Origin of the sequence: Brenneria goodwinii (genome assembly GCF_002291445.1) — a bacterium.
Classification (GTDB): Bacteria; Pseudomonadota; Gammaproteobacteria; order Enterobacterales; family Enterobacteriaceae; genus Brenneria; species Brenneria goodwinii.
Window position 1 is genome coordinate 3,914,251 of the sequence record NZ_CP014137.1, and the last position, 115,343, is coordinate 4,029,593.

The following is a 115,343-nucleotide window of genomic DNA, read 5'->3' on the forward strand; positions in this document are numbered from 1 at the left end:
GCGTTCCGATCTGATCGAATTGTGCCTGGCGGCCTGCGACGGCAAGTTGGATGAAACAGACTCCGTGTGGGATGCGCGACCTTCATTAGGCGTGGTGCTGGCATCGGGCGGCTACCCCGGCGATTATCATACGGGAGACGTGATTTCTGGCTTGCCGCAGCAAGATGCTGAAGATGGTAAAGTCTTCCACGCGGGAACAAAAATGGATGGCGAGAACGTCGTGACCAACGGCGGACGCGTACTGTGCGTTACCGCATTGGGCAAGACGGTCGCCGATGCCCAGAAACACGCCTATGCGCTGGCTGCGGAAATCCAATGGCAGGGATGTTTCTGTCGAAAGGATATTGGCTATCGCGCGATTGAGCGGGAACAAGACTGACAAACTGACAAGCCCGGAGGAATCCGGGTTTTTTATGCGTCGCACAGATTATCAAGATAGAATCGCCACCATGTCTGAGCGATTAAAGCTGACTTGAGCTTATAGCCTGTCTGCTTCCGCGTCCCAGCGGCAGAAATCCCCCCGATCGACCAGCAGCAGTTGCGTCCCTTCCGATGCTTCCAGCCATGCAATACCCAGCGGACCGGTGAGCTGTTGTCTCTTTTGGGCAATCCAATTCTGTGCTGATTGATCAAAGTCAGGACGAGTGCGCGAACCATCACAGGCAATCACCTGAGCGTCCTGCAATGTTCCCTGTTTTAGCGTGACCCTGCCGGCCAGCAGAACATCACTGAGTTCCCATAGTCTTTTGGCATCCCACTGATAGAGCGTAAGATCGTCATCGGAGATTGACTCACGCCGCTCTGCCAACTGACGTTGCATAAAGCTGACGGTGCCGTCTTCCGCAAAACGTAACTGGGTATCATCTTTCTGGCCTTCCAGGGTTCTTTTGATTTCACGCAGGTTACCCTGTTGATACAAATAACGGGTCACCACCGTATTATCGCCCTGAAACGGGTTATAAACCGATATCAGCCTGATGGTATCGTGCTGGGCGTCGTCTTTCCGCCACAGACGGACAATTCCGCGATCGGAAATATAACCGCTGGCAAAAACTGATGGAGGGGGAGTATGACCGCTACAGGCCACGATTGAGAGGATCGCTGCGCCGATGCCGAGCCGACGCAATAAAAGCAAAAGGGGCGAACCCGCCCCCCTGCTTAAACTCTTAACCGGCATTGACTTATTTAACTGCGTCTTTCAGAGCCTTGCCAGAAACAAACGCTGGCACATTGGCTGCAGCAATTTTGATTTCTTTACCAGTTTGTGGGTTGCGGCCAGTGCGCTCGTTACGATGGTTTACTTTAAACGTACCAAAACCAACTAATTGTACTGCATCACCTTCTTTCAGAGACTCGGTAATTGCCGCCAGAGTTGATTCCAGAGCAGCTTTTGCTTGTACTTTTGAAAGATCAGCTTTGTCCGCAATTACATCAATCAGTTGAGTCTTATTCATAAGTTATCCTTACAGTGTGTTTATCGCTTGCTAAGCATCGAGTGCGACGGATATGCCATGACAGCACTCTCCTGCATACACGCACCGACAGCCACTTTTTTTACGCACCCCAAATGTAGACCAGACAGGGTGCGGATGTGAAGTCTTTAGACATACCATTTCAAGCCTTAAATCACGTTTTATTGTGTTATTGGCTTAAATTTATCCCAATGTTACTACTTCCGGCCTCACGCAGATCGGCACGAAGCCCTTTAATCAATTCAATATCACGTTCTTCACAGGCAGCCAGCAGGCGAAAAATCTCCCACTGGATGTCCCATTCATCTTCGACTGCCGGTAAAACATTCAATTCGTCATCGGTCATTTCTTTACCGGCCTGCGTCATTTCCAGCATGGCGACGGTACGAATCGACGTTTCACTGACAGCAATCGCATGCTCCAGCGTTTCACCGCTTAAACGGGAATGAAGCAGTTCACCTAAAGCAATACACGCATCGATCGCCGGGTAGACACCATAAATATCATAGTCATCCGCGACAGGAATTGCCTCTTCTAATTTCTCTAATTGGCTATCAAAATTGACTTTCGCATCTTTGACCACCAACGTTTCCCAAACCAGGTCGAGAATACGACGGTAAACCATGGCGTCGCCGAACTCGGTTTGCTGACAGAACTCATGGTAATTGGGATACATACGTTCGCAAAGGCATGCCATAAAAGTAACATGCTGCCAGCTTCCTAGCTTTTCCAAACGCAAATGAATCGGGTTACGTAACATCTTTATGCTCGCTATAAGCTATGGGCGGCAGTGTACCTGAAATTAACGCCGCGCCCTATGCCTGTATTCCTAAAGTTTTTGTAACGAGAGCTATCGCAGCATCTGTTGTTGCCAACGCTGAAAAGCAGGACGGTTAGACGCCACCACATCGGCCCAGCGCGTGGGTTCGGGCAGACGATAGCCACGCATGCAACGTTTCACCCACAACAACGCCGTGTCCGAGCTGACGCGATGGCCTGTCGCCACGAACAGCGGATTACAGCGCGCTTTGCTGCGCCATACCCAGCCGATCTGCTCGCCTTTATCCAGCAATGGCTGCTGACTGCCTACCTCATCTGATAATAGCTCGAAATGCCCGCACAGACGGCGCTTCGCCACGCCAATCGTCGGGACATTCACCAAAAGACCGAAATGACTGGCGACGCCAAGCCGGCGTGGATGCGAAATACCATGCCCGTCAACAAATAACAGATCCGGCTTTTGCTCAAGCTGCGTCCAGGCCGCCATTAAGCCCGGGCATTCCCGAAAGGATAGAAAACCGGGAATGTACGGCATCGTCGTGCCGACACGCGCAATTTTATACTCCACCAATTCCAGCGACGGGTAGCGCATCAAGGCGATGGCCGCACGGGTCACCGCGCCATCCTGTTCAAACCCCACATCGGCACCGGCAATGAACGCCGGCTGCTCAAAGGGCAGATCGTCATAGCGAATAATTTCCGCGGCACGCGTCAGTTGCTCCGCGCGCAACGACTGGGTATCAATCACACGTCCCCCTATGAATGATAGACGCGGGATAACGCATGCACCGCATCAACAAATACGCCCGCATGCTCTGGCGGCACATCCTGATGAATACCATGTCCCAGATTAAACACGTGCCCGCTTCCCTGGCCGAACCCCGCCAGAATAGCCGCGACCTCTTGCTCAATCCTGGCCGGCGGCGCATAAAGCATGGAAGGATCCATGTTTCCCTGTAGCGCGACCTTATCGCCAACGGCGCGACGCGCGTCGGCAATATCGATGGTCCAGTCTACGCCCAGCGCATCACAGCCGGTTTGCGCCATCGCTTCCAGCCACTGGCCGCCCCCCTTGGTAAACAGGGTGACAGGCACGCGCCGGCCTTCATTTTCGCGCTGCAGGCCATCGACGATTTTGTGCATGTAATGCAGGGAAAATTCACGATAGTCACGACCGCTCAGCACTCCGCCCCAGGTATCGAACACCATTACCGCCTGGGCGCCCGCGCGAATTTGCGCGTTCAGATAAAGAATGACGCTGTCCGCCAGCTTATCCAGCAACAAATGCAGGGTTTTCGGCTGGGCAAACATCATTTTTTTAATGATGGTAAATGCCTTACTGCTGCCGCCTTCAACCATATAGGTGGCTAATGTCCAGGGGCTGCCGGAAAAACCGATCAGCGGCACCGCGCCGGCAAGGTTCTTGCGGATGGTGCGCACCGCATTCATCACATAAGCCAATTCCTGTTCCGGATCGGGAACCGGTAAATTCACCACATCGGCGTGACTGGCAATCGGAGACTGAAAACGCGGGCCTTCGCCCGTTTCAAAATAAAGCCCCAGCCCCATCGCATCGGGAATGGTCAGGATATCTGAAAACAGGATCGCCGCATCAAGATCGTAACGCCGCAAAGGCTGCAGCGTGACTTCACAGGCCAGTTCCGCATTTTTACACAGCGACATGAAATCACCGGCCTGGGCGCGGGTTGCCTTATATTCCGGCAAATAACGCCCCGCCTGACGCATCATCCACACCGGCGTTACATCGACAGGCTGGCGTAACAACGCCCGCAGGTAGCGATCGTTTTTCAGATCAGTCATCTGTTTTTCCTTTCGTTATCATCCCGGTGCATCACGCCGCCGTTGATGGTAATACGTTCGTTACCGTTCTCATGATAGGCGCGGCACAACGCCACCGTGTCCTCTATCAGTCGGCGCGCCACCGTGCCCGGCGGCGGTAAAAGCGGAAGGCGGTCATAGCGGAACCAGCCGGCATCCCGCAGCTCTGAAGGATCGTGCTGAACTTCGCCCCCCGCATAGTCGGCCATAAACGCCATCATCAGCGAGTGCGGGAAAGGCCAGGGCTGAGAACTGATATAACGCAGGTTCTTAATTTCAATACGGCTCTCTTCCATCACTTCGCGAGCCACCGTCTGTTCCAGCGTTTCCCCCACCTCGACAAACCCGGCCAACACCGTATACATATTGCCCCGGTGACGATTATGCTGCGCCAGTAAAATCTCATCGCCCCGCCGGATCGCCACGATAATACAGGGCGCGATCTGCGGATAATAACGTTCCTTGCAGTGCAGGCACAGGCTGGCCAGTTCGGTTTTACTGCGCACCATTTCATGGCCGCAATAGCCGCAGAACTTGTGAGCGCGGTAAAACTCCGCCAGTTGCACGCCCCGGCCGGCCATTTGAAACAGGCTGGCGTCCTGATCGATAAGTTGGCGCACAGACGTCATACCGGATTCCCGGTTCCGGCAAACCAGCCACATCGGTTGCCCCTGCCACTCGCCGATCCTGCGAGCGGTTTCACCCTGCAAAGACCAACTTTCCGCCGTTCCCTGCGGTAATTCTCCCTGAGGAAGCCATATTTGATTCGAGTGACTGACCACCCACCATCCGGTTTCGTCACCTTTTAGCGTTTGTTCCATATCGTTTATTGCCCCATTATCACTTCACTAGCCCTTTACCATTCAGGGTGATTTAGCTAACGTTCATAACCAACGGCTATTTTTATCATTCACGGAGCCAATAATGCTAAACCAGTTACAAAGCCTGACTGAACTCGTCGGTGGCAATAATGCGTTAATCGACCAGTGGCTACAAGCGCGTAAACAGCTCCTGATTACTTACTACCAGTTGGTTGGCATCAAGCCCAACAAAGACGCATACTCACGCCTCGATGAAAAAGCGTTGGATAACTTTCACCAGAATCTGGTTGATTATCTTTCAGCCGGTCACTTTCATGCGTATGAACGGATATTGCAGGAAGCCGCTGCCTTAAGCGAACAGAAGCTGTCGCAGTCTGCAAAGCTTGATTGCGCCTTACAAGACAACACGCAACAGATTATGGACTTCTATGACGGTCACCTGGCGACGTCAATCGATCATGACAACTGTATAGCATTCCAGCAAGCGCTCTCCAACGTCGGCGAATTGCTGGAAGAACGCTTTACGTTGGAAGATGAAATGATTCGTCTGGTTTGTGATAATCAATATTGAGACCAATCATAAACCGATCATCCTCCCGCTGAAAGCCTCGGTCTGATGAGCAAAACACCGCTTTTCTTCACAGACCGGGCAGGCAGTCTTTGACATGCACCGCCTGCCGTCCTACAGTGTCATCGTTGTAATCAGCCTGCTAACAGTGGGGCTATCTTGTCGGAGTGCCTAGCGCGTTTCCGTTTGTTGTTTCTTTTCAACAAGCAATGAAAATGCACGGGCTGAGACCGTTAATTCGGGATCCGCGGAACCTGATCGGGTTAATACCTGCGAAGGGAACAAGAGTAATATGCCTGATTAACCCCTAGATGTCGTTTCCGCGTTAATCTGCATGGCATCAATTCTGTTATTACTCCCTCCGAACTCCAGACAAGCAATTTTCCCTTTACGTGTTATAGGAACTTGCTATGTCTACAGAAAAATCGCGCGCAACATCGCCCAAAACCAACCGTCGTGAGCAACGAGCCGCCGCCCAGCAATTCATTGATACATTGCAGGGCATGGCATTTCCCAATTCCCAACGTATTTACCTCACCGGTCCGCGTGAAGATATCCGTATCCCAATGCGCGAGATCGAGCTCAGCCCGACGCTAATCGGCGGCAGTAAGGATAATCCGCAGTACGTCGACAATGAACCGATCCCAGTTTATGACACCGCCGGTCCGTACGGCGATCCGGCTTTATGCCCGGATGTGCGTATCGGACTCAACCGGCTGCGATCGAACTGGATTGCCGAACGTAACGACACGGAAACGCTGCCCGGCGTCAGTTCCGATTTCACCCAACAGCGCCTGGCGGATGCCGGACTCGACCATCTTCGTTTCGAACACCTGCCCCGTCCCCGCCGCGCCAAAGCGGGAAAATGCGTGACCCAACTGCACTATGCCCGTCAAGGCATCATCACCCCGGAAATGGAATTCATCGCGATACGTGAAAATATGGGGCGCGAACGCATTCGAGGCGAAGTGTTACGCCAGCAGCACCCCGGCCAGAGCTTCGGCGCCAATTTGCCGGAGAACATCACTGCGGAGTTTGTGCGTCAGGAGGTCGCCGCCGGCCGCGCCATCATTCCAGCCAATATTAACCACCCCGAATCCGAACCGATGATTATCGGCCGCAATTTTCTGGTGAAGGTGAACGCCAACATCGGTAATTCCGCTGTGACCTCCTCCATCGAGGAAGAAGTGGAGAAGCTGGTGTGGTCAACCCGCTGGGGCGCGGATACCGTGATGGATCTGTCCACCGGGCGTTATATTCATGAAACCCGCGAATGGATCCTGCGCAACAGCCCGGTGCCGATTGGCACGGTTCCCATTTATCAGGCGCTGGAAAAAGTTAACGGCGTGGCGGAAAACCTGAACTGGGAGATGTTCCGCGATACCCTGCTGGAGCAGGCGGAACAGGGCGTCGACTATTTTACCATTCACGCGGGCGTGCTGCTGCGCTATGTCCCCATGACCGCCAAACGGCTGACCGGCATCGTCTCCCGCGGCGGCTCAATCATGGCGAAGTGGTGTCTGTCGCATCATCAGGAGAGCTTTCTGTATGAACATTTCCGCGATATTTGTGCAATCTGCGCCGCGTATGACGTCGCGTTGTCGTTAGGAGACGGCTTACGCCCCGGCTCGATTCAGGATGCCAACGATGAAGCGCAGTTTGCCGAACTGCATACGCTGGGGGAACTGACCAAAATTGCCTGGGAATACGATGTACAGGTCATGATTGAAGGGCCGGGACATGTGCCGATGCAGATGATCCGCCGCAATATGACGGAAGAGCTGGAACACTGCCATGAAGCGCCGTTCTATACGCTTGGCCCGTTGACCACCGATATCGCTCCCGGTTACGACCATTTCACCTCGGGTATCGGCGCGGCGATGATCGGCTGGTTCGGCTGCGCCATGCTCTGCTACGTTACGCCCAAAGAGCACCTCGGGTTACCTGACAAAGAGGATGTAAAGCAGGGACTGATTACCTACAAAATCGCCGCCCACGCCGCCGATCTGGCGAAAGGCCACCCCGGCGCGCAAATCCGCGATAACGCCATGTCCAAAGCGCGCTTCGAATTTCGCTGGGAAGATCAGTTCAATCTGTCGCTCGATCCCGAAACCGCTCGCGCCTACCACGACGCCACGCTGCCGCAGGAATCCGGCAAGGTCGCCCATTTCTGCTCCATGTGCGGACCGAAGTTCTGCTCGATGAAAATTTCGCAGGAGGTTCGTGATTACGCGGCGCGGCAGGAAGCCGAAGCCAAACCGATCGAAGTGGGAATGGCGCAAATGTCGGAGGCGTTTCGGTCCCGCGGCGGCGAGCTTTACCACAGTGCCACCAGCCTGCAAACGGAGGAGAGCAAATGACAACCGCTCAGACAACGACCCCCTTTGCCCCCACCGCGCACCGGCTCGGCCTCTACCCGGTGGTGGACAGCGTAACCTGGATTGAACGGCTGCTCGGCGCGGGCGTTAAAACGATCCAACTGCGTATCAAGGATCGTACCGATCAACAGGTCGAACAAGACGTTATGCAGGCCATCGCATTAGGCCGCCATTACCAGGCCCGATTGTTTATCAATGACTACTGGCGGCTGGCGGTAAAACATCAGGCCTATGGCGTTCATCTGGGGCAGGAGGATCTGGACACGGCCGATCTCTCCCTCATTAAACAGGCCGGCCTGCGCCTCGGCGTTTCCACCCACGACGATCGGGAATTGGCGCGCGCGATAGCCATCAACCCTTCGTATATCGCACTGGGGCATATCTTCCCCACGCAGACCAAAGAGATGCCCTCGGCGCCTCAGGGAATCGCCGAGCTGACCCGCCATGTGGCGGAGCTTGGGGAGCGCTTCCCAACCGTCGCTATCGGCGGCATCAGTCTGGAGAGGGTTCCCGCGGTATTGGCCAGCGGAGTCGGCGGCATTGCCGTGGTCAGCGCAATCACCCAGGCGCCGGACTGGCGCCAGGCCACCGCGGCATTGCTCCGTATGATTGAAAAGCGGGAGGTGTAATGTGTTAAGCGACCAAGAATTTCTGCGCTATAGCCGCCAGCTTCTGCTGGAAGACATTGGGCCGGAGGGCCAGGAGAAGCTCAAGTCCGCCAGCGTTTTGCTGGTAGGGCTAGGCGGACTAGGCGCCCCCGCATCGATGTATCTGGCCGCAGCCGGCGTCGGCACGCTGCTATTGGCGGATGATGACAGGCTGCATCTGACCAACCTCCAGCGGCAAATTCTTTACCGCACGGCTGATGTAGACAAACCCAAGGCTGAACTGGCGCAACGGCAGCTACAGGCATTAAACCCAAACGCGGAGATCGTCGCCCTGACTGAGAGACTCGGCGGCGAAGCGCTGTATCAGGCGGTTAACCGCGCCGATGTGGTGCTGGATTGCAGCGACAATATGGAAACCCGCCACGCCGTTAACGCCGCCTGTGTTCATGCCGGAAAACCGCTGATCAGCGGCAGCGCGGTCGGTTTCAGCGGACAGTTGCTGGTACTGACGCCCCCTTACCATCAGGGCTGTTACGCCTGTCTGTATCCCGATGCGGCAGAGCCGCGGCGTAATTGCCGCACGGCGGGCGTGCTCGGTCCGGTCGTCGGCGTCATCGGCACGCTACAGGCGCTGGAAGCGATCAAACTACTGGCCGGCTTGCCTTCGCCGCTGAGTGGAAAGCTGCGGCTGTTCGATGGAAAACAACAAAGCTGGAACACCCTGCAGCTCACCCGCGCGGCCCATTGCCCGGTCTGTGGAGAGCCGGCATGAAAATTACCCTAAACGACCAGACTATCGAGCTGGCGGACGCACTGACCGTCGAAGCGCTGCTGACACAGTTAAACCGCCTGCAACCCGGTACGGCGCTGGCCATCAATCAGACCATTATCCCACGTGACGCCTGGACTCAGCATCAGATTCAGGACGGGGATGATATTTTGCTTTTTCAGGCCATCGCGGGAGGATGACATGCTGCAAATTGCCGATACAACTTTTACATCCCGGCTGCTAACCGGCACCGGAAAATTCGCCACGCCTGAAATCATGCTGGCGGCCCTGCACGCTTCCGGTTCACAACTGGTCACCATGGCCATGAAACGCGTTGACCTGAAAGGCGGCAACGATGCGCTCCTCGCTCCGCTACGCCAGTTGGGTATCAAGCTGTTGCCGAACACTTCCGGCGCCAAAACAGCCGATGAAGCGGTGTTTGCCGCCCAACTGGCGCGTGAAGCCCTGGGCACGCATTGGGTGAAACTGGAAATCCATCCGGATATGAAATATCTGCTCCCCGATCCGCTCGAAACCTTGAAAGCCGCCGAGCGATTGGTCAAAGACGGCTTTGTCGTGCTGCCCTATTGCGGAGCAGACCCGGTGCTGTGCAAACGGCTGGAAGAGGCGGGGTGCGCCGCCGTCATGCCGTTAGGCTCGCCAATCGGCTCCAATCAGGGGCTGCAAACCCGCGATTTCCTGCGCATCATCATTGAGCAGGCGCGCGTTCCCGTGGTGGTGGACGCCGGGATCGGCGCGCCCAGCCACGCCACGGAGGCATTGGAAATGGGGGCGGACGCCGTACTGGTCAATACCGCCATTGCCGTCGCCCGCGATCCGGTAAAGATGGCGCAGGCATTCAGGATCGCGGTGGAAGCCGGCGCGCTGGCGAATCAGGCCGGACTGGGAAATAAACAGTACATCGCCAGCGCCACCAGCCCGCTGACCGGTTTTCTGCACCAGCAAACGGAAGGAGCTATCTGATGGAAAACGACTTTCAAACCGTCTGGCAACAGCTCGACTGGGATGACCTGACCCTGAGGATTAATAGCAAAACCACTCGGGATGTTGAGCGGGCGCTCGGCGCGGCGCGTCCAGACCGGGAAGACTTTATGGCGTTGATCTCCCCCGCCGCCGCACCATACCTGGAGGCGTTGGCGCAGCGGGCGCAGCAGCTCACTCGTCAACGATTCGGCAATACGGTGGGGTTCTACGTACCGCTATACCTCTCCAACCTCTGCTCAAACGACTGTAGTTACTGCGGTTTCTCCATGAGCAACCGCATCAAGCGCAAAACGCTGGATGACGAGGAGATCCTGCGTGAATGCGCGGCAATCAAAAAGCTGGGGTTCGATCACCTGCTGCTGGTAACCGGCGAACATCAGCGAAAAGTGGGAATGGATTACTTCCGCCGAGTCTTTCCGCTGATCCGTCCGCATTTCAGTTCGCTGATGATCGAAGTGCAACCGCTGGAGCAGCAGGCGTATGCCGAGTTGAAAACGCTGGGGTTAGACGGCGTGATGGTGTATCAGGAAACCTACCATCCGGCAACTTATCAACACCACCATCTGCGCGGACAAAAACAGGATTTTTACTGGCGGCTGGCCACGCCGGATCGCTTAGGCCGCGCCGGGATCGATAAGATCGGCATCGGCGCCTTGATCGGTTTGTCGGACAGTTGGCGAACCGACTGTTATATGGTGGCGGAACACCTGCTTTATCTGCAGCAAACCTACTGGCAAAGCCGCTATTCCATTTCATTCCCCCGGCTGCGCCCCTGCGCCGGCGGCATCGAACCGGCATCGATAATGGATGAAGCGCAACTGATGCAGGTGATTTGCGCTTTCCGCCTGCTGTCGCCGGACATCGAGCTATCGCTGTCCACCCGGGAATCCTCCTTCTTCCGCGATCATATGGTGCCCATCGCGATAAACAACGTCAGCGCTTTTTCGAAAACGCAGCCGGGCGGCTACGCCGATAATCATCCCGAATTGGAACAGTTCTCGCCGCATGATGCCCGCCGGCCGGAAGAGGTTGCTCAGGCGATAATTCAGGCCGGGCTACAGCCGGTATGGAAGGACTGGGATGGCTATTTGGGACGAGGTTCGCACTAGGCGGGAAACGCTGAACATCGGAGGAAATCTCTCTGGATGGCGCCTGGCAAAACGCGCAATAGGCGATCGTCAAGATGCATCCCGATGAGTAAGTTAGCGGCGTCGGCCTTTCGTCCGGCCAGAGCGTTTACCGCTTGCCGCTCTGCATACCAACCGGCCGATACGGGTTTTATCCTTAACCGTATCGGCCCTTCCCTAACCGCAGCGCCATTAAGATACGTTCATCATCCGGCTGACCGTTTCCCCCAGGATACGCAGTCCTTCGCCCATTTCGTCAGTGAACGGCAAGGCGTAGTTAAGTCGCAGACAGTTGCGGTATTTTCCCGAGGCCGAAAATAGCGATCCGGCGGCAATCTGAATACCTGACTTACGCACCTCACAGTTGAGCCGCAGCGAGTCAAAAGACTCCGGCAGCTCAATCCATACCAGAAATCCGCCCTGTGGACGACTGACGCAAATGCCGCAGGGAAAATAGTGGCGTACCCAGCAGGTAAATACGTCAAGATTGCACTTATACTGCATGCGCATACGTCGTAGGTGGGGCTGATAGTGACCCTGCCGGATAAACTCGGCCACCGCCAGCTGCGTATGCGAAACCGTATAGCCGGTACCGGTATATTTAGTATGCACAACGCGATCAAGGTAACGGCCCGGCGCTATCCAACCCACACGCAGGCCCGGCGCCAGGCTTTTGGAAAAAGAGCTGCACAGTAATACCCGGCCATCTTCATCAAAAGATTTAATGGTTCGTGGACGAGGATAGTCATAGGTCAACTCGCCATAGGCATCGTCTTCAATAATGGCGAGATCGAAACGCTGAGCCAGTATGACCAACTCTTTCTTGTACTTATCGGGCATCGTGAATCCCAGCGGATTATTGCAGGTCGGCACCAGCAGCACGGCTTTGACCGGCCACTGCTCCAACGCCAGCTCCAGCGCATCAAGACTAATACCGGTGACGGCGCAGGTCGGGATCTCAATCGCTTTAATCCCTAATCCACGCAGAATCTGCATGGTGCCGGGAAACGTCGGCGACTCAACCGCCACGATATCGCCGGGCTGGCACACCGCACGCACCGCGGTGAACAACGCTTCCTGACAACCGGTGGTGATCACGATATCGTCCACCGTCAGCAGGCAACCGCTGTCCAGCGCCAGACGAGCCACCTGCTCACGCAGTTCTGGCATGCCATACATACAATCATACGTCAACACCCGCGCGTCCTGACGCTGACACAGACGGCCCATCGCTTTCCACAGCGGTTTCACCGTTGACTGGCCCACATCCGGCATCCCGCTGCCAAAGTTGAACGCGCTGTTTTCGGGGCCGTCGTTAAACAACTCGCGCACGGACTCCCACTGGGTGATCTCAACCGGCCGCTGAGCCGGACGAGTCAACTCTGGAACCGGCGGCGTAGCCTTGCGGGATGCCACAAAATACCCCGAGCGTGGCCGCGGCGAAATAAGCTGCCGGGCTTCCAGCAGATGGTAAGCCTGCTGGACGGTACTGATACTGACGCCGTGTTCCAGACTCAATGCCCTGACCGATGGCAGACGTTCACCGTTTTGGTACAAGCCTTGTTCGATGCGCTGCGCCAGTAAGGAAGCAAGATGTTGGTAACGCGTCATGTATCGCTCCTCACACATAATTAAAGACATAACCAGTACAGATTAAGGTAAAAAATACCATTCAGATGCAATATCACACAATCTGTATGTTAAAAAAATGCATTTCCTGAATCTGTATCGAATCAGCGTTCCCCCGCATCATAGTGCAAAGCAATCAGCCAAGGGGGAAACATGGAAAATCAGACCAAACACGCGCAACCGACGTCCGGTAGATCCTCGCGGTGGTCAATGCTGATACGGCTCTATCAGAAATGGAGAACGTGGCGGCTCAAAGTGCAAACCCGTAGGTCATTGCTGCGCATGAGTGATGAAAGGCTGAAGGATATCGGGTTGACACGCGACGATATAGATCGCCTTTAGCGCGCGGCACCCGGTTTATGAGCCGATACAGAACTGTATCGGCTCTGTTTTATCAGTCCAGCGGTTGTGGCTTCATCCGCATTCCGACAACGGCCGACAGCAGGCAACCCACAGCAAGGTAAGTTGCCACACCGTGCCAGGAGCCGCCTAAAACTTCCACCAGCAACACCGCGATAAACGGTGTAAAACCGCCGCCGACGACGCTGGCGACCTGATAGCCAACGCCGGCGCCGCTATAGCGGTACGCCGTACCGAACAGTTCGGTAAACATCGGCTGCTGTACGCTGACGATCATATCGTGAGCGATATTGGCCAGCATGATGGCAAAAAACAGTATCCACAGGCTGGCGTGCGCTTCCAGCGCCATAAAGAAAGGAAAAGCGCTGGCGGCGCCGATGAGCGCGCCTGTGACATAAATCCGCCGCCGGCCAAAACTATCGGCCAGCCGGGCAAAGAAGGGGATGGACAAGCAGCTTATCCCACCAACCAGCAGGCTAATGTTGAGAAAGAGTTCCCGCGGCATCCCCAAATTAGCAGTGGAGTAATTGAGCGCAAAAGCCGTGACGATATACATCGTCAGCAGTTCCCCTAAGCGCAGGGCGATGATCAGCAAAAATGCCTTGGGGTGTTCACGCAATGCCTCGACAATCGGAAACGAACGGGGTTTTTCCGCTTTTCCCTGTTGTTTCTTACTGGCCTCAAACTCCTGGGACTCCTCCATCCCGGAGCGAATCCACCAGGCGATCACCACCAGTACGACGCTGAATAAAAACGGCAAACGCCAACCCCAATTGATAAACTCCTCATTCGTGGTGTGGTGGCTGACCAGAGAAATCGACCCCGTCGCCAGCAATAGACCCACGCCATAACCGACCTGTACCCCGCTGCTGTAGAACGCTTTTTTCTTTTTAGGTGCGTTTTCCACCGCCAGTAGCGCGGCGCCGCCCCATTCGCCGCCGACGGCAAACCCCTGAATGGCGCGCAATATCACCAGTAGCACCGGCGCCCACCAGCCGATGGTTGCAAAAGTCGGTAAGAAACCAATTAACGCGGTAGACAACCCCATCGTCCAAACGGTAATCATCAGCATGCGTTTGCGGCCCAGCTTATCGCCGAAATGACCGAATACAATGCCGCCCAGCGGCCGGAACAAAAAACCTACCCCAAACGTACCAAATGCCGCCAGCGTACCCATGGCAGGACTGATCTGAGGGAAAAACTCAATATTAAACACCAATGCGGCCACAATGCCGTAAAGCAAAAAATCATACCAATCCACCACGGCGCCGATAAAACTGCCCCACGCCGCCCGTCGGGCTCGTCCAGAAACCGGTTGAGTGGCAACGCTGGCCGCCGATGATGATATTGATGTTGTCGAGGAATCCATGTCTGTCTCGCTGTCTATCTGGTACAACAAAAAGCCCCGGCTTGAGCGGCCAGGGCTTTTAGCAACGGAACCGCCCCACAGGAGCGGTTTTATACGGTGCTTAGCAACGATTATTCGTCGTCGCTGTTACCGAAGCCAGCGTTAAGCAATTCAGCCAGGTTGGCAGATGCCTCATCAGCACTGACCTGAGGCACGACCGGCGCCTCGCCTGCCTGACGGCGACGCATACGATCCTGGTGGTACGCATAACCGGTACCCGCCGGGATCAAACGACCAACGATAACGTTCTCTTTCAGGCCGCGCAGTTCATCACGTTTACCGGCAACGGCCGCTTCAGTGAGAACACGCGTGGTTTCCTGGAACGAAGCCGCAGAAATGAAGGACTCGGTCGCCAGAGATGCTTTGGTAATACCCAGCAGATCGCGGCTGAAGGTCGCCGTGATCTTGCCATCCGCTTCCAACTGACGGTTGGCAATCTTGACGCGAGAGATTTCTGCCTGCTCGCCTTCCAGGAATTCCGTGCTGCCCGCGTTAACGATGGTGCCTTTACGCAACATCTGACGAACGATAACTTCGATATGTTTATCGTTAATCTTAACGCCCTGCAGACGGTAAACTTCCTGAACTTCGTTGGTAATGTAACGCGTTACCGCATGTACGCCACGCAAACGCAGGATGTCGTGCGGTGATTCCGGACCATCGGAAACCACGTCGCCGCGTTCTACGCGTTCGCCTTCGAACACGTTGAGCTGACGCCACTTCGGAATCATCTCTTCATACGGATCGCTGCCATCCAGCGGCGTAATCACCAGACGACGCTTGCCTTTGGTCTCTTTACCGAACGAGATAACCCCGCTGATTTCAGCAAGGATTGCCGGTTCTTTCGGACGACGCGCTTCAAACAGGTCGGCAACGCGCGGCAGACCACCGGTAATATCCTTGGTACCGCCGGATTCCTGAGGAATACGCGCCAGGGTATCACCCGCGCCGATCTTCACGCCATCTTCCAACTGGACAATCGCTTTACCCGGCAGGAAGTATTGAGCAGGCATATCAGTACCTGGAATCAATACGTCTTCGCCTTTATCGTCAACAATCTTCAGTGCCGGACGCAGATCTTTACCGCTACCGGTACGTTCCGCGCTGTCCAGAACCACGATGGAAGACAAACCGGTCAGTTCGTCGGTCTGACGGGTAATCGTCTGACCGTCGACCATATCGGTAAAGCGAATGCTGCCGCTCACTTCACTGATAACCGGCATGGTATGCGGATCCCAGTTAGCAACGGTTTCGCCGCCGTTAACTTCAGAACCGTCGCCTTTCGCCAACGCCGCGCCGTAAGGCACTTTATAGCTTTCCTTGGTGCGGCCGAATTCGTCGATCAGCTTCAGTTCGGTATTACGCGAAGTAATAACCAGTTTACCGTTGTTGTTGACCACGAACTTGGCGTTATTCAGCTTCAGGCTACCTTTGTTTTTCACCTGAATGCTGGATTCCGCCGCCGCACGCGATGCCGCACCACCGATGTGGAAGGTACGCATGGTCAGCTGTGTACCAGGCTCACCGATTGACTGCGCCGCGATAACCCCGATGGCTTCACCCTTGTTGACCAGGTGGCCACGAGCCAGATCGCGACCGTAGCACTTGGCGCAAACGCCGAAGTCGGTTTCACAGCTTACGACGGAACGGACTTTCACCGCATCGACGGAATTTTCTTCCAGCAGGTCACACCATTGCTCGTTCAGCAGAGTGTTGCGCGCAACCAGAATGTCCGCCGTACCCGGTTTCAGAACATCTTCAGCCGTTACACGGCCCAGAACACGTTCACGCAGCGGCTCTTTAACATCGCCGCCTTCGATAACCGGCGTCATCATGATACCTTCGTGAGTACCACAATCATCTTCGGTCACCACCAGGTCCTGCGCCACGTCGACCAGACGACGAGTCAGATAACCGGAGTTCGCGGTTTTCAACGCGGTATCCGCCAGACCTTTACGCGCACCGTGAGTAGAGATGAAGTACTGGAGTACGTTCAGACCTTCACGGAAGTTCGCGGTGATTGGCGTTTCGATGATGGAGCCATCCGGCTTCGCCATCAGACCACGCATCCCCGCCAGCTGACGAATCTGTGCCGCGGAACCACGCGCACCGGAGTCGGCCATCATAAAGATGCTGTTGAAGGAAACCTGCTGTTCAACCACACCATCACGGTTAACCACGTCTTCAACAGACAAGTTTTCCATCATCGCCTTGGCGACGCGTTCGTTCGCCGCAGCCCAGATATCGATAACTTTGTTGTAACGTTCGCCAGCGGTGACCAGACCGGATTGGAACTGTTCCTGAATCTCGGCCACTTCGGTTTCGGCTTCTTCGATGATCCCGGCTTTCTTCGCTGGGATAACCATGTCATCGATACCTACGGACGCGCCGGAACGCGCAGCGTAAGCAAAACCGGTGTACATGATCTGGTCAGCAAAGATAACGGTCGGCTTCAGACCCAAAATGCGGTAACAAGTGTTCAGCATTTTGGAGATCGCTTTTTTACCCAGCGGCTGGTTCACAATTGAGAACGGCAGACCTTTCGGTACGATCATCCACAAAATCGCACGACCAACGGTCGTATCGATGATGCTGGTCTGATGCGTGGTTTCGCCTTCAATATTCTTGATCTCTTGCGTAATACGCACTTTCACACGCGCATGCAGAGAAGCCAGGCCGGCGCGGTAAACGCGTTCAGCTTCTTTCGGCCCGGTCAGAACCATGCCTTCGCCTTTGGCGTTAACACAGTCGCGGGTCATGTAGTACAGACCCAATACCACGTCCTGAGAAGGAACGATGATAGGTTCGCCGTTCGCCGGAGACAGAATGTTGTTGGTGGACATCATCAACGCACGCGCTTCCAACTGGGCTTCCAGCGTCAGCGGTACGTGAACGGCCATCTGGTCGCCATCGAAGTCGGCGTTATACGCGGCGCAAACCAGCGGGTGCAGCTGAATAGCTTTACCTTCGATCAGTACCGGTTCAAATGCCTGGATACCCAAACGGTGCAGCGTCGGCGCACGGTTCAGCAGTACCGGGTGTTCGCGGATAACTTCATCCAGGATATCCCAAACGACGGCTTCTTCACGTTCAACCATCTTCTTGGCGGCTTTGATCGTCGTGGCCAGGCCACGCAGTTCCAGCTTGCCGTAGATGAACGGTTTAAACAGTTCCAGCGCCATCTTCTTCGGCAGACCACACTGATGCAGACGCAGGTATGGACCAACGGTGATAACGGAACGACCGGAGTAGTCGACGCGTTTACCCAGCAGGTTCTGACGGAAACGACCCTGCTTACCTTTGATCATATCAGCCAGCGATTTCAGCGGACGCTTGTTGGAACCGGTGATCGCGCGACCGCGACGGCCGTTATCCAGCAGCGCATCAACCGCTTCCTGCAACATACGTTTTTCGTTACGTACGATGATGTCAGGCGCGGCCAGATCCAGCAGACGTTTCAAACGGTTGTTACGGTTAATGACGCGACGATACAAATCGTTCAGGTCGGAGGTCGCGAAACGACCGCCGTCCAGCGGAACCAGCGGACGCAGATCCGGCGGCAGCACCGGCAGCACGGTCAGAATCATCCACTCTGGCTTGTTGCCGGACTGCACGAACGCTTCCAGCAGTTTGATACGCTTGGTCAGCTTCTTGCGTTTGGTTTCGGAGTTGGTTTCATTCAACTCCTCACGCAGCTGTTCGCATTCCTGTTCCAGATCCATGTTTTTCAACAGGGCCTGAATAGCTTCCGCGCCCATCTTGGCGTCGAATTCGTCGCCGAACTCTTCCAGCGCATCCAGATACTGCTCTTCAGTCAGGATCTGACGCTTCTCAAGATTGGTCATGCCGCCTTCGACAACCACATAGGATTCGAAGTACAGCACGCGTTCGATATCACGCAACGGCATATCCAGCAGCAAACCGATGCGGGAAGGCAGCGATTTCAGGAACCAGATGTGCGCGGTCGGAGACGCCAGCTCGATGTGGCCCATACGCTCACGGCGTACTTTGGTCTGGGTTACTTCAACGCCGCACTTCTCACAGATAACGCCGCGATGTTTCAGACGCTTATACTTACCGCACAAGCATTCATAGTCTTTTACCGGCCCAAAGATACGGGCGCAAAAAAGGCCGTCACGTTCTGGTTTGAACGTACGGTAATTGATGGTTTCTGGTTTTTTAACTTCACCAAAAGACCACGAACGGATCATGTCTGGCGAAGCCAGAGCAATTTTGATCGCATCAAACTCTTCGGTTTTAGTTTGCGCTTTCAGAAACTTTAATAAGTCTTTCACGGATTGGCTCCTGTCGGAGTTAGACCTGTTAGGCATCTAAACCGAAATTTAGATGCCCCTATGACGAATGCCAGCGACACAACGGGCTGGAATTACTCTTCTTCCAGCTCGATGTTGATACCCAGCGAGCGGATTTCTTTCAACAGTACGTTGAAGGATTCCGGCATGCCTGGCTCCATCTGATGATTGCCATCCACGATGTTTTTATACATCTTGGTACGGCCGTTCACGTCATCGGATTTAACCGTCAGCATTTCCTGCAGGGTATAAGCAGCACCGTAAGCTTCCAGCGCCCACACTTCCATCTCACCGAAGCGCTGACCACCGAACTGAGCTTTACCACCCAGCGGCTGCTGAGTAACCAGGCTGTAAGAACCCGTAGAACGGGCGTGCATTTTGTCGTCGACCAAGTGGTTCAACTTCAGCATGTACATGTATCCCACGGTGACCTGACGTTCAAATTGCTCGCCGGTACGACCATCGTACAGCGTAATCTGACCGGAAGTCGGGATACCGCCCATCTGCAGCAGTTCTTTGATTTCTTTCTCTTTTGCACCGTCGAATACCGGCGTGGCAATCGGCATACCTTTTTTCAGGTTCTCAGCCAGACGCATAACTTCTTCGTCAGAGAAAGTGTTCAGGTCTACTTTCTGGCGTACGTCGTCGCCCAGATCGTAGGCTTTCTGAATGAACTCACGCAGCTTGGCCACTTCTTGCTGCTGCTTCAGCATGGCGTTGATCTTCTCGCCGATACCTTTCGCCGCCATACCCAGGTGGGTTTCCAGAATCTGACCGATGTTCATACGCGAAGGTACGCCCAGCGGGTTCAGAACGATGTCTACCGGCGTACCGTTTTCATCGTAAGGCATATCTTCGATCGGGTTGATCTTGGAGATAACACCCTTGTTCCCGTGACGACCGGCCATCTTGTCACCCGGTTGAATCCGACGTTTAACGGCCAGATAAACCTTGACGATTTTCAGTACGCCCGGCGCCAGATCGTCGCCCTGGGTGATCTTACGGCGTTTGGCTTCAAGTTTTTTCTCAAACTCGTGCTTCAGCTCATCGTACTGTTCGGCCAACTGTTCCAGCTGATTCTGTTTCTCTTCATCAGTCAGGCCCAGCTCCAACCAGCGCTCGCGCGGCAGTTTGTCCAGTTTATCCGCTTCCACGCCGCCGGAAACCAGCACCGCATGGATACGGGCAAACAGACCGGCTTCCAGGATTTGCAGCTCTTCGGTCAGGTCTTTCTTGGCCTGCTTCAACTGCATCTCTTCGATTTCCAACGCACGCTTGTCTTTTTCCACGCCGTCGCGGGTAAAGACCTGTACGTCGATAACCGTACCGGAAACGCCGTTCGGCACACGCAGAGAAGAATCCTTAACATCGGATGCTTTCTCGCCGAAGATCGCTCTCAGCAGCTTCTCTTCCGGCGTCAGCTGGGTTTCACCTTTTGGCGTCACCTTACCAACCAGAATATCGCCGCCGGTCACTTCCGCACCGATATAAACGATACCAGACTCATCCAGCTTGGAAAGCGCCGCTTCACCCACGTTAGGGATGTCAGCCGTGATTTCCTCAGGCCCCAGCTTGGTATCACGAGACACACAGGCCAATTCCTGAATATGAATGCTGGTAAAGCGATCTTCCTGCACCACACGCTCAGAGACGAGGATGGAGTCTTCGAAGTTGTAACCGTTCCACGGCATGAACGCTACGCGCATGTTCTGACCCAGCGCCAGTTCACCCAGATCGGTGGACGGACCATCGGCCAGTACGTCGCCGCGTTCAACCGGCTCGCCCAGAGACACGCACGGCATCTGGCTGATGCAGGTGTTCTGGTTGGAGCGGGTATATTTGGTCAGGTTGTAAATGTCGATACCGGCTTCGCCAGGATACATTTCATCATCGTTAACGCGGATCACGATACGTGACGCATCGACATACTGCACGGTACCGCCACGTTTCGCGACAGCCGTTACGCCGGAGTCGACCGCAACCGCACGTTCCATACCGGTACCAACCAGCGGCTTATCGGCGCGCAGGGTTGGAACGGCCTGACGTTGCATGTTCGCACCCATCAATGCGCGGTTGGCGTCATCGTGTTCCAGGAATGGAATCAGTGAAGCACCAACGGATACCACCTGCTGAGTGGATACGTCCATATATTCAACCTGATCGCGGCTGAACAAGCTGGACTCGCCTTTATTACGGCAGGTAACCAATTCATCAATGAAATGGCCGTCTTCATCCAGGTTGGTGTTCGCCTGGGCGATAACGAAGTTGCCTTCTTCAATCGCAGACAGGTAATGGATTTCATCCGTTACCACATTGTCGCGTACACGACGGTAAGGCGTTTCCAGGAAACCATACTCGTTAGTCTGCGCATAAACAGACAACGAGTTGATCAGACCGATGTTCGGACCTTCCGGCGTTTCGATAGGACATACGCGACCATAGTGAGTCGGGTGTACGTCTCGAACTTCAAAGCCGGCGCGTTCACGAGTCAAACCGCCTGGGCCTAAGGCGGAGATACGACGTTTGTGCGTAATCTCGGACAGCGGGTTGTTCTGATCCATAAACTGCGACAGCTGGCTTGAACCGAAGAACTCTTTCACCGCGGCCGAAATCGGCTTGGCGTTGATCATGTCCTGCGGCATCAGCGTGTCGAGATCGCCCAGGGAAAGACGTTCTTTCACCGCGCGTTCAACACGAACCAAACCAACACGGAATTGGTTTTCAGCCATTTCACCGACGGAGCGGATACGGCGGTTGCCCAGGTGGTCGATATCATCGACTTCGCCTTTGCCGTTACGGATATCAATGAGCTTTTTCATCACATCAATGATGTCTTCTTTGCTCAGGATACCGGAACCTTCAATTTCGTCGCGCAGCAGAGAACGGTTGAACTTCATCCGGCCGACCGCGGACAGGTCGTAGCGATCTTCAGAGAAGAACAGATTCTCAAACAGCGTTTCAGCGGCTTCACGTGTCGGCGGCTCGCCAGGACGCATCATGCGGTAAATCTCAACCAACGAGCTCAAACGATCGCTAGACGGATCCACTCGCAGGGTTTCCGAGATATACGGGCCATGATCCAGATCGTTGGTGAACAGCGTTTCAATACGCTTGTGACCGGATTGGCTGAGCTTCGCCAGCAGATCCAGCGACAGCTCCATATTGGCAGTGCCGATCAGTTCGCCAGTGCTTTCATCAACGTAATCTTTGGAAAGTACTTTACCGACGATATATTCAACCGGTACTTCAATACGCTCAATGCCGTCTTTCTCTAACTGACGGATATGACGGGCGGTGATGCGGCGGCCTTTCTCAACGTAAACCTTGCCATCCGCTTCAATATCGAAAGAAGCGGTTTCACCGCGCAGACGCTCAGGCGTCAGATCCATCTGCAATTTGTTGCCATTGATTTCATAGACAACTTTATCGAAGAACAAATCCAGGATCTGTTCAGTAGAGTAGCCCAGCGCGCGCAGGATAATCGTCGCGGGCAGTTTGCGGCGGCGGTCAATACGGACAAACAGGTTATCTTTCGGATCGAATTCGAAATCCAGCCAGGAACCACGGTAAGGAATAATACGTGCGTTATACAGCACCTTACCTGAAGAGTGGGTTTTACCCTTGTCGCTGTCGAAGAATACACCAGGACTACGGTGCAACTGAGAAACGATAACACGCTCAGTACCGTTGATCACAAAAGTGCCGTTGTCGGTCATGAGCGGAATTTCGCCCATGTAGACTTCTTGCTCTTTGATATCTTTAACGGTGCCTTCAGGCGCTTCACGTTCGTAAATCACCAGGCGCAATTTGACGCGCAGCGGCGCAGAAAATGTCACGCCACGGATTTGACATTCTTTAACGTCAAATACCGGTTCACCCAGGCGATAGCTAACGTATTGCAGCTCTGAATTACCGCTATAACTCTGTATGGGGAAAACAGAACGGAATGCAGCTTCCAAACCGTACTGACCTTCCGGATCTTGCTCGATAAACTTCTGAAACGAGTCAAGCTGGATAGAAAGGAGATAAGGCACGTCCAGCACTTGTGGTCGTTTACCAAAATCCTTACGAATGCGTTTTTTCTCGGTATAGGAGTAAACCATAGGGTTCCTCAGCTCGCTGAAAAGTCGAACTACTCTGTCCGTCCTAGCAAAGGACAGGTCATGCAACACTATTTCTGTCTATCGGAAAATGAAGTCCTTTCCGTAATACATCTTTCTATTACTCTTAAACCATTTCATTGCTCTTGTTCAGGCAGGGAACCCGCACAGGGAAGCAGTATATTAAGTCGTCAATAGAAAAATATATTGGGGTAAAATCAATGGCTGAATAGTGTGAAATACCATTGATGCCCTACAGCGCAAAAAGGCTGGTGACCAAAAAGTCACCAGCCATCAGCCTAATAAATCAGGCTGCAACCTGGAAAGTTGGCTTATTTAACTTCAACTTCTGCGCCAGCTTCTTCCAGTGCTTTCTTCAGAGCTTCAGCGTCGTCTTTGCTGATGCCTTCTTTCAGAGCGGCCGGAGCGGATTCAACCAGATCTTTGGCTTCTTTCAGGCCCAGACCAGTTGCGCCACGTACTGCTTTGATAACAGCAACTTTGTTGCCGCCGATAGCTTTCAGTACAACGTCGAACTCAGTTTTTTCTTCAGCAGCTTCAGCCGGGCCAGCAGCAACAGCTACAGCGGCAGCAGCAGAAACACCGAATTTTTCTTCCATAGCGGAAACCAGTTCAACAACATCCATTACAGACATAGCTGCTACTGCTTCCAGAATTTGATCTTTAGTGATAGACATAACAATTGTTCCTAAGAATCAGAAATAGTTTATACGTTAGCAAGTGCGGTAGAGAAAAAAGGGCGATTAAGCAGCTTCTTTCTGATCGCGTACAGCAGCCAGAGTGCGAACCAGTTTGCCTGCAGCGGCTTCTTTCATGGTCGACATCAGACGTGCCAGTGCTTCTTCGTAAGTCGGCAGCGTTGCCAGACGGTCAATTTGCGCCGCCGGGATCAGCTCACCTTCAAAGGCTGCAGCTTTGACCTCGAATTTTGCATTCGCTTTCGCGAATTCTTTGAACAGACGAGCAGCAGCGCCCGGGTGTTCTAAAGAGTATGCAATCAGGGTCGGACCAACAAACGTGTCTTTCAGGCACTCAAAAGAGGTCCCTTCAACAGCACGGCGCAGCAAGGTGTTACGAACAACACGCATGTAAACGCCAGCTTCACGACCTGCTTTACGCAGTTCAGTCATTTTATCTACGGTTACGCCACGGGAATCCGCAACAACCGCAGACAGCGCACCTTTGGCCACTTCGCTGACTTCAGCAACAATCGCTTGTTTGTCTTGAAGATTTAATGCCATTAGCTTTTGCTCCTGGATTTAGCCGGAGGAAACCTCCGGAACTCACTTCACTTATCGCCAAAACGGAAATAAGCGTTGAAACACGGTGAGCAGAATCCAGCAAAGACTATTTCTTTAAATGAAAAAATGTTCTTCAGGCTCTGTCACCGTCTACGCAGGAAGATTAAGTCTCTTGCAAGACACCTGCGGTCTTGGACGGAGGCCTGGATAGGCCAGGCTCCAACCGAAAATTCTTCTTTAATTCCGCTAACGGAACAACGGGCGTAAGATTATAGGTAAATCTCACGCCCGAGTAAAGCGAAACAAAAGCTATCAGACAGCTACTGCGTTCAGACCGCTTTGGTCAACAGCAACGCCTGCACCCATAGTGGTGGACAGGCTGACTTTCTTGATGTACACGCCTTTCGCCTGAGATGGTTTGGCTTTTTTCAGCGCAACCAGCAGAGCTTCCAGGTTTTCTTTCAGTTTATCAGCGTCGAAATCAACCTTACCGATAGTGGTATGGATGATGCCGTTTTTGTCGTTACGATAACGGACCTGACCTGCTTTGGCGTTTTTAACCGCTTCAGCAACGTTCGGCGTTACAGTACCCACTTTTGGGTTTGGCATCAGGCCGCGAGGACCCAGAACCTGACCTAATTGGCCAACAACGCGCATGGCATCAGGAGATGCGATAACAACGTCAAAGTTCATTTCGCCTTTCTTAATCTGATCGGCCAGATCTTCCATACCTACCAGTTCAGCGCCGGCAGCTTTCGCCGCTTCAGCGTTTGCACCCTGGGTGAAGACGGCAACGCGAACAGAACGACCGGTGCCGTGCGGCAGAACGGTTGCACCACGAACGTTTTGATCAGATTTACGTGCGTCGATGCCGAGGTTAACGGCAACGTCCACGCTTTCTACGAATTTAGCAGTGGCCAGCTCTTTGAGCAGGGCAACGGCTTCGTTGATGTCATACTGTTTAGTTGCATCAACTTTTTCACGGATCACGCGCATGCGCTTGGTCAGCTTAGCCATTTATTAACCCTCCACTACCAGGCCCATGGAACGAGCAGTACCTTCGATGGAACGCGCCATGGCTTCCACGTCGGCACCGGTCATGTCCGCAGCTTTGGTTTCTGCGATTTCACGAACCTGAGCACTCGTTACTTTACCTACTTTGTCTTTGTTCGGCTTGCCGGAACCAGACTTGATACCAGCCGCTTTTTTCAGCAGAACCGCTGCCGGAGGCGTTTTGGTAACAAAGGTAAAAGAACGGTCAGAATAAACGGTAATAACAACCGGAATCGGCAGACCTTTTTCAACGCTTTCAGTTTTAGCATTGAACGCCTTACAGAATTCCATGATGTTAACACCTTGCTGACCCAGAGCCGGACCTACCGGTGGGCTCGGGTTAGCCATACCAGCCGCAACCTGCAGCTTGACATAGGCTTGTACTTTCTTGGCCATTTAGCTTTCCTCAAATGGGTGATAGCGCCTGTAAAAGGCTCCCCGTTGTTTAATACGTTTCAGGCGCCGTTTGGCGCCATGAAAACAAAAGGCGCGAAATTGTAGATTAATTTCGCGCCTGAGACAAGTCACACGTTCAGAAATCTTGGAAGAGCGTTTAGCCTTTCTCGACCTGGCTGAAGTCGAGTTCCACCGGTGTGGCGCGACCGAAGATCGACACAGACACTTTCAGGCGGCTTTTTTCGTAATCCACTTCTTCGACTACGCCATTAAAGTCCGCAAACGGGCCGTCATTAACACGAACCATTTCACCGGGTTCAAACAACGTTTTCGGACGAGGCTTATCACCCACCTGCTGAAGGCGATTCATAATCGCATCCACTTCTTTATCGCTGATAGGCGCCGGGCGGTCAGACGTACCGCCGATAAAACCCATGACGCGCGGAACGCTACGAACCAGGTGCCAGCTCGCATCTTCCATCACCATCTGTACCAGCACATAACCAGGGAAAAATTTACGTTCGCTCTTGCGACGCTGGCCGCCGCGAATTTCAACCACTTCTTCTGTTGGCACCATAACTTCGCCGAACAGATCTTCCATGTTATGTAATTTGATATGCTCACGCAGCGACTGAGCCACGCGGCCTTCAAAACCGGAAAACGCCTGAACGACGTACCAACGTTTTTTTGGGGCTTCAGACATCTTAGAACCTCAGGCCAGTGATAAACGATACCAATCGGACCAGAATACCATCTAGCCCCCACAAAATCAGTGACATCACGGCAGTAACCGCGGCAACGATTAACGTGGTGTGTAACGTTTCCTGGCGAGTCGGCCAAATCACTTTACGTACTTCGGTACGGGCTTCACGGGCAAACGTTACTGTTGCTTTACCTTTTGAGGTCAGCAATGCCACGCCACCGGCGGCAGCAATCAGGATAACAACAGCTAATGCGCGCAGCGGCAGATTAAATTCGCGGTAGTAATAGTTGCCGACAATCGCAACTACCAGCAATACAGCCACTACCAGCCATTTAATCGCTTCCAGGCCACGCCCGTTCCCCTGAGCTTCGGTATTCGCACTCATAAACCAACCTGTCACAATGATTCAGACAAATAACTTTGCCCCGCAAAGCAGGGCAAACCAAACCGAAAGATGTTCTGTAAACGAATAATTCGGTATTTACGCTGTATCTACAGAGCCTATCTCACCAATGATTATATTCCATAATCGCTGATGAGATAGGTTCTACCACATGACAGCGTAGAAAAAGGGCATCAAATGATGCCCTTTTATCGCGTGTCGCGTCAAACGTTATCAGCGATTAAGCAATAACTTTAGCAACAACGCCCGCGCCAACGGTACGGCCGCCTTCACGGATGGCGAAACGCAGGCCGTCATCCATTGCGATTGGCGCAATCAGAGTAACAACCATCTTCACGTTGTCGCCCGGCATTACCATTTCCACGCCTTCCGGCAGTTCGATGGTTCCGGTTACGTCAGTCGTACGGAAGTAGAACTGCGGACGGTAACCTTTGAAGAACGGAGTATGACGACCGCCCTCATCTTTGCTCAGGATATACACTTCAGATTCAAACTGAGTGTGCGGCTTGATGGAGCCTGGTTTAGCCAGTACCTGACCACGTTCAACGTCATCACGTTTGGTACCGCGCAGCAGTACACCCACGTTCTCGCCCGCACGGCCTTCGTCCAGCAGTTTGCGGAACATTTCAACGCCGGTGCAGGTAGTTTTCGTGGTGTCTTTGATACCAACGATTTCAACTTCTTCACCAACCTTGATGATACCGCGCTCTACACGACCGGTAACAACCGTACCACGACCAGAGATGGAGAATACGTCTTCGATCGGCAGCAGGAACGGCTTGTCGATGGCACGTTCTGGTTCCGGGATGTAAGTATCCAGGGCTTCAGCCAGTTCGATGATTTTCGCTTCCCACTCTGCATCGCCTTCCAACGCTTTCAGCGCGGAACCACGAATGATAGGGGTATCATCGCCCGGGAATTCGTACTGAGACAGCAGTTCACGCACTTCCATCTCAACCAGTTCCAGCAGTTCTTCATCATCAACCATGTCGCATTTGTTCAGGAACACGATGATGTAAGGAACGCCAACCTGACGACCCAGCAGGATGTGCTCACGAGTCTGCGGCATCGGGCCGTCAGTCGCGGCAACAACCAGGATCGCGCCGTCCATCTGCGCAGCACCGGTGATCATGTTTTTCACATAGTCGGCGTGTCCCGGGCAGTCAACGTGTGCGTAGTGACGGGTCGGGGTATCGTATTCAACGTGAGAGGTGTTGATGGTGATACCACGCGCTTTTTCTTCCGGTGCGTTATCGATCTGATCGAATGCACGGGCAGCACCGCCGTAGGTTTTAGCCAGAACGGAAGTGATCGCTGCAGTCAGCGTTGTTTTACCATGGTCAACGTGGCCGATAGTACCGACGTTAACGTGCGGTTTTGTACGTTCAAATTTTTCTTTAGACATCGATTGTCCCTCTAAGACACGGATAAATCGGTGGTATCACCACATCAACCAAGCATTTGCTTGCTGAATTTTTTAACAGAAAGAAAATCAGGAGGAAGAATAAAGAAGTGGTGCTGATAGGCAGATTCGAACTGCCGACCTCACCCTTACCAAGGGTGCGCTCTACCAACTGAGCTATATCAGCACATCTTTGGAGCGGGCAGTGGGAATCGAACCCACATCATCAGCTTGGAAGGCTGAGGTAATAGCCATTATACGATGCCCGCATCCTGGAACTCGGCTACCTGATTTTTCTGTAGATTTTGAAATTGGAAAATAAAACCATTTTCCGCATTCTCCGATCCGGCTTAGTGCTGCATACCGTATCGATTTTATCCTGTCGCCAGGATTGAATTTGGTGGTGGGGGAAGGATTCGAACCTTCGAAGTCTGTGACGGCAGATTTACAGTCTGCTCCCTTTGGCCGCTCGGGAACCCCACCTGATTGCGCACTTAACTTAATGGTGCCGGCTGCCGGAATCGAACTGGCGACCTACTGATTACAAGTCAGTTGCTCTACCTACTGAGCTAAGCCGGCATCAAGTGCTGCGCATTCTAGGTAGACCGAACGGCCTATGCAACAAAAAAATCGCATAAAATGCACTATCGCTTAGATTTTATCCAAATTTGAACACGGATCTACAGCGGCGGCAATAATTCGCACAAAGAAACACCAGGTCTGGCATGTATCAAATCCCCGAACAATGAAATTTCTAACGACTCAGTTGCACCAAAAATGTGACGTTTGCCCCGCTAGAAGGCATTTTTTCATGGCTGAACCTGACGTTTCACGTATCCAGTAGTAATCGCAGATTGGAACGAATCTTGCTTAAAAATGTATATGTCCCACCTGCCAGGAGACTCATCATGAAAATCGTATCCCTTAATGTCGCCACGTTGCCGGTCTATCGTGGCGAGCTTGCTAATCTGCTAATAGATGCGGTCGCCAAGGGCGCCTCGGTCGGATATCAGGCGCCGTTATCGCATGAAGAAGCGGAAAGTTATTTCCACAGCCTACGTCCATCATTAGCGAAGGGAGAACGTATCCTGTGGATTGCCCGCGACATCGAAGGCGTTATCGGCACCGTACAATTAGAGCTTTGTCAAAAAACAAACGGGCAGAACAGGGCCGAAATTCAAAAGCTACTGGTGCATAGCCGGGCGAGAAGAATGGGGATCGGCAGGCAACTGATGCAAACGCTGGAAAAAGCCGCCTTACAGCAACAGCGTGGATTACTTTATTTGGATACCCAGGCTGGTTCGCCTGCGGAAATGTTTTACCGCTCATTGGGATATCGCTATTTAGGCGAACTTCCTGATTATGCCAGCACGCCCGATGGTTATTATCATCCCACAGCGATCTATTACAAACGCCTCTTCGCCGTGAATCATGTCGGACGGGCCATTGCCAGCTAATCTCCGGCCCGATGCCTCTTTGTTTCATATCGGCATCGGGTATCAAATTGTTTTTCTCTTCTTTTTTTTACTCGCAAAGTGTTAACCTGCTCATAATCCAAATTTTTATACGAAGAAAGAGTTCTATGCCCTGAGCCAGGCTGATTATACTATGTAGCTCGTTTAGCTTAGGTGGGCTAGAGTCCCCTTTCTTACCTGTACAAGCAGGCAGAATTAGACTTATGAGAAATAGAGAGCAACCTTTGGCTACACCATATCTGCAGTTTGATCGCCGTCAATGGGCCGCTTTGCGCGATTCTGTTCCATTAACGCTGACGGAAGAAGAAATAGTTAAACTTAAAGGGATTAACGAAGATCTATCCTTGGATGAAGTCGCTGAAATTTATCTGCCTTTATCCCGACTGCTTAACTTCTATATCAGTTCAAACCTGCGCCGCCAGGCGGTTTTAGAACAGTTTTTGGGAACGGATGGTCAAAAGATCCCTTATATCATCGGTATTGCCGGCAGCGTAGCCGTGGGTAAAAGCACCACGGCTCGCGTTTTACAGGCATTGCTCAGCCGCTGGCCGGAACATCGCAGCGTAGAGTTGATCACAACGGACGGCTTTCTGCATCCAAATAAGGTATTAAAAGATCGCGATCTAATGAAGAAAAAAGGCTTTCCGCAGTCTTACGATATGCATAGCCTGGTAAAATTCGTGTCTGATATTAAATCAGGCGCCCCGGAAGTCACGGCTCCAACCTATTCGCATCTTATTTATGACATTATTCCCAATCATCATAAAATATTACAACAACCTGATATTTTAATATTGGAAGGTTTGAATGTATTACAAAGCGGCATGGATTACCCTCATGATCCGCACAGAGTTTTCGTCTCTGATTTTGTCGATTTTTCAATTTATGTCGATGCGCCAGAAGATCTATTAAAAATCTGGTATATCAATAGGTTTCTAAAATTCAGACAAGGGGCGTTCTCAGACCCCAGCTCATATTTTCATAACTACGCAAAGCTACCAGAACAAGAAGCGATCGATATTGCTTCTCAACTTTGGCGAGAGATAAATGGTCTTAATTTAAAACAAAATATTCTACCCACTCGCGAGCGCGCTAGTCTTATTATGACAAAAAGCGCTAATCATGCCGTGGAACGAGTCCGCTTAAGAAAATAAATATCGACTTATAATAAGGGGATCGTCTCCCCTTATTTTACAAACCTCTTAACGAGATCTCGCCACCGATATATGGTGTGATTTCACCATCGCTTTCCAGCAATAATGCGCCTTGTTGATCGATACCTCTATCAACTCCATGTATTTCTCTATTGCCGATAATCAACTTAACAGGTCGGTTGAAATAATTGTCCAATTGTTCCCAGCGGGAAATAAATGGCGACAGTCCTTGTTGTTCAAACATAGCCAGCGCATGTCTTAGCTCTGAAATCAACGTAGCGGCCAGAATGTTACGATCGACTGAGATCCCAGCCTCCTGAAGATTTATCCATCCCTGATTAATCACATTATCTGCCGGTTCACGCATCCGTAAATTAATACCGACACCAATCACCAGGTGCGCCGCATCACCGGTTTTTCCCGTAAGCTCGACCAGAATTCCGGCCAGCTTGCGATCGTTCAGATACAGATCGTTAGGCCATTTTACACGAACATCTTCTGCACCAAGCTTATGCAGCACCTCGGACATGACTATCCCAATAACCAGACTTACGCCAATAGCGGCGGCCGGGCCTTGCTCCAGGCGCCAATACAATGATAAATAAAGATTCGCGCCAAAGGGAGAGAACCATTGTCGCCCCCGGCGCCCGCGCCCTGAGTGCTGATACTCAGCAATACAGGCATCACCGGAGGACAGAGAATTCAATCTATCTAGAATATATTGGTTGGTCGAATCAACCACCGGTAAAACGGTAACTCCCCCTTCCGGTAGCGCGCTAAAGATCTTTTCTTCATTCAGTAATTGCATCGGTGCGGGTAAACAATATCCTTTGCCGGTGACGGTAAAAATATCGATGCCCCACTCACGTAGCGTCTGAATATGTTTATTAATCGCCGCACGGCTCATTCCCATCATTTCACCCAGGACTTCCCCTGAATAAAAGCCACCGTCAGACAGAATATTAATTAATTTGAGAGGAACCTTAATATCCCTCATGACAATACCTCGACAGCATTTACCTCTCCCCGTGCGGCGATAAAACGAACTTCCGGCTCCAGCCAAATGCCAAATCGATCAGCGACTCGATTGCGGATATGGCGAGCCAAATTAACAACATCAAGGTTCGTTGCATTACCTTGATTAATCAATACTAACGCCTGCTGGCTATGCACCGCAGCCCCCCCGACCTGAAAACCTTTCAGATGGCACTGGTCTATCAACCATCCCGCAGCTAGCTTAACCTGACCGTCAGGCTGCAAGTAATGGGGAGCGTTTGGATAGGTTTTCAGGATATCGGCGGCATTGCCGGCCGGAATAACAGGATTTTTAAAGAAGCTTCCCGCATTCCCAGTCACTGCGGGATCTGGCAGTTTACTGCTCCGCATATGGCAAACCATGTCAAATATTTTCTGAGGTGTTACCGTTGTCGGATCCAGTTTATTCAAATCGCCATAACCCAACACCGGGCGCCAGTTTTTATTCAAATATAAACCAACGGCAATAATGGCAAATCCGTCCCGGTATTGATGTTTGAATATGCTTTCCCGATAACCAAATTGACATTCGGCAGCAGTAAGGCGCTTTATCGTTCCGTGGGTCAAATCCAATAGATCGACATACTCACAGACGTCCTTTAACTCTACGCCATAAGCGCCAATGTTCTGAATAGGCGCGGAGCCAACACATCCTGGAATCAAAGCCAGATTTTCTAAACCGGCCATTCCCAACGTGAGCGAATGCTGAACCAGATAGTGCCAATTTTCGCCCGAACCAACATGCAGATGCCAACCATCAGTATCTTCCTTAACGCTGATACCCTTAAGCCGGTTAAGCAGAACAGCTCCGGAAAAGTCTTCGAGAAAGAGGACATTACTTCCTTCCCCTAATAGAAGAATAGGGCTATGTGATAAGCGGGCCGTTCGCCACCCGTCAATTAATTTTTCTTGTGTATCCGCGACTATGACTTGCGACGCGAAAACAGGTAATGCGAAGGTATGATACGGTTTTAGCGATATGACACTATTCGTCATAGTATGAGTACTCTTTAGATCAGATATTCCATAGTCTACCTGATCCAGAACGGATATTTGCGCGGTTTTATCTTAATAACGAATGTGTAGTACAACGTCCGTTGAAGCGTTTTTATTCCATCTGCAACGTTCAGACGCAAAAAAGCCCCATGCTTGCGCATGAGGCTTCTTTACGTGTTTGATGCCTGGCAGTTCCCTACTCTCACATGGGGAGACCCCACACTACCATCGGCGCTTCGGCGTTTCACTTCTGAGTTCGGCATGGGGTCAGGTGGGACCACCGCGCTATCGCCGCCAGGCAAATTCTGTTTTATCCCAACCGTCGCAGTTTTCTCTGCAACCATCAGAACCAATCTTTGAACAAGCTAAAATATCTTCGTCGTCTCTAAAACACCTTCGGTGTTGTAAGGTTAAGCCTCTCGGGTCATTAGTACCGGTTAGCTCAACGCATCGCTGCGCTTACACACCCGGCCTATCTACGTCGTCGTCTTCAACGGCCCTTTAGGGGACTCAAGGTCCCAGGGAAGACTCATCTCGAGGCAAGTTTCCCGCTTAGATGCTTTCAGCGGTTATCTCTTCCGCACTTAGCTACCGGGCAATGCAATTGGCATCACAACCCGTACACCAGTGGTGCGTTCACTCCGGTCCTCTCGTACTAGGAGCAACCCCTCTCAATCTTCCAACGCCCACGGCAGATAGGGACCGAACTGTCTCACGACGTTCTAAACCCAGCTCGCGTACCACTTTAAATGGCGAACAGCCATACCCTTGGGACCTACTTCAGCCCCAGGATGTGATGAGCCGACATCGAGGTGCCAAACACCGCCGTCGATATGAACTCTTGGGCGGTATCAGCCTGTTATCCCCGGAGTACCTTTTATCCGTTGAGCGATGGCCCTTCCATGCAGAACCACCGGATCACTAAGACCTGCTTTCGCACCTGCTCGAGCCGTCACTCTCGCAGTCAAGCTAGCTTATGCCTTTGCACTAACCTCCTGATGTCCGACCAGGATTAGCTAACCTTCGTGCTCCTCCGTTACTCTTTGGGAGGAGACCGCCCCAGTCAAACTACCCACCAGACACTGTCCGCAACCCCGCTCAGGGGCCCACGTTAGAACATCAAACATTAAAGGGTGGTATTTCAAGGTTGGCTCCACGCAGACTGGCGTCCACGCTTCAAAGCCTCCCACCTATCCTACACATCAAGGCTCAAGGTTCAGTGTCAAGCTATAGTAAAGGTTCACGGGGTCTTTCCGTCTTGCCGCGGGTACACTGCATCTTCACAGCGAGTTCAATTTCACTGAGTCTCGGGTGGAGACAGCCTGGCCATCATTACGCCATTCGTGCAGGTCGGAACTTACCCGACAAGGAATTTCGCTACCTTAGGACCGTTATAGTTACGGCCGCCGTTTACCGGGGCTTCGATCAAGAGCTTCGCCCGAAAGCTTACCCCATCAATTAACCTTCCGGCACCGGGCAGGCGTCACACCGTATACGTCCACTTTCGTGTTTGCACAGTGCTGTGTTTTTATTAAACAGTTGCAGCCAGCTGGTATCTGCGACTGGTCTCAGCTCCGTCCGCAAGGGACTTCACCAAATCCAGCGTGCCTTCTCCCGAAGTTACGGCACCATTTTGCCTAGTTCCTTCACCCGAGTTCTCTCAAGCGCCTGAGTATTCTCTACCTGACCACCTGTGTCGGTTTGGGGTACGATTGATTGTTACCTGGTGCTTAGAGGCTTTTCCTGGAAGCGTAGCATCGGTTACTTCATCACCGTAGTGACTCGTCATCACGCCTCAGTGTTAACAGTGTTCCGGATTTACCAAAAACACCCACCTGCACGCTTAAACCGGGACAACCGTCGCCCGGCCAACCTAGCTTTCTCCGTCCCCCCTTCGCAGTAACAACCAGTACAGGAATATTAACCTGTTTCCCATCGACTACGCCTTTCGGCCTCGCCTTAGGGGTCGACTCACCCTGCCCCGATTAACGTTGGACAGGAACCCTTGGTCTTCCGGCGTGCGGGTTTTTCACCCGCATTATCGTTACTTATGTCAGCATTCGCACTTCTGATACCTCCAGCAACCCTCACAGGCCACCTTCAACGGCTTACAGAACGCTCCCCTACCCAACGAACGTATCCCTAAGCCAACTCGACTTTGTAAAACGCATTGATGTCGCTTCGCGCCATCAATCGTCATTCCACATCGCCAAATTGTCTTGGGTGATACGTTCGCTGCCGCAGCTTCGGTGCATGGTTTAGCCCCGTTACATCTTCCGCGCAGGCCGACTCGACCAGTGAGCTATTACGCTTTCTTTAAATGATGGCTGCTTCTAAGCCAACATCCTGGCTGTCTGGGCCTTCCCACATCGTTTCCCACTTAACCATGACTTTGGGACCTTAGCTGGCGGTCTGGGTTGTTTCCCTCTTCACGACGGACGTTAGCACCCGCCGTGTGTCTCCCGTGATAACATTCTTCGGTATTCGCAGTTTGCATCGAGTTGGTAAGTCGGGATGACCCCCTAGTCGAAACAGTGCTCTACCCCCGAAGATGAATTCACGAGGCGCTACCTAAATAGCTTTCGGGGAGAACCAGCTATCTCCCGGTTTGATTGGCCTTTCACCCCCAGCCACAAGTCATCCGCTAATTTTTCAACATTAGTCGGTTCGGTCCTCCAGTTAGTGTTACCCAACCTTCAACCTGCCCATGGCTAGATCACCGGGTTTCGGGTCTATACCCTGCAACTTAACGCCCAGTTAAGACTCGGTTTCCCTGCGGCTCCCCTATTCGGTTAACCTTGCTACAGAATATAAGTCGCTGACCCATTATACAAAAGGTACGCAGTCACCCCACCCCAAAACACTCACTGCTTGTTTTGTGTGTTGCTCATCGCAAAAAACGCGATGACAACCGTCACCTCGACATCCGCATTGCCTTTCGGCCCGGAAGTGTTTTGGTGGTGGGGCTCCCACTGCTTGTACGTACACGGTTTCAGGTTCTATTTCACTCCCCTCGCCGGGGTTCTTTTCGCCTTTCCCTCACGGTACTGGTTCACTATCGGTCAGTCAGGAGTATTTAGCCTTGGAGGATGGTCCCCCCATCTTCAGACAGGATATCTCGTGTCCCGCCCTACTCATCGAGCTCACAACCTGTGCATCTTCGTGTACGGGACTCTCACCCTTTGTTGTGCGACTTTCCAGACGCTTCCACTGACACACAAGCTGATGCAGACTCTGGGCTCCTCCCCGTTCGCTCGCCGCTACTGGGGGAATCTCGGTTGATTTCTTTTCCTCGGGGTACTGAGATGTTTCAGTTCCCCCGGTTCGCCTCATCACACTATGTATTCATGTGATGATAATGTGTCGAAACACACTGGGTTTCCCCATTCGGGTATCGTCGGGTGTAACGGTTCATATCACCTTACCGACGCTTTTCGCAGATTAGCACGCCCTTCATCGCCTCTGACTGCCTAGGCATCCACCGTGTACGCTTAGTCGCTTAACCTCACAACCCGAAGGTGTCTTTCGACATCTCGCGCTGCGATTATTTGAGAGACTCTGATACAGCCAAATCACATCTCAGTACTACACGGAGAGATATGTTTAGCCGCATCGTTTCAAATTTCAGCTTGTTCCAGATTGTTAAAGAGCAATATCTTAAACACGACTCGGTAAAGTCATCTTTAAGATATTCGGTGATAATGTCTTTCACTCATTATCGGTATGGCGTCCCCAAGGGGATTCGAACCCCTGTTACAGCCGTGAAAGGGCAGTGTCCTAGGCCTCTAGACGATGGGGACACGAAATCCGACTAAACCTCAGGCTTAATCGTTCCGCATCAGCATGAGTCCAGGACTCATTACATCAACAGGTGCGCTTGCTCATTATTTTTCATCAGACAATCTGTGTGGACACTGCACATTACCTATATCAGGCTTTTGGTAAGGAGGTGATCCAACCGCAGGTTCCCCTACGGTTACCTTGTTACGACTTCACCCCAGTCATGAATCACAAAGTGGTAAGCGCCCCCCCGAAGGTTAAGCTACCTACTTCTTTTGCAACCCACTCCCATGGTGTGACGGGCGGTGTGTACAAGGCCCGGGAACGTATTCACCGTAGCATTCTGATCTACGATTACTAGCGATTCCGACTTCATGGAGTCGAGTTGCAGACTCCAATCCGGACTACGACGCACTTTATGAGGTCCGCTTACTCTCGCGAGGTCGCTTCTCTTTGTATGCGCCATTGTAGCACGTGTGTAGCCCTACTCGTAAGGGCCATGATGACTTGACGTCATCCCCACCTTCCTCCGGTTTATCACCGGCAGTCTCCTTTGAGTTCCCGACCGAATCGCTGGCAACAAAGGATAAGGGTTGCGCTCGTTGCGGGACTTAACCCAACATTTCACAACACGAGCTGACGACAGCCATGCAGCACCTGTCTCAGAGTTCCCGAAGGCACATTCGCATCTCTGCAAACTTCTCTGGATGTCAAGAGTAGGTAAGGTTCTTCGCGTTGCATCGAATTAAACCACATGCTCCACCGCTTGTGCGGGCCCCCGTCAATTCATTTGAGTTTTAACCTTGCGGCCGTACTCCCCAGGCGGTCGACTTAACGCGTTAGCTCCGGAAGCCACGGTTCAAGACCACAGCCTCCAAGTCGACATCGTTTACGGCGTGGACTACCAGGGTATCTAATCCTGTTTGCTCCCCACGCTTTCGCACCTGAGCGTCAGTCTTCGTCCAGGGGGCCGCCTTCGCCACCGGTATTCCTCCAGATCTCTACGCATTTCACCGCTACACCTGGAATTCTACCCCCCTCTACGAGACTCTAGCCTGCCAGTCTTGAATGCAGTTCCCAGGTTAAGCCCGGGGATTTCACATCCAACTTAACAGACCGCCTGCGTGCGCTTTACGCCCAGTCATTCCGATTAACGCTTGCACCCTCCGTATTACCGCGGCTGCTGGCACGGAGTTAGCCGGTGCTTCTTCTGCGGGTAACGTCAATGAATAAGGTTATTAACCCTACTCCCTTCCTCCCCGCTGAAAGTACTTTACAACCCGAAGGCCTTCTTCATACACGCGGCATGGCTGCATCAGGGTTTCCCCCATTGTGCAATATTCCCCACTGCTGCCTCCCGTAGGAGTCTGGACCGTGTCTCAGTTCCAGTGTGGCTGGTCATCCTCTCAGACCAGCTAGGGATCGTCGCCTAGGTGGGCCCTTACCCCGCCTACTAGCTAATCCCATCTGGGTTCATCCGATGGTGTGAGGCCCTAAGGTCCCCCACTTTGGTCTTGCGACGTTATGCGGTATTAGCTACCGTTTCCAGTAGTTATCCCCCTCCATCAGGCAGATCCCCAGACTTTACTCACCCGTCCGCCGCTCGCCGGCAAAGAAGCAAGCTTCTTCCCGCTGCCGCTCGACTTGCATGTGTTAGGCCTGCCGCCAGCGTTCAATCTGAGCCATGATCAAACTCTTCAATTTAAGATTTGTTTGATTCGCTAAGTTAATAGCTGTGCTCAAAGAATTAGTAACTGTTTATTCGTAATGAATTTACTGCTAGTCACTCTTCAAGACTTTTTTATATCGTTAGCCGATACGGTCTTGTGAGTGCCCACACAGATTGTCTGATTAAATTGTTAAAGAGCAGCGCCACATTAACCTGTGGCGCGGGCGGCATATACTATGCTTTTCCGCTGTGAAGTCAAGTGATTATTGCCTGACTTCCGACTCGCCGCACAACCGCGCAAGCGCTGTTGCCGGGTCAGTGGGAGCGCATTATAGGGACTTCTCGGCGGCTGACAAGCGCTAAATGCAAAAAAATCATCAAGCGCTTATTATTTACCCATTGGATCATTAAAGCGGTAGTTTTTCCAGCGATGCAAACCCGTAACGCTGCAATACCGGCCAAAGAGTGGCCACTTCGGGCGTTATCGTCAGACAATAGACCAGATTCTTTTCCGTAGAGACAGGCGCTTGCTCAAGATTAGCGATAAGCCATGCCGTTCTCCTGGCGATAGCCGCCCCCGAATCAACCAGACGAGTACCGCTTGGCAGCGCCGAATGTAGCTCATCCGCCAATAGAGGGAAATGCGTGCATCCGAGTACGACGGTGTCGGGCGGTTCCGGTAGTCGTAACCACGGGCGCAAGACTTTTTGCAGATCTTCAGTGCTAATGTTTTCCCCTTGCAGCTTTGCTTCCGCCAGTTCAACCAACTCGGAAGAGCCCAGCAACAATATCTGGCAGTCGTTGGCAAAGCGGGCGATAAGCTCATGCGTATAAGGCCGTTGTACGGTGGCGCGCGTGGCCAACAGCCCGACGACGCCATTGCGCGTCAGCTTGGCGGCAGGTTTAACCGCCGGCACCACGCCCACCACGGGGAAAGTAAAGCGCTCACGCAGCGCCGGGAGGGAAATAGTGCTGGCGGTATTACAGGCAATTACCACCAGCGCCAACCGGTGGCGCTGCTGAATTGCCGTAACAATTTTAAGAACGCGTTCGATAATAAACTGCTGAGGCTTTTCGCCGTAAGGAAATGCTTCATTGTCGAACGCATAGATATAGTGAAGATCCGGCAATAGTTGCCGGATTTCATCATAAACAGACAACCCGCCTACGCCGGAATCAAACACCAGCACGGTAGGACGGGCTGGCAGGTCAGAAAGTATAGCTTCCGGTGAGATAGTATTCTCGCCCTGCCGTACGGTAGCCATATGCCGTCTCATAATCTTTATCAAACAGGTTGGCGATTCTACCACGAACCGTTAGCTGGGGGGTTACAGGATATGAGGCGGAAAAGTCGACCGTGCTGTAGCTCGGTAAGCGGCGGGTATTCTGCGCATTGTCGAAACGTTTTCCCACATACTGATAGCTAAGATCGAAATCGATGTCATACAACGTCCAATCCAGTTGATATTTAACCTGCTGTTTAGCACGACGGGCCAATACTTTGTCATCCTCATCATTGCGGGCATCAAGATAGCCTAAGGTCATTTGATGACTCAAAATACCGGTATCAAATGACCCAGTCCATTCAAGGCCTTTCATCGTCGCGGCTTTAACATTGTAATATTTCCCTGTATTCGTAGCAGAGGCATATTCATAATTGATCAGATTATCAATTTTGTTGATATAAGCGGACAAACGCCAATTCAGCGGCCCGGTCAGTCCCTCAAGCCCAGCTTCCCATTGTTTTGACTCTTCTGGCTTCAGATTTTCATTCGAGGTGATGTCAAAACGTTTTTGTCCATATAGCTGGCCCAATGTTGGCGCCTGAAATCCAGTGCCATAGGAAAGCGTGACACGATAATCGGGTATAAATGTCCATCCAGCGGCTACCTGCCAGGTTCCATGGTTTCCAAACTGTTCGTTATCATCTCCACGAGCGGAGCCTTCTAATGTTACCGCGCCATACTGCTGCTGCGTGGTGATATAAGCGCCAGTATTATCTTGTTTGTAGCTGTTCGTCTCCCGTGCACCCGAATTTAAACTCACACCTTCGGAAGTCAGCTTTTGCCGTTTCCAATCAATACCCGCGCTGAGCGTACCGGAAGCAATGGTAAAAGTATTTCCCCATTGCACATTACGCTGCTCCATGTCGTCCTGAGAATTATCCGCCCCATAGCGCCCCTGGGTACTGACATAGTTAAGTACACTGTATTTTTGATAGCCAGCTATCAATTGAGAGGCATATATTCCCTGAGAAAAACGCAAACCAGTACTGTAGGTATGATTATAAATTTGTTGCTCATCTCCCCCGCCTGAATATCCCGCATCATAGTCACTATTCGCGCCATAGCCGTAGCCGCGCAAGAACCCTGAAAAACGCTCATCAAATTTATGTTCAACACCAGCCCAAAATGATTTATTCCGCCAACCGTCTTTATCCCCATCAACGCGATAAGCCGAATTGGGCTGGACATTAAAGCCGTTGGTGTCTTGATAAGCGCCGGCCAGCGTGATGTTTGTATTATCGGCTATCGTATGACGGACACTGCCGCCATATTCCTGATAATGGTTGGAACCCACGCCGGCACGAAGGTTGGTACTGTCGCTATCAGTCTGAGTAATGATGTTAATCACACCACCAATTGCATCGGCGCCATAAACAGCAGAACGAGGCCCGCGAATAAATTCAATGCGTTGTACGAGAGAAATCGGTATCTGGTTGAAATCACTATCACCTGTAATACCGGGCTTCGCTACAGGGACACCGTCAATCAAAATCAGAGTATGACGCGCTTCCGAACCACGAATAAACATCGACGCACTTTGCCCCAACCCGCCGTTCTGCGCGATATCCACCCCCGGCAACCGACGCATGACTTCTAATACATTTTTTGCCTGCCAGCGGTCGATGTCTTCGCGGGTAACGACATCCATTGGCGCCAGCACGGTGGAAACGGGTTGGGGAAAGCGGCTTGCCGTAACCGTGATATCATCGTCACGTTCTGGCGATGAATCCGTATTGTCTTGCGCCCAGACGGGAAAGGCCGTGACAGAAAACGCTGTCGACAGCAATATTTTTTTATTAAGCATGTATCAAGCATCCAAACGATATAGAGGATGCCGCATTACCATGATGAATAGCACGCGATGATCATGGTCACTGCGACGTATACCGGCAGGTCTTCGGGCTTGGGGCCGCTGTCACGCTGATTGCCGAAACATCGTTTGTAATAACCATGATTCGTAACAACTGTTCGTAACAACAAAGAACGATGACTTCCCATCTTTAACAAGACAGTGTCTGCATAATGCTATCGTTCAGACTACCCTTACCGCTGCGCGTCAGCTCCAGATTCACACTGGATTCCCTTTTAACTTGTAATAAAAGGCCGGATTTTCATGCTACGATCGCCTGAATCGGAGGTCTATCCCCTTGTTTCATTACAGAGTAATAACATGGAAAAATTGGACTTCCCGACCGGATTACCTGGAATTCCGGCCAATATAGCCATTTTTGATGCCGTACAGATGAGAAAACCATGACGCCAGAGAACCTGCCAATCGAACAATACGACAACCAGCTAGCACAAAAAACAGAACGTCTTAGTAACATGATGGCATCATTTAATGCGCCCAAACCTGCTGTTTTTCGTTCTCCCGTAAGCCATTACCGCATGCGTGCAGAGTTTCGTATCTGGCACGACGGCGACGACCTTTACCACATCATGTTCGATCAACAGACCAAGCAGCGTATTCGTGTCGATCGGTTTCCGGCAGCCAGCGAGTTGATAAACCGACTGATGCCTGCATTGATTGCCGCTTTGCGGCCCAATCCTATCCTGCGTCGTAAACTGTTTCAGATTGATTATCTTTCCACGTTAAGCGGTGAGGTGGTGGTTTCTCTGCTGTATCACCGGGCATTGGATGATGAATGGCGGCAGCATGCCAGCGCGCTGCGCGATGAACTGCGTACGCAGGGGTTTCAATTGCAACTGATTGGCCGCGCAACCAAAACCAAGATTTGTCTGGATCGGGATTACGTTGATGAATGTCTGCCCGTCGCCGGGCGCGATATGATCTATCGGCAGGTTGAAAACAGCTTCACTCAACCCAACGCCGCCATGAACATAAACATGCTGGAATGGGCGCTGGACGCGACAAAAGACTCCGTGGGAGATTTGCTGGAACTATACTGCGGCAACGGAAATTTCTCACTGGCGCTGGCGCGCAATTTTGATCGTGTGCTGGCGACCGAAATCGCCAAACCGTCGGTCGCCGCCGCGCAATACAATATTGCCGCCAATCACATTGATAACGTGCAAATTATTCGTATGTCGGCGGAAGAGTTTACGCAGGCCATGAATGGCGTTCGTCAGTTTAAGCGCTTACAGGGCATTGATTTACAGGACTACCGCTGCGAAACCATTTTCGTCGATCCGCCGCGTAGCGGCCTGGACACGGAAACGGTCAAGCTGGTACAGGCTTATCCGCGTATTATCTATATTTCCTGCAACCCGGAAACGCTGCGCCATAATCTGGAAACGCTGACCGAAACCCATCAAATCAGCCGCCTGGCGCTGTTTGACCAATTCCCCTACACCCATCATATGGAATGCGGCGTGCTGCTTGAGAAACGCCGGTAATCATGCGAGAACGCAGGCGATCTTTATCGCCTGCCATACGTCATACCTCCGGGGCGTCATCCTGTTTGGCCGCTCCCCGGGCTCTTAGTTTGAAACCAATCCAGAGCACCAACGCCACGCATAGAATTGAGGGCACAAAATTTGAGCCGATATCGGGATACTCAACGCGCACGATCGCGCTGTAGAGCAACAGCCCCAGCAGAAAACAGGCGGCCACCAGCAGAGGAGTCTCTTCTGACATGCTGTGGCTCATATAACGCTGGTGAAGGCAATAGACGGATAAAATCAGCGCGATGATAGGAAATATCGAAAACGGAACCAGGGCGCTAAACAACGCTGAAAATGAACCGTTAATGGATAAACCCGCGACCAACGCTAAAATCAGCGTACCTTTTCCTCTATGATGGTGAGATTGTTCTGTCATGGCTTTTCTCTTCTCTTACCTGTTTATACCCTTCCATTTTTCACGCTGCTGGCGTATCGGCTTCCGGCGCACTGAAATCTAACGGGTATATGCCTAAAATTTACGACGTACCTGCGCCACTATCCTGCTCTCTCCGATACCAATAGTAAGCGCCTTTGGAAATCATGCGCAGTTGCAACACCAGTCTCTCTTCCAGTTGTTTTCGCTGTTCCAGGCCGACATCCAGCGCTTCCGCCCCGGCGCTGAAAACAATGATGACCATCGCTTCCGCCTGCGCTTCCGCAAAACTGCGTGGAATATGATTTTCGACTTCCAGATAATCCGCCAGTTCAGCAATAAAATGTTGAATCTCACGCGCGACAGCGGCACGAAACGCGGCTGACGTCCCTGAACGTTCGCGCAATAACAGCCGAAAGGCATTAGGGTTATTGCCGATGAATTCCATAAAGGTTGAAACCGAGGTTTTTATCACACTGCCGCTTTTGGCAATCCGCTGTCTCGCCTGACGCATCAGTTGGCGCAACATCAAACCGCTTTCATCGACCATCGTCAGCCCGAGCTCATCCACATCACGGAAGTGACGATAGAAAGACGTCGGCGCGATGCCGGCCTCACGCGCGACCTCGCGTAGGCTCAGACTGGCAAAACTGCGCTCCGCGCTTAATTGGCTGAATGCCGCTTCAATCAGGGAACGACGCGTCCGTTCTTTTTGTTGTGCTCTGACACCCATTATCCTGCCCAAATCATCCGTTTTTCTTTCCAGAAAAGCACTATAGCAAACTTTATTGTCAGCATACTGAGACAAAGTCTGCCACATGAAAAATGTGATCATAGGTTTCCATAATAAATACAAGGGTGATTGGGTTGCATCCTGACGCATGTTACAATGAGGTTACTACCTTGTATGAAACAGGTTACCCTACAATGACTACACAACAATCATTCGACTACGATGCTATCATCATCGGTTCCGGCCCCGGCGGCGAAGGCGCCGCGATGGGATTAGCCAAACAGGGAGCTAAAGTCGCGGTAATTGAACGGCACTACAATGTCGGCGGCGGCTGCACCCATTGGGGAACCATCCCCTCCAAAGCGCTTCGTCATGCCGTCAGTCGTATTATTGAGTTTAACCAGAATCCGCTATACAGCGACAACGCCCGGATTATCAGTTCCTCATTTTCCGATATCCTGCGCCACGCGGACAGCGTTATCGGCCAGCAAACCCAGATGCGGCAGGGTTTTTACGAACGAAATCAGTGTGAGCTGTTCTCTGGCGAAGCCCGTTTTATTGATCAGCATACCGTTACCGTTGATTATCCAGACAACAGCCACGACACGCTGACGGCGGCCAATATAATTATTGCCACGGGCTCACGCCCTTATCGACCCCCGGAAGTCGATTTCAATCACTGCCGCATCTACGACAGCGATTCTATCCTGCAACTCGACCACGAACCCCGGCATGTCATCATCTATGGCGCGGGAGTCATTGGTTGTGAATACGCGTCCATTTTTCGCGGCCTGAACGTCAAGGTCGATTTAATTAATACCCGCGATCGCCTGTTGGCTTTCCTCGATCAGGAAATGTCCGACGCACTTTCTTACCACTTCTGGAACAACGGCGTGGTCATCCGCCATAACGAAGAGTTCGACAGCATTGAAGGATTGGCGGATGGCGTTATCGTTAATCTTAAGTCCGGCAAAAAAATGAAGGCGGATTGCCTGTTGTACGCCAACGGCCGCACCGGCAATACGGAAACGCTCGGTCTGGAAAATATCGGTCTGAGCACCGACAGCCGCGGGCAAATCAAGGTCAACAGCATGTACCAGACCGGACTGGCGCATATTTACGCCGTCGGCGACGTTATCGGCTATCCCAGTCTGGCTTCCGCCGCCTACGATCAGGGGCGTCTTGCCGCGCAGGCGATCGTCAAAGGAGATGCCAGCGCCCATTTAATCGAAGATATCCCTACCGGAATTTATACCATTCCGGAAATCAGCTCCGTGGGGAAGACCGAGCAGCAGCTTACGGCCATGAAAGTTCCCTATGAGGTAGGTCGCGCGCAGTTCAAACATCTGGCGCGCGCGCAGATTGTCGGAATGAATGTGGGAAGCCTGAAGATCTTATTCCACCGCGAAACGAAACAGATACTGGGGATCCACTGTTTCGGCGAGCGCGCGGCTGAGATTATCCACATCGGGCAGGCGATTATGGAACAACAGGGCGAAGGTAATACCATCGAATACTTCGTTAATACTACCTTCAACTACCCGACAATGGCGGAAGCTTACCGGGTTGCGGCATTGAACGGATTAAACCGCCTGTTTTGACACGCTTTCCATATAACTTTGCATATGCTCGCGAATGGTGTCAGCCAGTTGCTCATAACGTCCGCGCAACGGCGAACCGGGGCGGTAAACCAGAGCGATAGTTCGCTTCGGCTCGGGTTTATGGCAAGGCAAATAACAGACGCCATCGCGCTCGCGCTCATGGGGAACCGCCAGCGATGGCAGCAGCGTGATGCCGCTCCCCGCCGCCACCATATTACGCAGCGTTTCCAGACTGGTGGCGCGGAAATGGGTGTCTTCATCGGCCCCCGCCTGAAAACAGAATCCCATCGCCTGATCGCGCAGGCAGTGCCCGTCCTCCAGCATCAGTAGTTTCTCACCGGCCAGGTCGGACATCGCCACGCGTTCCCGATTCGCCCAGGGATGATCCTGATAAATCGCCAACTTCATCGGTTCATCAAACAACGGCACTTCGATAAACGCTTCAGACTCTTTCACTAACGCCAGAATAGCGCAGTCCAGCTTGCCGCTGTCCAACTGGGCCAACAGCTGATGGGTCTGCGCTTCGTGCAGATACATTTCAAGTTTGGGGAACGTACGATGCAGCATCGGGATAATTTGTGGCAGCAGGTAAGGCCCAACGGTCGGGATCAAACCGATATGCAATGGCCCAGACATGGTTTCTCCCTGCTGGCTGGCCATTTCTTTCAATACTTTAACTTCACGTAACACCGTACGCGCCTGTTCAACCAACAACAACCCCGCCTGAGTAAACAAAACTTTTCTACTGGTTCGTTCCAGCAGCATCACGCCTAACTCATCCTCCAACTTACGGATTTGTCCACTGAGCGTTGGCTGACTAACGTGGCAAGAATCTGCGGCACGCCGAAAATGACGATGTTCTGCTAGCGCCACCAGATATTCCAGATCCCGAATATTCATTTATTATTCTCCTTATAATGATAGCAATTAACGATAGAAAGACTAGCAACGAATGGTTATCCCTATCAATATTTAAGCGAATAATATTATCCATCGAAGCGCATCTATTTATTTAACCTAAATAAAGCAACACTTTCACCATTAACAGTTCGAGTCCATATTATCAGCCAGAACATATTATCAGCCAGAAAAGTAAACAAATTCCATAGAAGGCTTTCCATACGCGCCAGGGCGAGCAATGGAGTGGGGTTAACAAATACGTTAATGATAAAACTGTCGTCGCATTTCTTCACCAGAGGCTTTTTGCAACCGGATCCCTCAGCCATCTGCCACGCTATAACGAGTTAGCCGGCGTATTCAAGTGATTTGACGCCGATCGCATTTTGTGTAGCTATATTAACGACACATCTATGTTACATGCTTAGTATCCGGATCCAGGTACAGACGATAACGTGGTCATTCCTCACAACAGCAGACAATCTGCCGTTTATCGCGGGATATAGGTGGAAAAAACTGACTTTTGAGTTGATTTCTGAGGAAATTATCCCTGCCGGGAATATTCGGGAACCGACGCGACCAAAAAACCCTGCGCCGGCAGGGTTTCAGTTAATCTTCGTTTTTCTTGTTCAGGCAACGGCCGGGCGCACACCCAGCGTATGACAAATCGCGTAGCTCAGTTCTGCACGGTTGAGGGTGTAGAAGTGGAAATCTTTTACTCCTTCACGACTGAGAATTTTCACCATGTCCATGGCAATGGACGCCCCAACCATTTTGCGGGTCTCAGGATCGTCGTCCAGCCCCTCGAACATCGAGGTCATCCAATTTGGCACACGAACGTTAGTCATGGTGGCGAAACGTTGTAATTGTTTGAAGTTGGAAACGGGCAGAATTCCCGGCACAATCTCAACGTCAATGCCGGTAGAAACGCAGCGGTCGCGAAAGCGCAGATAGCTTTCCACGTCAAAAAAGAACTGGGTGATCGCCCGGTTGGCGCCGGCGTCAATTTTACGTTTCAGATTGATCAGGTCGGCCTGGGCGCTTTTCGCTTCGGGGTGTACCTCCGGGTAGGCGGCGACGGAAATATCGAAATCCCCCACTTCTTTTAGCAAGGCGACTAAATCGGCGGCATACATTTCCGGTTTACCGCCGCCTTCGGGTAAATCGCCGCGCAATGCCACAATGTGACGAATACCGCTCTGCCAGTAATCCTGCGCGATCTCACGCAGCTGATCGCGGGAGGCATCGACACAGGTAAGATGCGGCGCCGCTTCCAGACCGGTACGTTCTTTAATTGTCTTGATAATGCTGTGGGTACGATCGCGTTCGCCAGAATTCGCGCCGTAGGTAACAGAAACAAACTTCGGTTTGAGTGTGCTCAGGCGGTCAATGGAGTTCCAGAGCGTTTCTTCCATTTCGCTGGTACGCGGCGGGAAAAACTCAAATGAAACATTAATTTGTCCCTGTAATTCCGCCAGACTTTGATTCAGCGATTCCCGCTGATTTGCGTGAAAAAAACTCATACCTGCCTATCCTATTAACCAATGCGATTGTTATCGTTTTTCATAACCGTCTATACGTTTAGACGTCTATATAGAAAATGACGCAATCGGCCTGAAGAGTCAATGTTTTTAATCGGAAGAGAGGTGATGATTACTCATCACTCGTGAAAAATATTCATAATAAGCCCCAATCGTAATGTGCCCGGGCTTAGGCAAGCCTATGTGCGCAGAGCGGCTCGTACAGCATCGGAGAATGCGGGGTCGCGTGGCGGACAAATCGCAATCAATAGTGCGCGGCCGCGCACTATTTCCGATCGCATGCCTTCAGAGTGGCTATGTATTTAGATCACAGCAGCTGCGCCAGACGGTTTAAATCCGACTGAATCGCCCCGGCGGTGACATCTCGCCCGGCTCCCGGACCACGGATCACCAGCGAGTTATCCCGATACCAGCGGCTTTCAATCGAAAACACGTTATCGCCCGGCAGCAACGAAGCCAGCGGATGATCGGGTCTGAGCGCCTCAACGCCGACGCGGGCTTTGCCATTAGCGTCAAAACGAGCGACATGGCGCAGAACCATCCCCATCTCCTGGGCGGCCTCCAGCCGTTGCAACATTTGCTCGTTCAGCGATTCGCCATTCTCAAAGAACTGATCGACCGACCCTTCTTCGCACCCGGCCGGCACCAGCGATTCAACCCGCACCTGACTGGGCTCAATCTCATACCCCGCGTCACGCGCCAGGATAACCAGCTTGCGCATCACGTCCTGCCCGGACAAATCGACGCGCGGATCCGGCTCCGTCAGCCCTTGCTGGCAAGCCTGATCCACCAAATCCATAAAGGGCACCGAACCATCAAACTGGAGGAACAGCCACGACAACGTTCCCGAAAAAATACCGCTGATTGCCAGAATACTGTCGCCGCTTTCCCGCAGATCCCGCACGGCGAAGTTCACCGGCAAGCCCGCGCCGACAGTGGCGTTGTATAACCAGTAACGACCGGTTTTGGCGAAAGCGTCGCGAATCTGACGATAATTATTGCCGCCGGACGCCCCAGCCAGTTTATTCGCGCTGATGACATGAAAACCATAACTGGCGAAATCGAGGTACAAATCAGCCACCGATTCGCTGGCCGTCACATCCAGGACGACTAAATCATCATAAGGATGGGAACGCATCCACAGAAACAGATCTTCGCCATCCCGCTCCTGCGCTTCGCTGTCGAAAAACGCCAATACCCGGCTGACGTCCAGACCGTCATAGTTCAGCAAACTTCGGGTGCTATCCACCACGCCGGCAAGCACAAACTCAAACCCGGTACGGGCGGAAATGTGCGATTGCTCGCGGGCGAACAGATCCAACCAGCGGGATCCGATATTTCCTTTACCAAACAGCACCAGGCCAATACGTTTTTCCGCCCGGAACAATGAATGATGCAGCCCGCGAACCAGATGTTCCGTCGGCCCGACGCGCAACACCGCCACCAGACTGATGCCATCTTCCGACTGCCAGATGAACTCTGTCGGCTGATCTTTCAACTGTTGATAAAAACGGTGACTATGCAAAGGATTATTGCAGACGCCAGCGCCCACCATCGCCACCAACGCCAGACCTTCGCGCAGGGTTAATCGGGCGGGCAATCCGGCTTGATTCAACAGTTGCCAGGCGCTGTCGACCACTTCCGTGGTGTAACACAGCTGCAATAGGTTGCGATCGTGATGAATTCCCGTCGCCAGCGGTTTTATCTGCGCACGATTCAGTAACTGTTCCACATCTTTTTGGATCAGCAGGAATTCGTGTTCCGTCGACGCCTGAACTTCAATTAGGCAAACATCGTCATGGCTGGTGACGATTTTAGCTCCCGTTCCTGATGCCAGCACGCGTTCAATACGCGTAGAGCCTTGATCGGGCTGATAGCTGCAACGCAGTTGCAGATCGATATCGCTGCCGGATACCGGCTGTAATGTCCGGGTATGCAATACCGGCGCGGCCAGCCGCGCCAGTTCACTCGCTTCATCCAGCCGCAACAGCGGCAGCAGACAGGCATCCTTAACTTTGCGCGGATCCGCGCTGTAGACCCCGGCGACATCGCTCCAGATGGTCACCCGTTCAACGCCGGCCAAGGCGCCGATTTGGGTAGCGGAATAGTCGCTACCGTTACGCCCCAGCAACACCGTTTCATCCGCTTCGTTGCGGCAGATAAACCCGGTGACGACCAAACGCTGCTCGGAGTGCTTTTCCAAAAACTGTTGCAGCAGCGGTCTGGAACGGCTTTCATCCACCTGAGGCTGCGCGGCTCGCTCGGCGCGCAAAAAATCGCGCGCATCCAGCCAGGAAGCCTGAATATCCATCTGGTTAAGCAGTGCCGCCATCAGACGCGCCGACCAGATCTCGCCGTGGCCGACGACTTCGGCGTACACAGCGTCACTGATTTTTTCGTCCAAGAGCGCAGCTAAACGTTCCAGATCGCGAATAAACTGGGTCGTCAGTGGTTCAGCCACTTCAGGAGGCAATAGCCCGGCAATCAGATCGCTTTGATAACGACGCAGCGCCTGCTGAACCTGATGGGCGGAGAGTCGATCGCTTTGACTCAGTTTTAACCAGCTAATCAGGTGGTTAGTCGTACCACCTGCCGCAGAAACCACCATTAAATCGCCGGGCCGGCTGTGCTCGGCCATAATACCGGCGACGCGCTGATAACACTTCACATCGGCCAGGCTGCTGCCGCCAAATTTATGCAGTTGCCGGCCGGTTACCGTTCCTGCTACTCCTGATGCACTCATTCTTACCCCTTCGCCGCAGCCTGAAATGCACGATCCAGATCGGCAACCAGATCGTCGCCGTCTTCGATCCCGGTGGATATACGTAACAAGGTTTCTGAAATCCCGGCCGCCGCACGCGCTTCCGGCGCCATTCCCGCATGCGTCATCGTCGCCGCATGGGAAATCAGGCTCTCTACCCCGCCCAGCGATTCCGCCAGCGTAAACAACTCCAACGATGCCAGAAAACGGCGCAAGGTATCTTCGTCGCCGTCCAGCTCAAAACTCAACATCGCTCCAAACCCGGATTGTTGGCGGCGGGCGATATCGTGACCAGGATTCTGCGGCAGCGAGGGATGGTACAATTTTTTCACCAGCGGCTGTTGCTGTAAATACTCCACCAACTGTAGCGCATTTCGCTGCGCGGCGGCCATACGCGGAGACAGGGTACGCAAACCGCGCAGCAGAAGATAGCTGTCAAAGGCGCCGCCGGTTACGCCGATATTATTCGCCCACCAGGCAAGGTCGGTCGCCGTTTCCGGATCGCGCGCGATTACCGCCCCGGCGACCACATCGGAATGGCCGTTCAGGTATTTGGTACAGGAATGGAGCACTAAATCCGCGCCCAGCGCCAGCGGCTGCTGCAATGCCGGGCTCAGGAAAGTGTTATCCACCACGCTGGCCGCCCCGGCTTCCTTGGCCGCCTGACAGATGGCCGCGATATCCACCACGCGCAGCAATGGATTACTGGGGCTTTCTATCAGAACCAGTTTCGGCTTCTCTTTCAGCGCCGCTTTAAGCGCCGCTTCATCCCCCTGATCGACAAACTTGACGCGAAACGCCCCGCGTTTGCTCAAACTGTCGAACAGACGATAGCTGCCGCCATAGCAGTCATGAGGCGCGACAAGCAGATCGCCGGGACGCAGAAAAACGGTGCAAACCAGCATAATGGCGGACATGCCGCTGCTGGTCATGACCGCACCCGCGCCCCCTTCCAGTTCGGCCAATGCGCGTTGAACGACATCACGGCTTGGATTACCCCGGCGGGAATAGTCATGCGCTCTCGGCTGATTGAATCCGGTAAAGTTATAAGTACTGGAAAGATGAATGGGGGGGACAACGCAGCCATACTGCTCGTCATTGTTTAACCCGCTGCGAACTGCGATCGTTGCCTGTTTACGCGTCATCGGCTCTTTTCCTGGCTAGAGACTGAGAGATAAGGGCTAAAGAGTAAACCCAGTTAACATGGACGTCAATACATCTAGACATCTAAACTTCTTTGCGTATAGATTGAGCATAAGCATAATAACCGCTAGAATCGTAGTATTTCATGACAGATGCTATACCCGATAGATTTCAGAGTGCAGGAAGCCAAATAGCCTGCAACTTGGAAGACGACAGGTATATCTTCATTACGACTATTTTTAAGGTATCCCATGGCTGAGTGGAACGGCGAATATGTCAGCCCTTACGCTGAACACGGTAAAAAGAGCGAACAGGTTAAAAAAATAACTGTTTCTATTCCTCTTAAGGTATTGAAAATATTAACCGATGAGCGAACTCGACGTCAGGTTAACAACCTGCGTCACGCAACAAACAGCGAGCTGTTGTGTGAAGCGTTTTTGCATGCCTTCACCGGACAGCCCCTGCCGAACGATGAAGATTTACGTAAAGAACGCAGCGATGAAATTCCGGAAGCCGCCAAAATCATCATGCGGGAGATGGGGATCGATCCTGATACTTGGGAATACTGATTCATCGTTATCAGCGGGTAATAACGAACAAAGGCACCCGAGGGTGCCTTTGTTATCTTACCGTTAAGCGCGCAAAACTTATTTTTTCGCGCCCGGTACGCTGAAACGCTTGTTGAAGCGCTCAACACGACCGCCGGTATCAACAACACGCTGTTTACCGGTGTAGAACGGATGGCAAGCGCTGCAAACGTCCAGGTTCAGGTCGTGGCCCACGGTAGAATGGGTTTTGATAACATTACCGCAAGAGCAAGTTGCAGTAACTTCAACATAATTCGGGTGAATACCTTGTTTCATGGGAAACCTCTGTTAAGGCCGTGTCGCTATCCAGCCCTGTTCCGCCAGACACCACACGAAAGTGAGTAAAGAAGTTGAGTCAATCAACCATTATACAACGCAGTATAATGGCGGCGAATCATACAGAAACTCATCTCCCGATGCAATCGCTCCAACACATTATCATACGCAACATGTACACTAGCGCCTTGCATTAATTCACGCCTATGCCGCGATTGGTTAAAATCGCCCTATTCTGAACCCAGTCGGAGAGGTCATGTCTGTCGCTCAGGTCGCATTTCCCGTGCCGTTGGCACGTACATTCGATTATTTACTGCCTGCGGGCGTCGCCCCTCAGACCGGCGTGCGGGTTAGCGTCTCTTTCGGCAACCGCAAAGCCGTCGGCATTATTGCCGCTATCAGCGAATCCAGCGAATTGCCCGTCGAACAGCTAAAGCCGATACACGCCATTCTCGACGACGAGCCGCTATTTCCGCCCAGTCTGTGGCGCATCTTAATGTGGGCGGTGGAATACTACCACTACCCGATCGGCGAAGTGTTGTTCCATGCCTTGCCAATATTACTGCGTCAGGGGAAACCCGCACACCGGGCGCCGCTTTGGCAATGGTTCGCCACCGAACAGGGTAAAGCCACGCCGCTGGACTCGCTGAAACGCGCCCCCAAACAGCAGCAGGCGCTGGCGGCACTACTTCAGGCGCCGCTTTATCGCCATCAGGTCAGCGAAACCGAACTGACGGAAACCGCGTTGCAATCCTTGCGTAAAAAGGGGCTGTGCGATTTAAAAGCCGCCGAGCAAGCCGTACGCGACTGGCGTGAGGATTTTAGCGTTTCGGGCGATCGCCTGCGGTTAAACACCGAACAGGCCACCGCCGTCGGCGCAATTCGCAGTGAAGATCAACACTTCGCCGCTTGGCTGTTGGCGGGGATCACCGGCTCGGGGAAAACCGAGGTATACCTCAGCGTGCTGGAAAACGTGCTGGCCGAGGGAAAACAGGCGTTGGTTCTGGTGCCGGAGATTGGGCTGACGCCGCAAACCATCGCGCGCTTTCGTGAGCGCTTCAACGCCCCGGTCGAAGTGCTGCATTCCGGCTTGAATGACAGCGAACGGCTCGCCGTCTGGCTGCGCGCCCGCAGCGGTGAGGCGGCTATCATCATCGGCACCCGCTCGGCGCTGTTTACGCCATTTGCCCGGCTGGGGCTGATTGTTATTGATGAAGAACATGATGGCTCTTACAAACAGCAGGACGGCTGGCGTTATCATGCGCGCGATCTGGCGGTGTTTCGCGCCAGAGAAGAGGATATCCCGATCGTTATGGGAACGGCGACGCCGGCGCTGGAAACGCTGTACAACGTACAGATCGGTAAGTATCGGCAGCTAACACTCCGCAAACGGCCCGGGAATGCCCGGTTAGCCAGCCAGCATATTCTGGACCTGAAGGGACAGCCGCTTACCGCCGGGCTGTCGCAACCGTTGATTACCCGGATCCGACACCATCTGGCTCAGGATAATCAGGTCATTTTATTCCTCAACCGCCGCGGCTTCGCCCCGGTGGTGATGTGCCATGAATGCGGCTGGATTGCGGAGTGCCCGCGCTGCGATCATTATTATACGCTGCATCAGCAGCAGCACATATTGAGCTGCCATCATTGCGATAGCCACCGTCCGGTGCCGGATCAGTGTCCGCAGTGCGGCTCAACCAATCTGGTGCCGGTCGGAATGGGAACCGAACGGTTGGAACAGGTGCTGGCGCCGCTGTTCCCGGACATCCCGATTACACGCATCGACCGCGACACCACCAGCCGCAAAGGGGCGCTCGAACAGCAGCTTTCCCAGGTCAGGCAAGGCGGCGCCCGCATCCTGATTGGCACCCAGATGCTGGCAAAAGGCCACCATTTTCCCAATGTGACGCTGGTTGCGCTGCTGGATGTCGACAGTTCGCTGTTTTCCGCCGATTTTCGCGCGGCCGAACGTTTCGCCCAGCTTTATACGCAGGTGTCGGGACGCGCCGGACGGGCGGGCAAAGCGGGCGAAGTGGTGCTGCAGACGCATCATCCCGAGCACCCTTTGCTGCAAATTCTGCTGCAACAGGGCTATGACGCCTTCGCCAGCCAAACGTTGAAGGAAAGACAGAGTGTTTTTCTGCCGCCCTATACCAATCATATTTTGTTTCGCGCCGACGATCATGATAATCAGCAGGCCTCTTTGTTCCTGCAACAGTTGAAAAATTTGTTGGAAAGCAGTCCGCTGCGGGATGAATCGCTCTGGTTGCTAGGACCGGTGCCGGCATTACAACCCAAACGGGCGGGACGCTTCCGCTGGCAGTTGTTGTTGCAACACCCTTCCCGGGCGTTGTTGCAGCGATTGGTAAGAACGTCAATACCGCTAATCGGCACGCTGCCGCAATCACGCAAAGTAAAGTGGGTGCTGGACGTCGACCCAACGGACAGCTAGCGTTTTCAGCATCGTCATCATTGCGAAGCGCATCGAGAAACTGACATCCGTCACACTTGTTATGGAAATTAAACAGTAAAAATTGCGCGCAATCTGCTAAGACTGTTCACGAAAGCGGTATTCTGAAAGAAATTGCAGCACCATGCCGTTTAACACAATGAAGACCGTCATTGATAAATGATGGTAGTAACCACAGCCTAAAGGCTGAAAATGCCCCTGGCTGCCGTGCCAGTTCAGGCTGACGCAAGGAGAAGAGCGTTGGAGCAGAAGAAAGGCATCACCACAGCAACGATGAAAGACGTGGCGGATAAGGCTGGCGTATCGACAGCTACGGTATCCCGAGCGTTGATGAATCCAGAAAAAGTGTCTGCGGCCACACGACAAAAAATCGAACAGGCGGTCATTGCTGTAGGATACTCTCCCCACTCCTCGGCCCGAAATCTGAAACGCAATGAGTCACGGACCATCCTGGCCATTGTTCCCGATATCTGCGATCCCTTCTTTTCCGATATTTTCAGAGGAATCGAGGAAACCGCGGCCGAACACGGCTATCTGGTACTGATCGGTGATTGCGCCCACCAGCATCAGAAAGAGAAGACGTTTGTCGATTTGATCATTACCAAACAGATCGACGGCATGCTGTTGCTTGGCTCAAGCCTGCCGTTTGATGCCGGCAAGGAAGAGCAGCGTAACCTGCCGCCGATGGTGATGGTCAATGAGTTCGCCCCGGAGCTGGAATTGCCGACCGTGCATATCGATAATCTGACGGCCGCCTTTGAAGCCGTGCACTATTTGCAGCAGTTGGGCCACCAGCGTATCGCCTGTATTGCCGGGCCCGAGCATATACACCTGAGCCAATATCGCCTGCAGGGCTATATTCAGGCATTGCGCCGCAGTGGAATCAGCGTCGATAACCAATATATTATTCGGGGCGAATTCACCTATGAAACCGGGGGGAACGGCCTGATTGCCCTGATGAAGCATCCTTCCCCCCCCAGCGCTATTTTTTGCCATAGCGACACTATAGCGATCGGCGTGCTTTCGCAGGCAAAAAAAATGGGGTTGGATATACCGCGCGATATCTCGGTAGTCGGCTTTGATGATATCTTGCAGGCTCAGTATTGTTCACCGCCCTTAACCACGGTGGCGCAGCCATGTTATCAGCTTGGGCGTGAAGCGATGCAGTTGCTGCTGGAGCAACTGCACGGACGCAGAGTGCACAGCGGATCCCGGTTATTGACCAGTGAATTGGTCATACGCGCAAGCACTGCGCCACTAAATTACGCCAGAAACAGGCTTTAAGACTCCAGGAGCTGGTCAAATATTTTAGTGTTCAGTAACATGGCATCCTAATTACTTTAATCAATTCACAGCGAAACGACAGTGGCACAAAGAGACTATGTCAGCCGGGGGCGCTCCAATACTCGCCGGAAAAAGACAACCAGCCGAAGAAAAAGCAACGCGTCAGGATTGTCCAAGACCATGATAGCGCTGGCTGTCGCTGTTTTGGTCACCTTTGCGGGTGGCTTATATTTTATCGCCCACAATAAACCGGCGGAATCCCCCGTACTGCCGCATCAAAATACCGGCAAAGGCAATGGTTTGCCGCCTAAACCCGAGGAACGCTGGCGCTATATTAAGGAACTGGAAAACCGTCAATTAGGGGTATCCACCCCCACCGAGCCTTCCGCCGGCGGCGGAGTCCAGTCACCGACGCAGTTAACCGATGAGCAACGCCAACTGCTGGAGCAGATGCAGTCTGACATGCGTCGCCAGCCGACTCCGCTCTCTGAAGTGCCCTATAACGATCAAACTCAGGTACCGCGCTCACAGGTCATCATCAAGCCGCCGGAACAGACGCAGCCAATCACACCGCCACCGCCGGTCACACGGGCGCCGGCAGCAGCCGCGCCGGCCGCGCCTAAGCAAGAAGTTGCGAAACAGCCCGAAGCGGCAAAAACACAGCGCTGGATGGTACAGTGCGGATCATTCAAGAGTATGGAGCCTGCCGAATCGGTCAGGGCGCAGCTGGCGTTTGCCGGTATTGAAAGCCGGATCGCCTCCAACGGCGGATGGAACCGGATCATGCTGGGGCCCTATAATAATCGCGCGGCCGCCGACAAAATGCTGCAGCGTCTCAAGGAGGCCGGCGCCTCCAGTTGCATTCCGCTTGCCAGCGGGGGTTGAAAAAAACCACGTCATCCCCATCTATAAAGTCAATATGCCCCGTGGTCGGCAGGTGATGCTTCTAACTTAAGCCTGATATCAAGGGAAACACGGCCATGACGTTTCAGCAAAGTGCCTCTCGTCATGGCCGTTCCCGGGATCTTGATTCTTAAACGAACGACATTACGCGGTCAACGGGGGTCCTTTTATTCGGCAACGGGGACTGACTCGTGACAACAATTGTAAGTGTACGCCGCAACGGCCATGTGGTCATCGGCGGTGATGGGCAGGCGACGCTGGGAAATACCGTCATGAAGGGCAACGTACGTAAAGTACGCCGCCTCTATAACGATCGCGTTATTGCGGGTTTTGCCGGTGGCACAGCAGATGCCTTTACCCTATTCGAGCTCTTTGAACGCAAGCTGGAGTTGCATCAGGGGCATTTGGTGAAAGCCGCGGTGGAACTAGCGAAAGACTGGCGAACGGATCGTATGCTGCGTCGCCTCGAAGCGTTACTCGCCGTGGCGGATGAAAACGCATCGTTAATTATTACCGGTAATGGCGATGTCGTGCAGCCGGAAAATGATTTGATCGCGATCGGCTCCGGCGGCCCCTATGCCCAGGCTGCCGCTCGCGCTCTGCTGGAAAATACAGAACTAAGCGCGCGGGATATTGTCGAGAAGTCGTTAGGTATTGCTGGCGATATCTGCATTTACACCAACCAGTTCCACACCATTGAAGAATTAGCCTCAAAGGCGTAAGGATCAACTATGTCTGAAATGACCCCGCGCGAGATAGTCAGCGAACTTGATAGCTATATCATCGGTCAGCATAACGCCAAGCGCGCCGTCGCCATCGCGCTGCGCAACCGCTGGCGGAGAATGCAGTTGGAAGAATCGCTGCGTCACGAAGTGACACCTAAAAATATTCTGATGATTGGTCCGACCGGGGTAGGTAAAACCGAAATCGCCCGTCGTCTGGCCAAACTGGCCAATGCGCCTTTCATCAAGGTTGAAGCCACCAAGTTCACCGAAGTCGGCTATGTCGGTAAAGAAGTCGATTCGATCATTCGTGATTTAACGGATTCGGCGATCAAAATGGTGCGTCAGCAATCTATCGAGAAAAACCGTCAACGTGCCGAAGAATTGGCCGAAGAGCGTATTCTCGACGTGCTGATCCCGCCGGCTAAAAATAACTGGGGCCAGCCCGAAGAGCATCAAGAGCCATCGGCGGCGCGTCAGAACTTCCGCAAGAAGCTGCGTGAAGGCCAGCTAGACGATAAAGAAATTGAAATCGATCTGGCTGCCGCACCGGTAGGCGTTGAAATCATGGCGCCTCCGGGCATGGAAGAAATGACCAACCAGTTGCAATCCATGTTTCAGAATCTGGCGGGCCAGAAACAGAAAGCCCGTAAGGTGAAAATCAAGGAAGCCTTTAAGCTGCTGGTGGAAGAAGAGGCGGCCAAACTGGTTAACCCGGAAGAGCTGAAACAGCAGGCAATCGAATCCGTTGAGCAACACGGTATCGTGTTTATCGATGAGATCGATAAAATCTGTAAACGCGGCGAAAGCTCCGGCCCGGATGTGTCCCGTGAAGGGGTACAGCGCGATCTGTTGCCGCTGGTGGAAGGCTGCACCGTCTCCACCAAACACGGCATGGTCAAAACCGACCATATCCTGTTCATCGCCTCCGGCGCATTCCAGGTTGCCAGCCCGTCGGATCTGATCCCTGAGTTGCAGGGACGTCTGCCGATTCGCGTTGAATTACAGGCGCTGACGACGGAAGATTTTGAGCGTATTCTGACGGAGCCAAGCGCATCATTGACCGAACAATACAAGGCATTGATGGCAACGGAAGGCGTCAACATCGAATTCACGGCAGACGGTATCCGCCGGATTGCAGAAGCGGCCTGGCAGGTCAACGAACGCACTGAGAATATCGGCGCTCGTCGTCTGCATACCGTACTGGAGCGTTTGATTGAAGATATCTCCTACGATGCCAGTGAAATGAGTGGTCAAAACGTTACCATTGACGCAGATTACGTACGTAGTCACCTGGATGAATTAGTAGCAGATGAAGATCTGAGCCGATTTATCTTATAATCCGTTTTCACGGATCGTCCTGTTAACTGTTAAGTGGGAGGCCAAGGCCTCCCACTTGTGTTTATAGCGCTGTCGTTACCGGGACCTTTTATACCCAATAGATTTCAAGATGGCGGGTATATTCATAAACAACAGATGTATTCCTATCAGGAATCATCAATAAAAATTGAAGCACACCATGACTTTATTAACCCATAAAAGCAAAACCAAAGCCTGGCTGGACAGTCTGCGTCCAAAAACCTTGCCGTTAGCTTTCGCCTCCATCGTCACCGGCTCGGCGATTGCAAGCTGGCATAGCAGTTTTAAGCCGGGAATCGCACTGCTGGCTTTGCTTACGGCCGGGTTACTGCAAATTCTTTCCAATCTGGCTAATGACTATGGGGACGCGATAAAAGGCAGTGATACCGAAGAACGTATCGGCCCGCTGCGGGGGATCCAGACGGGCGCGATCACCCTGGCGCAACTAAGAAACGCGCTGATAATCACCATTGCCCTGACCATTATTTCCGGCGTGTGTCTGGTGATTGCCGCCTGCGAAAAACCAACCGATATCGTCGGGTTTCTGATACTGGGTCTGCTGGCGATCCTGGCCGCCATTACCTATACCGTAGGCAGCAAGCCTTATGGCTATATCGGTTTGGGCGACATCTCGGTGCTGATATTTTTCGGCTGGTTAAGCGTCGCCGGCTCCTATTACCTGCAAACCGGTCACTTCGACAGTATCGTCATGCTGCCGGCCACCGCCTGCGGCCTGCTGGCGACCGCCGTGTTGAACATTAATAACCTGCGCGATATCGACAACGATCGCATCAGTGGGAAAAACACGCTGGCGGTCCGTCTCGGCGCACAAAAAGCCCGCTGCTATCACACCATGCTGCTGCTATTGGCGCCGGTCTGCCTCGGCTTATTCGCCATTTTCTATTTGCATAGTCTGGCCGGCTGGTTATTCATCCTGGCGCTGCCTTTGCTGCTCAAACAGGCCATTTACGTTTTGCGTGAAACCAGCGCCTTTAGCATGCGCCCGATGCTGGAAAAGACCGTCAAGTGCGCGCTGTTGACCAACATTCTGTTTGCCGTGGGCGTTATATTGAGCTGATGGCGGGGGATCCGGACTTTCCCCGCCGTCTGACATATCTGACACAACGGTTTACTGATACGCATCAAGTTAACATTTGATGATTTTGCCAACATCCGCCAGAAAGGGATATACTCACTATCCCAGTGGCAAACTGACGTAAATCCTATGAAATACGATACTTCCGAACTGTGCGATATTTATCACGAAGAGGTGAATGTTGTTGAACCTCTGTTCTCTAATTTTGGCGGGCGTACTTCATTTGGTGGACAAATCACCACGGTGAAATGTTTTGAGGACAACGGCCTGCTTTATGACTTGCTGGAAGAGAACGGCAGCGGGCGCGTACTCCTGATCGACGGCGGAGGTTCAGTACGCCGGGCGTTGATCAACGCGGAATTGGCAAGATTAGCCGTCCAGAGCGAATGGGAAGGTATTGTCATCTATGGCGCAGTTCGTCAGGTAGACGATCTGGCCGAACTGGATATCGGCATCCAGGCGATGGCGGCGATCCCGGTTGGCGCGGCCAGCGAAGGGGTCGGCGAGAGCGATATTCGCGTTAATTTTGGCGGCGTGACCTTCTTCTCAGGCGATCATCTCTATGCGGATAACACCGGCATCATTCTGGCGGAAGATCCGCTGGATATCGAATAATCCGCACCGATAGCCGCAAATTTCCATGGCGAAAAGGGCGACGATGCGCCCTTTTCTGAAAGCGTGACGTTAGACTTCTTCCATTTTCCCTAACAGGGCGCGCAGACGCTCCTGCCACATTGTTTGTTCTTCTTTCAACTGCTCGTTCTCACGCACCAGCGCTTCGCGAGAGCCTGCCGCAGCCTGAACATCTTGCGACAAGGCGTTGTTTTTCTCTTTCAGCTCTTCAATTTCCATTTGCAACAATGTAATAGTATCAATTGCTTGCTGAACTTTCGCTTCCAGCTTCTCAAACACTTCAAATGACATTCTTCAAACCCCTTTTAATCGCAAGGCATAAAAATCGCTTAACACTAGCCCATAGTATCCGCTGTGGTCACGATACAACCGCACACCTGACACGGCGTCCGTTTAATACGCCCATAGACGTAAACCGATGGCGGGACTGACAGGATAACAGACTGACCATAATAGAATTGTATGTAGCCTATGTATCCCTGTCTAGCAAACATCCCATACCGTGCCAAGTGTGACAGCTTTTCTTCACAACCTCTATCAGCACAAACTGAAAAAGCGCGTTAGCCGCTTGCCGTTTTATTCTTTATGTTAATAAATTTAACGCGTGAGTTAACATCATATAGGCGTTACCACTCGTCAATGCGCGATATATTAAGCGAATGCGCTCATTTTTTTGACGAACAACACACATTTTGATTTCGATATTTCTCGTTTTCGAACATTAACGATAAATTCACATCATAAATACATTTAAAATAGAGAGTGCCGCTGTTCAGGCGCCTTTTCCACCAAGCCGTACCCTACAATCAGCAGGATAATAATTATGAGTCAATCAAAAAGTTCAACCCTCAAAGGCCAGTGTATCGCCGAGTTCCTGGGCACAGGTCTACTGATTTTTTTCGGCGTCGGTTGCGTCGCCGCACTAAAATTGGCAGGAGCCAGCTTCGGGCAATGGGAAATCAGCATTATCTGGGGCCTGGGCGTGGCAATGGCCATCTACCTGACCGCAGCGATTTCCGGCGCTCACCTCAACCCGGCGGTCACTATCGCCCTGTGGCTGTTTGCCTGCTTCGAACGCAGGAAAGTCATCCCCTACATTCTGGCCCAGATAGCGGGCGCATTCTGCTCGGCCGCCCTGGTCTACTTCCTGTATTACAATCTATTCGTGAATTTTGAACAGACGCACAACATGGTACGCGGCAGTGTAGAGAGCCTGAATCTCGCCGGTATCTTCTCGACTTATCCACACCCGCAGATTTCCGTCATGCAGGCATTTCTGATTGAAACCGTGATTACCTCTATTCTGATGGGCCTGATTCTGGCCCTGACCGACGATGGCAACGGAATCCCGCGCGGGCCGCTGGCGCCATTGCTGATCGGCATATTAATCGCCGTCATCGGCGCCTCCATGGGGCCGCTCACCGGCTTCGCACTGAACCCGGCGCGCGACTTTGGTCCCAAGCTGTTCGCCTCTCTGGCCGGATGGGGAGAGATCGCTTTTACCGGCGGCCGTGATATCCCCTATTTTCTGGTGCCGATTTTTGGTCCCATAGTCGGCGCCTGCCTGGGAGCATTTGGCTACCGCGCCGTTATTGCCCGCAATCTGCCTTGTGATGTATGCAAAGCCGAAGACGAAACCACTGTACGCACCGAGAGCCATTAGATTTAACGCCACGGTGATTATTCTTAATATGGTTTAATAACAGGATTTGATTTATGAACCCGAAAAAAAAATACATTGTCGCTCTCGATCAGGGAACCACCAGCTCCCGCGCCGTGGTGCTGGACCACGACGCCAACATCATCAGCGTCTCACAGCGTGAGTTCAGCCAAATTTATCCGAAAGCCGGTTGGGTGGAACACGATCCGATGGAGATCTGGGCCTCGCAAAGCTCCACGCTGGTGGAAGTGTTGGCCAAAGCCGATATCAATTCCGATGAAGTTGCGGGCATCGGTATCACCAACCAGCGTGAAACCGCCATCGTATGGGAGAAAGATACCGGCAAACCGATATACAACGCCATCGTCTGGCAGTGCCGCCGCACGGCGGAAATCTGTGAACAGTTGAAGAAAGACGGTCTGGAAGAGTATATCCGTAACACCACCGGTCTGGTCGTCGACCCTTACTTTTCAGGCACTAAAGTCAAGTGGATTCTGGATCACGTTGAAGGCTCGCGCGAACGCGCCCAGCGCGGCGAACTGCTGTTTGGTACGGTTGATACCTGGTTGATCTGGAAAATGACGCAAGGACGCGTCCACGTCACGGATTACACTAACGCCTCCCGCACCATGCTGTTCAATATCCATACGCTTGAGTGGGACGATCGCCTGTTGCAGGCGCTGGACATTCCACGGGCGATGCTGCCGGAAGTGCACGCCTCTTCAGAAGTTTACGGACAAACCAATATTGGTGGTAAAGGCGGTACGCGTATTCCCATTGCCGGTATCGCGGGCGATCAACAGGCGGCGTTGTACGGTCAGCTGTGCGTTCATCCCGGTATGGCCAAAAACACCTACGGCACCGGCTGTTTCCTGTTGATGAATACCGGTACGGAAGCCGTACTGTCAAAACACGGTCTGTTGACCACCATCGCCTGCGGGCCGCGCGGTGAAGTCAATTACGCCCTGGAAGGCTCCGTTTTCGTTGGCGGCGCCTCCATTCAGTGGCTGCGTGATGAATTGAAGCTGATTGGCGAGTCGATGGATTCGGAATACTTCGCCACCAAAGTGAAAGATACCAACGGCGTCTATGTCGTTCCCGCCTTTACCGGACTTGGCGCGCCTTACTGGGATCCGTATGCCCGCGGCGCGATCTTCGGCCTGACGCGCGGCGTGAACGCCAATCACATTATTCGCGCAACGCTGGAGTCGATTGCGTATCAAACCCGCGACGTACTGGATGCCATGCAGGCAGACGCCAATACCCGCCTGAAAGCCCTGCGTGTGGATGGCGGAGCGGTTGCCAACAACTTCCTGATGCAATTCCAGTCAGATATTCTCGGCACCCGCGTGGAACGCCCGGAAGTTCGTGAGGTCACGGCGCTGGGCGCCGCCTTCCTGGCGGGTTTGGCGACCGGATTCTGGAACGATCTGGATGAAGTGAAAAGCAAAGCCACGATTGAACGCGAATTCCGCCCCGGTATCGAAACGGTTGAACGTAACTATCGTTACAGCGGCTGGCAAAAAGCCGTGGCACGCGCTCGCGAATGGGAAGATCACGACGAGTAACCCAATCAGAGACAGAAAGGGCGCATCGCTGCGCCCTTGGATTTGATGACAATGTTACCATCCCCGTCATCCCTGCAGGCAGACGCCATATTCGTCGTCCCCGCAGGCAGTTGGCGGGAACCTCCCACTGAAACCGTAAACAACCTTCGGCTAATTCTCGCCTGCGCGGGAATGACGAAAGTGAGAGTCTGCCGGAAGAAAGCGACTTGACGACAGAGGCTCAACACAGTTTCCGCAGGCAGATGCCATATTCGTCGTCCCCGCAGGCAGTTGGCGGGGACCTCCCACTGAAACCGTAAACAACTTTCGGCTGATTCCCGCCTGCGCGGGAATGACGAGAGTGAGAGTCTGCCGGAAGAAAGCGACTTGACGACAGAGGCTCAACACAGGCCACCAGTGAGGGAACCATGCTGGATTAATCGCTCAGCGCGCCTTGCTCGCCATGATCTCTATAATCTGGATATCGGTCTGCTGCATTGAACCACAGGCCAGCGCGCACAGATTGGCGATAGACTGATCGACATCATGGGCCACAATGCCTTCATTGCCAGTGACCGCGCTGTTATCAAGCGCCATCAATACCGCCTTATATGCGGCGGAGACGCTGGTCGAAACTTTCATCGAGCAGCTATTGGACGCGCCGTCGCATATCATGCCGCTCACATCGCCGATCATACTGCCGATGGCCATCGCCACAGGTTCATAACGGCCGGCAATCAACCAGGCGATACCGGCCGCAGCGCCCATGGAGGCCGTCGTCGCGGCGCACAGCGCCGAAAGCGCGGGGAGCTTGCTATGGATGTAAATGGCCGTCAGATGGGAAAGTATCAGCGCGCGCGCCAGCTTCTCTTCTCCGCAGCCCAAATATTCCGCCGTCACCACTACCGGCATGGTCGCCGCGATCCCCTGATTGCCCGACCCCGAATTACTCATCGCGGGCAATACGGCGCCGCCCATACGCGCATCCGAGGCCGCAGCGGTTCTGATCATGATATCCGAGAGTAAATCATGCGACAGCAATCCTTGCTCACGCTGGCGCGCCAGGGTAGCGCCGATATGCAAGCCATAATGTTTACTCAGCCCTTCATTGGAAAGCGCGGCGTTCAATTCGGCCGAATCCAGAATAAAGCGAATACGCGCAAACTCCACCTGCGTGGCAAAATCGTAAACGTCACGCGTCGTTACTTTTTTAAGGCTGTCGCCATCAACACAGGCATCGCTCTGACAACCGCCGCTCAAGCGCTCATCGAAAAGAACCTCACCATTCTTTTCAATGCGGATGACATGGGTATGGCTGCCCGCAATGGTAACCGTGGCGGACGCTTGCTGGCTGTACACGGTTACCTGTGAATAAAGAATATCCTCGCAGGGCTGCATCATACTGACGCTGACGCCGCCTTGCGCCAGCAAGGATTTTCCGGCCTCGATAGCCTGGGGCTTGGCGTATCGAAGCACTTCCAGCCCGGCCAGCGGATCGCCGCCGAATGCGCCAACCGCAGCCGCAATGGGTAATCCCACCATACCGGTGCCGGGAACCGCGACGCCCATCCCGTTTTTCATCAGGTTAGGCGACACCTTGGCCGCCACTCGTTCCACCGTCCCCGGCAGATAAGAGGCCGCCAGCGCAGATGCCAGCGCCACTGAAATAGGCTCGGTGCATCCTACCGCCGGTTTGACTTCCTGCCGTACGACGCGGATAAACGTATGCCACAACGGATTGTTTTCGTGCTTATTCATCATTCATACCTTAAGCCCAAAGAGATCGCCCGATATTTGCCAGCTTTCGCTATGAATAATCATATTCCAGGTTGGGTAGAAATTTTTTTCAACTTTCGTCGCCATTTGAGGAATTATTAGAAAAAATTTCTCTAATTTTATTTATTTCTATGGTTACAATCTAAATATAAGCAAATTTATATAATAAAATTATCTCACCCTAAAAAAATAACGACGGGAGGAGCGAGTCATTCATTCCGTCATGTCATCAGGCTGATTCCCTGGCAACAGGCTTTCCCTTTCAGTAAGCTACGGTGCATAATTGCCTCATCACCCGGCGCCATTCCTTCAGGTATGCTCTGCATGAAAAACCAACGCGTCACGTTACAGGACATCGCTCAGTTATCTGGCGTTACCAAAATGACGGTCAGCCGTTATCTTCGTACCCCCGATAAAGTGGCGCCTGAAACCGCTGAACGTATCGCCAAGGTTATGGCTGAAGTCGATTATTGCGCGGAAAGCCAGAAAGAGAGCAGGTCATCTACCCTGGCACCCCGTATCGGCATATTGGTTCCGTCGTTCAATAATCAAATATTTTCCGATCTGCTGACGGGCATCGAGTCGATCACCGCGGCAAACGGCTATCAAACGCTGGTGGTAAATTACAACTACGATAAGACGCGTGAAGAAGAGCAGATCATCAATCTGCTATCGTGCCAGATTTCCGGTCTGATTCTTACCGACTCCGAACATACGCTGCGCGCCAACAAATATCTGGAGTCGGCCGAAATTCCGGTCGCTCAGGTTATGGATTTGGAACCGCTTCCCGGCCGGATCGTCGTGGGTTTTAACAATTATCAGGCCGCTTACGATATGACGGGCGCGCTGTTAGCCAGCGGAAAACGCCACATTGTTTACTTCGGCTCCATGTCGGATATCCGCGATCGCAAGCGCTATCAAGGTTATAGCCAGGCGATGGCGGATGCCGGCCTGCCGCCGATGCAGATCACACCGAATAAGGTTTCTTCAGTATCAATCGGCGCGGGCATGCTGGCGTTGGTGCGTCAGATGTATCCGCAAGTGGACGCCATCTTCTGCACCAATGACGATATTGCGGTCGGCGTATTGCAGGAGTGCCTGCGCTTAGCTATCGCCATCCCGTCGCAGATGGCGATCTCCGGTTTTCACGGCCTGGATATCGGTCAGGCCACTACCCCGGCGGTCGCCAGCGTCGTCACCCCGCGCTTTGAGATGGGTAAAGTCGCCACCGAGATTTTGATAAAGAAAATCAATAAGCTCCCCACCATCGAATATGTCGATCTTCACTACCGGCTTTCGCTTGGCGGCACACTCTAAACCCGGGCTCTAGCCCGTCGATGGCTAGCGCGGCGTCAATCGCATTCATGAATTTTTCTACCTGACATCCGCGAGCGCCGCCGCCGGATGTGGTAAAATCTTCGCCCAAAATTTCCCTTCCCCGTTTAATAACAGACAGGTATCCATGAAACGTGAATTAGCCATCGAATTCTCGCGCGTCACCGAAGCAGCGGCGCTGGCCGGTTACAAATGGTTAGGCCGCGGCGATAAGAACGCCGCGGATAATGCGGCGGTACAGGCCATGCGCATTATGCTCAATCAGGTCAATATCAATGGTCAGATTGTCATCGGTGAAGGCGAAATTGATGAAGCGCCGATGCTTTTTATCGGCGAGCAGGTCGGCACCGGTCAGGGTGACATGGTAGACATCGCCGTCGATCCGATCGAAGGTACGCGCATGACGGCAATGGGCCAGGCCAATGCGCTGGCGGTGCTGGCCGTTGGCGAAAAAGGCGCTTTTCTGCACGCGCCCGACATGTACATGGAAAAACTGATCGTTGGCCCGCAAGCCAAAGGCGTCATCGATCTGGCGCTTCCGCTGGCGGAAAACCTGCGCAATATTGCGGCGAAAATGAACAAACCGCTCGACCAGTTAACGGTGATTACGCTGGCCAAACCGCGCCACGACGCCATTATTGCCGAAATGCAGCAGTTAGGCGTGAAGGTGTTCGCCATTCCGGATGGCGACGTTGCCGCCTCTATTCTTACCTGCATGCCGGACAGTGAAGTCGATGTACTATATGGCATCGGCGGGGCGCCGGAGGGCGTCATCTCCGCGGCGGTCATCCGGGCGCTAGACGGCGATATGCAAGGCCGGCTGTTGGCCCGCCATCAGGTTAAAGGCGACAGCGAAGAGAACCGCCGCATTGGGAAGGATGAATTGGATCGCTGCCGGCAAATGGGCATTGAAGCCGGGAAAGTGCTGCAACTCAGCGATATGGCGCGTAACGACAACGTGATTTTCTCAGCGACGGGCATCACCAAAGGCGACCTGCTGGAAGGGATCGCCCGCAAAGGGAATATCGCCACGACGGAAACACTGCTGATCCGCGGTAAGTCACGCACCATCCGCCGTATCCAGTCTACCCATTACCTCGATCGTAAAGATCGGGCGTTGCATGACTTCCTGCTTTAATGCGTTGACTGGGTTCCAGTGGGAACGTCATCGCCGTGTTTTCTCTATAGAACGCGAAAGCGACGGATTGTTTCACAATTGTTAATATATAGCGTATCTTAGGTGCGGCCATTTAACGGCCGCACCGATACCGACTAAAATATCGCCGGGTGTTGTACTTCCAGGATATAACCGCCAGATCAATATAGATAGGAGCACAGAACGATGGCTGAATGGGTAACAGGCAAAGTTATTCAGGTGGAAAACTGGACAGAGAGTCTGTTTAGCATTCGAATTCATGCCCCCATCGCGCCCTTCACTGCCGGACAGTACGCCAAACTGGCGCTGGATGTGGATGGCGAACGGGTTCAACGGGCCTACTCCTATGTCAACGCGCCCAGCGACCATAATCTTGAGTTCTATTTGGTAAACGTTCCTGAAGGGAAACTAAGCCCCCGTTTACACGCGCTACGCCCTGACGATGAAGTCATGGTGACCAAAGACGCCGCCGGATTTTTCGTGTTGGAGGAGATTCCAGACTGCGAAACCCTATGGATGCTGGCAACCGGCACCGCGATCGGGCCTTATCTTGCCATCCTGCAGGAAGGCAAGGATCTGGCGCGCTTTAAAAACATCGTACTGGTTCATGCCGCCCGTTTTGCGCGTGACCTAAGCTATCTGCCGCTGATGCAGCAACTGCAACAACGCTACTATGGCCAACTGCATATTCAAACGGTGGTCAGCCGTGAGGAATCCGCCGGTTCCCTGACCGGTCGTATCCCGGTGCTGATCGCTAACGGCGCGCTTGAATCAGCCGTAGGTTTGCCAATGGAAACCGCCACCAGCCATGTCATGCTGTGCGGTAACCCGCAAATGGTGCGCGATACCCAGCAAATACTGAAAGAAGAACGGCAAATGACCAAACATCTGCGCCGCAGGCCCGGTCATATCACCAGCGAGCACTACTGGTAGCGGTATCAGCGGCGGAGTTTAACCGGTTGCGCTTTCGGCCCGAAGCGATTATCCCCCGGCGTGCCGGCAAAAACGCCGCAGTCGAGGAATACCATCATACAGATTAGCGACGGAATAAAGCGACCGATTCCCCACTGCCAAACGCTCGGCAGCATGTACCAGTTGCCGGCGGCAAGAACCCACGCCACGATCAATAACAACGCCCACCAGCCTCTCTTATTACGGTCATGCAGGCGTTTCACCAATACTGCCGCGGTCGGCCATAGCAGGGCCACCAGCCCAAAGGCCGTAGATTGCGTATCCAGCCAGTTCTGACCGGCCAGGGTGAATAACACCACCATCAGCACCAGCCAGATGCCCATCCAGCCCCAGAAATCACGGCGGCCAATCCGGCCTTTAAATGAAAAACACCACTGTTGTAACGTCATCAAGTACAGAATCCTGCATTGTCGTTTAATTTTGGCCGAGTTTACCCTAACCGGGCGCTACGCCAGCAATCTTTATGCGAATTTTGACAAGCACCAACAAATGCCGCTTTAATCAGACGTACCGTCGCTATCGCCACGCTTGGCTCAATGAAAAATTCATCTGATAATGTACCCATGATAAAAAAATATCTCGCGCCCCTGTTTGCTGTGTCTACGCTGGCGCTATACCTTCCCGGCGCATGGGCTGATCCGGTTTACCCGGCGAAAACATCGGCTGCCGCGCCTTATCTGCTGGCGGGCGCGCCTACGTTCGACCAAACGATCGTGCAGTTTCGCACGCACTACAACCTGAGCAACCCGACGCTGCCGCTCGGCGAGTTTCGGGTCGTCGATACCGGTCATAACTCCAATCTGCTGACCCGCGCCGCCAGCAGGATCAACGATCGGCTGTATGCTTCAACGGCATTGGAGAAAGGAACAGGTAAAATCAAAACGCTGCAAATCACCTACCTGCCACAGCCGGAGGATACGGAGTCCGAGGCCAGACGCGCGCAGGCCATCAGCTATATGGCGGCGCTGTCGCGGGTTTTCACGCCTTCGCTGACGGAGGAGCAGAGCATCCATAAAATCACCGAATTGCTGGCAAAAGGTAAAGGACAGCATTTTTACCAGCAAACCGAAGGCGCTGTACGCTATGTTGTGGCAGACAACAGCGAAAAGGGGCTAACTTTCGCTATTGAACCGATTAAGCTAACGCTATCTGAACCGTGATCAAGACAGTCACTATTAATGACGAAAAACAGAGCCACGATCACATTTCATCTTTATACTGTTGGCAGGTCAGACTGCCTGCGGCAGTAAAATTTTGATTCATTCGCTATTCCGTCTGGAGGAAAAAAAATGCGACATCCATTAGTTATGGGTAACTGGAAACTGAACGGCAGCACCAGCATGGTCAACAGCCTGATTACCGGCCTGCGCAAGGAATTGAGCGATGCCGACGGCTGCGGCATCGCCATCGCGCCACCGGAAATCTATCTGGATATGGCTCACCATCTACTGGCCGGCAGCCGTATCGCACTGGGCGCGCAAAACGTAGACGTGAATCTTTCCGGCGCCTTTACCGGCGAAACTTCCGCCGACATGCTGAAAGATATCGGTGCAAAATACATTATCATCGGTCACTCAGAACGCCGTACCTATCACAAAGAAAGTGATGAATTCATCGCCAAGAAATTCGGTGTGCTGAAAGAAGCCGGTCTGATCCCTGTTCTGTGCATCGGTGAAACCGAAGCGGAAAACGAAGCCGGACAAACCGAAGCCGTATGCGCCCGTCAGTTGGACGCGGTTCTGAATACGCTGGGCGCCAAAGCGTTTGAAAACGCGGTCATCGCCTACGAACCTATCTGGGCCATCGGTACCGGCAAATCCGCTACGCCGGCTCAGGCACAGGCCGTTCACAAATTCATCCGCGATCATATCGCCAAACAGGATAAGGCCGTTGCTGAACAAGTTACCATTCAGTACGGCGGTTCGGTGAATGCGGCTAACGCAGCAGAGCTGTTCACTCAGCCGGACATCGACGGCGCGCTGGTTGGCGGCGCTTCACTGAAAGCCGACGCTTTCGCCGTGATCGTCAAAGCCGCTGCGGAAGCAAAACGCGGCTAAGTCCGCATGGACGATAAAACACCGTCATTTCTCTATCGGCAATTGGCGGTGCTTTTTGTTCGTTAGTGACGCTTTTACAGACAAGATCGCCGTCATTTTCTAGTGAGAATGACGGCGATTTTTTATCGCGGGCCTGCGACCCGCCCTGTCTCAACGTCTGCGCGATGTTATTTCGCCGCGGGGATTTGCTGGGTGATGCAGTGGATATTACCGCCGCCCAGCAGGATCTCGCGGGCAGGCACGCCGCTCACCGTATAGTCCGGGAACATCTGCCTTAATAAATCACGCGCAATATCATCCGTACGCGCATCCAACAGCGGGAAAATAACCTGCTGATTACTGATTAAAAAATTCACGTACGAACCCGCCAGACGCGACCCGGCATAGCGTTCAATCGCATCCCCCGCATCTACGCCCCGCGCCTCTTCCTGCGTGGCATACAACGGGCCCGGCGCCGGCAGTTTCCAGATTTTCAACGAACGCCCGTGCGCATCTCTGGCGGCGGATAACACCTGATAAGCCGCCGCCGAGCGGGCATATTGCGGATCGTTTTCATCATCCGTCCAGTGCAGCGCGACTTCACCGGGGCGGACAAAACAGCACATATTATCGATGTGGCCGTCGGTTTCGTCGTTATAGACGCCTTCAGGCAGCCAGATAATCGTCGAGACGCCCAGATAATCACGCAGCAACTGTTCAATCCGCGCTTTATCCAGTTGCGGATTCCGGTTGGGATTCAATAGACACTCAGCCGTCGTCAGCAAGGTTCCTTCGCCATCGGTATGAATCGACCCGCCTTCCAGAATCAATGGCGCCGCATAGCGGCTATTCCGATGATAAGCCAGCACCTGCGCCGCGACCTTTTCATCCTGACGCCAGTCTTCATATAACCCGCCCAGCTCTCCGCCCCAGGCGTTGAACCGCCAGTCAATGCCGCGGCGTTCTCCGGCCTGATTCAACACCATGGTTGGACCGGTATCACGCATCCAGGCATCGTCGCTTTCCATTTCAACCAGCGTCACGTTGGTTGGCATAGTACGTTTGGCATCATCCATACAGCGGGCGGGCACCCCCATTATCACCGGCGTTTTCCGCGCGATAGCCTCAGCCACCGCGGCAAAGGTTTTCTGCGCCGGCAGGGCGTCGTCGCGCCAGTTATCCCGGCGATAAGGCCAAAGCATCCATACGGCTTCCTGCGGCGCCCATTCAGCAGGCATCGTAAAGCCGTCCTGATGCGGCGTGGTCAGTTGTGACATCAATTATCTCCGGGTCTGCCCGTCAGAGGTGGCGATCGCGCCATACATGTCCGGACGGCGGTCGCGGAACAATCCCCACGCCGCACGCTGAGCGGCAATAGCCTGTAAATCAAATTCATGAACCAATACGGCTTCATCCGTCTTATTCGCCTGGGCAACCAGCGCCCCTGTTTGATCGGCGATGAAAGAGGAGCCGTAGAAGGTCATTTCCAAACCGTCGATATATTTACTGGCTTCAGTGCCAATACGGTTGGATGCAATCACCGGTACCAGATTTGCGGCGGCATGGCCCTGTTGGACGCGAGTCCAGTGCGGTTGGCTATCGATGTCGGGATAAGCCGGTTCGGAACCAATCGCCGTCGGATAGAAAATCAGCTCGGCTCCCTGCAATGCCAGGCAACGCGCGGTTTCCGGGAACCATTGATCCCAGCAGATACCCACGCCGATTTTCGCATAACGAGTCTGCCAGACTTTAAAGCCGGTATCGCCGGGGATAAAAAATTGCTTTTCCTGATACGCCGGGCCATTAGGAATATGGGTTTTACGATAAACGTCGAGCACGGAACCATCGGCATCGATCATCACCAGCGAGTTGTAATACGCGTTATTGGCGCGTTCAAAAAAGCTCAAGGGCAGAACGACCGCCAGTTCGGCCGCCAGCGCAGAAAAATGCTTAATCAGCGGGCTGCTTTCCAGCTCCTGCGCCAACGCATAATGTTCCGGACTCTGATCAATACAGAAATAAGGCGCGGCAAACAGTTCCTGGATCAGGATAACCTGCGCCCCTTTTGCATGTGCTTGTCGCACCAGCTTCTCGGCATTCTCAATGTTTCCGGGCAGATCCCAGGAACACGCCATTTGTGTTGCGGCAACGGTAACTTTTTTCATGCGAAAACCTCAATAATCTCTTATTTATACTCGCCATTTTCATCAGACGAATATCAGCAGCAAGCACTATCACGCATCTGCGCCCAACAGGCGCGACCATAACGAGTTTAGGTCAACACGCCGTCCAATGCCCGCCTAAGCCCCCGGTCAGGTATTCATCGGCGATGACATGCGCATTATGCCAGTTAATCGTCTAGCGGTAATAAAATAAAGATATCCCGCTCTGACGGCGGGATTGGCGGGTTTAACCGACATACCGGCAGACACGGCCGGCCTGGAAAAATCTCAATGAACCTTTAGCTCCATCAGCATCAATTGATCCGGATCCCCACTCCCCAACTTTGGGGATGGATCGCTCAACATTTTGCCTATCCGGTTCATAAAGGAAACAAAGTCTCCTTTATCCTGAAAATTGAATATACCGTTGTTAGGATCGTAAAACGCATATTGATCGCGGCCGTTAGCGTAGATCGCCATGGCATGGCCGTCGGACTGAACCGACAACAGTTGCTCCCGGCCTTCGCGCAGCACATCGCCTATCAGCCCGTCACCAAATCCCTCTCTGCGATCGAGCAATACAAACGGCGTTTCCCCCGCCACCGGCACGACGGACATCTTCGCCAGATTCGCAATCCGCTGCATGAAATCATAACGACGAACAACCGGCGCGGCGTCATCAAACCGCCGGTCTTTCATTTGGCCGTCAAAACGCGCACTATTCTGAAACTTCTCTTGTACAACATAGACTTTCTCGAATCCGCTTCTCGCCCTGCTTGCCGATATCATCTCGTCGTCATCCGCATCGTAACCCAATAAATTGCCGATCACCGTTTTGTCGTCCAACCCACTGTAACGCCCCAATAACCAGAGGGTCGACAGCCCTAGACAGGCGCCGTCCTCCACGCTTTGTATCTTGTTCCGCATGTCGGGCAGGTGTGTTTTCATGGTCTGAAGATAATCCTGTTGCTCCATCAGAATGGCTTGCCCGGAATACTCGTTACAAGCTATCTCCAGATTCGATTCAAAAATCCTGGGTTTCTTGCCCAGGGTATCGATATCCGCGCCCTTTCTCTCTGAAAAGAGGGAGTGCAGCGGCAATGAAATGGAAAACGGTACGGATGGCAGTTTATTGAGCAGTCCGCGTAACGAAAAATTGGCGTGTCCCTCTTTCTGGTTCAACGGCGTAAACGCCGCCTGTTCTTTCATCATTTCAAACCGGGCAGTCTCCGGCTTCGCGTCTCCGGCCCGCGGCAGTGCAGCTGTCATCGCCGGTAAAGAAGTCTGATGGATACGCATAGTCACTATCTCATTGTGCTGAAAGATTAAAACTGAGAATGATGTGGGGGCGTCCTATATGGATTGGTCTTGGATAATGGGGCGGTTTTGACGTTGGCCGGTATTTTACGGCCGTTCACAACTGAAGCGAACTCTTCACGAATGCGCAGACCGAGGCTCACTACATTTTCCATCAACGCGTTCAGCGTCCGATCGTCGAAAGCGCGGATATCCTGATGCGCCGTCAGCATCAGCGTACGTTGATACGCGTCCAGCCCGATCGCCGCGCCGCACATTAATTCATGCTCCAGATTCAGCATCATGCCCAGCGCGAGCAAATCGCCGTCCCGCTCGAAATCCAATGTATAAATCGGCATAAAAACGAACAGGTTTTCCCGCGATTGAGGTAGTTTTAAAAAAAGCGTCTGTTCGTTGAACATCACCTGAACGCCCGTCTCAACATCGGGCGTTGCGCTTACCTTCACCTGCTTCTCAACCCAACGTATCAATAGCGATTTGGCATAGTTCGACTCAGACATGCACTCCCCCCGACAATATAAAACGCATCCGAATGCGTCTGTTGCTATAGCCTGCTCACGACAAACGCCTATAGGGTAAGTGTCAAAAAAAGCGTTGGCGTTCCCTGCCCGCAATCGCTAAAAAAACAAAACCCCCGCAAGCGGGGGTTGGTCAACGATGGGTGATTCCGCTTTGAGCGCGGAATATACTACCCAGGTGAGGATCAGAACAGTTTCTTAGCCGTATCCAGCCAGTCTTTCTTAAAGGGACGCTTCATGTTCTCAATCGCATCGATGATGTCATGATGCACCAGTTTTTCATTCTGGATACCGACGCAACGGCCACCATAGCCTTGCAGCAGCAGCTCTATTGAGTAAGCGCCCATGCGGGAAGCGAGGATGCGGTCGTATGCCACCGGAGAACCGCCGCGCTGAATATGTCCCAGCACGGTAGCGCGCGTTTCACGGCCGGTCTCTTTCTCGATATATTTCGACAGCTCATTAATATCGCAGATGTGTTCGGTAATCGCGACGATGGCGTGTTTTTTACCTTTATCAATACCGACCTTGATCTCCTCAACCAGATCTTCCGGGCTGAATTCCACTTCGGGCAGAACGATGAATTCACAACCGCCGGCAATCGCCGCGGCCAGCGTTAAGTCGCCGCAATGACGCCCCATCACTTCAACAATGGAAATACGTTGGTGCGATGAAGAGGTATCGCGCAGGCGGTCAATGGCTTCCAGCACCGTTTCCAGCGCGGTGAAGTAACCGATAGTGTAGTCGGTGCCCGCAACATCGTTGTCAATCGTGCCGGGTAAACCGATACAAGGGAACCCCATCTCCGTCAAGCGCTTAGCCCCCATATAGGAACCATCGCCGCCGATAACCACCAGAGCATCAAGCCCCTGCGCTTTCATGTTCTGGATGGCGACTTCGCGCACTTCCGCTTCGCGAAATTCAGGAAAACGAGCCGAACCCAGGAAAGTACCGCCACGGTTGATCATGTCGGATACGCTGTAGCGATCCAACTGCGCCATCCGATTCTCATACAACCCCAGATAGCCATCATAAATGCCGAAAACTTCCAACCCTTCCGTCAGCGCAGTACGTACCACACCACGAATTGCCGCATTCATGCCGGGTGCATCGCCACCACTCGTCAATACTCCGATTCTTTTAATCATGACAACCTCTGGACTTGTAGATGTAAATTCGCAGGATTCTTCTATCAAAAATTGACTGCCGTTTGTTTTACCGTTCGTCTTTCAGGCGCCGGCGGTATGGCCGCGGACTGAAATCTACTGGTTAGTATCGACAGGATCCCTCTAATTTTTAATAAAGGCATATTATAACAAATACCCACTGCTGAATTGATTCAGGTCAGACTAAATTGCGCAATAATTTTTATCGTCGGCCGGGTCGAGATAAAACGGCTAAAACCACGCCATGCAAACGCCAACCTATTCATTCAACATTCCCCGCAGCGCTTCCGGCACCGCCGAGACCGGATCCTGATGGATAAGAATATCGGAATCTGGAAATTTTTTGAGTAATGCTTGTTCAATATCATCGGCAATCTGATGCGACTGTACCAGGGGCAGCGCGTCATCCATCTCCAGATGAAGTTGAATAAACCGGGTCGGTCCTGATCGGCGGGTGCGTAAATCGTGCGCGCCTTTGATACCCGGCCACCCCGAAATAATGTTGACGATAGCCTTGCGTTCTTCATCCGGCAACGCGCGATCCAGCAGAGACTGCACGGCTTCGTATCCCATACGCAATGCACTGTACAGAATATAAACACCGATGCCCAGCGCAAACAAGGCATCCGCACGAGTCACCCCGTACCAGCTTAAGACTAATGCAACCAGAATCGCCCCATTCATCAGAAGATCTGACTGATAATGCAGCATATCCGCCCGTACGGCCTGGCTATATGTATGTTTCACCACCCAGCGTTGAAACGTCACCAGCAACAGGGTGGCCAGTAAAGCAATAACCGTCACCCAGATCCCCACCTCCGGCGCATTCAGCGTCTGAGGTGTCATCATATGCTGTAACCCGGTTAAAATAAGAAACAACGCCGAGCCTGAAATAAACATACTCTGGGCCAGAGCGGCCAGCGATTCAGCCTTCCCATGCCCAAAAGCATGTTTGGTGTCCGCGGGCTGTAGCGAATAGCGCACCACCAGAAGATTCACCAGCGATGCGGCGATGTCGACCAGAGAGTCCACCAAGGATGCCAGCAGGCTCACCGAACCGGTGTACCACCAGGCAAACAGTTTCATAATAAACAGCAGAAGCGCTACGATCGTCGCGCTAACCGCCGCCATGGTGACAAGACGCGTATATTGTGCGTTCATAACGCTCCTAATGTTAGCCCAAAACAATCCATTGTTTAGAGTTACTCATTCATCGCAGTGTTATTTAAATCCTGAGCATAGCGTCTGAAAATAAAAATACACCATCCCAGCGCAATCACGCCTAATGCCGCACCGATAAAACCGATATCCGACAGGCTCATGTGCGTAATAACCTTATTACCCAACAGCGCGCCGCCGCCGATACCGATATTGTAAATACCGGAAAGCAGGGACATCGCGACGTCGGTTGCATCGGGCGCCAGCGTCATGACTTTGACCTGCGTACCCAGCCCTATCGCCATAATCGAAGCTCCCCAGACGCAACAAAGCAACGACAGGGATATTTGATTGAAAGAAGACGGCAACAGCAACAGCAGGCACAGGGGCAACAGCGCTATGGACACGGTCAAAAAGCCCGCGGGATACTTACTGCTATACTGGCTGAATAGTATGCTGCCGATGATCCCGGCTCCGCCGAACAGCAGCAGCAGCGCGGTAATAAAGTCTCCGCTCATCATCGCCACGTCCTGAACAAAAGGTTCGATGTAGCTGTAGGCCGTAAAATGCGCGGTAATAACCACTACCGTTAAACCATAAACACAAAGCAGAGCAGGACGTTTAAACAATTCAGGCAGGCTCTTAAACGATCCGGCATGGCTGCTAGGCAACAGAGGCAGCTGTTTCATCATGACCAGCATAATTATGCAGGCCAAAAGACCGATAATCGAAAACGTGATACGCCATCCTAGATACTGGCCGATCAAGCGGCCCAAAGGCAGCCCCAGCACCATCGCCAGCGCGGTTCCCGTAGCCAGCAAACTCAACGCCTGCGCCTTCTTGCCCGCCGGCGCCAGACGAACGGCCAAAGATGCCGTGATCGACCAAAAAATCGCGTGAGACAGGGCGACGCCGATGCGGGCGATCACCAACACGCCAAAATTCCATGCCACGCCGGATAACAGATTGCTGACGGCAAACAGGATAAACACCTTAATCAACAGGCTTTTACGCTCCATCTTACTGGTAAGCAACATACAAGGCAGCGACATAGCCCCCACCACCCAGGCGTAAATGGTGATGATCAGTCCTACCTGGGCAGCGCTCATGGAAAAGCTGACTGCGATATCGGATAAAAGCGCAACGGGGACAAATTCGGCGGTGTTGAAAATGAAAGCTGCCAGAGCAAGGGTGATAACACGCAACCATGCAGTCGATCGGGGAGAACGAGTCATATATTGATATCAAAAGTTAAAATGATGGAAAAATGCGAAAATCAACTCTACTAGGAGGGGATTACGCGAGGCATCAATACTGCCGGGAGAGTATAGCGCTGAGATGTCAAATCTGTAATCAAGATCCCATTTTTTTCTAACTTACAAATAACCTCCCGAACGTGATATCAGCGCACGGGAAGTTTTATGCTCTGACGGACTATTTCAGCTTCAGCGTACTAATAATATTTTCCGCTTCGCTCTGGGCCTGCTGCTGGTTATCCGCCGGCAGCGTAATTTGCAACGTCAACAGACGCTCGTCCACCTTACCAAGCACAATGGATGAGTAGGCTTGCTGCCCGCTGCTGGTAATAATGCTATCCAACTGCTGCAATTTCTGTCCATCCACATCGATGGTTTTGTTGGTCACCACCTGAAGATTGGCGTCACGCGTGCGCTGCTGATCTTCCAGACGCTGCGCCAACACGGATAACGATTCCGTGGTGTTATCCCCCAGAATCACGATCACCGCTTTTTGCCCGTTTTCGTTAGCGTAAATGTGCATATTGTTGGCCTGAGTACCCAGTTTACCGCTTTGGTCACGCATATCCGCAGGCAGGGTAAAGGCGATTTTGCCGGACATCAGTTCAATAGCCACGCCCGCTGAGGCCTCAGCCGCCGGTTTATCCTGTGCTGGAGTCGTCGCGCTATCTTCCGTTTTGCCGTCACAGGCGGCAAGCATGACAACCAACAGACTCATTCCGAGGTATTTCACTACATTCGGCATTAGGGGTTCCCTTTCTTTTTTGAAGCAGATGAAGATATTATCGCACGCTATTCTACAAGTAAAAACAAGCGGTTTGTTGTCACAAACCATAAATCCAGGCGTGTAGCGCAGCAGCATTTTGCCGCCGAATTCGGGCGGCGAAACAGGGCCTAGCGGCGGTTTTCAGCGGATAGATACGGCATATCGGGCTGTTGCTCGCTCAAGCGCTTCAACACCATGTTCAGCATCACGCCATACATCGGCAAGAAGAAGAGCATGCTTATCAATAGTTTAAAAGTATAGTCCACCATGGCTATTTCAACCCAATTGGCGGACATAAAAGGATCGGTGCTGCGATAAAACGCAATAAAGAAAAAGGCCAGCGTATCGCTGAGATTTCCAAACAGCGTCGAAACGGTAGGCGCGACCCACCAGGCGTTACGCTGTCGCAGGCGGTTAAAGACATGAACATCCAGAATCTGCCCCAATACATACGCCATAAAGCTGGCGCTGGCGATGCGGGCAACCACGATATTGACCTGTCCCAATGCGCTGAACGACTGCCATTGCCCCTGATAGAACAGGACGGACACCAGATAAGAAACCAACAGCGCGGGCACCATAACGGTCAAAATAATGCGGCGGGCCAACGGCGCGCCGAAAATCCGCACGGTCAGATCGGTAGCCAGAAAAATAAACGGAAAGGTAAAAGCGCCCCAGGTGGTATGAAAACCGAAAATCGACACCGGAAGCTGTACCAGATAATTACTGGATGTAATGATCAGGATATGAAATAGCGAAAGCCATACCAGCGCCGTCAGCCGCTGTTGGGGGGTAAATCGAAACATAATATGTGACCTTTTTGGTTATTGGGGTGAGGGAACCCAAGAAACATCTTGCCTGACATAGCCGCACGTTTGGTGCATGCGCGGCGCATGATACGCATTTATCCCGACAATGCAATGGCTGTTTTTTAGGCAAACGTTGTCGTCGCTTGCGCCTATAAATCCCCAGCGTAAACTAAGGGAGCTTTTTATTACTCCCTAATCACAGAGAACGTTGATGACCGATCCTTTTGCCAATCCCGATAAAACCCTTGATGCGCAGGGACTACGTTGCCCCGAACCCGTGATGATGGTGCGCAAGACGGTACGCCAAATGGAACCCGGACAGACCTTGTTGATTCTGGCTGACGATCCCGCGACAACCCGTGATATTCCCGGATTTTGCCGTTATATGGATCATCACCTGCTGGCGCAGGTGACCGAGCAACTCCCCTATCGTTATTTACTGCGTAAAGGCGGCTAATGCCGGCGAAGGGGAGGATTGAGCTCAGAACCAGAGGCTTCGTCAACGCTCGGCCGACTAGCTACTCATCCCGTTTTTTAAGCAACCGCAGGGCGTTGGCGGTGACCAGCGCCGTGGCGCCGGAATCCGCCAGTACCGCCAGCCACAGGCCGGTAATGCCCATTACGCTGGTGATCAGAAACAGCGCCTTCAGCCCCAGCGCAATGGTGATATTCTGACGGATATTGCGCTGTGTGGCGCGCGACAGCCGGATCATCATCGCCAATCCGTTCAGACGACTGTGGGTTAACGCGGCATCCGCGGTTTCCAGCGCCACATCCGTTCCATTGCCCATCGCAATACCGATGGTCGCCGCCTTCATCGCCGGAGCATCATTAATACCGTCGCCCACCATCGCCGTGGGTTGCCGCCGATTAAGCTCGCTGAGCGCCGTTACTTTATCCGCAGGCAGCAAACCGGCCTGGTAATCAATCCCCAACTCGCCCGCTATCGCCGCCGCGGCGCGGGGATTGTCTCCCGTCAGCATTACGCAGCGTATATTCATGGTCTGTAATGCATCCAGCGCGCTTCTGGCATCGTTGCGCAGCGTGTCGCGCAGGGCCAGCAGCCCCATCACGCGGCTGTCTTCATGCACAATCACTACCGTTTTCCCTTCGCTTTCCAACACCCCGACACGTTGTCGCCAGTCGTCATCCAGCGTATCCGCGGGCAGCTTGGCCGGAGAGCTGGCTTGAAGGCGCTTGCCGGCGATCGTCCCCTCTACGCCGATCCCCGCCAGCGTTCGGCGATTGTCCGCAACGGGCAAAAACGCACTCACTTCTTTCGCGCGTTGCACGATGGCTTTAGCCAGCGGATGGGATGAACCGGACTCTATGGCGGCGGTACGCGTCAACAGCGCGGTTTCGCTAATGCCGGCCGCCGGTAAAATATCCGTAACCTGCGGTTTCCCCTCGGTTAAAGTACCGGTTTTATCAAAGGCCACGGCGCGCACGCTCCCCAGCGATTCCAGCGCGGCCCCGCCTTTAATCAGCGCCCCCTGACGGGTAGCCGCCGCAAGGCCGGACGTAATCGCCGCCGGGGTGGAAATCACCAGCGCGCAGGGACAGCCGATCAGCAATAGCGTCAATCCGCGATAAGTCCATTCCTGCCAGGGCTGGGCCAACAACAAAGGCGGGATCAGCATCACCAGTAAAGACAACAGCATAATGGCGGGCGTGTAGTAGCGGCTGAAGCGATCGAGGAAACGCTCGATCGGCGCGCGGCGTTCTTCCGCTTCCTCTATCAATTGCAGAATGCGATCAATGGCGCTATTCCCCGGCTGCGACACCACGCGTAACTGTACTACCCGGTCAACGCACAGACAGCCCGCCGCCACCTTATCACCCGCGCCCCGTTCAACCGGCACCGATTCTCCGGTCAACGCGCTTTCATCGAAACTGGCGTCAGCGGACAACAGCTCGGCATCGGCCGGCAAACGGCCGCCGGGCGCGACCTCAATCACATCGCCGGGAGATAAATCGGCAACCGGCACGCTGAGACGCCGACCATTGCGGATTACCGTCGCCTCTTCAGGCAGCAGCGACATCAGCGCGGCAACACCCCGCCGGGCACGGCTGGACGCATAAGACTCCAACTGTTCGCCCAGCATAAAAAGCAGCAGGACCACGGCGGCTTCCGTGGTGGCGCCAATCAGCAGCGCCCCGATAGAGGCCACGCTCATCAATGTTTCAATCGCGAAGGGCGTGCCGGAGCGAATAAGCCGAACCGCTTTTTTCACAACAGGAATGAGCCCCACCATGGTGGTGGCGATAAAAGCGATTTGTCCGCCGGACTCACTCACCAGTGAGAGACCCCAGCTTACCGCCGCCAACAAGGTAAAAAGAATCAAGAAACCATATTCATGGATAAAACGACGAGAATCAGGAGAAAGTGGCGCTTGTGGGGCGAGATCCCGCAGGGTAAAACCGACCTGTTGAACCGCGTATAGCACCTGTGGGCGAACATCGCTGCGGGCATCGACAACCAGCTTTTCAGTGGCGAACAGCACTTTGGCCTGTTCTATCCCGGTAAGATTTCTTACTGCATTTTCAACTTTACGTGCACAGTTGGGACAATCCATCCCACTGATTTTCCAGCTAAAACGACGGCATAACGCCGGTCGGTCGCCGTCGGGATCGTCGGAATCGGCATTATCGCCGCTCTCCGCTTGATTTTGATCCGGCTCCCTGCCGGTATTGGCAATGGCGCTCGGCGCATGTTTCACGGCGCAACAGCTTTTTTCAGCACGTGATGAATGACGGGCATGTTCATGGCTGCAGGCTGATTTTACAATGCCGTGATGATGCTGATGAGAATGCATAGCTTCCTCCTGTATGGGTGATAATAATTCTCATCAGAAACTTTACACCGTCATTTCAGGCCAATCCAGCATTTCACATACCGGGCCGCTACTAAAAATACAACGAACGAACGATTAAGAAATGCCCGCCGAAATAGCACGCCGCCACAATGGCCTGATGAGCGCGAAAATTGATGCGATAGTGGTTGATAAACCAGGCCGCGTGGGCGATAAACAGCAGCGCGCTGCCTGCCAGCAGCGAGAAGTTATAATCCGTCCCAAGGGCGAAATAGCGTTCGCCGGCGACCCAAACCATCAGGGTCGTCATGATGATGAATGCACAGGCCGGCCAACGCTGGGTATCCAGCCGGCTCCAGATGGTCGCGATCAGGATGGCGGCCAGAATGATAAGCGCCAACGCCAGCGGCCAGAAAAATACGAGCGTCATCTGGCTGGTGAAAAAGCTTATGGTATAAAGCAAATGAGAGAGAAAATAAGCGCCGAAAGCATAAAGCAGCCGCTGGGTCGGCAGTAGCATCAGCGTATCCGCCGCCAGGGTTGCCAATAACCCAATGACGATCAGGTAACCCGGCACGCTCAGCAGCGGCGTTTGCCAGGCCAGGGCCAGTAATAATAATAAGGTCACGGGTTTAAACAGCCAGCGCTGCCATACCGGCCCGCGATAGCTGGCATCAACATATAACCAACCGGAAAAGAGCACGGCAATAAATGACCAAAGCATAGATTATCCTTATTAGTATTAGACAAGCCGGATCAAAAAATCCGGAATCGGTTATACCGCTCTCCTGAACGATTAAGTTTTTCATGGCATCCGTAGCCTTATTCATTCAGTGTAGGGGATCGTGGAAAGGATCAACAACATCGGGTGAGACAGATGCGCACACCGGTGCTTCATGCTATGTTATCGGCCCGTTTGGACTGTGAATCGGCGCCTGTGATTATCTTGAAGGAGAGTATGGTTGAATGAGCAATGAACCCGCGCTTTATCGCATTCAATTCATGAATAATGGTAAAAATTACCAGCTTTACGTGCGTGAACTGGTACCAAGCAACCTGTTTGGTTTTATTGAAATCGCCGACTTCGTATTCGACAGCCAATCGACGGTGCTGGTTGATCCTTCCACCGAAAAGCTGAAAACCGAATTTTCAGGCGTCAGCCGCAGCTTCATTCCGTTACAAGCCGTGATCCGTATTGATGCGGTAACGGAAAAAGGCAGCGCGCGCATCTCCGAATTAGGCGATAACGTCACGCATTTCCCTTACCTTCCCGGCAAAAAGCCCTGACGCAATGCGTGACGTTCACCCACTATTGATACTGGCGGTAGCGCTCATTCTGGTGCTGGCCTGGCGCCAATATCAGCACCAGCGTAATCAGGACGCTCGCAATGATGCGGCTCCGCTGCAGACGATACGGGTGGAAATAACCGCCAAACGCGAGTTTCCGCAAAGGCGTAAACGCGCCCGCGGTTATGAAGACGGTTTTGAAGATATGTTTTATGAAGCCACATTCCGGCCGCTAAATGGCGGCGGCGCCATCACGCTGAGGATCGGCAAAACCGATTATAACCAGCTCGACAAAGCGATGCGGGGCACGTTGCAGGTCAAAGGCACCCGCTTTATCAGCTTTGCGCCCAGTCCGGAATAATCGTTATTTTTTCGCTTGTTTCGGCAGTTTTTTCTGCCAGGCAAGCAGTTCAAACACGCCAAACAAAAAAATACGCGCCTGAAACGCCTGACTCAGCGACGGGCTATCCTTGGGCTGGCTGGCTCTGAGCAGCAACAGTTGGAAACCATGCATCAGGAGCGTGAAGATCATCGCCACTATCATAAAAATATTCAGCGGCCTGGGGAACGGTTGAATCAGGTTAAACACGAGAATTCCCCATATTCCCAGCATCAATAATCGGCCAAGATTAATCCATATCATCACATTCCCCTTATTTTCTTTTCTCTACGATGATTATTGACGAATGTATAAACGGTACGCCACCTGACCGGCGATTTTTTCGCGGTGCAACCGCCAGTTGTCCGGAATAATCAACTGCACGTTCTCTGCCTCGGTTTCCACGTAGATCCACGCGTCTGGCGCTAACCAGCCCTGCTGTTCCAGCAAAGATAGCGTATTGTTCAATAAATCCTTGCGGAACGGCGGATCGAGAAAAACCACATCAAACGGCTCGCCGGTCTGAGCCAGCCATTGCAGGGTATCAATATTCACGACGCGGGCATTTTCCGCCCGGAGCAACATCAGATTTTGCGTGAGTTGCTGAGCCACGCCACGTTCCCTTTCCAGCAACGTGGCGTGAGCGGCATAGCGCGATAGCGCCTCTAGCCCCAGCGCGCCGCTGCCGGCAAAACAGTCCAGACAGCGCGATTGTTGAATAACCGGCGCCAACCAGTTAAACAGGGTTTCACGCACGCGATCGGTGGTAGGCCTTAAGCCGGGACTATCCGGAACAGGGAGTTTTCTGCCACGCCACTGACCACCGATAATTCGGATCTGCCCGGCGGCTGACGATGCATTTTTTTTAGCCATAGCTCACGTATTGGTTACCGTGCTAAACGGCCGGCACGGTACTGTCAGGAAAATTTAAGCATTATTCTAAGGCGCTTAAGCGCTATACCCAATAGATTTATGGCGAGCTATCCTGCCCATGCGCAAAGGCCGCCGCCAACGCAGCGTTGAAAAACGCGTCCGGCGTTTTTTCAAGAGACCGTCTGGAAACAGCAAAAAACCGATAACGGCGACGCAAATGACCGGTTTGACATACTTCGTTACCGAGATTGTCCGCCATTGCCCCCTCCGGCCGCGTGTTGCTGTCGACAGGAAAGTGTTAAACTTGTTGCTTATCGTCAAAATAGATTGGTTTTAATTATTTATTCGCTGCAGTAAGCGGCGTGGAGCGCGATTGCAAGATGACAAAAGAGAAAAAACGCGGTTTTTTTTCCTGGTTTGGACGAGGCCGACAGGAAGAAAAACAACAAGAGCAACCGCAAGATAAATCTGAAATTCTTGATACGCCGGCGTCCGAATCCGATGCCGATGTACATCCCCTATCCGAACAGGAAACCGAATCCCCCGTTCTGGAAAACGACGCGCTTAGCGAGCAGACGCCGCCGGAAGAGCGTCATGCCGAAGAGGAGGCGTTGACGCAGGAACGCTCTCCAGAGGAAGAGGCCGCGCCCGTGGAAGAGACGGCGTTGGTTGCAACGCTCTCCGATGCCGATGATAGCGCCACGGCCACAGAAGATGCGGTCGTCGTTGACAATGAGGCGGAAGAGATTCAGTCCGGGAACGGCGTTCCGGTCATGCACGAACAGGAACGGCCAACCAAAGAAGGATTCTTTGCCCGTCTGAAACGCAGCCTGGTAAAAACCCGCCAGAATCTGGGTTCAGGATTTATCGGATTGTTTCGCGGCAAGAAAATAGACGATGATCTGTTTGAAGAGCTGGAAGAACAGTTGCTGATTGCGGACGTCGGCGTTGAAACCACGCGCAAGATTATCGCCAACCTGATAGAACATGCCAACCGCAAGCAGTTGAAAGATGCGGATACGCTTTTTGCCAAGCTGAAAGAAGAAATGGCGACAATTCTTGCTAAAGTTGATGAGCCGCTGAATGTTGAAGGCAAAACGCCCTATGTGATCCTGATGGTCGGGGTCAACGGCGTGGGTAAAACCACCACCATCGGCAAAATGGCGCGGCAATTTCAGGCTCAGGGTAAATCAGTGATGCTGGCGGCGGGAGATACTTTCCGCGCCGCCGCGGTTGAACAGCTTCAGGTCTGGGGGCAGCGCAACAATGTCGCGGTGGTCGCTCAGCACACCGGCGCCGATTCCGCTTCCGTCATTTTCGATGCCATTCAGGCCGCGAAAGCCCGCGGGGTGGATGTACTGATTGCCGATACCGCCGGCCGTTTGCAGAACAAAGCCCATCTGATGGAAGAGCTGAAGAAGATTGTGCGCGTAATGAAAAAACTGGATGACGAAGCGCCGCATGAGGTGATGCTGACGCTGGACGCCAGTACCGGACAGAACGCGGTGAGTCAGGCTAAGCTTTTCAACGAGGCCGTCGGTCTGACGGGGATCTCGCTGACCAAACTTGATGGCACCGCCAAGGGCGGGGTAATTTTCGCCATCGCCGACCAGTTTAGCATTCCCATCCGCTATATCGGGGTCGGCGAAGGTATCGAAGATTTGCGGCCGTTTAAGGCTGATGATTTTATTGAGGCACTTTTTGCCCGTGAGGATTAAAACGGATGATTCGCTTTGAACAGGTCAGTAAAGCTTATCTCGGTGGACGTCAGGCATTGCAGGGGGTGGATTTTCATTTGCGTCCGGCAGAAATGGCCTTCCTGACCGGTCATTCCGGGGCGGGGAAAAGCACCCTGCTGAAGCTGATTTGTGGTATTGAACGTCCCAGCGCCGGCCAGATTCTGTTTGGCGGACATAACATCAGCCGTTTAAAAAAGAGCGAAGTGCCGTTTCTACGCCGCCAGATCGGGATGATCTTCCAGGATCACCACCTGCTGATGGAACGTACCGTTTATGACAACGTCGCGATGCCGCTGATCATTGCCGGCGCCAGCAGCGAAGACATTCGCCGCCGGGTCTCCGCCGCTCTCGATAAAGTCGGCCTGCTGGATAAAGCCAGAAACTACCCAATCCAGCTTTCCGGCGGGGAACAACAGCGGGTAGGCATTGCGCGCGCCGTGGTCAACAAGCCCTCGGTTTTGCTGGCGGACGAACCTACCGGCAACCTGGACGACGTCCTGTCCGAAGGCATTCTTCGTCTATTTGAAGAATTCAACCGGGTGGGCGTCACGGTATTGATGGCAACTCATGATACCGGGCTGATATCCCGGCGAAATTACCGGGTTCTGACGCTGTCCAATGGCCGCATGATTGGGGGAAACCATCATGGCGAATAAAACCCGTAATGTGAAAAAGCCTGAGAAAAAGAACAGGTCGTTACGCGGCGGTTGGCAGGAACAGTGGCGTTACGCCTGGATGAATACGCTGGCCGATATGCTACGTCAGCCGCTGGCGACCTTATTAACCGTCATGGTGATAGCGATCTCTCTGGCGTTACCCAGCATTTGTTATCTGGTATGGAAAAACGTCAGTCAGGCCGCGGCGCAGTGGTATCCTACGCCGCAGCTCACCGTATACCTGGATAAATCCCTGGATGACAACGCCGCCCAGGCGGTGATCGCCCAGATCCAGTCGGAAGACGGGGTCGATAAAGTCAATTATCTGTCGCGCGATGAGGCGATGGGCGAATTCCGTAACTGGTCGGGTTTTGGCGGCGCGCTGGATATGCTGGAAGAAAATCCGTTGCCCGCGGTGGCCATTATTACCCCGAAAATGACGTTCCAAAGCGCGGAGACGCTCACGACGCTACGCGATCGGGTGGCCGCGACGCAAGGTGTGGATGAAGTACGCATGGACGATAGCTGGTTCGCCCGTCTGGTGGCCTTAACCAGCCTGGTCGGGCAGATTTCCGCGACGATTGGTATATTGATGGTGATTGCCGTCTTCCTGGTGATCGGCAACAGCGTGCGTCTGAATATCTTTAGCCGGCGGGAAACCATTAATGTCATGAAGCTGATTGGCGCGACGGACGGCTTTATTCTGCGGCCGTTCCTCAATGGCGGCGCGATGATGGGATTTGCCGGCGCGGTGCTGTCGTTAATCCTGTCTCAGGCGCTGGTCTGGAAGCTCGGCGCGGTGGTCACCCAGGTTGCCTCGGTCTTCGGCACCACCTTTACCGTCAAAGGACTAAGCTGGGACGAATCCCTGTTATTGCTGCTTATCGCCGCAATGATTGGCTGGCTGGCCGCATGGTTGGCGACCGTTCAACATTTACGTCGTTTTACACCACAGTAATCTTTTTTTGCTATAATCATCCCTTGTGCAACAGGCTGTGCGCACAAGGGAAATCCCCTCGGCCATCGCGTTTTCCTCCATCTCCGCCGACCTGCGTTTTTCTCAGGAATTCGTCTTGATATGTTAAATAAGATGGATAAAATTAGGGAACTTGTGAGAGGAATCACAGTCTGAATACATTGGATACTGCGACGGATTTTTAGCGAAATGCTTTTACCCGGATTACCGCAAAATGTCGGCGTAAAGCAGCATCGGTATCGCAAACTTTTTTAGCGAATTGTTTTTTACAAATGTTTTTAACAATCGCATGAGCGAGCTTCTAAGAATAAGAAGCATCGCATAAACCGTAGTCATGAGAGAGGTTGAATGACCAAAGATATGCAAACTTTCACCTTAGTTCCCCAAGGCAGTCTGGAAGGTTACATTCGAGCCGCCAATGCCTATCCGATGCTAACGGCGGAGGAAGAGCGGGCTCTGGCTGAACGGCTGCATTATCAGGGCGATCTGGAAGCGGCTAAGCAGCTCATTCTGTCGCACCTGCGTTTTGTTATTCATGTAGCCCGTAATTATGCCGGCTACGGCCTGCCGCAGGCGGATCTGATTCAGGAAGGCAACATCGGCCTGATGAAGGCGGTGCGCCGTTTTAATCCTGAAGTGGGGGTTCGTCTGGTCTCCTTCGCGGTGCACTGGATCAAAGCTGAAATCCACGAATACGTTCTGCGTAACTGGCGTATTGTGAAAGTCGCGACCACCAAAGCTCAGCGTAAGCTGTTCTTTAACCTGCGCAAATCCAAACAACGTCTTGGCTGGTTTAACCAGGAAGAAGTGGAACTGGTCGCTCGTGAACTGGGCGTAACCAGTAAAGACGTGCTTGAGATGGAATCCCGTATGGCGGCGCAGGATATGACGTTTGATCCGACGCCGGATGAAGAAACTCACGACGGCAAAGCAATGTCGCCCATGCTTTATCTGCAGGATAAGTCCTCCGATTTTGCCGATGGCATTGAGGAAGACAACTGGGAAAACCATGCCGCGGATAAGCTCACCTATGCGCTGGAAGGCCTGGATGAGCGTAGCCAGCATATCATCCGCGCTCGTTGGCTGGATGACGACAACAAATCGACATTGCAGGAACTGGCCGATCAATACGGCGTATCCGCCGAACGTGTACGCCAGTTGGAAAAAAACGCCATGAAAAAGCTGCGGGCCGCGATAGAAGCCTAAATCTGCTGACGGCTATAGTTCTCCGGCCACTCATCATCATAATCCCCGCTCAGGCGGGGATTTGCTTTTTGAAATCGAGAACCATAGATATCAACGTGACGATTGTCGATGCTATCTCTGATCCTGCCGCGCAGTACGGCGATCAATCATATAACCACCGACCGGCTTTTTCTGACTCAACCAGCATACGCACAGTTAGAGACAGCGGCTTATAGTGATCGGTTTTAAACCTTTCAGGTAACAGAAAGTTGGGTACGAATGGGATCCCTTCCCGCGGGAAGTACCTGACCCAGCCAAGATTTGAGCAATCCACTTTAAAACGTTCTGAATATTTTTCCATCATCTCGAGGACATCTTCCTCTAACGTCGCCTCCTTTCCTGTCGTCAGAGACGTATCCAGATCAAGATCATACGCAGATAATTCTTTACGCACAAAATCAAGTATTTCTATCGCCTTATCACCGCTCATACCCTATGCTCCGGTTTAACTATAAGGTTAAAACGTCTAACGCTATTTAAGGTAATCATTGCCAAATCATATGCTGTGATAATAACGCCTACCCACGGCAACCAACGGCCAATAAGTCCCCCTAGACTATTTGTTTTTGCCCATTGCCCATTCAACATTGTTCTCCATGTCGGGGAACGCCATCGGGTTTCAAGGCGATGCCTGATCAGACTTCTCATTGCAACGGATAATGGGCTGGTATTTTTAGTCGTTCTCAACGCGTCAAGCTTTGTTCGGGTAGGAATTATTGGAATTCCACCAATAATCAGTGCCAAAGAAAATACATCCTTAACGCCAAGTTGATTTTGGGCTTCATCAACAACGATCCAGAATGCCAGTTCTCCTTGGGTAAGGTTCATCATTCCGTCAAAAAAATAGCTGCCATTGCGTTGTTCAACCGTATCCATCCGTTTATCGTCCAGTAAGTGATTTAACGTCATCAATACTGGATGATAAATAATCAGGAGTTCAGATCCAACATTTCAGCTTATCTGCACAACAGGGCAAAGTCTCAGGAACGACAAATGATGCAATGAAGTCGCCAATTGACCGTTGCCCCAATTTTACCTATGCTAGCCTTTCATTCTTTATATAGCGCCAGCCGCCGGATACCGGTGAAAAACCGCAGTTGAGCATAAATCTTCCCAGCACGGATTCATCCACCGTCGCGTGATCGGCTGTCGCCAGCCACCACTCTTTGACCTCAGGCAACATTCTGAGCGTTTCTTCTACCAGATACAGACCTACGCCACGTCTTCGGGTCTCTACGCGCACCATAAGATCGTTCAGTTGAGCGTATTCTCCCTTGATTTCCACTAGCACGCCAGCCAACAGCCGATCGTTAAAACGGGCGGCAAACAAACGTCGATCCGAGGTAAGTCCGTTTTCCAGAAGATCGATATTTTGATGCGGCCATATTTTAGACAGATCGGTTTTATCCTGAGGGCTGAATACGGTAAGGCACTCAACGGTTAGTTTCATTTACTAGCACTCCATTAAATGAGTGAAGGATAATGTATCTTGTCTGCAATCAAATGGTTAAATAATTTATTCATTATCGTTAACAAGGAAAATGTTTTTTCGGTTTCCCGATTTTCGAGTAAAACGTTATTTATTAACCCGTAACCTAGCACAAGTAACTATAAATAAAATAAACATTGGATTTTAAAGCTAGTATTTTATGCTGTTTAAACAGCTTGTTTTTGATAACATCAGTTGATCTGCAGCATAAAATTCCTGTTTAATAATATGAAAAATAACGCCTTATTAGAAATCATAACTAATAAAAGACCTAACCTATTCTTGTATATCAGGAAAAAGGTTATCTTATGGCGCAGGACAGTCAATTTTTCGGCAGTATCCATAATAACGATACATGGGGTAAACGGATGAAATTTAATAAAGGTAAAACATTGCTGATGGGATGTATGGCAATCGCGTTGAGTCAGGCGGCGAACGCCGCGGATATCAAAGTGGCGGTTGTCGGGGCAATGTCTGGTCCTGTCGCACAGTATGGCGATATGGAGTTCATTGGCGCGCGTCAGGCCATTGCCGATATCAACGCTAAAGGCGGCGTTGACGGAAATAAGCTGGTTGGCGTTGAGTATGACGACGCCTGCGACCCTAAACAGGCGGTCGCCGTTGCCAACAAAGTGATCAATGACGGCATCCGCTATGTGATCGGTCATTTGTGTTCTTCCTCCACGCAGCCTGCATCTGATATTTATGAAGAAGAAGGCGTGATCATGATTACGCCAGCCGCGACCAACGCCGATTTGACCACTCGCGGCTACAACATGGTGCTTCGCACCACCGGCCTGGATTCCGATCAGGGTCCAACCGCAGCGAAATACATTGTCGATACGATTAAACCTCAGCGTATTGCCGTTGTACATGATAAACAGCAGTACGGCGAAGGCCTGGCCCGCGCGGTTCAGGATAACCTGAAAAAAACCGGCGCGAATGTGGTGCTATTTGAAGGCGTGACCGCCGGCGATAAAGACTTCTCTACGTTGGTTGCGCGCTTGAAGAAAGAAAACGTGGACTTCGTTTATTTCGGCGGATATTACCCGGAAATGGGGCAAATCCTGCGTCAGGCCCGTCAAGCCGGCATGAGCGCCAAATTTATGGGGCCGGAAGGCGTGGGCAACTCATCACTGTCCAACATCGCGGGTGAAGCGTCTGAAGGGATGCTGGTTACGCTGCCCAAACGTTACGATCAGGTGCCGGCGAACCAGCCGATCGTTGATGCGCTGAAAGCGAAAAAACTGGACCCGACAGGCCCGTTCGTCTGGACCACCTACGCCGCATTGCAGTCTCTGACGACGGCCATGCAACGTAGCGGCAGTATGGAGCCGGAAGATCTGGCGAGCAATCTGAAAGCGAAAGCCGTTGATACCGTTATGGGGCCATTGAGCTGGGATGCAAAAGGCGACCTGAAAGGGTTTGAGTTTGGTGTGTTTGAGTGGCATGCAGACGGTACTTCCAGCGCAGTGAAGTAATCGTCGCGCAGTGATGGGGTAAATGGCGGAACATCATAGCGTTGTGTTCCGCCAGTGCGGCAACCGCCGTACTCTACCGAATCTGTATAAATCCCTCAATACCGATGCCCCCGTTGTCGCAAGACGCGGGGGCAGTATTTAAGGTAAAGGTATGTCCGAGCAGTTCCTCTATTTTCTTCAGCAAATGTTCAACGGCCTGACGTTGGGCAGCACTTATGCGCTGATCGCCATTGGTTACACCATGGTTTACGGCATTATCGGCATGATCAACTTTGCTCACGGCGAAGTTTATATGATCGGCAGTTATGTTTCTTTTATCGTTATTGCCGCCCTGATGATGATGGGCATTGATGCGGGTTGGTTATTAATCGGCGTCGCCTTTATTGCCGCCGTGGTGATTTCCAGCGCTTACGGCTGGAGCATCGAGCGCGTCGCCTATAAACCTGTGCGCACCTCCAAGCGCCTGATTGCGCTGATTTCCGCCATCGGGATGTCCATTTTTCTGCAAAACTACGTCAGCCTGACGCAAGGCTCGCGCGATGTCGCCCTGCCCAGTCTGGTTACCGGACAATGGACGCTGGGTGAAAGCAACGGCTTCGCCGCAACGATCAGCACCATGCAGTTGACCATCTGGGTCGTGACGTTCCTGACCATGCTGGCGCTGACGCTATTTATTCGCTACTCACGCATGGGCCGCGCCTGCCGCGCTTGTGCCGAAGATTTGAAAATGGCGAGCCTGCTGGGCATCAGCTCTGACCGGGTGATCTCCCTGACGTTTGTGATTGGCGCGGCAATGGCTGCGGTGGCCGGCGTGTTGCTGGGGCAGTTCTATGGCGTGATTAATCCCTATATTGGCTTTATGGCCGGGATGAAAGCCTTTACGGCTGCGGTACTCGGCGGCATCGGCAGTATTCCCGGCGCGATGATCGGCGGATTGATTCTCGGCGTGGCCGAAGCGCTGACATCGGCCTATCTGAGCACCGAGTACAAAGACGCGGTTTCCTTCGCGCTGTTGATCGTGGTGCTGTTAGTCATGCCGACCGGTATTCTTGGCCGTCCGGAGGTTGAGAAAGTATGAAAAAGCTCAATCTTCTCAATGCGTGCATTTCCTCATTCATGCTGCTGGTGCTGGCCGCCTTCATCATGGGGATGCAGTTAGAGCTTGACGGCACCAAACTGGTTGTCCGGGGAGCCGATCAGGTTCGCTGGCACTGGATCGGCGCCGGCTGCATCGTGGTTTTCTTCTTCCAGTTAATCCGTCCGTTCATCCGGCAGAGCATGCACAAGTTTTCCGGCCCGTCGCTGGTACTGCCGAGCTTCGACGGCAGCACGCCGCGGCAGAAACTGCTGGCGGCATTGCTGATCATCGCCGCCATCGCCTGGCCTTTCCTGGTTTCACGCGGGACGGTGGACATTGCAACCCTCACGCTGATTTATGTGATGCTGGGGTTGGGATTAAACGTCGTGGTCGGACTTTCCGGCCTGCTGGTGCTGGGCTACGGCGGCTTTTATGCCATCGGCGCGTATACCTACGCCCTGCTGAATAATTATTACGGTTTGGGATTTTGGGAAAGCCTGCCGCTGGCCGGGATGACCGCCGCGCTGTCCGGTTTCCTGCTCGGCTTCCCGGTATTACGGCTGCGGGGCGATTATCTGGCGATTGTGACCTTGGGATTCGGCGAAATCGTACGGATCCTGTTGCTGAACAATACCGAAATCACCGGCGGCCCGAACGGCATCAGCCAGATCCCCAAACCCACTTTCTTTGGCCTGGAGTTCAGCCGCACCGCGCGCGATGGCTGGGATACGTTCCATAACTTCTTCGGCCTGAAGTACGACCCCAGCGACCGTATTATTTTCCTCTATCTGGTCGCGCTGCTGCTGGTGGTATTGACCCTGTTTGTCATCAACCGCCTGCTGCGTATGCCGCTGGGCCGAGCCTGGGAAGCGCTGCGTGACGATGAGATCGCTTGCCGCTCGTTGGGACTCAGTCCGACGCGCATCAAACTGACGGCGTTCACCATCAGCGCCGCGTTCGCGGGATTCGCCGGTACGCTGTTTGCCGCCCGTCAGGGGTTTGTCAGCCCGGAATCCTTCACTTTCGCTGAATCGGCATTTGTACTGGCGATTGTGGTGCTGGGAGGAATGGGCTCGCAGTTTGCGGTGATCCTCGCCGCCGTGTTGCTGGTGGTATCCCGAGAACTGATGCGCGATCTGAATGAATACAGCATGCTGCTGCTGGGCGCGCTGATGGTATTGATGATGATTTGGCGTCCGCAAGGTCTGCTGCCGATGAAGCGCCCGCAGATGAAGCTGAAAGTAAGTAATAAGGAAGAGCAGGCATGAGTACGCAGCCATTATTATCCGTCAGAGGTCTGATGATGCGTTTCGGCGGTCTGCTGGCGGTCAACAACGTTGAACTGGATTTAAACGCGGGGGAAATCGTCTCGCTGATCGGCCCGAACGGCGCGGGAAAAACCACGGTGTTTAACTGCCTGACCGGTTTTTATCGCCCTTCAGGCGGCACCATCATGCTACGCGACCGGCATCTGGAAGGATTATCAGGACAGAAAATCGCGCGCATGGGCGTGGTGCGGACGTTTCAGCATGTGCGCTTGTTCCGTGAAATGACCGTGATTGAAAACCTGCTGGTGGCCCAGCATCAGCATCTCAAAAGCGGCATATTCGCCGGGCTGTTGAAAACGCCGGGATTTCGCCGCGCCGAAGCCGATGCGCAGGATCGCGCGGCGGAGTGGCTGGAGCGCGTCGGCCTGCTTGAGTTAGCCAACCGTCAGGCGGGCAACCTGGCTTACGGTCAGCAGCGCCGGCTGGAAATCGCCCGCTGTATGGTGACCCGCCCCGAACTGCTAATGCTGGACGAACCGGCCGCCGGCCTTAACCCAAAAGAAACCGAAGAGCTGAATCAGCTGATCGCCGAGCTACGCGATCGTCATCAGGTTTCCGTGTTGTTGATTGAGCATGATATGAAGCTGGTCATGGGGATTTCCGATCGGATTTATGTCGTCAATCAGGGAACGCCGTTGGCCCACGGAACTCCGGCTGAAATTCGTAATAACCCGGATGTCATCCGTGCTTATCTGGGTGAAGGATAACGTTTATGCTGTCATTAAATCAGGTCTCCGCCCACTATGGGAAAATTCAGGCGCTGCACCAGGTCAGCCTGCATATCGAGCAAGGCGAGATCGTTACGCTCATTGGCGCCAACGGCGCCGGGAAAACCACGCTGCTGGGTACGCTGTGCGGCGATCCGCGCGCCACTGAAGGCAGCATCATCTTCGACGGAAAAGACATTACCCACTGGCAGACCGCGCAAATTATGCGCGAAGCCATCGCCATTGTGCCTGAAGGCCGCCGCGTATTCTCCCGCATGACGGTAGAAGAGAATCTGGCCATGGGTGGATTCTTTGCCGATCGGCATCAATATCAAGAGCGGATCGTCCGGGTCTATGACCTGTTTCCCCGGCTGTATGAACGCCGCGCTCAGCGAGCCGGCACCATGTCCGGCGGCGAACAGCAGATGCTGGCCATCGGCCGCGCGTTGATGAGCCAGCCGCGTTTGCTGCTGCTGGACGAGCCATCATTAGGGCTCGCGCCGATCATCATTCTGCAGATTTTTGATACGATTCAACAACTGCGTGAAGAAGGCATGACCATTTTCCTGGTGGAGCAAAACGCCAATCAGGCTCTGCGCTTAGCCGATCGCGGCTATGTGCTTGAGAACGGCCATGTGGTGCTGGAAGACAGCGGAGCAGCCTTACTCGCAAATGAAGCGGTACGTTCAGCTTATCTGGGCGGGTGATTCCCTCTCGTCCGCCACGGCAGACTGCTGACAAACATGCTGCTTTTTCTTTATCCGCCGCTTACGCGACGTTCAAGGGGCGGCGGGCAAGACCGCCCGCCGTAACCCGGAATCCGCCTTACAGCAAAGTATCGTCTGCGGTCCCGCAGCCGGGGTGACCAAGACGGAAAGGCCGCCTTGCCCGGCTTACCGATCCAGGCGTTGCTCTGGAACACAAGACACGGCGTGGCTGCTCCACCGCCTCTTCAGGCAAGCACCCCGTGGACGTTTAGGCGTTGCCTGCTGAAAAGCGGGGTTTGCCTACCGGCGTCTCGCTGCAAGGATTTGCAGAGAAATCCTTGCAAGGTAAATCAACTATTCCAACGCCGATTTGCTCCGTTCCTGCACTATTTTGTCAGTCCGAAGACCCTATCCTGCTCTTTGCGCAGGCGCAGAAGTACCGAATTTTCAGGGATATTCACGTCTTCCATCCGGATAACTTCCCCGGCGGCGACATCGCGCGCCAGGCTTGTATTGCTAAAGAGATAGAACGGTACTAACTTCCCAGCTTCGATAGCCTCGGCATCACCGATGAAGCCGTCCACTCCGTCGATGGTATGGTGATGTCCGCCCATCTTCAGCACCGTACCCTTTTTGAGATCCTGTGTGGCACGGCCGTATAAATCGCAAACAGGGCGAAGGTTATCTCCGCCCGTCGCATGTCCCATGATAGCCGCTGCAAGTACGGACGTGCCGGTTTCCACGCCGAGCAGGTGTTGGGGGATATAAATCGCCGCGTACTTCCCGTCCCGGCTAACGGGATGCCCTTTGGCGCCGAGTACTTTCCATGTCTTTTGATCCGTGCACTCCACAATGATGAACTCGCCGCCGGCCATGCTGATCTCATCGGGACGGCGCAGGCAGTTGAAGATATCCAGTGTTCCGGGGGCATCAAGCAGGCCGCCGTCTTTTTGGGGGCAAAAAAAGTCAGGCATTTCCCGCATGCGTGTGGCGGGGGCGCTGAACGCGGGTTTGTTCGGTTTCATGCCGGTTGCGTTCGCCACAACGACCATTTCGCAAAGGTCAGGAATGGAGTGAAAAGTAAGGGCGCTGAGTATAGCGCTGCGCGCTTCGGCAATATCCCTGGCGTTCCGGTCGCCGAGGTTCCATAAATCATCCATGCCGGAACAGGCAAAGACCTGCTGCTGCCCTTCACACGTAAGCATTTTTGCAACGGGGTCGTACACGAAATCATACTCGCTGGCTTTTCCCGCGCCGACAATGGTAAGACCCAGCGCACGCCCCCAGCTAATAAGGCCGATCAGCATGCTGGGTTGGTCACCGTCTCCCGTCGTATAGACAAGCCCCTTGGACTGGGCTTTCTGAGCGAGGATTGAACCGACAACGGAATCCGTCTCCTTGGAAACCATTACCACATGCATGCCTTTCTCAATGGCGAGTTCAGCCGCCGCGGCGCTGACTTCCGGCTGGCCGCTGCTTTCCACCAACACTTCGAGAGGGAGATCCGCAATGGTAGCAAAGTCCTCGACAACAACGAATAATCCCTCTTCGTACGCTTTTTTCGCCTCTTCCGCCGTGTTGCAAACTTTCACCTTGCCTGCGGGAATACCCGCGGAAACATATGCGTCAACCGCGCGCTGCGCTGTGCGGGTGCATACGGCTTTCACTTCCATATACGGCATGGTTTGGGCCTGGAAAATGTATGATGCGCCGAATTCGCCTGCGCCCATAAGACAGGCGCGCACCGCGTCGTTCGCAGGCCGTTTGAATAATGATTGATAATGCATCGAGCGATCTCCTGAGTATATACATCTGTTTAATAATTCTTTTTCCAAAACCGAACTACGGAAATCCATTCCCGCACACCCTCGTTCACGTAGAGCGCTGGTTTTTCGGTAACCCGGTTATTGCAAACGCTGCGGGCGGTATATCCTTTCAGCGGTTTCGTGAAAGACAGCGCTCTGCTCTTTTTCCGGCAGATCCGCCAGAATCGCCCTGTAACCGTCAAAAATCGTGGCGAATGTCGTTACCATGCCATCCACCGGGAAATTGCTGCCCAACATGCAGCGATCTGCACCGAACATGCTGATGACGTCTTTCACGATCCGGCGGTTGCTTTCAACCGTCCAGGGTTTGTTCGCCTCGCAAAGCCCGGAAATCTTCACGGCTGTATTGGGTCTGGCGGCCAGCTTTTCCATATTGGCGCGCCACCCCCGGAGAGACTCCTCGCTTCGCCCCGGCACTCCCGTATGGTTTACGATGACGAGCGTACGCGGGAAATTGGCGGCAAGTTCTGCGGCTTCCGGCAAAACCCACCAGTTGGCCTGCAAATCGAAATGGAGGCCGTATTTCTCCAATTCGGAATACCCACGCAGCCATTTGTCAGACGACATAAGGCTTCTGCCCTGTTCCGCCGGGGAAGAAGGGCCTCCGGGCTTATGGCGAACACTCCGGACAAGAGGATATGCCGCCTGCTCCGCGAGCAGGCTTGCGGCATCGTCCGCGTCAAGCCATGCCTGTGCGACCATGGCGCCGGGATAGCCGAAATCCCGCGCGACTTCATGCACGTAGTGGGTTTCCTTAAGCGGAGCCTGCGGGTCATATTCCGCTTCGCAGTAAACGGATGCGACCACGTTTTGCCCGGCGATATCGTCGAGATAATCGCTCATCAAGTACGTTTTCTTTATTGCGCTGTAATCCCCGTAACGATGCGCCACCATGATGTCCTTCGTCAGCCACGGATACAGATGCTTTTCGAGGTCCCAAAAATGGTGGTGTGCGTCAATGACCGGTCCGGTCCAGATATTTTTTTCAGCCATGATGATTCTCCTTAATATGCGCCGGCCGTTGTGCGGACGACGCGCGCATAGGTTCTAGCCCGTGGTTTTCGGGCTGGAAGAGCCGAAATTAATGCAAAGGGAGCCCAGGAGGTATGCAAAGGCGCAACCGGCGAAAAAGTACAGTGCAGCGGTGTAGCCGCCGGTCATGTCCACCAGGAAACCCACGATGATGGGAACAAAAATGCCGCTGGACGTTCCGGCGAAGTTCATTATCCCGCCAACCAAGCCGATTTTATTCTCGGGGGAAAGCATGGCCGGAATAATCCAATACAATCCGCCCCAAAGATGGAAAAAGACGCCAATGGCAAGAACGATTACCGCCATGGAACTATCGCTGATGAAAGGCAATGCCAACAGGCAAACCAGGGCCATGGCGCCGGAAATCCCGAAAAGCAGCTTGCAGGCAACGTTGCGCGGGAGCACACGCTGAAGCATATCCACAAGGTATCCGCTGACCACTTCGCCAATCGCACCACACAGGAAAATGATAAAAGTGGCGTATCCCATGGCCTGGAGGTTCATTCCTCGCCCGTTGGCAAGATAGCTCGGCCCCCATGTAACCAGCCCGAAAAATACCATTGCCCAGCCGATGCGGCCGATAACCATTGCTACCAGGGTTTTCTTGGACAGCACCATATTTGTACTCTGCGTCTGCACTTCCCCTGCGAGCCGTTTCTGTTCGTCAATGAAATCAAGTTCTTTTTTACCCATGCTTTTGTGTTCATGGGGCTTGTCGCGGGCGTATAGATAGACCACAATCCCGGCAACGATGGTCAAGACCCCGATCAGGAAAAATGCGATACGCCACGAGCTGAAAAAGGCGATGAGAGAGGCGACCAGCAAGCCGCCCACGGCGGAGCCGAAAGGAGCGCCGCTGTCAATGAGGGTAATGCCCCTGCCCCTCTCCCGGGGGGGAAGCCAACTGGCGGTGAGTTTACTGGCCGATGGCATGAAAGGCGCTTCAAACGCGCCAAGCCCCACGCGGGTCAGCAACAGGAACAGGCCGTTGACTGCAATGGCGGAAAGGCACTGGAACGCCCCCCATATCACTGTCGCCACTCCGATGACGAGTCTTCCGCCCCACCGGTCCGCAGCTTTTCCTCCGGGGATCTGGCAAAGGCAATATGTCCAGAAAAAGGCGCTGAGGATCAGTCCCTGCATTTTCCCGCTTAACGAGAAATCTTGCGCGATCAGCGGCATGCCGACAGACAAAGCTATGCGGTCGATGCAGTTGATGGTGTACAAGATGAACAGCATGATAATAAAGCGCCATCTGGTCGTCAGCAGTATAGATTTTTTGTTGCCGACGTCTGGAGTATTTGAGTCCACAGACATAACAACCTCCGGAAATATATCTTTTTTTCCCATTTAAAGGTGCAGCGGCATTTAAACGTCCAATGCTGTAAGCAAGAGCAAGCCATGCCGCGACATGGCTTGTCGCTGCCCGGTGTTGGCGAAAGTAACTTTTGCCGTTAATGCTGAAGCGGGTATCTCAGGAGTCGTCCGTGTTAAAAGTTGCTCTATTTCGGCGGGCGTTCGGCAGAAATGCCATAGACAACAATTTTCTATTGCCTGTAACGCCCCCCAGGATCTTCGCCCGGGAACCCGCGTCGGCGGCGGCCTTGAAGAAGTCAAGGAACGGCGCCGCGGTAAAACATCGTGGATAGATTTATGGTGAACGTAGGCATGTTTAGCTCCTTAATTCGGCAATTTCTGCGTCGGTCAGATAGCGGATCCGGCGGTCGCCCAGAATGAAGACCAGTTTGGCGGTCTCTTCCAGCTCTTCCATATTGTCCGCGGCGGCGCGCAGGCTTCGTCCGGTCACGACCGGACCGTGATTGGCCAGGAGAAAAGCGTTGTGGTCGGGCGCCAACCTGGCCAATTCTTCGCCCAGCCGCTTGTCGCCGGGACGGAAATAGGGAACGACCGGCACTCGTCCCATCCGCATCACCACATAAGGGGTGAAGGGCCGGATCGCGTTGCGCGGATCCAGTCCCTCCAGGCAAGATAGCGCCGTCGAATAGGCGCTATGCAGGTGCACCACGGCCCGACACTGCGGATTATGGCGATAGAGGGCCAGATGGAAGCTGATTTCCTTAGAGGGTCTGTCGCCGGAGATCAATTCTCCCTCCAGACCAACCTTCGCCAGCCGGTCGGCGGAGAGTTCCCCCAGGCAGGAGCCCGTCGGCGTTGCCAGCAGCGCCCCGTCCTCCAGCAGCAGGGAAAGGTTCCCGGCCGAGCCGGTGGCATATCCGCGCTGAAAAAAAGAGGCGCCCAGTCTGACCATTTCTTCTCGTGCTTGAACTTCATTCATACGACGAATTCCTGCTGCGCTCTGGCGAAAAAGTTTTCATCCCCGAAATTGCCGGACTTCAGCGCCAGCGAAAGGGGGGCATCGGTCGATCTCACCCAGGGCACGCCGGGGGATATGGTGGGGCCGATATGGAAGGCGCGGATCCCCAGCGTCTGCACCACGATGCTGGAGGTTTCTCCTCCGGCGACGATGAAGAGCCGGAAGCCGTCCTCCCGCAGTTGCCGGGCGACGGAAGAGAAGAGCGCTTCCACCGCCTGGCTGCTGGCCTGCGCCCCCCAGCGCTGCTGGATACGGCCGAGGATCTCCGGCTCGGCGGTGGCGTACAGCATGGGGGCCAGTTTCTCTCCGCTGTGCTTCCGCACCCAGTCGCACAACTCGCGAGCGTAGCCGGCCAGGGCGTCATCTCCCGCCATGCAGCGTTCGACGTCGATGGCGCGGCCGGAAGCCTGCTGCAGATAGCGGGCGACCTGCCTGTTGGTCATCACGGAACAGGAACCGGACAACACGATCGCCGGTCCTCCCTGCGGCGCGCCGGCGGCCTGCGCGTCCTGCGGCGCATCGCCCGTCGCCCACTGGCGCGCCAGCCCGATGGCCAGGCCGGAACCGCCGGTGACCAGCTTCATCCCGCGCAGCGCCTCGCCCTGGACCAGCAGGTGCCGCCCGTTGAGCGCATCCAGCGCCGCGTAGCGAACGCCCCGCCGCCGCAGTTCCGCCAACCGCGCCGCCACCGCCTCCACGCCCCGGTCCATGACGTCCGCCGCGATGACGCCGCACTTCCCTTCGGCCTGCCGCTCCATCAGGCGCGGCAGATAGCTGTCGGTCATCGGAGTCAACGGATGGTCGCGCATGCCCGACTCCGACAGCAGCCGATCCATCACGAACAGATAGCCCTGGTAGACGGTGCGGCCGTTAACCGGTAAAGCCGGGGAGATGACGGTCTGCGTTTCTCCCAGCGCGTCCAGCAACGCGTCGGTCACCGGGCCGATGTTGCCCTGCGCGGTGCTGTCGAAGGTCGAACAGTATTTGAAATAGAACTGGCGGCATCCCTGGACCTGTAGCCAAGCCAACGCATTGAGCGAATCGGCGACGGCTTGTTCGGGCGGACAGGAGCGCGATTTCAGGCTGATGACGGCGGCCTGGGCGTCCACATGGTAATCCTGCGGCGGCACACCGTTGAGTTGCACGGTGGATAGCCCGTTCCCGGCCAGAAAACCGGCAATGTCGGTGGCGCCGGTGAAATCGTCGGCGATGACTCCGAGTAACATTAGGCATCCTCCCATTTTTCCGGCAGCGCGATGTCGCTGAAAATCTTGAAGACGACGCTGTGGTCCTCACGGCCAAAACTTAGGGCGCCATGACTGATAACGGCTACGGCATACCCGGCAGATTCTTCCATAAGCGTCACCTTGTTAATTTTAGTGATTATTTGTTCCACGGTGTTAAATGTAGTTGCTTTAATTGCCATCGGTGGTGACTGACATCACATAAATTAACATCACGTGAATAAAATAGCCGAGCCTGTTCGGCCATGCGAAAGACAACCTAAAATTAATAATTAAAATCAATATGTTATGTTTTCACACTCTGCGGAATAGTGGTGGAGTGTTAAGCGCGGCGTGGTTTACGGCGTGAATTTATGATAATAACTGTCCTTAAATACAGTAGTTATCACAATATTTATCAGATCAGGATAGGGGCAGGGATGATTCCAGTAGAACGTCATCAACAGATTCTGGCGCTGATCGCCGAACGCGGCGTGGTAAGCATCACGGAACTGACCGAGCGGCTCGGGGTATCGCATATGACCGTGCGGCGCGATGTGCAAAAATTGGAGCGGGACGGCCTGTTACTCAGCGTCTCTGGCGGCGTGCGCTCGCCGGAACGGCTGACAATTGAACCGTCGCATCAGGATAAATCCGTTATGTTCAGCCAGCAAAAAGAGGCTATCGGCCAGTTGGCGGCCCGGCAGATCCCGCCCAACAGCTGTATCTATTTGGACGCGGGCACCACAACGCTGTCGCTGGCGCGCCACCTGGCCGACCGAGATGATTTATTGATCGTGACCAACGATTTTGTGATCGCCGCTTTTATTATTGAATCCTGCCAGTGCCGCATGATCCACACCGGCGGCACGTTGTGTCGGGAAAACCGCTCCTGCGTCGGTGAAGCCACCGCGCAGGCGCTGCGTAACCTGTTTATCGATATCGCCTTTATCTCTGCCTCATCGTGGAGCCTGCGCGGCCTGTCCACGCCAAGTGAAGACAAAGTGGCGGTCAAACGCGCAGTGGTCGAAGCCAGCAGCAAACGCATTCTGCTCTGCGATACCTCAAAATACGGCCGCATCGCCACCCATCTGATCACCCCGCTAACGGTCTTAGACAGCATTATTACCGACGACGCCCTGCCGACCGCGGCAAAAGATGCGCTGGGGAAAATGGGGGTGGAGGTGTTGGTGGGGAGGTAAGGAGGCAGTCTTTCTATTGCCATCTTATTTGCCAAATGGCTATACAGAACAGCGTTCTGGCACTATTTTTTGCAATTTTTGATACTATTCAACAACTGCGTGAAGAAAGCATGGTCCTTTTCCTGATGGCGCAAAACGCCAATCAGGCGCTGTGCTGAGCCGATCGCGGCTATATGCTTGAAAACGGTCATGTTGTGCTGGAAGACAGCGGAGCAGCATTACTCGCAAATGAAGCGGTACGCTCAGCGTATCTGGGCGGCTAACCAAATTCAGGCCGGTTTATCCGGCTTGTCGTTCCGATGAAGGCAAAAAGAAAATGACAATCGAGAGTTTATTGGCGCAGCGTATCGCGCCGTTGAAAAGTTCCGCTATTCGCGAACTGCTTAAGCAAAGCAAGATGGATAACATTATCTCGCTGGCCGGAGGGATACCGTCAGATAAATTGTTTGATCTTGAAGGTCTGAATCAGGCAATCCAGTTAGCCATTACCGAACAACCGCAAAACGCCTTCCAATATGGATTAACCGAAGGCAGCCCGGTATTACGTGAGCGCATCGCCGACCTATGCGCGATTCGCGGCGTGAAAACGCGGGCTGAAGATATGGTGATAACCGCAGGTTCGCAGCAGGCGCTGGACTTGATCATGCGCGCGCTGATCGATCCGGGCGATATCTTCGTTGTCGAACGTCCGACCTATCTGGCCGCGTTGCAGACGCTAACGCTGGCGCAGGCTCAGGTGATGTCCGTTGCGTCAGATGAAAACGGCATGGTGGTCGACGATCTGGAAACCCTATTGCAAAAACAGCGCATCAAAGGCGTTTATATCGTACCGAACTTTGGTAATCCCAGCGGCGTAGCCCTGAGTTATGAACGACGCAAGCAACTAATCAAGCTGGCGGAGCGCTATGGCTTTGCCATCATTGAAGACGATCCGTACGGCGAACTGCGTTTCACCGAAGAACGCAACCCAACGCTGTTTCAACTGGCTCAGGAAGAGCTGGGCAATAATGAACATGTGATTTATACCTCCACGTTCTCTAAGATCCTTTCTCCTGGCTTACGCGTCGGCTGGGCGATCATGCCTGACTGGCTGCTGCATAAAGTCGCCATCATCAAACAGGCGGCCGATCTGCATGCCAGTTCGTTATCGCAGAGCGTCGCGGAATGCTATCTGGGCCTGGGACGTTTGGAAGCCCAGATAAAAAAAATCCGCTCCGCCTATAAGGAAAAAAGCGAACTGTTGTCCGGCCTGATCGCCAAAGAACTGGGTGATGTGATGACCTTTAACCAGCCTAAAGGCGGCATGTTCCTGTGGGGCAAGTTCCGGCAGCCGTTTAATACCACCGAATGGCTGAAACAGACGCTGAAACAGGGCGTCGTATTTGTGCCGGGCGAATTCTTTTTTCCGGATACGCCGGACTATTCGACGCTGCGCTTCTCCTATGTGACCGCAACGGAAGAGCAGATGCATGAGGCCGTCGCACGGCTGCGTCGCGCGCTGTAGCGCCGGCACGACAAAAGAGCTAAAAGGCCGCGCATGCGGCCTTTGTTATTTCAAGATCGGCAAATCAATCCGCATCGGTCAGAATGACGTCCAATTCTGCGAACCGGACGGCGTTTCGCCCGCCAGCTTCAGCGTGTTCTCCGGGCGTGAAACCGCCTGCGGGGTAATCTTATCGACATAGCCGGCACTTAAGCGGAAGGTGCTCATCAGTTCAACAAGACGTTTGGCCTGGTCGCTCAAACTGTCTGCGGCGGTGGCGGATTCCTCCACCAGCGCGGCGTTCTGCTGCGTCACTTCATCCAGTTGGTTAACGGCATCATTCACCTGAGAGATCCCCTGAGCCTGTTCGCGGGTCGTCACGCCGATTTCGCTAAGCAGCTCAGCGACGCGGCGTACCTGTTCCACGATTTCCCCCATCGTGGCGCCCGCTTCGTTTACCAAAACGGAACCGTTCTCTACTTTCTCAACGCTTTCGCCAATCAAATCCTTGATCTCTTTGGCGGCGGAGGCGGAACGCTGGGCCAGAGAGCGAACCTCGCCGGCGACGACGGCGAATCCGCGCCCTTGTTCACCGGCGCGAGCCGCCTCTACGGCGGCATTCAGCGCCAGGATGTTGGTCTGGAAAGCGATGCCGTCGATAACGCCGATAATATCGCCAATCTTGCGTGAGCTGGCGGAGATATCCCCCATCGTAGTGACGACATTGTTCACCACATCCCCGCCCTTGGCGGCAGTAGCGCTGGCGGAGTTGGCCAATTCCGATGCCATGTGAACGGTATCGGTATTCTGTTTGATGGTGGTATTCATCTGTTCCATAGACGCCGCGGTCTGTTGCAGATTGGATGCCTGCTCTTCCGTGCGCTGGCTCAAGTCGGTGTTGCCTATCGCAATCTGACCGGCGCCGGTAGCGATGGACTCACTGCTCTGGCGCACTTGATTAACCGTTTGACTCAGGCCGTCACGCATGGCGGCCATCGCCGCCAAAACGCTGGTGGTATCGCGCGCGCGCAGTTGAACGTCCAACGCCAGGTTGCCCTGCGCCACCTGTTGTGCGATTTCAACCGCATAAGTCGGCTCGCCGCCCAACAGCTTTTTAATCCGGTGGGTAATACCCCAGGCGACCAACCCGCCCAACAGCGCCGCCAATGCCGCAATGCTCAACATTAATGAACCCGCCGAGGTTGCTTGGTGTTGCGATGCGTTGGCGGTCTCGATGGTCAGCGTGGTCTGATAGTCGATCATCGCATCCAGAGCGTCAAAAATGCCGTTTTGCGCATCACGCAATTCACCGAACAGCATGCCGCGCGTCTCCTCAATATTTCCCGACATCCCCGTATCGATCGATTTGTTTACCGTCTCAAGATAGGACGGAATAAGTTTTTCCAAATTTTGCGTCCGTATCCGCGCTTCCGGTGAAATCGTGCGTTGCCGAATTTGTGCAAACAATTCGCTGTTGCGCTCCCGCAATTCAACGATGCGTTTTTGTTCTCCTTCCATTTCCTGCCGATTATCCATCAACGCAATGTTTCTGATCACGCGGGACATGGTGTTGATGTTGTCTTTAACCTCCTGCATCAACAACAGGTTATTAATACGCACTTGCGATAACTGGATATTGCCGCCCAGATCGGCCAGTTGCATACGGCCGAATATGGAGACAAGACAGCCAATCAGGATGATCAAGGCAAAGCCCGACCCCAACATGGTTCCCAGTTTCATGTTTTTTAAAATATTCATAATTTTCCTTGGTATTGAATATCCGCCGGCAAATCCTCTCGCCGCGATATATTTTGTTTGATTTTTTTCAATGATGAGCTAAACAAGCTGTTATTAAATGCTTGTTATTGCAGGATTCACTCACCTGCCGATAAACCCTGATGCCTAGGCAGTAAGTGAATAAGTAGTATATGGGGAGGCAAATAAATCTATTGTCGGATAAATGCGCGAAAACAGGCCCGATTGTCGCCATACAATAGCAATAGACTTCGTATGTTAAATCATTGATCGCTATTAGCTATTGTTTGGATCATTACTCTTAACCTGGCGATCCTCCCTGCCAGCAGCGAGGATCACCGTTTTGTCACCATTCCGTCATTTAACAGTTATTTTTCTGTCATGCGCCCGTGTCATGTTACCTCCCGAATAAAAAAGCGCTTTCTGCTCAAGCCAGGTTTAATTCCAGGAGACAGGCATGCTTAATCCGACTATTCGTAAAACACGTGTCATTAATAAAACAATAACATGTGTGGCCTTAGCGCTGGCGTGCAGCGCCAATGCGCAGGCAGTGACCGAAATCCCTTTCTGGCACTCAATGGAAGGGGAGTTAGGCACCACGGTTAATTCACTGACGGACCGTTTTAACCAATCGCACAGCGATGTCAAAATTGTCCCGGTCTATAAAGGCAACTACGAACAAAATCTGGCCGCCGGGATCGCCGCTTTCCGCGCCGGCAACGCCCCCGCGATTCTGCAGGTTTATGAGGTTGGCACCGCCACCATGATGGCCAGCAAGGCCATTAAACCCGTCTATGAAGTTTTCAAACAGGCGGGCATCAATTTCGATGAATCCGTTTTTGTTCCCACGGTTTCCGGTTATTACACCGACGCCAAAAGCGGCCATCTGCTGTCACAGCCGTTCAATAGCTCCACCCCCGTGCTGTACTACAACAAAGACGCCTTCAAAAAAGCCGGCCTGGATCCGGAGCAACCACCTAAAACCTGGCAGCAAATGACCGAATACACTGCGAAACTGCGTGCGGCAGGCATGAAATGCGGCTATGCCAGCGGCTGGCAGGGTTGGATCCAGATCGAAAACTTCAGCGCTTGGCACGGATTGCCGATAGCGAGCCAAAATAATGGTTTTGACGGCACGGACGCCGTACTGGAGTTCAACAAACCGACTCAGGTTAAGCACATCCAACGGTTGGAAGATATGAACAAGAAGGGGGATTTCTCCTACATCGGGCGTAAAGATGAGTCCACGGAGAAGTTCTACAACGGTGAATGCGCCATGACCACCGCCTCTTCCGGTTCGTTGGCGAATATCCGCCAGCGCGCCAAATTCAGTTATGGCGTCGGCATGATGCCGTATGACGCCGACGTGCAAGGCGCGCCGCAGAACGCCATCATTGGCGGCGCCAGCCTGTGGGTGATGAACGGCAAAGACGACGCGACCTACAAAGGCGTCGCCGAATTTATGCAGTTCCTGGCACAGCCTGATATCGCCGCGGAATGGCACCAGAAAACCGGCTATCTGCCTATCACCACCGCCGCGTATGAATTAACGCAGAAGCAGGGCTTCTACGATAAGAATCCGGGCGCGGATATCGCAACGCGCCAGATGCTGAACAAACCCCCATTGCCGTACACCAAAGGTCTGCGTTTAGGCAATATGCCGCAAATCCGCACCGTGGTGGACGAAGAACTGGAAAACGTCTGGACCGGTAAGAAAACCCCGCAACAGGCTCTGGACAGCGCCGTCGAGCGCGGCAACGCCCTGCTGCGCCGTTTTGAACAGTCGACCAAATAAGTTGACCGCTTTCCTCTCCTTCCCTTCATGGGGAGGAGAGCGAAATAACCCCGCCTGGCATTCCCGGTTTGAGGACGCCCAGGCGGGGTTAAGCGGTCGCCTTTATCAGCAACGAGTTACCACATGACATCATCCCGTCCTGTTTTTGGCTGTAGCTGGTTACCCTATGCGCTGGTTTTTCCTCAGCTGCTGATCACCCTCATTTTCTTCATCTGGCCTGCCGGTCAGGCGCTGTGGTATTCGGTGCAAAGCCTGGACCCGTTTGGGTTGTCCAGCGAATTCGTCGGGTTGGAGAATTTCAGGCAGCTATTCAGCAGCAGCTATTATCTGGAATCTTTTTACACCACGCTGGTATTCAGTTTTCTGGTGACCGGTTTCGGCCTGCTGATATCTCTGTTTCTGGCCGCACTGGTTGACTACGTTCTGCGGTTTAGCCGCCTGTATCAAACCTTGCTTATCCTGCCGTACGCCGTGGCGCCCGCGGTTGCCGCCGTCCTGTGGATGTTTCTGTTTAATCCCGGACTGGGTTTGATCACCCATTTTCTGACGGCGCTGGGCTATTCATGGAACTACGCGCAAAACAGCGGACAGGCGATGTTTCTGGTGGTGCTGGCTTCGGTCTGGAAACAGATAAGCTATAACTTTCTGTTTTTTCTGGCGGCGTTGCAGTCGATTCCCCGCTCATTGATTGAAGCGGCGGCCATTGACGGCGCCGGGCCGGTACGCCGGTTTTTCAATCTGGTGCTGCCGCTTATCTCTCCGGTGAGCTTTTTCCTGCTGGTGATCAATCTGATATACGCCTTTTTCGATACCTTCCCCATTATTGACGCCGCCACCGGCGGCGGCCCCGTCCAGTCCACCACTACGCTGATTTACAAGATTTACCGGGAAGGTTTTGCCGGTCTGGATCTTTCCAGCTCCGCGGCTCAGTCGGTGGTGCTGATGTTATTGGTTATCGGATTGACGGTGATTCAATTCCGCTTTGTTGAACGGAAGGTGAACTACCAATGATTGAAAATCGTCGCGGATTGGATATTTTCAGCCACCTGATGCTGGTGGTCGGCATTGTCGCCGTACTTTTCCCCCTGTATGTCGCCATTGTTACCGCCACGTTGGATAACGAGCAGGTGTTTCAGACACCGATGACGCTGATACCCGGCACCCGCCTGTGGGAAAATCTGCGGATCGTCTGGCAACACGGCGTGGCGAACAACACCACGCCCTTTGGGCTGATGCTGTTTAACAGTTTCGTCATGGCGCTGGCGATCACGCTGGGCAAAATTACGGTGTCCATATTATCCGCCTACGCCATCGTCTATTTTCGTTTTCCGTTCCGGAATCTGTTTTTCTGGATGATATTTCTCACGCTGATGCTGCCGGTAGAGGTGCGCATCTTTCCTACGATAGAAGTCGTTTCCCAATTGCACATGATAGACAGTTACGCCGGGCTGACGTTTCCGTTAATGGCATCGGCGACGGCGACCTTCCTGTTCCGGCAGTTTTTTATGACGCTGCCGAGCGAACTGCTGGAAGCATCGCGCATTGACGGCGCCGGCCCGATGCGTTTTTTCTTCGACATTGTTCTGCCGCTGTCGAAAACCAACCTGGCGGCGCTGTTCGTCATCACCTTTATCTACGGCTGGAACCAGTATCTGTGGCCGCTGCTGATTATCAGTGATGCGAACCTGGGAACGGCGGTGGCCGGGATCAAAAGTATGATCGCCTCCGGCGATATCGCCACCCAGTGGAATCAGGTGATGGCGGCGATGCTACTGACGATGCTGCCGCCTCTGTTAATCGTGCTGCTGATGCAGCGCTGGTTCGTTCGTGGTCTGGTTGATAGTGAGAAATAACACGTTATGGCATGTTTAAAACTTCAGTCCGTTACCAAGTCATATGACGGCAAAACGCAGATTATTCACCCTATCGACCTCGATGTGAATGATGGTGAGTTTATCGTGATGGTCGGCCCTTCCGGCTGCGGTAAATCCACGCTGCTGAGGATGGTTGCCGGGCTGGAGCGGACAACCAGCGGCGATATTTATATTGATAACCAGCGGGTTACCGATCTGGAACCCAAAGATCGCGGCATTGCGATGGTGTTCCAAAATTACGCGCTTTATCCCCATATGAGCGTTTATGACAACATGGCTTACGGCTTGAAAATTCGCGGGTTCGGCAAAACGCAAATTCGCCAGCGGGTGGAAGAAGCCGCGCGCATTCTGGAGCTGGCGCCGCTGCTGGATCGTAAACCGCGCGAATTATCGGGCGGGCAACGTCAACGCGTCGCGATGGGGCGCGCTATTGTGCGCGAACCTGCGGTATTTTTATTCGATGAGCCCTTGTCAAACCTGGACGCCAAATTGCGGGTACAGATGCGGCTGGAATTACAACAGCTGCATCGGCGCCTGAAAACCACCAGCCTCTACGTAACGCACGATCAGATTGAAGCCATGACGCTGGCTCAGCGCGTGATCGTGATGAATAAAGGCGTGGTCGAACAGATTGGCGCCCCGGCGGACATTTACCGCCGTCCGGCATCGCTGTTCGTCGCCAGCTTTATCGGATCGCCCGCCATGAACCTGTGGCCGGGCAAAATCAGCGATGACGGCTGCCGGTTTGAAATCGGCGACGCCTTAGCCTTGCCGCTGCCGACGGCGAAATCTCAGTGGCGCGGGCGCAAGTTGACGCTAGGGGTAAGACCGGAGCATATTCAACTGACAACCGGCGAAGCGGGCGGCATTCCGCTGCAGGTATCGACGTTGGAACTGCTGGGCGCGGATAATTTGGCGCACGGGCGGTGGGGTGAACAAAATGTGATTGTTCGCCTGTCCCATGAACATTGTCCGGCGGTGGGGTCGACACTTTGGCTGCATCTGCCTGGGTCGTCATGGCATTTGTTTGATTCGCAAAGCGGATTACGGGTGGAATAATGATAACGCTATGGCCTTATCCGGCTATTGTCGCCCATCGCGGCGGCGGTTCACTGGCGCCGGAAAACACATTGGCCGCGATTGATGTGGGCGCCAGCTTCGGTCACAAGATGATCGAATTTGACGCCAAGCTATCGCAGGACGGTCAAATCTTCCTGCTCCATGATGATACGCTTGAGCGCACCAGCAACGGCTGGGGGATCGCAGGCGATCTGCCGTGGGACAGACTGACTTCGCTGGATGTCGGGAGTGGGTACAGCAAAAAATTCGCCGGCGAACGGCTGCCGCTGTTATCGGAAGTCGCGAAACGCTGTAAACAGTATGGCATGGCCGCCAATATCGAAATTAAGCCGACCACCGGTCATGAGCAGGAAACCGGGCGTCAGATTGCCCTTGCGGCGCGTCAGCTATGGCAGGATCACCCCATTGCGCCATTGTTATCGTCGTTCTCGGCGCCGTCGCTGGAGGCGGCCCGACAGGCGGTTCCCGAGCTGCCGCGCGGCCTGCTGCTGGATGAATGGGATGAGGATTGGCAAAACCTGACCCGCCGGCTAGAGTGCGTATCTATTCATCTCAATCACCATTTACTGACGGCGGAACGGGCGGCGTTACTGAAAGCCGCCGGGCTGCGCATTCTGGTTTATACCGTCAACCAGCCAGAACGGGCCAGAATATTGCTCAACTGGGGCGTTGACTGTATCTGTACCGACCGGATAGATTTAATCGGGGCGGATTTTGCTACCGGCTAAAATCGGCCCATTCATCTCTTTCCAGCTAGGTGCCGGTTATTAAGGACGAGGCTCAATGCCCCCATTTATTAGTTCTCTCTGGCACCAAATTTTTCTGTCTTTACCGCTATTTATTCTGATTGCGCTGGGTTACGGCCTGATCCGCTATGGAAAATGGCCGACGACCATTACCGATGGCATGAGCCGTTTTGTCTTCTCGGTGGCGATGCCGGCCATGTTATTTCGCCTGATGAGCGATTTCTCCAAACGTCCGATGGTTGATGCCCGCCTGCTGATTGCCTTTTTCGGCAGTTGTCTGGTCGTTTTTATACTCGGCCGCGTTGTCTCACGTAAAGTTTTTCATCTGGATGGCGTTTCCGGATCGATTTTTGCGCTGAGCGGCATCTTTTCCAACAATGTGGTGCTTGGATTGCCGATTGCCGCGCTGATGCTGGGTGAAGAGTCGATACCTTCCGTCGCGCTAGTGGTGGTGTTTAACGGTCTGATCCTGTGGACGCTGGTGACGGTTTCGGTGGAGTGGGCGCGCAATGGGGCGCTTTCTCTGCAAGGCTTTAGCAAAACCGCGCTGGGCGTGCTGAAAAATCCGCTGATTATCGGCATCCTGTCCGGTACGGCATTCAGCCTGACCGGTTTTCCCCTGCCGTATTATGTCGACCAGCCGCTAAGCATGTTGGGGCAGATTGCCATGCCGTTATCGCTGATTGCCCTGGGAATGGGGCTGGCGGAATACCAGATCCGCGATGGCTTGCAAATCAGCGTCGCTATTTGCTTCATCAAGCTGCTGGTGCAACCGCTGGTAATCTGGGGCATCGCGATAGCGATAGGCCTGCCGGAAATGGAGACGCGAGCGGTCGTATTGCTGGGCTCAATGTCCGTGGGCGTAAACGTGTATCTGATGTCGCGCCAGTTCAATGTGCTGGGCGGTCCGGTCGCCACCAGCCTGTTGGTGTCGACGGCGCTGGCTGCCTTGACCACCCCGCTTATCCTGACGCTGATGGGCGTGCGTCTTTAAATCCGGCAGACTCAGCCGCTAAGAGGCTGGC

At 53.3% G+C, this 115,343-nt stretch carries 102 protein-coding genes, 5 tRNA genes, 3 rRNA genes, 2 pseudogenes and 2 riboswitches (2 of these 114 only partly in view); of the genes and pseudogenes, 49 read left to right on the forward strand and 63 right to left on the reverse strand.

Going from position 1 to position 115,343, the window contains the following annotated elements:
• Positions 1-379: the 3' end of a phosphoribosylamine--glycine ligase gene (purD, locus tag ACN28R_RS17395; RefSeq protein ID WP_095835058.1), read on the forward strand. The gene continues 908 nt to the left of window position 1, outside the view; the window shows 379 of its 1,287 coding nt (coding positions 909-1,287); its start codon lies beyond the left edge, outside the window; the stop codon is at positions 377-379.
• A 99-nt stretch (positions 380-478) separates the two neighbouring features.
• On the opposite strand, the gene ACN28R_RS17400 is transcribed toward purD, so the two are convergent.
• The 6 genes and pseudogenes from ACN28R_RS17400 to nudC form a co-directional block, all read right to left on the reverse strand.
• A complete protein-coding gene (locus ACN28R_RS17400) occupies positions 479-1,177 on the reverse strand; it encodes a DUF1481 domain-containing protein (protein ID WP_048636569.1) in 699 nt (232 codons plus the stop codon).
• A 4-nt stretch (positions 1,178-1,181) separates the two neighbouring features.
• Complete coding sequence (hupA, locus tag ACN28R_RS17405; protein ID WP_009114799.1) at positions 1,182-1,454, reverse strand: nucleoid-associated protein HU-alpha; 273 nt, start codon at positions 1,452-1,454, stop codon at positions 1,182-1,184.
• Between the two features lie 187 nt (positions 1,455-1,641).
• The gene (locus tag ACN28R_RS17410; protein WP_048636570.1) at positions 1,642-2,232 is read right to left on the reverse strand and encodes a YjaG family protein; all 591 of its coding nucleotides are present in this window, start codon (positions 2,230-2,232) and stop codon (positions 1,642-1,644) included.
• Between the two features lie 90 nt (positions 2,233-2,322).
• Entirely contained in the window at positions 2,323-3,000 is a 678-nt protein-coding gene (gene nfi / locus ACN28R_RS17415) for a deoxyribonuclease V (RefSeq protein WP_095835059.1), read from the reverse strand.
• Positions 3,001-3,008: 8 nt separating this feature from the next.
• Complete coding sequence (gene hemE / locus ACN28R_RS17420) at positions 3,009-4,073, reverse strand: uroporphyrinogen decarboxylase (protein ID WP_095835060.1); 1,065 nt, start codon at positions 4,071-4,073, stop codon at positions 3,009-3,011.
• Positions 4,074-4,138: 65 nt separating this feature from the next.
• A pseudogene (nudC, locus tag ACN28R_RS17425) lies at positions 4,139-4,912 on the reverse strand (NAD(+) diphosphatase); the annotation flags it as partial.
• A gap of 103 nt (positions 4,913-5,015) precedes the next feature.
• Here nudC and rsd point away from each other — a divergent pair.
• From rsd to thiH, 7 genes are all read left to right on the forward strand, one after another.
• On the forward strand, positions 5,016-5,483 hold the full coding sequence (rsd, locus tag ACN28R_RS17430) for a sigma D regulator (protein WP_095835062.1): 468 nt from the start codon (positions 5,016-5,018) through the stop codon (positions 5,481-5,483).
• Between the two features lie 150 nt (positions 5,484-5,633).
• Positions 5,634-5,778, forward strand: a riboswitch (TPP riboswitch).
• A gap of 112 nt (positions 5,779-5,890) precedes the next feature.
• Positions 5,891-7,840 carry a phosphomethylpyrimidine synthase ThiC gene (gene thiC, locus ACN28R_RS17435; protein WP_095835063.1) on the forward strand — a complete coding sequence of 650 codons (1,950 nt, stop codon included), beginning with the start codon at positions 5,891-5,893 and terminating at the stop codon, positions 7,838-7,840.
• Complete coding sequence (gene thiE / locus ACN28R_RS17440; protein ID WP_095835064.1) at positions 7,837-8,487, forward strand: thiamine phosphate synthase; 651 nt, start codon at positions 7,837-7,839, stop codon at positions 8,485-8,487. Before thiC ends, thiE begins: the two co-directional genes overlap by 4 nt.
• A 1-nt stretch (position 8,488) precedes the next feature.
• On the forward strand, positions 8,489-9,238 hold the full coding sequence (locus ACN28R_RS17445; RefSeq protein WP_095835065.1) for a HesA/MoeB/ThiF family protein: 750 nt from the start codon (positions 8,489-8,491) through the stop codon (positions 9,236-9,238).
• Positions 9,235-9,435 carry a sulfur carrier protein ThiS gene (gene thiS / locus ACN28R_RS17450; RefSeq protein WP_048636577.1) on the forward strand — a complete coding sequence of 67 codons (201 nt, stop codon included), beginning with the start codon at positions 9,235-9,237 and terminating at the stop codon, positions 9,433-9,435. Before ACN28R_RS17445 ends, thiS begins: the two co-directional genes overlap by 4 nt.
• Position 9,436: 1 nt before the next feature.
• Entirely contained in the window at positions 9,437-10,219 is a 783-nt protein-coding gene (locus tag ACN28R_RS17455; protein ID WP_095835066.1) for a thiazole synthase, read from the forward strand.
• On the forward strand, positions 10,219-11,349 hold the full coding sequence (gene thiH / locus ACN28R_RS17460; protein WP_095835067.1) for a 2-iminoacetate synthase ThiH: 1,131 nt from the start codon (positions 10,219-10,221) through the stop codon (positions 11,347-11,349). Before ACN28R_RS17455 ends, thiH begins: the two co-directional genes overlap by 1 nt.
• Before the next feature lie 210 nt (positions 11,350-11,559).
• Here the strand turns inward: thiH and ACN28R_RS17465 are convergent, their stop codons facing one another.
• The gene (locus ACN28R_RS17465; protein WP_048636580.1) at positions 11,560-12,978 is read right to left on the reverse strand and encodes an aminotransferase-like domain-containing protein; all 1,419 of its coding nucleotides are present in this window, start codon (positions 12,976-12,978) and stop codon (positions 11,560-11,562) included.
• A 228-nt stretch (positions 12,979-13,206) separates the two neighbouring features.
• Here ACN28R_RS17465 and ACN28R_RS17470 point away from each other — a divergent pair, with 228 nt between their 5' ends.
• Positions 13,207-13,338, forward strand: coding sequence for a DUF1127 domain-containing protein (locus ACN28R_RS17470; RefSeq protein WP_375153892.1), 132 nt, complete (start codon positions 13,207-13,209; stop codon positions 13,336-13,338).
• Positions 13,339-13,390: 52 nt separating this feature from the next.
• Here the strand turns inward: ACN28R_RS17470 and shiA are convergent, their stop codons facing one another.
• From shiA to ACN28R_RS17540, 14 genes are all read right to left on the reverse strand, one after another.
• Positions 13,391-14,725: a shikimate transporter gene (shiA, locus tag ACN28R_RS17475; protein WP_236840151.1), complete on the reverse strand. Its 1,335-nt coding sequence runs from the start codon at positions 14,723-14,725 to the stop codon at positions 13,391-13,393.
• A 110-nt stretch (positions 14,726-14,835) separates the two neighbouring features.
• Complete coding sequence (rpoC, locus tag ACN28R_RS17480) at positions 14,836-19,059, reverse strand: DNA-directed RNA polymerase subunit beta' (protein WP_048636582.1); 4,224 nt, start codon at positions 19,057-19,059, stop codon at positions 14,836-14,838.
• Positions 19,060-19,151: 92 nt separating this feature from the next.
• On the reverse strand, positions 19,152-23,180 hold the full coding sequence (rpoB, locus tag ACN28R_RS17485; RefSeq protein WP_095835068.1) for a DNA-directed RNA polymerase subunit beta: 4,029 nt from the start codon (positions 23,178-23,180) through the stop codon (positions 19,152-19,154).
• Between the two features lie 329 nt (positions 23,181-23,509).
• Positions 23,510-23,875, reverse strand: a complete 366-nt coding sequence (rplL, locus tag ACN28R_RS17490) for a 50S ribosomal protein L7/L12 (RefSeq protein WP_048636584.1) — start codon at positions 23,873-23,875, stop codon at positions 23,510-23,512.
• 66 nt (positions 23,876-23,941) lie between these two features.
• Positions 23,942-24,439 (reverse strand): 50S ribosomal protein L10, encoded by a 498-nt coding sequence (gene rplJ / locus ACN28R_RS17495; protein ID WP_048636585.1) that lies wholly within the window; start codon positions 24,437-24,439, stop codon positions 23,942-23,944.
• A gap of 312 nt (positions 24,440-24,751) precedes the next feature.
• Positions 24,752-25,456: a 50S ribosomal protein L1 gene (rplA, locus tag ACN28R_RS17500; RefSeq protein WP_048636586.1), complete on the reverse strand. Its 705-nt coding sequence runs from the start codon at positions 25,454-25,456 to the stop codon at positions 24,752-24,754.
• A 3-nt stretch (positions 25,457-25,459) separates the two neighbouring features.
• The gene (gene rplK, locus ACN28R_RS17505; protein ID WP_048636587.1) at positions 25,460-25,888 is read right to left on the reverse strand and encodes a 50S ribosomal protein L11; all 429 of its coding nucleotides are present in this window, start codon (positions 25,886-25,888) and stop codon (positions 25,460-25,462) included.
• A 157-nt stretch (positions 25,889-26,045) separates the two neighbouring features.
• Positions 26,046-26,591: a transcription termination/antitermination protein NusG gene (gene nusG / locus ACN28R_RS17510; RefSeq protein ID WP_048636588.1), complete on the reverse strand. Its 546-nt coding sequence runs from the start codon at positions 26,589-26,591 to the stop codon at positions 26,046-26,048.
• A 1-nt stretch (position 26,592) separates the two neighbouring features.
• Positions 26,593-26,976 (reverse strand): preprotein translocase subunit SecE, encoded by a 384-nt coding sequence (secE, locus tag ACN28R_RS17515; RefSeq protein WP_095835069.1) that lies wholly within the window; start codon positions 26,974-26,976, stop codon positions 26,593-26,595.
• Between the two features lie 238 nt (positions 26,977-27,214).
• A complete protein-coding gene (gene tuf / locus ACN28R_RS17520; protein ID WP_048636590.1) occupies positions 27,215-28,399 on the reverse strand; it encodes an elongation factor Tu in 1,185 nt (394 codons plus the stop codon).
• A gap of 108 nt (positions 28,400-28,507) precedes the next feature.
• Positions 28,508-28,583, reverse strand: a tRNA-Thr gene (locus ACN28R_RS17525).
• A gap of 7 nt (positions 28,584-28,590) precedes the next feature.
• Positions 28,591-28,665: transfer RNA gene (locus ACN28R_RS17530), tRNA-Gly, on the reverse strand.
• A 129-nt stretch (positions 28,666-28,794) separates the two neighbouring features.
• A tRNA-Tyr gene (locus tag ACN28R_RS17535) sits at positions 28,795-28,879 on the reverse strand.
• A 20-nt stretch (positions 28,880-28,899) separates the two neighbouring features.
• Positions 28,900-28,975 (reverse strand) — tRNA-Thr (locus tag ACN28R_RS17540).
• 329 nt (positions 28,976-29,304) lie between these two features.
• On the opposite strand from ACN28R_RS17540, the gene ACN28R_RS17545 reads away from it, so the two are divergent.
• Both ACN28R_RS17545 and coaA read left to right on the forward strand, forming a co-directional pair.
• Entirely contained in the window at positions 29,305-29,853 is a 549-nt protein-coding gene (locus tag ACN28R_RS17545; RefSeq protein WP_048636591.1) for a GNAT family N-acetyltransferase, read from the forward strand.
• 221 nt (positions 29,854-30,074) lie between these two features.
• Complete coding sequence (coaA, locus tag ACN28R_RS17550) at positions 30,075-31,025, forward strand: type I pantothenate kinase (protein WP_048636592.1); 951 nt, start codon at positions 30,075-30,077, stop codon at positions 31,023-31,025.
• Between the two features lie 37 nt (positions 31,026-31,062).
• On the opposite strand, the gene birA is transcribed toward coaA, so the two are convergent.
• The 8 genes from birA to btuB all read right to left on the reverse strand — a co-directional run bounded on the left by birA (position 31,063) and on the right by btuB (position 41,595).
• On the reverse strand, positions 31,063-32,022 hold the full coding sequence (gene birA / locus ACN28R_RS17555) for a bifunctional biotin--[acetyl-CoA-carboxylase] ligase/biotin operon repressor BirA (protein ID WP_095835070.1): 960 nt from the start codon (positions 32,020-32,022) through the stop codon (positions 31,063-31,065).
• Complete coding sequence (gene murB / locus ACN28R_RS17560; protein ID WP_095835071.1) at positions 32,019-33,056, reverse strand: UDP-N-acetylmuramate dehydrogenase; 1,038 nt, start codon at positions 33,054-33,056, stop codon at positions 32,019-32,021. The genes birA and murB overlap by 4 nt, the downstream gene beginning before the upstream one ends.
• Positions 33,057-33,239: 183 nt before the next feature.
• A 5S ribosomal RNA gene (rrf, locus tag ACN28R_RS17565) occupies positions 33,240-33,355 on the reverse strand.
• A gap of 107 nt (positions 33,356-33,462) precedes the next feature.
• A 23S ribosomal RNA gene (locus tag ACN28R_RS17570) occupies positions 33,463-36,561 on the reverse strand.
• Positions 36,562-36,780: 219 nt separating this feature from the next.
• Positions 36,781-36,856 (reverse strand) — tRNA-Glu (locus ACN28R_RS17575).
• A 142-nt stretch (positions 36,857-36,998) separates the two neighbouring features.
• A 16S ribosomal RNA gene (locus tag ACN28R_RS17580) occupies positions 36,999-38,540 on the reverse strand.
• The 16S, 23S and 5S rRNA genes sit together here with 1 tRNA gene alongside, the layout of an rRNA operon.
• Positions 38,541-38,912: 372 nt before the next feature.
• Positions 38,913-39,770 (reverse strand): glutamate racemase, encoded by an 858-nt coding sequence (murI, locus tag ACN28R_RS17585; RefSeq protein WP_048636595.1) that lies wholly within the window; start codon positions 39,768-39,770, stop codon positions 38,913-38,915.
• Positions 39,715-41,595, reverse strand: coding sequence for a TonB-dependent vitamin B12 receptor BtuB (gene btuB, locus ACN28R_RS17590; protein WP_095835072.1), 1,881 nt, complete (start codon positions 41,593-41,595; stop codon positions 39,715-39,717). The genes murI and btuB overlap by 56 nt, the downstream gene beginning before the upstream one ends.
• A 67-nt stretch (positions 41,596-41,662) precedes the next feature.
• Positions 41,663-41,915: riboswitch (cobalamin riboswitch) on the reverse strand.
• A gap of 129 nt (positions 41,916-42,044) precedes the next feature.
• Between btuB and trmA the strand changes: the two genes are divergently transcribed.
• Entirely contained in the window at positions 42,045-43,148 is a 1,104-nt protein-coding gene (gene trmA / locus ACN28R_RS17595) for a tRNA (uridine(54)-C5)-methyltransferase TrmA (RefSeq protein WP_095835073.1), read from the forward strand.
• A 40-nt stretch (positions 43,149-43,188) separates the two neighbouring features.
• On the opposite strand, the gene ACN28R_RS17600 is transcribed toward trmA, so the two are convergent.
• Both ACN28R_RS17600 and fabR read right to left on the reverse strand, forming a co-directional pair.
• Positions 43,189-43,572, reverse strand: coding sequence for a YijD family membrane protein (locus ACN28R_RS17600; protein WP_095835074.1), 384 nt, complete (start codon positions 43,570-43,572; stop codon positions 43,189-43,191).
• A 100-nt stretch (positions 43,573-43,672) separates the two neighbouring features.
• Positions 43,673-44,302 carry an HTH-type transcriptional repressor FabR gene (gene fabR, locus ACN28R_RS17605; protein ID WP_048639703.1) on the reverse strand — a complete coding sequence of 210 codons (630 nt, stop codon included), beginning with the start codon at positions 44,300-44,302 and terminating at the stop codon, positions 43,673-43,675.
• A 194-nt stretch (positions 44,303-44,496) separates the two neighbouring features.
• Between fabR and sthA the strand changes: the two genes are divergently transcribed.
• Positions 44,497-45,903: a Si-specific NAD(P)(+) transhydrogenase gene (sthA, locus tag ACN28R_RS17610; protein ID WP_095835075.1), complete on the forward strand. Its 1,407-nt coding sequence runs from the start codon at positions 44,497-44,499 to the stop codon at positions 45,901-45,903.
• Here the strand turns inward: sthA and oxyR are convergent.
• From oxyR to metB, 4 genes are all read right to left on the reverse strand, one after another.
• On the reverse strand, positions 45,886-46,803 hold the full coding sequence (gene oxyR, locus ACN28R_RS17615) for a DNA-binding transcriptional regulator OxyR (RefSeq protein ID WP_048636600.1): 918 nt from the start codon (positions 46,801-46,803) through the stop codon (positions 45,886-45,888). The genes sthA and oxyR overlap by 18 nt on opposite strands.
• Positions 46,804-47,429: 626 nt before the next feature.
• Positions 47,430-48,323 (reverse strand): methylenetetrahydrofolate reductase, encoded by an 894-nt coding sequence (gene metF, locus ACN28R_RS17620; RefSeq protein ID WP_095835077.1) that lies wholly within the window; start codon positions 48,321-48,323, stop codon positions 47,430-47,432.
• Positions 48,324-48,648: 325 nt separating this feature from the next.
• Positions 48,649-51,084 carry a bifunctional aspartate kinase/homoserine dehydrogenase II gene (locus ACN28R_RS17625; RefSeq protein WP_095835078.1) on the reverse strand — a complete coding sequence of 812 codons (2,436 nt, stop codon included), beginning with the start codon at positions 51,082-51,084 and terminating at the stop codon, positions 48,649-48,651.
• Between the two features lie 2 nt (positions 51,085-51,086).
• On the reverse strand, positions 51,087-52,247 hold the full coding sequence (gene metB, locus ACN28R_RS17630) for a cystathionine gamma-synthase (protein ID WP_095835079.1): 1,161 nt from the start codon (positions 52,245-52,247) through the stop codon (positions 51,087-51,089).
• A 249-nt stretch (positions 52,248-52,496) separates the two neighbouring features.
• Here metB and metJ point away from each other — a divergent pair, with 249 nt between their 5' ends.
• Positions 52,497-52,814, forward strand: coding sequence for a met regulon transcriptional regulator MetJ (gene metJ, locus ACN28R_RS17635; protein WP_005973355.1), 318 nt, complete (start codon positions 52,497-52,499; stop codon positions 52,812-52,814).
• A 78-nt stretch (positions 52,815-52,892) separates the two neighbouring features.
• On the opposite strand, the gene rpmE is transcribed toward metJ, so the two are convergent.
• A complete protein-coding gene (gene rpmE, locus ACN28R_RS17640; RefSeq protein WP_048636604.1) occupies positions 52,893-53,108 on the reverse strand; it encodes a 50S ribosomal protein L31 in 216 nt (71 codons plus the stop codon).
• A 256-nt stretch (positions 53,109-53,364) separates the two neighbouring features.
• Here rpmE and priA point away from each other — a divergent pair, with 256 nt between their 5' ends.
• From priA to rraA, 7 genes are all read left to right on the forward strand, one after another.
• Positions 53,365-55,560 carry a primosomal protein N' gene (priA, locus tag ACN28R_RS17645; protein WP_095835080.1) on the forward strand — a complete coding sequence of 732 codons (2,196 nt, stop codon included), beginning with the start codon at positions 53,365-53,367 and terminating at the stop codon, positions 55,558-55,560.
• Between the two features lie 258 nt (positions 55,561-55,818).
• Positions 55,819-56,862 carry a DNA-binding transcriptional regulator CytR gene (cytR, locus tag ACN28R_RS17650; RefSeq protein WP_048636606.1) on the forward strand — a complete coding sequence of 348 codons (1,044 nt, stop codon included), beginning with the start codon at positions 55,819-55,821 and terminating at the stop codon, positions 56,860-56,862.
• Positions 56,863-56,943: 81 nt separating this feature from the next.
• On the forward strand, positions 56,944-57,747 hold the full coding sequence (gene ftsN, locus ACN28R_RS17655) for a cell division protein FtsN (RefSeq protein ID WP_095835081.1): 804 nt from the start codon (positions 56,944-56,946) through the stop codon (positions 57,745-57,747).
• Between the two features lie 209 nt (positions 57,748-57,956).
• Entirely contained in the window at positions 57,957-58,487 is a 531-nt protein-coding gene (gene hslV, locus ACN28R_RS17660; protein WP_048636608.1) for an ATP-dependent protease subunit HslV, read from the forward strand.
• A 9-nt stretch (positions 58,488-58,496) separates the two neighbouring features.
• Entirely contained in the window at positions 58,497-59,828 is a 1,332-nt protein-coding gene (gene hslU, locus ACN28R_RS17665) for an HslU--HslV peptidase ATPase subunit (protein WP_048636609.1), read from the forward strand.
• Between the two features lie 178 nt (positions 59,829-60,006).
• Complete coding sequence (locus ACN28R_RS17670) at positions 60,007-60,924, forward strand: 1,4-dihydroxy-2-naphthoate polyprenyltransferase (RefSeq protein ID WP_048636610.1); 918 nt, start codon at positions 60,007-60,009, stop codon at positions 60,922-60,924.
• A gap of 147 nt (positions 60,925-61,071) precedes the next feature.
• Entirely contained in the window at positions 61,072-61,557 is a 486-nt protein-coding gene (gene rraA, locus ACN28R_RS17675; RefSeq protein WP_048636611.1) for a ribonuclease E activity regulator RraA, read from the forward strand.
• A gap of 69 nt (positions 61,558-61,626) precedes the next feature.
• Here rraA and zapB read toward each other — a convergent pair whose 3' ends face one another.
• Positions 61,627-61,866: a septal ring assembly protein ZapB gene (gene zapB / locus ACN28R_RS17680; RefSeq protein ID WP_048636612.1), complete on the reverse strand. Its 240-nt coding sequence runs from the start codon at positions 61,864-61,866 to the stop codon at positions 61,627-61,629.
• Between the two features lie 532 nt (positions 61,867-62,398).
• Here zapB and ACN28R_RS17685 point away from each other — a divergent pair.
• Entirely contained in the window at positions 62,399-63,238 is an 840-nt protein-coding gene (locus tag ACN28R_RS17685) for an MIP/aquaporin family protein (protein WP_048636613.1), read from the forward strand.
• 53 nt (positions 63,239-63,291) lie between these two features.
• Positions 63,292-64,803, forward strand: coding sequence for a glycerol kinase GlpK (gene glpK, locus ACN28R_RS17690; protein ID WP_048636614.1), 1,512 nt, complete (start codon positions 63,292-63,294; stop codon positions 64,801-64,803).
• A gap of 423 nt (positions 64,804-65,226) precedes the next feature.
• Here the strand turns inward: glpK and ACN28R_RS17695 are convergent, their stop codons facing one another.
• Positions 65,227-66,540 (reverse strand): L-cysteine desulfidase family protein, encoded by a 1,314-nt coding sequence (locus tag ACN28R_RS17695; protein WP_095835082.1) that lies wholly within the window; start codon positions 66,538-66,540, stop codon positions 65,227-65,229.
• A 342-nt stretch (positions 66,541-66,882) separates the two neighbouring features.
• Here ACN28R_RS17695 and ACN28R_RS17700 point away from each other — a divergent pair, with 342 nt between their 5' ends.
• The 3 genes from ACN28R_RS17700 to fpr all read left to right on the forward strand — a co-directional run bounded on the left by ACN28R_RS17700 (position 66,883) and on the right by fpr (position 69,982).
• A complete protein-coding gene (locus ACN28R_RS17700; protein ID WP_048636616.1) occupies positions 66,883-67,875 on the forward strand; it encodes a LacI family DNA-binding transcriptional regulator in 993 nt (330 codons plus the stop codon).
• A 145-nt stretch (positions 67,876-68,020) separates the two neighbouring features.
• Positions 68,021-69,031, forward strand: a complete 1,011-nt coding sequence (glpX, locus tag ACN28R_RS17705) for a class II fructose-bisphosphatase (RefSeq protein WP_048636617.1) — start codon at positions 68,021-68,023, stop codon at positions 69,029-69,031.
• A 204-nt stretch (positions 69,032-69,235) separates the two neighbouring features.
• A complete protein-coding gene (gene fpr / locus ACN28R_RS17710; RefSeq protein WP_048636618.1) occupies positions 69,236-69,982 on the forward strand; it encodes a ferredoxin--NADP(+) reductase in 747 nt (248 codons plus the stop codon).
• A 5-nt stretch (positions 69,983-69,987) separates the two neighbouring features.
• Here the strand turns inward: fpr and ACN28R_RS17715 are convergent, their stop codons facing one another.
• Positions 69,988-70,410, reverse strand: a complete 423-nt coding sequence (locus ACN28R_RS17715) for a DUF805 domain-containing protein (protein ID WP_095835083.1) — start codon at positions 70,408-70,410, stop codon at positions 69,988-69,990.
• A 174-nt stretch (positions 70,411-70,584) separates the two neighbouring features.
• Here ACN28R_RS17715 and ACN28R_RS17720 point away from each other — a divergent pair, with 174 nt between their 5' ends.
• Together ACN28R_RS17720 and tpiA are read left to right on the forward strand one after the other, a co-directional pair.
• Positions 70,585-71,181 carry a DUF1454 family protein gene (locus ACN28R_RS17720; RefSeq protein ID WP_048636620.1) on the forward strand — a complete coding sequence of 199 codons (597 nt, stop codon included), beginning with the start codon at positions 70,585-70,587 and terminating at the stop codon, positions 71,179-71,181.
• A 129-nt stretch (positions 71,182-71,310) separates the two neighbouring features.
• Complete coding sequence (gene tpiA, locus ACN28R_RS17725) at positions 71,311-72,078, forward strand: triose-phosphate isomerase (protein ID WP_048636621.1); 768 nt, start codon at positions 71,311-71,313, stop codon at positions 72,076-72,078.
• Positions 72,079-72,245: 167 nt separating this feature from the next.
• Here tpiA and aguA read toward each other — a convergent pair whose 3' ends face one another.
• The 9 genes from aguA to ACN28R_RS17770 all read right to left on the reverse strand — a co-directional run bounded on the left by aguA (position 72,246) and on the right by ACN28R_RS17770 (position 81,206).
• Positions 72,246-73,334: an agmatine deiminase gene (gene aguA / locus ACN28R_RS17730; protein ID WP_095835084.1), complete on the reverse strand. Its 1,089-nt coding sequence runs from the start codon at positions 73,332-73,334 to the stop codon at positions 72,246-72,248.
• A gap of 3 nt (positions 73,335-73,337) precedes the next feature.
• Complete coding sequence (aguB, locus tag ACN28R_RS17735; RefSeq protein WP_095835085.1) at positions 73,338-74,222, reverse strand: N-carbamoylputrescine amidase; 885 nt, start codon at positions 74,220-74,222, stop codon at positions 73,338-73,340.
• Between the two features lie 285 nt (positions 74,223-74,507).
• On the reverse strand, positions 74,508-75,518 hold the full coding sequence (locus ACN28R_RS17740; RefSeq protein WP_095835086.1) for a YopT-type cysteine protease domain-containing protein: 1,011 nt from the start codon (positions 75,516-75,518) through the stop codon (positions 74,508-74,510).
• Between the two features lie 26 nt (positions 75,519-75,544).
• A complete protein-coding gene (locus tag ACN28R_RS17745) occupies positions 75,545-76,036 on the reverse strand; it encodes a CesT family type III secretion system chaperone (protein ID WP_048636625.1) in 492 nt (163 codons plus the stop codon).
• A 203-nt stretch (positions 76,037-76,239) separates the two neighbouring features.
• Positions 76,240-77,202 carry a 6-phosphofructokinase gene (gene pfkA / locus ACN28R_RS17750; protein WP_048636626.1) on the reverse strand — a complete coding sequence of 321 codons (963 nt, stop codon included), beginning with the start codon at positions 77,200-77,202 and terminating at the stop codon, positions 76,240-76,242.
• Positions 77,203-77,478: 276 nt separating this feature from the next.
• Positions 77,479-78,381 (reverse strand): CDF family cation-efflux transporter FieF, encoded by a 903-nt coding sequence (gene fieF, locus ACN28R_RS17755; RefSeq protein ID WP_048636627.1) that lies wholly within the window; start codon positions 78,379-78,381, stop codon positions 77,479-77,481.
• A 41-nt stretch (positions 78,382-78,422) separates the two neighbouring features.
• Positions 78,423-79,613 carry a sugar transporter gene (locus tag ACN28R_RS17760; protein ID WP_095835087.1) on the reverse strand — a complete coding sequence of 397 codons (1,191 nt, stop codon included), beginning with the start codon at positions 79,611-79,613 and terminating at the stop codon, positions 78,423-78,425.
• Between the two features lie 199 nt (positions 79,614-79,812).
• Complete coding sequence (locus ACN28R_RS17765; protein WP_095835088.1) at positions 79,813-80,379, reverse strand: DcrB family lipoprotein; 567 nt, start codon at positions 80,377-80,379, stop codon at positions 79,813-79,815.
• A 149-nt stretch (positions 80,380-80,528) separates the two neighbouring features.
• Positions 80,529-81,206, reverse strand: coding sequence for a 7-cyano-7-deazaguanine/7-aminomethyl-7-deazaguanine transporter (locus ACN28R_RS17770; protein ID WP_095835089.1), 678 nt, complete (start codon positions 81,204-81,206; stop codon positions 80,529-80,531).
• 214 nt (positions 81,207-81,420) lie between these two features.
• Between ACN28R_RS17770 and tusA the strand changes: the two genes are divergently transcribed.
• Complete coding sequence (tusA, locus tag ACN28R_RS17775; RefSeq protein WP_048636631.1) at positions 81,421-81,666, forward strand: sulfurtransferase TusA; 246 nt, start codon at positions 81,421-81,423, stop codon at positions 81,664-81,666.
• Positions 81,667-81,727: 61 nt separating this feature from the next.
• Here tusA and ACN28R_RS17780 read toward each other — a convergent pair whose 3' ends face one another.
• Both ACN28R_RS17780 and ACN28R_RS17785 read right to left on the reverse strand, forming a co-directional pair.
• Positions 81,728-84,025, reverse strand: coding sequence for a zinc/cadmium/mercury/lead-transporting ATPase (locus tag ACN28R_RS17780; protein WP_095835090.1), 2,298 nt, complete (start codon positions 84,023-84,025; stop codon positions 81,728-81,730).
• A 91-nt stretch (positions 84,026-84,116) separates the two neighbouring features.
• Complete coding sequence (locus tag ACN28R_RS17785) at positions 84,117-84,746, reverse strand: lysoplasmalogenase (protein WP_048636633.1); 630 nt, start codon at positions 84,744-84,746, stop codon at positions 84,117-84,119.
• 242 nt (positions 84,747-84,988) lie between these two features.
• Between ACN28R_RS17785 and ACN28R_RS17790 the strand changes: the two genes are divergently transcribed.
• Entirely contained in the window at positions 84,989-85,309 is a 321-nt protein-coding gene (locus ACN28R_RS17790) for a DUF1820 family protein (protein ID WP_048636634.1), read from the forward strand.
• 4 nt (positions 85,310-85,313) lie between these two features.
• Complete coding sequence (locus ACN28R_RS17795) at positions 85,314-85,670, forward strand: DUF2500 domain-containing protein (protein ID WP_048636635.1); 357 nt, start codon at positions 85,314-85,316, stop codon at positions 85,668-85,670.
• A gap of 3 nt (positions 85,671-85,673) precedes the next feature.
• On the opposite strand, the gene ACN28R_RS17800 is transcribed toward ACN28R_RS17795, so the two are convergent.
• Positions 85,674-85,949 carry a DUF1145 family protein gene (locus ACN28R_RS17800; protein ID WP_231604291.1) on the reverse strand — a complete coding sequence of 92 codons (276 nt, stop codon included), beginning with the start codon at positions 85,947-85,949 and terminating at the stop codon, positions 85,674-85,676.
• A 36-nt stretch (positions 85,950-85,985) separates the two neighbouring features.
• Positions 85,986-86,561 carry a 16S rRNA (guanine(966)-N(2))-methyltransferase gene (rsmD, locus tag ACN28R_RS17805; RefSeq protein ID WP_048636637.1) on the reverse strand — a complete coding sequence of 192 codons (576 nt, stop codon included), beginning with the start codon at positions 86,559-86,561 and terminating at the stop codon, positions 85,986-85,988.
• A 380-nt stretch (positions 86,562-86,941) separates the two neighbouring features.
• Between rsmD and ftsY the strand changes: the two genes are divergently transcribed.
• The 4 genes from ftsY (at position 86,942) to rpoH (ending at position 91,138) form a co-directional block, all read left to right on the forward strand.
• Entirely contained in the window at positions 86,942-88,279 is a 1,338-nt protein-coding gene (ftsY, locus tag ACN28R_RS17810) for a signal recognition particle-docking protein FtsY (protein WP_095835091.1), read from the forward strand.
• Between the two features lie 5 nt (positions 88,280-88,284).
• On the forward strand, positions 88,285-88,956 hold the full coding sequence (gene ftsE / locus ACN28R_RS17815) for a cell division ATP-binding protein FtsE (RefSeq protein ID WP_095835092.1): 672 nt from the start codon (positions 88,285-88,287) through the stop codon (positions 88,954-88,956).
• Positions 88,946-89,914, forward strand: a complete 969-nt coding sequence (gene ftsX / locus ACN28R_RS17820; protein ID WP_048636640.1) for a permease-like cell division protein FtsX — start codon at positions 88,946-88,948, stop codon at positions 89,912-89,914. Before ftsE ends, ftsX begins: the two co-directional genes overlap by 11 nt.
• Positions 89,915-90,280: 366 nt before the next feature.
• Entirely contained in the window at positions 90,281-91,138 is an 858-nt protein-coding gene (rpoH, locus tag ACN28R_RS17825; RefSeq protein WP_048636641.1) for an RNA polymerase sigma factor RpoH, read from the forward strand.
• A gap of 142 nt (positions 91,139-91,280) precedes the next feature.
• On the opposite strand, the gene ACN28R_RS17830 is transcribed toward rpoH, so the two are convergent.
• From ACN28R_RS17830 to panM, 3 genes are all read right to left on the reverse strand, one after another.
• A complete protein-coding gene (locus ACN28R_RS17830) occupies positions 91,281-91,607 on the reverse strand; it encodes a DUF1493 family protein (RefSeq protein WP_048636642.1) in 327 nt (108 codons plus the stop codon).
• The gene (locus tag ACN28R_RS17835) at positions 91,604-92,053 is read right to left on the reverse strand and encodes an STM2901 family protein (protein ID WP_048639704.1); all 450 of its coding nucleotides are present in this window, start codon (positions 92,051-92,053) and stop codon (positions 91,604-91,606) included. Before ACN28R_RS17835 ends, ACN28R_RS17830 begins: the two co-directional genes overlap by 4 nt.
• 160 nt (positions 92,054-92,213) lie before the next feature.
• Positions 92,214-92,627, reverse strand: a complete 414-nt coding sequence (gene panM / locus ACN28R_RS17840; protein WP_048636643.1) for an aspartate 1-decarboxylase autocleavage activator PanM — start codon at positions 92,625-92,627, stop codon at positions 92,214-92,216.
• Positions 92,628-93,034: 407 nt separating this feature from the next.
• On the opposite strand from panM, the gene ACN28R_RS17845 reads away from it, so the two are divergent.
• The 5 genes from ACN28R_RS17845 (at position 93,035) to livF (ending at position 97,967) form a co-directional block, all read left to right on the forward strand.
• A complete protein-coding gene (locus ACN28R_RS17845; protein WP_095835841.1) occupies positions 93,035-94,147 on the forward strand; it encodes a branched-chain amino acid ABC transporter substrate-binding protein in 1,113 nt (370 codons plus the stop codon).
• Between the two features lie 151 nt (positions 94,148-94,298).
• Positions 94,299-95,225, forward strand: a complete 927-nt coding sequence (gene livH, locus ACN28R_RS17850) for a high-affinity branched-chain amino acid ABC transporter permease LivH (RefSeq protein ID WP_048636644.1) — start codon at positions 94,299-94,301, stop codon at positions 95,223-95,225.
• Positions 95,222-96,493 carry a high-affinity branched-chain amino acid ABC transporter permease LivM gene (locus tag ACN28R_RS17855; RefSeq protein WP_095835093.1) on the forward strand — a complete coding sequence of 424 codons (1,272 nt, stop codon included), beginning with the start codon at positions 95,222-95,224 and terminating at the stop codon, positions 96,491-96,493. The genes livH and ACN28R_RS17855 overlap by 4 nt, the downstream gene beginning before the upstream one ends.
• The gene (gene livG, locus ACN28R_RS17860; RefSeq protein WP_048636646.1) at positions 96,490-97,260 is read left to right on the forward strand and encodes a high-affinity branched-chain amino acid ABC transporter ATP-binding protein LivG; all 771 of its coding nucleotides are present in this window, start codon (positions 96,490-96,492) and stop codon (positions 97,258-97,260) included. Before ACN28R_RS17855 ends, livG begins: the two co-directional genes overlap by 4 nt.
• Positions 97,261-97,265: 5 nt before the next feature.
• On the forward strand, positions 97,266-97,967 hold the full coding sequence (gene livF / locus ACN28R_RS17865) for a high-affinity branched-chain amino acid ABC transporter ATP-binding protein LivF (RefSeq protein ID WP_048636647.1): 702 nt from the start codon (positions 97,266-97,268) through the stop codon (positions 97,965-97,967).
• 386 nt (positions 97,968-98,353) lie between these two features.
• Here the strand turns inward: livF and ACN28R_RS17870 are convergent, their stop codons facing one another.
• From ACN28R_RS17870 to ACN28R_RS17895, 6 genes are all read right to left on the reverse strand, one after another.
• Positions 98,354-99,754 (reverse strand): NAD(P)H-dependent oxidoreductase, encoded by a 1,401-nt coding sequence (locus ACN28R_RS17870; RefSeq protein ID WP_095835094.1) that lies wholly within the window; start codon positions 99,752-99,754, stop codon positions 98,354-98,356.
• A 117-nt stretch (positions 99,755-99,871) separates the two neighbouring features.
• Positions 99,872-100,786, reverse strand: coding sequence for an amidohydrolase family protein (locus ACN28R_RS17875; protein WP_048636649.1), 915 nt, complete (start codon positions 100,784-100,786; stop codon positions 99,872-99,874).
• A 54-nt stretch (positions 100,787-100,840) separates the two neighbouring features.
• A complete protein-coding gene (locus tag ACN28R_RS17880; protein ID WP_220701782.1) occupies positions 100,841-102,175 on the reverse strand; it encodes an MFS transporter in 1,335 nt (444 codons plus the stop codon).
• A gap of 322 nt (positions 102,176-102,497) precedes the next feature.
• A complete protein-coding gene (otnC, locus tag ACN28R_RS17885; RefSeq protein WP_048636651.1) occupies positions 102,498-103,121 on the reverse strand; it encodes a 3-oxo-tetronate 4-phosphate decarboxylase in 624 nt (207 codons plus the stop codon).
• Positions 103,118-104,386: a 3-oxo-tetronate kinase gene (gene otnK, locus ACN28R_RS17890; protein ID WP_095835096.1), complete on the reverse strand. Its 1,269-nt coding sequence runs from the start codon at positions 104,384-104,386 to the stop codon at positions 103,118-103,120. The genes otnC and otnK overlap by 4 nt, the downstream gene beginning before the upstream one ends.
• Positions 104,386-104,517 carry a hypothetical protein gene (locus tag ACN28R_RS17895; RefSeq protein WP_257790285.1) on the reverse strand — a complete coding sequence of 44 codons (132 nt, stop codon included), beginning with the start codon at positions 104,515-104,517 and terminating at the stop codon, positions 104,386-104,388. Before ACN28R_RS17895 ends, otnK begins: the two co-directional genes overlap by 1 nt.
• Positions 104,518-104,823: 306 nt before the next feature.
• On the opposite strand from ACN28R_RS17895, the gene ygbI reads away from it, so the two are divergent.
• From ygbI to ACN28R_RS17910, 3 genes and pseudogenes are all read left to right on the forward strand, one after another.
• The gene (gene ygbI / locus ACN28R_RS17900; RefSeq protein ID WP_048636653.1) at positions 104,824-105,585 is read left to right on the forward strand and encodes a DNA-binding transcriptional repressor YgbI; all 762 of its coding nucleotides are present in this window, start codon (positions 104,824-104,826) and stop codon (positions 105,583-105,585) included.
• 74 nt (positions 105,586-105,659) lie between these two features.
• Positions 105,660-105,848, forward strand: a pseudogene (locus tag ACN28R_RS17905) (branched-chain amino acid ABC transporter ATP-binding protein); the annotation flags it as partial.
• 53 nt (positions 105,849-105,901) lie between these two features.
• Positions 105,902-107,089, forward strand: coding sequence for an aminotransferase-like domain-containing protein (locus tag ACN28R_RS17910; RefSeq protein ID WP_095835097.1), 1,188 nt, complete (start codon positions 105,902-105,904; stop codon positions 107,087-107,089).
• A 78-nt stretch (positions 107,090-107,167) separates the two neighbouring features.
• Here the strand turns inward: ACN28R_RS17910 and ACN28R_RS17915 are convergent, their stop codons facing one another.
• A complete protein-coding gene (locus tag ACN28R_RS17915) occupies positions 107,168-108,826 on the reverse strand; it encodes a methyl-accepting chemotaxis protein (protein WP_048636656.1) in 1,659 nt (552 codons plus the stop codon).
• Positions 108,827-109,280: 454 nt separating this feature from the next.
• Here ACN28R_RS17915 and ugpB point away from each other — a divergent pair, with 454 nt between their 5' ends.
• The 6 genes from ugpB to ACN28R_RS17945 all read left to right on the forward strand — a co-directional run bounded on the left by ugpB (position 109,281) and on the right by ACN28R_RS17945 (position 115,312).
• Positions 109,281-110,618, forward strand: coding sequence for a sn-glycerol-3-phosphate ABC transporter substrate-binding protein UgpB (ugpB, locus tag ACN28R_RS17920; RefSeq protein WP_095835098.1), 1,338 nt, complete (start codon positions 109,281-109,283; stop codon positions 110,616-110,618).
• A 123-nt stretch (positions 110,619-110,741) separates the two neighbouring features.
• Positions 110,742-111,629, forward strand: a complete 888-nt coding sequence (ugpA, locus tag ACN28R_RS17925; RefSeq protein ID WP_048636658.1) for a sn-glycerol-3-phosphate ABC transporter permease UgpA — start codon at positions 110,742-110,744, stop codon at positions 111,627-111,629.
• Positions 111,626-112,471: a sn-glycerol-3-phosphate ABC transporter permease UgpE gene (gene ugpE, locus ACN28R_RS17930; protein WP_048636659.1), complete on the forward strand. Its 846-nt coding sequence runs from the start codon at positions 111,626-111,628 to the stop codon at positions 112,469-112,471. The genes ugpA and ugpE overlap by 4 nt, the downstream gene beginning before the upstream one ends.
• A 6-nt stretch (positions 112,472-112,477) precedes the next feature.
• Positions 112,478-113,551 carry a sn-glycerol-3-phosphate import ATP-binding protein UgpC gene (locus ACN28R_RS17935; protein ID WP_095835099.1) on the forward strand — a complete coding sequence of 358 codons (1,074 nt, stop codon included), beginning with the start codon at positions 112,478-112,480 and terminating at the stop codon, positions 113,549-113,551.
• Positions 113,551-114,300, forward strand: a complete 750-nt coding sequence (ugpQ, locus tag ACN28R_RS17940) for a glycerophosphodiester phosphodiesterase (protein WP_095835100.1) — start codon at positions 113,551-113,553, stop codon at positions 114,298-114,300. Before ACN28R_RS17935 ends, ugpQ begins: the two co-directional genes overlap by 1 nt.
• A 55-nt stretch (positions 114,301-114,355) precedes the next feature.
• Positions 114,356-115,312: an AEC family transporter gene (locus ACN28R_RS17945; RefSeq protein ID WP_095835101.1), complete on the forward strand. Its 957-nt coding sequence runs from the start codon at positions 114,356-114,358 to the stop codon at positions 115,310-115,312.
• Between the two features lie 18 nt (positions 115,313-115,330).
• On the opposite strand, the gene ACN28R_RS17950 is transcribed toward ACN28R_RS17945, so the two are convergent.
• Positions 115,331-115,343: the 3' end of a hypothetical protein gene (locus ACN28R_RS17950; protein WP_048636663.1), read on the reverse strand. It continues 290 nt past the right edge of the window; only the last 13 of its 303 coding nucleotides appear in the window; its start codon lies beyond the right edge, outside the window; it ends in the stop codon at positions 115,331-115,333.

Excerpts from the sequence above, each read along its gene's own strand:
- otnK (WP_095835096.1), bottom strand. The coding sequence starts at position 104,386 with ATGTTACTCGGAGTCATCGCCGACGATTTCACCGGCGCCACCGACATT.
- ACN28R_RS17470 (WP_375153892.1), top strand. The coding sequence starts at position 13,207 with ATGCTGATACGGCTCTATCAGAAATGGAGAACGTGGCGGCTCAAAGTG.
- livF (WP_048636647.1), top strand. The coding sequence starts at position 97,266 with ATGCTGTCATTAAATCAGGTCTCCGCCCACTATGGGAAAATTCAGGCG.
- ACN28R_RS17770 (WP_095835089.1), bottom strand. The coding sequence starts at position 81,206 with ATGTTTCGATTTACCCCCCAACAGCGGCTGACGGCGCTGGTATGGCTT.
- fieF (WP_048636627.1), bottom strand. The coding sequence starts at position 78,381 with ATGAACGCACAATATACGCGTCTTGTCACCATGGCGGCGGTTAGCGCG.
- aguA (WP_095835084.1), bottom strand. The coding sequence starts at position 73,334 with ATGTCACAACTGACCACGCCGCATCAGGACGGCTTTACGATGCCTGCT.
- ygbI (WP_048636653.1), top strand. The coding sequence starts at position 104,824 with ATGATTCCAGTAGAACGTCATCAACAGATTCTGGCGCTGATCGCCGAA.
- metJ (WP_005973355.1), top strand. The coding sequence starts at position 52,497 with ATGGCTGAGTGGAACGGCGAATATGTCAGCCCTTACGCTGAACACGGT.
- ACN28R_RS17915 (WP_048636656.1), bottom strand. The coding sequence starts at position 108,826 with ATGAATATTTTAAAAAACATGAAACTGGGAACCATGTTGGGGTCGGGC.
- ACN28R_RS17400 (WP_048636569.1), bottom strand. The coding sequence starts at position 1,177 with ATGCCGGTTAAGAGTTTAAGCAGGGGGGCGGGTTCGCCCCTTTTGCTT.
- rpmE (WP_048636604.1), bottom strand. The coding sequence starts at position 53,108 with ATGAAACAAGGTATTCACCCGAATTATGTTGAAGTTACTGCAACTTGC.
- ACN28R_RS17740 (WP_095835086.1), bottom strand. The coding sequence starts at position 75,518 with ATGCGTATCCATCAGACTTCTTTACCGGCGATGACAGCTGCACTGCCG.
- ACN28R_RS17760 (WP_095835087.1), bottom strand. The coding sequence starts at position 79,613 with ATGACTCGTTCTCCCCGATCGACTGCATGGTTGCGTGTTATCACCCTT.
- glpX (WP_048636617.1), top strand. The coding sequence starts at position 68,021 with ATGAAACGTGAATTAGCCATCGAATTCTCGCGCGTCACCGAAGCAGCG.
- thiC (WP_095835063.1), top strand. The coding sequence starts at position 5,891 with ATGTCTACAGAAAAATCGCGCGCAACATCGCCCAAAACCAACCGTCGT.
- tuf (WP_048636590.1), bottom strand. The coding sequence starts at position 28,399 with ATGTCTAAAGAAAAATTTGAACGTACAAAACCGCACGTTAACGTCGGT.
- trmA (WP_095835073.1), top strand. The coding sequence starts at position 42,045 with ATGACGCCAGAGAACCTGCCAATCGAACAATACGACAACCAGCTAGCA.
- thiS (WP_048636577.1), top strand. The coding sequence starts at position 9,235 with ATGAAAATTACCCTAAACGACCAGACTATCGAGCTGGCGGACGCACTG.
- metF (WP_095835077.1), bottom strand. The coding sequence starts at position 48,323 with ATGAGTTTTTTTCACGCAAATCAGCGGGAATCGCTGAATCAAAGTCTG.
- ugpQ (WP_095835100.1), top strand. The coding sequence starts at position 113,551 with ATGATAACGCTATGGCCTTATCCGGCTATTGTCGCCCATCGCGGCGGC.
- ACN28R_RS17715 (WP_095835083.1), bottom strand. The coding sequence starts at position 70,410 with ATGACGTTACAACAGTGGTGTTTTTCATTTAAAGGCCGGATTGGCCGC.
- pfkA (WP_048636626.1), bottom strand. The coding sequence starts at position 77,202 with ATGATTAAAAGAATCGGAGTATTGACGAGTGGTGGCGATGCACCCGGC.
- ACN28R_RS17465 (WP_048636580.1), bottom strand. The coding sequence starts at position 12,978 with ATGACGCGTTACCAACATCTTGCTTCCTTACTGGCGCAGCGCATCGAA.
- ACN28R_RS17670 (WP_048636610.1), top strand. The coding sequence starts at position 60,007 with ATGACTTTATTAACCCATAAAAGCAAAACCAAAGCCTGGCTGGACAGT.
- rpoB (WP_095835068.1), bottom strand. The coding sequence starts at position 23,180 with ATGGTTTACTCCTATACCGAGAAAAAACGCATTCGTAAGGATTTTGGT.
- metB (WP_095835079.1), bottom strand. The coding sequence starts at position 52,247 with ATGACGCGTAAACAGGCAACGATCGCAGTTCGCAGCGGGTTAAACAAT.
- tpiA (WP_048636621.1), top strand. The coding sequence starts at position 71,311 with ATGCGACATCCATTAGTTATGGGTAACTGGAAACTGAACGGCAGCACC.
- btuB (WP_095835072.1), bottom strand. The coding sequence starts at position 41,595 with ATGCTTAATAAAAAAATATTGCTGTCGACAGCGTTTTCTGTCACGGCC.
- fabR (WP_048639703.1), bottom strand. The coding sequence starts at position 44,302 with ATGGGTGTCAGAGCACAACAAAAAGAACGGACGCGTCGTTCCCTGATT.
- oxyR (WP_048636600.1), bottom strand. The coding sequence starts at position 46,803 with ATGAATATTCGGGATCTGGAATATCTGGTGGCGCTAGCAGAACATCGT.
- murI (WP_048636595.1), bottom strand. The coding sequence starts at position 39,770 with ATGGCTACCGTACGGCAGGGCGAGAATACTATCTCACCGGAAGCTATA.
- fpr (WP_048636618.1), top strand. The coding sequence starts at position 69,236 with ATGGCTGAATGGGTAACAGGCAAAGTTATTCAGGTGGAAAACTGGACA.
- ACN28R_RS17870 (WP_095835094.1), bottom strand. The coding sequence starts at position 99,754 with ATGCATTATCAATCATTATTCAAACGGCCTGCGAACGACGCGGTGCGC.
- ACN28R_RS17625 (WP_095835078.1), bottom strand. The coding sequence starts at position 51,084 with ATGAGTGCATCAGGAGTAGCAGGAACGGTAACCGGCCGGCAACTGCAT.
- nusG (WP_048636588.1), bottom strand. The coding sequence starts at position 26,591 with ATGTCTGAAGCCCCAAAAAAACGTTGGTACGTCGTTCAGGCGTTTTCC.
- glpK (WP_048636614.1), top strand. The coding sequence starts at position 63,292 with ATGAACCCGAAAAAAAAATACATTGTCGCTCTCGATCAGGGAACCACC.
- ugpA (WP_048636658.1), top strand. The coding sequence starts at position 110,742 with ATGACATCATCCCGTCCTGTTTTTGGCTGTAGCTGGTTACCCTATGCG.
- ACN28R_RS17700 (WP_048636616.1), top strand. The coding sequence starts at position 66,883 with ATGAAAAACCAACGCGTCACGTTACAGGACATCGCTCAGTTATCTGGC.
- ACN28R_RS17410 (WP_048636570.1), bottom strand. The coding sequence starts at position 2,232 with ATGTTACGTAACCCGATTCATTTGCGTTTGGAAAAGCTAGGAAGCTGG.
- panM (WP_048636643.1), bottom strand. The coding sequence starts at position 92,627 with ATGAAACTAACCGTTGAGTGCCTTACCGTATTCAGCCCTCAGGATAAA.
- ACN28R_RS17880 (WP_220701782.1), bottom strand. The coding sequence starts at position 102,175 with ATGGGAAAAAAAGATATATTTCCGGAGGTTGTTATGTCTGTGGACTCA.
- ACN28R_RS17745 (WP_048636625.1), bottom strand. The coding sequence starts at position 76,036 with ATGTCTGAGTCGAACTATGCCAAATCGCTATTGATACGTTGGGTTGAG.
- ACN28R_RS17935 (WP_095835099.1), top strand. The coding sequence starts at position 112,478 with ATGGCATGTTTAAAACTTCAGTCCGTTACCAAGTCATATGACGGCAAA.
- coaA (WP_048636592.1), top strand. The coding sequence starts at position 30,075 with ATGAGAAATAGAGAGCAACCTTTGGCTACACCATATCTGCAGTTTGAT.
- ugpB (WP_095835098.1), top strand. The coding sequence starts at position 109,281 with ATGCTTAATCCGACTATTCGTAAAACACGTGTCATTAATAAAACAATA.
- tusA (WP_048636631.1), top strand. The coding sequence starts at position 81,421 with ATGACCGATCCTTTTGCCAATCCCGATAAAACCCTTGATGCGCAGGGA.
- ACN28R_RS17835 (WP_048639704.1), bottom strand. The coding sequence starts at position 92,053 with ATGGATACGGTTGAACAACGCAATGGCAGCTATTTTTTTGACGGAATG.
- rplJ (WP_048636585.1), bottom strand. The coding sequence starts at position 24,439 with ATGGCATTAAATCTTCAAGACAAACAAGCGATTGTTGCTGAAGTCAGC.
- rraA (WP_048636611.1), top strand. The coding sequence starts at position 61,072 with ATGAAATACGATACTTCCGAACTGTGCGATATTTATCACGAAGAGGTG.
- ftsY (WP_095835091.1), top strand. The coding sequence starts at position 86,942 with ATGACAAAAGAGAAAAAACGCGGTTTTTTTTCCTGGTTTGGACGAGGC.
- ACN28R_RS17945 (WP_095835101.1), top strand. The coding sequence starts at position 114,356 with ATGCCCCCATTTATTAGTTCTCTCTGGCACCAAATTTTTCTGTCTTTA.
- ACN28R_RS17695 (WP_095835082.1), bottom strand. The coding sequence starts at position 66,540 with ATGAATAAGCACGAAAACAATCCGTTGTGGCATACGTTTATCCGCGTC.
- thiH (WP_095835067.1), top strand. The coding sequence starts at position 10,219 with ATGGAAAACGACTTTCAAACCGTCTGGCAACAGCTCGACTGGGATGAC.
- shiA (WP_236840151.1), bottom strand. The coding sequence starts at position 14,725 with ATGGATTCCTCGACAACATCAATATCATCATCGGCGGCCAGCGTTGCC.
- rplK (WP_048636587.1), bottom strand. The coding sequence starts at position 25,888 with ATGGCCAAGAAAGTACAAGCCTATGTCAAGCTGCAGGTTGCGGCTGGT.
- zapB (WP_048636612.1), bottom strand. The coding sequence starts at position 61,866 with ATGTCATTTGAAGTGTTTGAGAAGCTGGAAGCGAAAGTTCAGCAAGCA.
- ACN28R_RS17785 (WP_048636633.1), bottom strand. The coding sequence starts at position 84,746 with ATGCTTTGGTCATTTATTGCCGTGCTCTTTTCCGGTTGGTTATATGTT.
- ACN28R_RS17600 (WP_095835074.1), bottom strand. The coding sequence starts at position 43,572 with ATGACAGAACAATCTCACCATCATAGAGGAAAAGGTACGCTGATTTTA.
- ACN28R_RS17910 (WP_095835097.1), top strand. The coding sequence starts at position 105,902 with ATGACAATCGAGAGTTTATTGGCGCAGCGTATCGCGCCGTTGAAAAGT.
- ACN28R_RS17855 (WP_095835093.1), top strand. The coding sequence starts at position 95,222 with ATGAAAAAGCTCAATCTTCTCAATGCGTGCATTTCCTCATTCATGCTG.
- rsmD (WP_048636637.1), bottom strand. The coding sequence starts at position 86,561 with ATGGCTAAAAAAAATGCATCGTCAGCCGCCGGGCAGATCCGAATTATC.
- birA (WP_095835070.1), bottom strand. The coding sequence starts at position 32,022 with ATGAGGGATATTAAGGTTCCTCTCAAATTAATTAATATTCTGTCTGAC.
- hemE (WP_095835060.1), bottom strand. The coding sequence starts at position 4,073 with ATGACTGATCTGAAAAACGATCGCTACCTGCGGGCGTTGTTACGCCAG.
- rplL (WP_048636584.1), bottom strand. The coding sequence starts at position 23,875 with ATGTCTATCACTAAAGATCAAATTCTGGAAGCAGTAGCAGCTATGTCT.
- murB (WP_095835071.1), bottom strand. The coding sequence starts at position 33,056 with ATGACGAATAGTGTCATATCGCTAAAACCGTATCATACCTTCGCATTA.
- rsd (WP_095835062.1), top strand. The coding sequence starts at position 5,016 with ATGCTAAACCAGTTACAAAGCCTGACTGAACTCGTCGGTGGCAATAAT.
- ACN28R_RS17875 (WP_048636649.1), bottom strand. The coding sequence starts at position 100,786 with ATGGCTGAAAAAAATATCTGGACCGGACCGGTCATTGACGCACACCAC.
- ACN28R_RS17720 (WP_048636620.1), top strand. The coding sequence starts at position 70,585 with ATGATAAAAAAATATCTCGCGCCCCTGTTTGCTGTGTCTACGCTGGCG.
- ACN28R_RS17795 (WP_048636635.1), top strand. The coding sequence starts at position 85,314 with ATGCGTGACGTTCACCCACTATTGATACTGGCGGTAGCGCTCATTCTG.
- ACN28R_RS17830 (WP_048636642.1), bottom strand. The coding sequence starts at position 91,607 with ATGAGCGGTGATAAGGCGATAGAAATACTTGATTTTGTGCGTAAAGAA.
- thiE (WP_095835064.1), top strand. The coding sequence starts at position 7,837 with ATGACAACCGCTCAGACAACGACCCCCTTTGCCCCCACCGCGCACCGG.
- secE (WP_095835069.1), bottom strand. The coding sequence starts at position 26,976 with ATGAGTGCGAATACCGAAGCTCAGGGGAACGGGCGTGGCCTGGAAGCG.
- ftsE (WP_095835092.1), top strand. The coding sequence starts at position 88,285 with ATGATTCGCTTTGAACAGGTCAGTAAAGCTTATCTCGGTGGACGTCAG.
- rpoH (WP_048636641.1), top strand. The coding sequence starts at position 90,281 with ATGACCAAAGATATGCAAACTTTCACCTTAGTTCCCCAAGGCAGTCTG.
- hupA (WP_009114799.1), bottom strand. The coding sequence starts at position 1,454 with ATGAATAAGACTCAACTGATTGATGTAATTGCGGACAAAGCTGATCTT.
- ACN28R_RS17845 (WP_095835841.1), top strand. The coding sequence starts at position 93,035 with ATGAAATTTAATAAAGGTAAAACATTGCTGATGGGATGTATGGCAATC.
- aguB (WP_095835085.1), bottom strand. The coding sequence starts at position 74,222 with ATGAAAAAAGTTACCGTTGCCGCAACACAAATGGCGTGTTCCTGGGAT.
- sthA (WP_095835075.1), top strand. The coding sequence starts at position 44,497 with ATGACTACACAACAATCATTCGACTACGATGCTATCATCATCGGTTCC.
- hslU (WP_048636609.1), top strand. The coding sequence starts at position 58,497 with ATGTCTGAAATGACCCCGCGCGAGATAGTCAGCGAACTTGATAGCTAT.
- ACN28R_RS17545 (WP_048636591.1), top strand. The coding sequence starts at position 29,305 with ATGAAAATCGTATCCCTTAATGTCGCCACGTTGCCGGTCTATCGTGGC.
- ACN28R_RS17780 (WP_095835090.1), bottom strand. The coding sequence starts at position 84,025 with ATGCATTCTCATCAGCATCATCACGGCATTGTAAAATCAGCCTGCAGC.
- otnC (WP_048636651.1), bottom strand. The coding sequence starts at position 103,121 with ATGAATGAAGTTCAAGCACGAGAAGAAATGGTCAGACTGGGCGCCTCT.
- livH (WP_048636644.1), top strand. The coding sequence starts at position 94,299 with ATGTCCGAGCAGTTCCTCTATTTTCTTCAGCAAATGTTCAACGGCCTG.
- livG (WP_048636646.1), top strand. The coding sequence starts at position 96,490 with ATGAGTACGCAGCCATTATTATCCGTCAGAGGTCTGATGATGCGTTTC.
- ACN28R_RS17765 (WP_095835088.1), bottom strand. The coding sequence starts at position 80,379 with ATGCCGAATGTAGTGAAATACCTCGGAATGAGTCTGTTGGTTGTCATG.
- ACN28R_RS17685 (WP_048636613.1), top strand. The coding sequence starts at position 62,399 with ATGAGTCAATCAAAAAGTTCAACCCTCAAAGGCCAGTGTATCGCCGAG.
- ftsX (WP_048636640.1), top strand. The coding sequence starts at position 88,946 with ATGGCGAATAAAACCCGTAATGTGAAAAAGCCTGAGAAAAAGAACAGG.
- ACN28R_RS17455 (WP_095835066.1), top strand. The coding sequence starts at position 9,437 with ATGCTGCAAATTGCCGATACAACTTTTACATCCCGGCTGCTAACCGGC.
- ugpE (WP_048636659.1), top strand. The coding sequence starts at position 111,626 with ATGATTGAAAATCGTCGCGGATTGGATATTTTCAGCCACCTGATGCTG.
- ACN28R_RS17790 (WP_048636634.1), top strand. The coding sequence starts at position 84,989 with ATGAGCAATGAACCCGCGCTTTATCGCATTCAATTCATGAATAATGGT.
- ACN28R_RS17895 (WP_257790285.1), bottom strand. The coding sequence starts at position 104,517 with ATGGAAGAATCTGCCGGGTATGCCGTAGCCGTTATCAGTCATGGCGCC.
- priA (WP_095835080.1), top strand. The coding sequence starts at position 53,365 with ATGTCTGTCGCTCAGGTCGCATTTCCCGTGCCGTTGGCACGTACATTC.
- rplA (WP_048636586.1), bottom strand. The coding sequence starts at position 25,456 with ATGGCTAAGCTGACCAAGCGCATGCGCGTGATCCGTGAAAAAGTTGAT.